The 114,445-nt window shown below is 65.0% G+C and carries 108 protein-coding genes and 6 pseudogenes (2 of these 114 cut by a window edge); 61 read left to right on the top strand and 53 right to left on the bottom strand.

The window, feature by feature from the left end; all coding sequences use genetic code 11:
- Positions 1-1,332 carry the 3' end of a PAS domain-containing hybrid sensor histidine kinase/response regulator gene (locus tag H9L41_RS25050; protein ID WP_265583817.1) on the top strand. 1,335 nt of this gene lie to the left of the window's left edge, so 1,332 of the gene's 2,667 nt are visible here — the last part of the coding sequence; its start codon lies off the left edge, out of view; it ends in the stop codon at positions 1,330-1,332.
- Complete coding sequence (locus H9L41_RS16190; RefSeq protein WP_028444691.1) at positions 1,329-1,799, top strand: YehS family protein; 471 nt, start codon at positions 1,329-1,331, stop codon at positions 1,797-1,799. Before H9L41_RS25050 ends, H9L41_RS16190 begins: the two co-directional genes overlap by 4 nt.
- 240 nt (positions 1,800-2,039) lie before the next feature.
- On the opposite strand, the gene H9L41_RS16195 is transcribed toward H9L41_RS16190, so the two are convergent.
- Complete coding sequence (locus H9L41_RS16195; RefSeq protein ID WP_028444692.1) at positions 2,040-3,878, bottom strand: alanine racemase; 1,839 nt, start codon at positions 3,876-3,878, stop codon at positions 2,040-2,042.
- Between the two features lie 4 nt (positions 3,879-3,882).
- Positions 3,883-4,662, bottom strand: coding sequence for an L-arginine-binding protein AotJ (aotJ, locus tag H9L41_RS16200; RefSeq protein ID WP_028444693.1), 780 nt, complete (start codon positions 4,660-4,662; stop codon positions 3,883-3,885).
- Between the two features lie 225 nt (positions 4,663-4,887).
- Between aotJ and H9L41_RS16205 the strand changes: the two genes are divergently transcribed.
- On the top strand, positions 4,888-5,808 hold the full coding sequence (locus H9L41_RS16205; RefSeq protein ID WP_051318678.1) for a LysR substrate-binding domain-containing protein: 921 nt from the start codon (positions 4,888-4,890) through the stop codon (positions 5,806-5,808).
- Between the two features lie 70 nt (positions 5,809-5,878).
- On the opposite strand, the gene H9L41_RS16210 is transcribed toward H9L41_RS16205, so the two are convergent.
- The 6 genes from H9L41_RS16210 to H9L41_RS16235 form a co-directional block, all read right to left on the bottom strand.
- Complete coding sequence (locus H9L41_RS16210; protein WP_028444694.1) at positions 5,879-6,526, bottom strand: hypothetical protein; 648 nt, start codon at positions 6,524-6,526, stop codon at positions 5,879-5,881.
- Positions 6,527-6,537: 11 nt separating this feature from the next.
- On the bottom strand, positions 6,538-7,497 hold the full coding sequence (gene surE, locus H9L41_RS16215) for a 5'/3'-nucleotidase SurE (RefSeq protein ID WP_028444695.1): 960 nt from the start codon (positions 7,495-7,497) through the stop codon (positions 6,538-6,540).
- 483 nt (positions 7,498-7,980) lie between these two features.
- Positions 7,981-9,204 carry an SMP-30/gluconolactonase/LRE family protein gene (locus H9L41_RS16220; RefSeq protein ID WP_028444696.1) on the bottom strand — a complete coding sequence of 408 codons (1,224 nt, stop codon included), beginning with the start codon at positions 9,202-9,204 and terminating at the stop codon, positions 7,981-7,983.
- Between the two features lie 202 nt (positions 9,205-9,406).
- On the bottom strand, positions 9,407-9,943 hold the full coding sequence (locus H9L41_RS16225; RefSeq protein ID WP_034605892.1) for a GNAT family N-acetyltransferase: 537 nt from the start codon (positions 9,941-9,943) through the stop codon (positions 9,407-9,409).
- Positions 9,944-10,123: 180 nt separating this feature from the next.
- On the bottom strand, positions 10,124-12,073 hold the full coding sequence (locus H9L41_RS16230) for a putative bifunctional diguanylate cyclase/phosphodiesterase (protein WP_187523478.1): 1,950 nt from the start codon (positions 12,071-12,073) through the stop codon (positions 10,124-10,126).
- On the bottom strand, positions 11,983-12,237 hold the full coding sequence (locus H9L41_RS16235) for a hypothetical protein (protein WP_187523479.1): 255 nt from the start codon (positions 12,235-12,237) through the stop codon (positions 11,983-11,985). Before H9L41_RS16235 ends, H9L41_RS16230 begins: the two co-directional genes overlap by 91 nt.
- A 377-nt stretch (positions 12,238-12,614) precedes the next feature.
- Between H9L41_RS16235 and H9L41_RS16240 the strand changes: the two genes are divergently transcribed.
- From H9L41_RS16240 to H9L41_RS16270, 8 genes and pseudogenes are all read left to right on the top strand, one after another.
- Complete coding sequence (locus tag H9L41_RS16240; protein WP_187523480.1) at positions 12,615-13,088, top strand: MASE1 domain-containing protein; 474 nt, start codon at positions 12,615-12,617, stop codon at positions 13,086-13,088.
- 395 nt (positions 13,089-13,483) lie between these two features.
- Positions 13,484-13,822: pseudogene (locus H9L41_RS25055) on the top strand (PAS domain S-box protein); the annotation flags it as partial.
- Positions 13,823-13,989: 167 nt separating this feature from the next.
- Positions 13,990-17,256 carry a PAS domain S-box protein gene (locus H9L41_RS16245; protein ID WP_187523481.1) on the top strand — a complete coding sequence of 1,089 codons (3,267 nt, stop codon included), beginning with the start codon at positions 13,990-13,992 and terminating at the stop codon, positions 17,254-17,256.
- A 91-nt stretch (positions 17,257-17,347) separates the two neighbouring features.
- Positions 17,348-18,124, top strand: a complete 777-nt coding sequence (locus tag H9L41_RS16250; protein ID WP_028444698.1) for a sulfite exporter TauE/SafE family protein — start codon at positions 17,348-17,350, stop codon at positions 18,122-18,124.
- Positions 18,125-18,461: 337 nt separating this feature from the next.
- Positions 18,462-19,247, top strand: coding sequence for an SDR family NAD(P)-dependent oxidoreductase (locus H9L41_RS16255; protein ID WP_034605894.1), 786 nt, complete (start codon positions 18,462-18,464; stop codon positions 19,245-19,247).
- Positions 19,248-19,284: 37 nt separating this feature from the next.
- Positions 19,285-19,935: a TetR/AcrR family transcriptional regulator gene (locus tag H9L41_RS16260; RefSeq protein ID WP_051318680.1), complete on the top strand. Its 651-nt coding sequence runs from the start codon at positions 19,285-19,287 to the stop codon at positions 19,933-19,935.
- A 263-nt stretch (positions 19,936-20,198) separates the two neighbouring features.
- On the top strand, positions 20,199-20,594 hold the full coding sequence (gene nudB, locus H9L41_RS16265; RefSeq protein WP_308419526.1) for a dihydroneopterin triphosphate diphosphatase: 396 nt from the start codon (positions 20,199-20,201) through the stop codon (positions 20,592-20,594).
- 287 nt (positions 20,595-20,881) lie between these two features.
- Positions 20,882-21,052, top strand: coding sequence for a DUF3149 domain-containing protein (locus H9L41_RS16270; RefSeq protein ID WP_157461802.1), 171 nt, complete (start codon positions 20,882-20,884; stop codon positions 21,050-21,052).
- A 177-nt stretch (positions 21,053-21,229) separates the two neighbouring features.
- Here the strand turns inward: H9L41_RS16270 and ccoS are convergent.
- Positions 21,230-21,444 (bottom strand): annotated as a pseudogene (gene ccoS, locus H9L41_RS16275) (cbb3-type cytochrome oxidase assembly protein CcoS).
- 5 nt (positions 21,445-21,449) lie between these two features.
- On the bottom strand, positions 21,450-23,930 hold the full coding sequence (locus H9L41_RS16280) for a heavy metal translocating P-type ATPase (protein ID WP_028444700.1): 2,481 nt from the start codon (positions 23,928-23,930) through the stop codon (positions 21,450-21,452).
- Positions 23,931-24,080: 150 nt separating this feature from the next.
- Here H9L41_RS16280 and H9L41_RS16285 point away from each other — a divergent pair, with 150 nt between their 5' ends.
- Complete coding sequence (locus tag H9L41_RS16285) at positions 24,081-25,274, top strand: HD-GYP domain-containing protein (RefSeq protein WP_187523483.1); 1,194 nt, start codon at positions 24,081-24,083, stop codon at positions 25,272-25,274.
- Between the two features lie 235 nt (positions 25,275-25,509).
- Here H9L41_RS16285 and H9L41_RS16290 read toward each other — a convergent pair whose 3' ends face one another.
- Positions 25,510-25,965: a YiiD C-terminal domain-containing protein gene (locus H9L41_RS16290; protein WP_028444701.1), complete on the bottom strand. Its 456-nt coding sequence runs from the start codon at positions 25,963-25,965 to the stop codon at positions 25,510-25,512.
- Positions 25,966-26,183: 218 nt separating this feature from the next.
- Positions 26,184-27,614 (bottom strand): DEAD/DEAH box helicase, encoded by a 1,431-nt coding sequence (locus H9L41_RS16295; protein WP_034605898.1) that lies wholly within the window; start codon positions 27,612-27,614, stop codon positions 26,184-26,186.
- Between the two features lie 254 nt (positions 27,615-27,868).
- Here H9L41_RS16295 and prmB point away from each other — a divergent pair, with 254 nt between their 5' ends.
- A complete protein-coding gene (prmB, locus tag H9L41_RS16300; RefSeq protein WP_028444702.1) occupies positions 27,869-28,774 on the top strand; it encodes a 50S ribosomal protein L3 N(5)-glutamine methyltransferase in 906 nt (301 codons plus the stop codon).
- A 195-nt stretch (positions 28,775-28,969) separates the two neighbouring features.
- Here the strand turns inward: prmB and H9L41_RS16305 are convergent, their stop codons facing one another.
- From H9L41_RS16305 to H9L41_RS16315, 3 genes are all read right to left on the bottom strand, one after another.
- On the bottom strand, positions 28,970-29,512 hold the full coding sequence (locus tag H9L41_RS16305; protein WP_051318682.1) for an adenine phosphoribosyltransferase: 543 nt from the start codon (positions 29,510-29,512) through the stop codon (positions 28,970-28,972).
- Between the two features lie 70 nt (positions 29,513-29,582).
- Positions 29,583-30,872 (bottom strand): NCS2 family permease, encoded by a 1,290-nt coding sequence (locus H9L41_RS16310; protein WP_028444704.1) that lies wholly within the window; start codon positions 30,870-30,872, stop codon positions 29,583-29,585.
- Positions 30,873-30,994: 122 nt separating this feature from the next.
- Positions 30,995-31,456, bottom strand: a complete 462-nt coding sequence (locus tag H9L41_RS16315; RefSeq protein ID WP_245589159.1) for a low molecular weight protein-tyrosine-phosphatase — start codon at positions 31,454-31,456, stop codon at positions 30,995-30,997.
- Positions 31,457-31,653: 197 nt separating this feature from the next.
- On the opposite strand from H9L41_RS16315, the gene H9L41_RS16320 reads away from it, so the two are divergent.
- Together H9L41_RS16320 and H9L41_RS16325 are read left to right on the top strand one after the other, a co-directional pair.
- A complete protein-coding gene (locus H9L41_RS16320) occupies positions 31,654-31,905 on the top strand; it encodes a type II toxin-antitoxin system prevent-host-death family antitoxin (protein WP_028444706.1) in 252 nt (83 codons plus the stop codon).
- Complete coding sequence (locus H9L41_RS16325) at positions 31,895-32,185, top strand: type II toxin-antitoxin system RelE family toxin (RefSeq protein WP_028444707.1); 291 nt, start codon at positions 31,895-31,897, stop codon at positions 32,183-32,185. Before H9L41_RS16320 ends, H9L41_RS16325 begins: the two co-directional genes overlap by 11 nt.
- Positions 32,186-32,212: 27 nt before the next feature.
- Here H9L41_RS16325 and H9L41_RS16330 read toward each other — a convergent pair whose 3' ends face one another.
- Together H9L41_RS16330 and H9L41_RS16335 are read right to left on the bottom strand one after the other, a co-directional pair.
- The gene (locus H9L41_RS16330) at positions 32,213-33,496 is read right to left on the bottom strand and encodes an HAD family hydrolase (RefSeq protein WP_028444708.1); all 1,284 of its coding nucleotides are present in this window, start codon (positions 33,494-33,496) and stop codon (positions 32,213-32,215) included.
- Between the two features lie 137 nt (positions 33,497-33,633).
- The gene (locus H9L41_RS16335) at positions 33,634-34,434 is read right to left on the bottom strand and encodes a transporter substrate-binding domain-containing protein (RefSeq protein ID WP_034605901.1); all 801 of its coding nucleotides are present in this window, start codon (positions 34,432-34,434) and stop codon (positions 33,634-33,636) included.
- A gap of 457 nt (positions 34,435-34,891) precedes the next feature.
- Here H9L41_RS16335 and H9L41_RS16340 point away from each other — a divergent pair, with 457 nt between their 5' ends.
- Together H9L41_RS16340 and H9L41_RS16345 are read left to right on the top strand one after the other, a co-directional pair.
- Positions 34,892-36,604 (top strand): gamma-glutamyltransferase family protein, encoded by a 1,713-nt coding sequence (locus H9L41_RS16340; RefSeq protein ID WP_028444710.1) that lies wholly within the window; start codon positions 34,892-34,894, stop codon positions 36,602-36,604.
- 89 nt (positions 36,605-36,693) lie between these two features.
- Positions 36,694-37,458, top strand: a complete 765-nt coding sequence (locus tag H9L41_RS16345; RefSeq protein WP_028444711.1) for an SDR family oxidoreductase — start codon at positions 36,694-36,696, stop codon at positions 37,456-37,458.
- Between the two features lie 132 nt (positions 37,459-37,590).
- On the opposite strand, the gene H9L41_RS16350 is transcribed toward H9L41_RS16345, so the two are convergent.
- From H9L41_RS16350 to typA, 8 genes and pseudogenes are all read right to left on the bottom strand, one after another.
- The gene (locus H9L41_RS16350) at positions 37,591-38,145 is read right to left on the bottom strand and encodes a chalcone isomerase family protein (protein WP_169730130.1); all 555 of its coding nucleotides are present in this window, start codon (positions 38,143-38,145) and stop codon (positions 37,591-37,593) included.
- Between the two features lie 359 nt (positions 38,146-38,504).
- On the bottom strand, positions 38,505-39,710 hold the full coding sequence (locus H9L41_RS16355; protein ID WP_028444713.1) for an acetyl-CoA C-acyltransferase: 1,206 nt from the start codon (positions 39,708-39,710) through the stop codon (positions 38,505-38,507).
- A 262-nt stretch (positions 39,711-39,972) separates the two neighbouring features.
- Positions 39,973-42,150, bottom strand: coding sequence for a 3-hydroxyacyl-CoA dehydrogenase/enoyl-CoA hydratase family protein (locus tag H9L41_RS16360; RefSeq protein WP_373282039.1), 2,178 nt, complete (start codon positions 42,148-42,150; stop codon positions 39,973-39,975).
- Entirely contained in the window at positions 42,066-42,428 is a 363-nt protein-coding gene (locus tag H9L41_RS26260; RefSeq protein WP_373282040.1) for a 3-hydroxyacyl-CoA dehydrogenase NAD-binding domain-containing protein, read from the bottom strand. Before H9L41_RS26260 ends, H9L41_RS16360 begins: the two co-directional genes overlap by 85 nt.
- 175 nt (positions 42,429-42,603) lie before the next feature.
- Positions 42,604-44,079: an OmpP1/FadL family transporter gene (locus tag H9L41_RS16365; protein WP_051318683.1), complete on the bottom strand. Its 1,476-nt coding sequence runs from the start codon at positions 44,077-44,079 to the stop codon at positions 42,604-42,606.
- 192 nt (positions 44,080-44,271) lie between these two features.
- Positions 44,272-46,724, bottom strand: a pseudogene (locus H9L41_RS16370) (acyl-CoA dehydrogenase).
- 13 nt (positions 46,725-46,737) lie between these two features.
- Complete coding sequence (locus H9L41_RS16375; RefSeq protein WP_028444717.1) at positions 46,738-47,418, bottom strand: TetR/AcrR family transcriptional regulator; 681 nt, start codon at positions 47,416-47,418, stop codon at positions 46,738-46,740.
- Between the two features lie 445 nt (positions 47,419-47,863).
- Positions 47,864-49,681 carry a translational GTPase TypA gene (gene typA / locus H9L41_RS16380; protein ID WP_028444718.1) on the bottom strand — a complete coding sequence of 606 codons (1,818 nt, stop codon included), beginning with the start codon at positions 49,679-49,681 and terminating at the stop codon, positions 47,864-47,866.
- Positions 49,682-50,137: 456 nt separating this feature from the next.
- Between typA and H9L41_RS16385 the strand changes: the two are divergent.
- Positions 50,138-51,556: pseudogene (locus H9L41_RS16385) on the top strand (DEAD/DEAH box helicase); the annotation flags it as partial.
- 485 nt (positions 51,557-52,041) lie between these two features.
- On the opposite strand, the gene H9L41_RS16390 reads toward H9L41_RS16385, so the two are convergent.
- Together H9L41_RS16390 and H9L41_RS16395 are read right to left on the bottom strand one after the other, a co-directional pair.
- Positions 52,042-52,455, bottom strand: a complete 414-nt coding sequence (locus H9L41_RS16390; RefSeq protein WP_157461806.1) for a hypothetical protein — start codon at positions 52,453-52,455, stop codon at positions 52,042-52,044.
- A gap of 631 nt (positions 52,456-53,086) precedes the next feature.
- Positions 53,087-53,800 (bottom strand): hypothetical protein, encoded by a 714-nt coding sequence (locus H9L41_RS16395; RefSeq protein WP_028444721.1) that lies wholly within the window; start codon positions 53,798-53,800, stop codon positions 53,087-53,089.
- A gap of 197 nt (positions 53,801-53,997) precedes the next feature.
- Between H9L41_RS16395 and H9L41_RS16400 the strand changes: the two genes are divergently transcribed.
- Together H9L41_RS16400 and H9L41_RS16405 are read left to right on the top strand one after the other, a co-directional pair.
- Positions 53,998-54,468, top strand: a complete 471-nt coding sequence (locus H9L41_RS16400) for a MarR family winged helix-turn-helix transcriptional regulator (protein WP_028444722.1) — start codon at positions 53,998-54,000, stop codon at positions 54,466-54,468.
- A gap of 24 nt (positions 54,469-54,492) precedes the next feature.
- Positions 54,493-54,897: a DUF1398 family protein gene (locus tag H9L41_RS16405; protein WP_028444723.1), complete on the top strand. Its 405-nt coding sequence runs from the start codon at positions 54,493-54,495 to the stop codon at positions 54,895-54,897.
- A 134-nt stretch (positions 54,898-55,031) separates the two neighbouring features.
- Here H9L41_RS16405 and H9L41_RS16410 read toward each other — a convergent pair whose 3' ends face one another.
- Positions 55,032-55,484: a hypothetical protein gene (locus H9L41_RS16410; protein ID WP_034605903.1), complete on the bottom strand. Its 453-nt coding sequence runs from the start codon at positions 55,482-55,484 to the stop codon at positions 55,032-55,034.
- 640 nt (positions 55,485-56,124) lie between these two features.
- Here H9L41_RS16410 and H9L41_RS16415 point away from each other — a divergent pair.
- Entirely contained in the window at positions 56,125-57,339 is a 1,215-nt protein-coding gene (locus tag H9L41_RS16415; RefSeq protein WP_084299763.1) for a tyrosine-type recombinase/integrase, read from the top strand.
- A 445-nt stretch (positions 57,340-57,784) separates the two neighbouring features.
- On the opposite strand, the gene H9L41_RS16420 is transcribed toward H9L41_RS16415, so the two are convergent.
- From H9L41_RS16420 to H9L41_RS16465, 10 genes are all read right to left on the bottom strand, one after another.
- Entirely contained in the window at positions 57,785-58,570 is a 786-nt protein-coding gene (locus tag H9L41_RS16420; RefSeq protein ID WP_157461808.1) for a tetratricopeptide repeat protein, read from the bottom strand.
- A gap of 311 nt (positions 58,571-58,881) precedes the next feature.
- Positions 58,882-59,346 carry a hypothetical protein gene (locus tag H9L41_RS16425; protein ID WP_157461810.1) on the bottom strand — a complete coding sequence of 155 codons (465 nt, stop codon included), beginning with the start codon at positions 59,344-59,346 and terminating at the stop codon, positions 58,882-58,884.
- Positions 59,347-59,357: 11 nt separating this feature from the next.
- Complete coding sequence (locus H9L41_RS16430) at positions 59,358-59,651, bottom strand: hypothetical protein (protein WP_028444727.1); 294 nt, start codon at positions 59,649-59,651, stop codon at positions 59,358-59,360.
- Positions 59,652-59,730: 79 nt separating this feature from the next.
- Positions 59,731-61,362: a DNA sulfur modification protein DndB gene (locus tag H9L41_RS16435; RefSeq protein WP_084299765.1), complete on the bottom strand. Its 1,632-nt coding sequence runs from the start codon at positions 61,360-61,362 to the stop codon at positions 59,731-59,733.
- 624 nt (positions 61,363-61,986) lie between these two features.
- Positions 61,987-62,379, bottom strand: coding sequence for a hypothetical protein (locus H9L41_RS16440; protein ID WP_157461812.1), 393 nt, complete (start codon positions 62,377-62,379; stop codon positions 61,987-61,989).
- Positions 62,376-62,606 carry a hypothetical protein gene (locus tag H9L41_RS16445; protein WP_157461814.1) on the bottom strand — a complete coding sequence of 77 codons (231 nt, stop codon included), beginning with the start codon at positions 62,604-62,606 and terminating at the stop codon, positions 62,376-62,378. Before H9L41_RS16445 ends, H9L41_RS16440 begins: the two co-directional genes overlap by 4 nt.
- Positions 62,606-63,271, bottom strand: a complete 666-nt coding sequence (locus tag H9L41_RS16450; protein ID WP_028444729.1) for a hypothetical protein — start codon at positions 63,269-63,271, stop codon at positions 62,606-62,608. Before H9L41_RS16450 ends, H9L41_RS16445 begins: the two co-directional genes overlap by 1 nt.
- Positions 63,268-63,597, bottom strand: a complete 330-nt coding sequence (locus tag H9L41_RS16455) for a hypothetical protein (protein WP_157461815.1) — start codon at positions 63,595-63,597, stop codon at positions 63,268-63,270. Before H9L41_RS16455 ends, H9L41_RS16450 begins: the two co-directional genes overlap by 4 nt.
- Positions 63,598-63,835: 238 nt before the next feature.
- Positions 63,836-64,051 (bottom strand): hypothetical protein, encoded by a 216-nt coding sequence (locus H9L41_RS16460; RefSeq protein WP_028444730.1) that lies wholly within the window; start codon positions 64,049-64,051, stop codon positions 63,836-63,838.
- 1 nt (position 64,052) lies between these two features.
- On the bottom strand, positions 64,053-64,256 hold the full coding sequence (locus tag H9L41_RS16465) for a hypothetical protein (RefSeq protein WP_028444731.1): 204 nt from the start codon (positions 64,254-64,256) through the stop codon (positions 64,053-64,055).
- Between the two features lie 66 nt (positions 64,257-64,322).
- Between H9L41_RS16465 and H9L41_RS16470 the strand changes: the two genes are divergently transcribed.
- The gene (locus H9L41_RS16470) at positions 64,323-64,517 is read left to right on the top strand and encodes a transcriptional regulator (RefSeq protein WP_157461817.1); all 195 of its coding nucleotides are present in this window, start codon (positions 64,323-64,325) and stop codon (positions 64,515-64,517) included.
- Positions 64,518-64,523: 6 nt separating this feature from the next.
- On the opposite strand, the gene H9L41_RS16475 is transcribed toward H9L41_RS16470, so the two are convergent.
- From H9L41_RS16475 to H9L41_RS16500, 7 genes are all read right to left on the bottom strand, one after another.
- Positions 64,524-65,441, bottom strand: a complete 918-nt coding sequence (locus H9L41_RS16475; RefSeq protein WP_187523484.1) for a recombination-associated protein RdgC — start codon at positions 65,439-65,441, stop codon at positions 64,524-64,526.
- Between the two features lie 175 nt (positions 65,442-65,616).
- Positions 65,617-66,381 (bottom strand): hypothetical protein, encoded by a 765-nt coding sequence (locus tag H9L41_RS16480; RefSeq protein ID WP_187523485.1) that lies wholly within the window; start codon positions 66,379-66,381, stop codon positions 65,617-65,619.
- A 3-nt stretch (positions 66,382-66,384) separates the two neighbouring features.
- Positions 66,385-67,146: a hypothetical protein gene (locus H9L41_RS16485; protein WP_028444733.1), complete on the bottom strand. Its 762-nt coding sequence runs from the start codon at positions 67,144-67,146 to the stop codon at positions 66,385-66,387.
- 367 nt (positions 67,147-67,513) lie between these two features.
- The gene (locus tag H9L41_RS25065) at positions 67,514-68,539 is read right to left on the bottom strand and encodes a hypothetical protein (RefSeq protein ID WP_265583820.1); all 1,026 of its coding nucleotides are present in this window, start codon (positions 68,537-68,539) and stop codon (positions 67,514-67,516) included.
- Positions 68,461-70,947, bottom strand: a complete 2,487-nt coding sequence (locus H9L41_RS16490; RefSeq protein ID WP_265583821.1) for a hypothetical protein — start codon at positions 70,945-70,947, stop codon at positions 68,461-68,463. Before H9L41_RS16490 ends, H9L41_RS25065 begins: the two co-directional genes overlap by 79 nt.
- An 8-nt stretch (positions 70,948-70,955) precedes the next feature.
- A complete protein-coding gene (locus H9L41_RS16495; protein ID WP_051318686.1) occupies positions 70,956-71,615 on the bottom strand; it encodes a hypothetical protein in 660 nt (219 codons plus the stop codon).
- 287 nt (positions 71,616-71,902) lie between these two features.
- Complete coding sequence (locus H9L41_RS16500; RefSeq protein ID WP_051318687.1) at positions 71,903-72,160, bottom strand: helix-turn-helix transcriptional regulator; 258 nt, start codon at positions 72,158-72,160, stop codon at positions 71,903-71,905.
- A 1,103-nt stretch (positions 72,161-73,263) separates the two neighbouring features.
- Between H9L41_RS16500 and H9L41_RS16505 the strand changes: the two genes are divergently transcribed.
- On the top strand, positions 73,264-74,037 hold the full coding sequence (locus H9L41_RS16505) for a helix-turn-helix domain-containing protein (protein ID WP_084299771.1): 774 nt from the start codon (positions 73,264-73,266) through the stop codon (positions 74,035-74,037).
- A 188-nt stretch (positions 74,038-74,225) separates the two neighbouring features.
- Entirely contained in the window at positions 74,226-74,936 is a 711-nt protein-coding gene (locus H9L41_RS16510) for an autoinducer binding domain-containing protein (RefSeq protein WP_084299772.1), read from the top strand.
- Positions 74,937-75,019: 83 nt separating this feature from the next.
- On the opposite strand, the gene H9L41_RS16515 is transcribed toward H9L41_RS16510, so the two are convergent.
- Positions 75,020-75,442, bottom strand: a complete 423-nt coding sequence (locus tag H9L41_RS16515) for a helix-turn-helix domain-containing protein (RefSeq protein WP_034605905.1) — start codon at positions 75,440-75,442, stop codon at positions 75,020-75,022.
- A 73-nt stretch (positions 75,443-75,515) separates the two neighbouring features.
- Here H9L41_RS16515 and H9L41_RS16520 point away from each other — a divergent pair, with 73 nt between their 5' ends.
- The 18 genes and pseudogenes from H9L41_RS16520 to H9L41_RS16595 all read left to right on the top strand — a co-directional run bounded on the left by H9L41_RS16520 (position 75,516) and on the right by H9L41_RS16595 (position 90,588).
- Positions 75,516-75,965, top strand: a complete 450-nt coding sequence (locus H9L41_RS16520; RefSeq protein ID WP_157461818.1) for a hypothetical protein — start codon at positions 75,516-75,518, stop codon at positions 75,963-75,965.
- The gene (locus tag H9L41_RS16525) at positions 75,940-76,842 is read left to right on the top strand and encodes a ParA family protein (protein ID WP_051318688.1); all 903 of its coding nucleotides are present in this window, start codon (positions 75,940-75,942) and stop codon (positions 76,840-76,842) included. Before H9L41_RS16520 ends, H9L41_RS16525 begins: the two co-directional genes overlap by 26 nt.
- Positions 76,843-76,844: 2 nt before the next feature.
- Positions 76,845-78,224 carry a hypothetical protein gene (locus H9L41_RS16530; RefSeq protein WP_028444738.1) on the top strand — a complete coding sequence of 460 codons (1,380 nt, stop codon included), beginning with the start codon at positions 76,845-76,847 and terminating at the stop codon, positions 78,222-78,224.
- 4 nt (positions 78,225-78,228) lie between these two features.
- The gene (locus H9L41_RS16535) at positions 78,229-78,849 is read left to right on the top strand and encodes an STY4526/YPO1902 family pathogenicity island replication protein (protein WP_028444739.1); all 621 of its coding nucleotides are present in this window, start codon (positions 78,229-78,231) and stop codon (positions 78,847-78,849) included.
- 12 nt (positions 78,850-78,861) lie between these two features.
- On the top strand, positions 78,862-80,166 hold the full coding sequence (locus H9L41_RS16540) for a hypothetical protein (RefSeq protein ID WP_187523486.1): 1,305 nt from the start codon (positions 78,862-78,864) through the stop codon (positions 80,164-80,166).
- Positions 80,167-80,366: 200 nt separating this feature from the next.
- Positions 80,367-80,960, top strand: a complete 594-nt coding sequence (locus H9L41_RS16545) for a hypothetical protein (RefSeq protein ID WP_187523487.1) — start codon at positions 80,367-80,369, stop codon at positions 80,958-80,960.
- 102 nt (positions 80,961-81,062) lie between these two features.
- Positions 81,063-82,423 (top strand): annotated as a pseudogene (dnaB, locus tag H9L41_RS16550) (replicative DNA helicase).
- A gap of 19 nt (positions 82,424-82,442) precedes the next feature.
- Positions 82,443-82,991, top strand: a complete 549-nt coding sequence (locus H9L41_RS25835; protein ID WP_157461820.1) for a hypothetical protein — start codon at positions 82,443-82,445, stop codon at positions 82,989-82,991.
- Positions 82,988-83,932 carry a hypothetical protein gene (locus H9L41_RS16555; protein ID WP_028444743.1) on the top strand — a complete coding sequence of 315 codons (945 nt, stop codon included), beginning with the start codon at positions 82,988-82,990 and terminating at the stop codon, positions 83,930-83,932. Before H9L41_RS25835 ends, H9L41_RS16555 begins: the two co-directional genes overlap by 4 nt.
- Complete coding sequence (locus H9L41_RS16560; protein ID WP_187523489.1) at positions 83,929-84,927, top strand: hypothetical protein; 999 nt, start codon at positions 83,929-83,931, stop codon at positions 84,925-84,927. The genes H9L41_RS16555 and H9L41_RS16560 overlap by 4 nt, the downstream gene beginning before the upstream one ends.
- 20 nt (positions 84,928-84,947) lie before the next feature.
- Positions 84,948-85,841 (top strand): hypothetical protein, encoded by an 894-nt coding sequence (locus H9L41_RS16565; RefSeq protein ID WP_187523490.1) that lies wholly within the window; start codon positions 84,948-84,950, stop codon positions 85,839-85,841.
- A gap of 72 nt (positions 85,842-85,913) precedes the next feature.
- Positions 85,914-86,552 carry a hypothetical protein gene (locus tag H9L41_RS16570; protein ID WP_028444745.1) on the top strand — a complete coding sequence of 213 codons (639 nt, stop codon included), beginning with the start codon at positions 85,914-85,916 and terminating at the stop codon, positions 86,550-86,552.
- Positions 86,553-86,615: 63 nt separating this feature from the next.
- Entirely contained in the window at positions 86,616-86,993 is a 378-nt protein-coding gene (locus H9L41_RS16575) for a phage antirepressor N-terminal domain-containing protein (protein WP_084299780.1), read from the top strand.
- 377 nt (positions 86,994-87,370) lie between these two features.
- Positions 87,371-87,634: pseudogene (locus tag H9L41_RS26265) on the top strand (phage antirepressor N-terminal domain-containing protein); the annotation flags it as partial.
- A gap of 628 nt (positions 87,635-88,262) precedes the next feature.
- Positions 88,263-88,472, top strand: coding sequence for a hypothetical protein (locus H9L41_RS25070; RefSeq protein WP_028444747.1), 210 nt, complete (start codon positions 88,263-88,265; stop codon positions 88,470-88,472).
- Between the two features lie 108 nt (positions 88,473-88,580).
- Positions 88,581-89,690 (top strand): PFL_4669 family integrating conjugative element protein, encoded by a 1,110-nt coding sequence (locus H9L41_RS16585; RefSeq protein WP_169730132.1) that lies wholly within the window; start codon positions 88,581-88,583, stop codon positions 89,688-89,690.
- A gap of 36 nt (positions 89,691-89,726) precedes the next feature.
- Positions 89,727-90,197 carry a hypothetical protein gene (locus tag H9L41_RS16590; protein ID WP_028444748.1) on the top strand — a complete coding sequence of 157 codons (471 nt, stop codon included), beginning with the start codon at positions 89,727-89,729 and terminating at the stop codon, positions 90,195-90,197.
- A gap of 136 nt (positions 90,198-90,333) precedes the next feature.
- Positions 90,334-90,588, top strand: a complete 255-nt coding sequence (locus H9L41_RS16595; RefSeq protein WP_265583822.1) for a hypothetical protein — start codon at positions 90,334-90,336, stop codon at positions 90,586-90,588.
- Positions 90,589-90,649: 61 nt separating this feature from the next.
- Here H9L41_RS16595 and H9L41_RS16600 read toward each other — a convergent pair whose 3' ends face one another.
- Entirely contained in the window at positions 90,650-90,814 is a 165-nt protein-coding gene (locus tag H9L41_RS16600) for a hypothetical protein (protein ID WP_157461823.1), read from the bottom strand.
- Between the two features lie 263 nt (positions 90,815-91,077).
- On the opposite strand from H9L41_RS16600, the gene H9L41_RS26270 reads away from it, so the two are divergent.
- The 12 genes from H9L41_RS26270 (at position 91,078) to H9L41_RS16660 (ending at position 100,208) form a co-directional block, all read left to right on the top strand.
- Positions 91,078-91,326: a DUF4160 domain-containing protein gene (locus tag H9L41_RS26270; RefSeq protein ID WP_084299786.1), complete on the top strand. Its 249-nt coding sequence runs from the start codon at positions 91,078-91,080 to the stop codon at positions 91,324-91,326.
- Positions 91,313-91,726, top strand: a complete 414-nt coding sequence (locus H9L41_RS16610) for a DUF2442 domain-containing protein (RefSeq protein ID WP_028444749.1) — start codon at positions 91,313-91,315, stop codon at positions 91,724-91,726. Before H9L41_RS26270 ends, H9L41_RS16610 begins: the two co-directional genes overlap by 14 nt.
- Before the next feature lie 40 nt (positions 91,727-91,766).
- Positions 91,767-92,192: a hypothetical protein gene (locus tag H9L41_RS16615; protein WP_157461824.1), complete on the top strand. Its 426-nt coding sequence runs from the start codon at positions 91,767-91,769 to the stop codon at positions 92,190-92,192.
- A gap of 16 nt (positions 92,193-92,208) precedes the next feature.
- A complete protein-coding gene (locus tag H9L41_RS16620) occupies positions 92,209-92,505 on the top strand; it encodes a hypothetical protein (RefSeq protein ID WP_157461826.1) in 297 nt (98 codons plus the stop codon).
- 308 nt (positions 92,506-92,813) lie between these two features.
- Entirely contained in the window at positions 92,814-93,218 is a 405-nt protein-coding gene (ssb, locus tag H9L41_RS16625; protein WP_028444750.1) for a single-stranded DNA-binding protein, read from the top strand.
- A gap of 53 nt (positions 93,219-93,271) precedes the next feature.
- The gene (gene topA, locus H9L41_RS16630; RefSeq protein WP_051318690.1) at positions 93,272-95,272 is read left to right on the top strand and encodes a type I DNA topoisomerase; all 2,001 of its coding nucleotides are present in this window, start codon (positions 93,272-93,274) and stop codon (positions 95,270-95,272) included.
- 11 nt (positions 95,273-95,283) lie between these two features.
- The gene (locus H9L41_RS16635; protein ID WP_051318691.1) at positions 95,284-96,018 is read left to right on the top strand and encodes an EAL domain-containing protein; all 735 of its coding nucleotides are present in this window, start codon (positions 95,284-95,286) and stop codon (positions 96,016-96,018) included.
- Positions 96,015-96,614 (top strand): hypothetical protein, encoded by a 600-nt coding sequence (locus tag H9L41_RS16640; protein ID WP_028444751.1) that lies wholly within the window; start codon positions 96,015-96,017, stop codon positions 96,612-96,614. Before H9L41_RS16635 ends, H9L41_RS16640 begins: the two co-directional genes overlap by 4 nt.
- 27 nt (positions 96,615-96,641) lie before the next feature.
- Complete coding sequence (locus H9L41_RS16645; RefSeq protein WP_028444752.1) at positions 96,642-97,112, top strand: hypothetical protein; 471 nt, start codon at positions 96,642-96,644, stop codon at positions 97,110-97,112.
- Positions 97,109-99,073 (top strand): DEAD/DEAH box helicase, encoded by a 1,965-nt coding sequence (locus H9L41_RS16650; protein ID WP_028444753.1) that lies wholly within the window; start codon positions 97,109-97,111, stop codon positions 99,071-99,073. The genes H9L41_RS16645 and H9L41_RS16650 overlap by 4 nt, the downstream gene beginning before the upstream one ends.
- A gap of 261 nt (positions 99,074-99,334) precedes the next feature.
- On the top strand, positions 99,335-99,592 hold the full coding sequence (locus H9L41_RS16655; RefSeq protein ID WP_157461827.1) for a hypothetical protein: 258 nt from the start codon (positions 99,335-99,337) through the stop codon (positions 99,590-99,592).
- Position 99,593: 1 nt separating this feature from the next.
- Positions 99,594-100,208: a hypothetical protein gene (locus tag H9L41_RS16660; RefSeq protein ID WP_028444754.1), complete on the top strand. Its 615-nt coding sequence runs from the start codon at positions 99,594-99,596 to the stop codon at positions 100,206-100,208.
- Between the two features lie 66 nt (positions 100,209-100,274).
- Here the strand turns inward: H9L41_RS16660 and H9L41_RS16665 are convergent, their stop codons facing one another.
- The 3 genes from H9L41_RS16665 to H9L41_RS16675 all read right to left on the bottom strand — a co-directional run bounded on the left by H9L41_RS16665 (position 100,275) and on the right by H9L41_RS16675 (position 104,399).
- A complete protein-coding gene (locus H9L41_RS16665) occupies positions 100,275-100,544 on the bottom strand; it encodes a hypothetical protein (protein ID WP_157461828.1) in 270 nt (89 codons plus the stop codon).
- Positions 100,545-100,900: 356 nt separating this feature from the next.
- On the bottom strand, positions 100,901-101,224 hold the full coding sequence (locus H9L41_RS16670; RefSeq protein WP_187523492.1) for a hypothetical protein: 324 nt from the start codon (positions 101,222-101,224) through the stop codon (positions 100,901-100,903).
- Between the two features lie 100 nt (positions 101,225-101,324).
- Positions 101,325-104,399 (bottom strand): error-prone DNA polymerase, encoded by a 3,075-nt coding sequence (locus tag H9L41_RS16675; RefSeq protein WP_034605910.1) that lies wholly within the window; start codon positions 104,397-104,399, stop codon positions 101,325-101,327.
- A gap of 382 nt (positions 104,400-104,781) precedes the next feature.
- Between H9L41_RS16675 and H9L41_RS16680 the strand changes: the two genes are divergently transcribed.
- From H9L41_RS16680 to H9L41_RS16695, 4 genes are all read left to right on the top strand, one after another.
- A complete protein-coding gene (locus H9L41_RS16680; RefSeq protein WP_157461830.1) occupies positions 104,782-105,036 on the top strand; it encodes a hypothetical protein in 255 nt (84 codons plus the stop codon).
- A 286-nt stretch (positions 105,037-105,322) separates the two neighbouring features.
- Positions 105,323-106,648: a UvrD-helicase domain-containing protein gene (locus H9L41_RS16685; protein WP_187523493.1), complete on the top strand. Its 1,326-nt coding sequence runs from the start codon at positions 105,323-105,325 to the stop codon at positions 106,646-106,648.
- Positions 106,645-106,923 (top strand): hypothetical protein, encoded by a 279-nt coding sequence (locus H9L41_RS16690; protein WP_187523494.1) that lies wholly within the window; start codon positions 106,645-106,647, stop codon positions 106,921-106,923. Before H9L41_RS16685 ends, H9L41_RS16690 begins: the two co-directional genes overlap by 4 nt.
- A gap of 78 nt (positions 106,924-107,001) precedes the next feature.
- Positions 107,002-107,313 carry a hypothetical protein gene (locus tag H9L41_RS16695; RefSeq protein ID WP_157461831.1) on the top strand — a complete coding sequence of 104 codons (312 nt, stop codon included), beginning with the start codon at positions 107,002-107,004 and terminating at the stop codon, positions 107,311-107,313.
- 51 nt (positions 107,314-107,364) lie between these two features.
- Here H9L41_RS16695 and H9L41_RS16700 read toward each other — a convergent pair whose 3' ends face one another.
- Entirely contained in the window at positions 107,365-107,814 is a 450-nt protein-coding gene (locus H9L41_RS16700; RefSeq protein ID WP_157461832.1) for a hypothetical protein, read from the bottom strand.
- A gap of 32 nt (positions 107,815-107,846) precedes the next feature.
- Positions 107,847-108,050, bottom strand: coding sequence for a hypothetical protein (locus H9L41_RS16705; protein ID WP_034605912.1), 204 nt, complete (start codon positions 108,048-108,050; stop codon positions 107,847-107,849).
- A gap of 1,120 nt (positions 108,051-109,170) precedes the next feature.
- Between H9L41_RS16705 and H9L41_RS16710 the strand changes: the two genes are divergently transcribed.
- The 3 genes from H9L41_RS16710 to H9L41_RS16720 are packed head-to-tail and all read left to right on the top strand — an operon-like array spanning position 109,171 to position 114,099.
- Complete coding sequence (locus tag H9L41_RS16710) at positions 109,171-111,198, top strand: DUF6531 domain-containing protein (RefSeq protein ID WP_169730134.1); 2,028 nt, start codon at positions 109,171-109,173, stop codon at positions 111,196-111,198.
- Positions 111,198-113,564, top strand: a complete 2,367-nt coding sequence (locus tag H9L41_RS16715) for an RHS repeat domain-containing protein (protein ID WP_051318693.1) — start codon at positions 111,198-111,200, stop codon at positions 113,562-113,564. Before H9L41_RS16710 ends, H9L41_RS16715 begins: the two co-directional genes overlap by 1 nt.
- A 43-nt stretch (positions 113,565-113,607) precedes the next feature.
- Positions 113,608-114,099, top strand: coding sequence for a hypothetical protein (locus H9L41_RS16720; RefSeq protein WP_028444759.1), 492 nt, complete (start codon positions 113,608-113,610; stop codon positions 114,097-114,099).
- 191 nt (positions 114,100-114,290) lie between these two features.
- Here H9L41_RS16720 and H9L41_RS26430 read toward each other — a convergent pair whose 3' ends face one another.
- On the bottom strand, positions 114,291-114,445 hold the 3' portion of the coding sequence (locus H9L41_RS26430) for a DUF6573 family protein (RefSeq protein WP_444542107.1). Its footprint extends 1,525 nt past the window's final position; 155 of the gene's 1,680 nt are visible here — the last part of the coding sequence; its start codon lies off the right edge, out of view; it ends in the stop codon at positions 114,291-114,293.

Consider the following 114,445-nt stretch of genomic DNA (forward strand, 5'->3'; position numbering starts at 1 on the left):
GCCGCGGTCGGCGCGGTGCCCTCGGTCATCATGGTCACCGCCTTCGGCCGCGACGAGGCCCAGGAGGAAGCGGCCCGCAAGCGGGTGCGGCTGTCCTCGGTGCTGACCAAGCCGGTCACGCCCTCCACCCTGCTCGAAGCCATCGGCGAGGCGCTGGGCAAGGGCCAGGTGGCCGAGACGCGTTCGGCGGAGCGCGACGACCGCAGCGCCGCCGACATGGCCCGGCTGGCCGGCGCGCGCCTGCTGCTGGTCGAGGACAACGAGATGAACCGGGAACTGGCCAGCGAGCTGCTGACCCTGGCCGCCATCGAATTCACCATCGCCGGCAACGGCCGGGAGGCGCTCGACATCCTGGCGCGCGACGCGGCCTACGACGGCGTGCTGATGGATTGCCAGATGCCGGTCATGGACGGCTACACCGCGACCCGCGAGATCCGGGCGCAGCCGCGCTTCGCCCGGTTGCCGGTCATCGCGATGACGGCTAACGCGATGGCGGGCGACCGCGAGCAGGCGCTCGCCAGCGGCATGAACGACCACATCCCCAAGCCGCTGCACGTCGCCTCGATGTTCGCGACGATGGCGAAATGGATCCGCCCCGCCGCCCCCCGCCCGCCCGCCGCGGCGCCCGCCGCGGCGCCGGCGGCGTCGCAGCCGGGCCGCGCCGCGCTGCCGCCGCTGCCCGGCATCGACCAGGCCGCCGGCCTGGCGACCAGCGCCGGCAAGCCCGATCTCTATCGCCGCATGCTGCTCAAGTTCCGCGAATCGCAGCAGGGCTTCCCGCAAGCGCTGGCCGCGGCCCTGGCGGCGGACGACCGGGCGACCGCCGTCCGCACCGCGCACACCCTGCGCGGCACGGCGGGCAATATCGGCGCCCTGGCGCTGGCCGCGGCGGCGGCCGAGCTGGAAGCCGCCTGCAAGCAAGGGCTGGATCGCCCCGCGCTGGAACCGCTGATCGCAGCCGGCTGCGCTGAACTGGCCAGGGTGCTGGAGGGCATCGCCCGGATCGGGCAGGTCGAGCAAGCTGCGCCGGTGGCCGCCGTCCCGCTGCGGCAGATCGAACGCTGCAGGGACCAACTCAAGGCGCTGCTGGCGGCCAGCGATACCGGCTCGCTGGACCAGCTCGAAGCGCTGGAAGCGCTGCTCGCCGGCCGCCCGGCGGCGGCCCAGCTGCGCAAGGTGGCGGACAAGATCGAGGCGTTCGACTTCGACGAGGCCCTGGCGCTGCTCGAAGCACTCCCGCTCGCCGACCGGGACGGCACGCCGGACCTGCACGCGGACGCCGGCCGTGGAACAATGGCGCCCCTCACGCATCCAGGAATCAGCGGACCATGATCAACAACGACGTGCTGCGCAGCGTGCGCTACATGCTCGACATCAGCGACGCCCGCATCGGCGACATCATCCGGCTGGCCGGCTACGAGGCGAGCAAGGCCGACATCGTCGCCTTCCTCAAGCGCGACGACGAGGAAGGCTACCGCGACTGCAGCGACGAGGTGCTGGCGCACTTCCTCGACGGCCTGATCTTCCACCGCCGCGGCCGCGACGACAGCCGGCCGCGGCTGCCGGTCGAGCTGCCGGTCTACAACAACACCGTGCTGAAGAAACTGCGCGTGGCCTTCGAACTCAAGGAAGAGGACATCCTCGAGATCATGTCGCAGGCCGGCTTCGAGGTCTCCAAGCCCGAGCTCAGCGCCTTCTTCCGCAAGCCCGACCACAAGAACTACCGCCGCTGCGGCGACCAGTTCCTGCGCAATTTCCTCAAGGGGCTGACCCTGCGTATGCGGCCTAGCACAAGGTAACGACCATTGTGATGAAGCCGCCATGGGCGCGGCACCCGGCAAAGCCGGGTGTTCAGGGCCTGCTTCCGGCCCAACCTGCGGCACGCCCCTGATTCATCCCGACTCCCCGCCCTCGCCGCCACCGGGGCCCCGCAAAGTCGAAGACTTTGTGGGGTGGTCCAGAGGGAGCCTCGCCGCGCTCGTCAGCGGTTTGATGAATCAGTGGTGCGGCATATCGCTACGCTTACGCGACTACCGAAGCTAGGGCTCGAGAAGCCGAGCGCAGGCTGCCCGGCTCTTCACCACCTTGCGCCCCAGCAGCGACAGCAGCAGGCCGTTCACCAGCGCCGCCGACTCCGCCCCAGGCCCCACACCGCCGAACGACACGCTGTCCGGCAGCCCGCACTCGTGCACGATCTCCATCGCCAGGTGGGCCTCGCGGCAGGTCAGCCCGGCGCCGGCCAGCACGTCGAGGTCGAAGTGCAGGTGCAGCCGCCGCAGGCCCGCACGCACGCGGGCGATGGCGGCCGGCAGGCAATCGGCCAGGCCGTGGCGGTCGATGTCTTCCATCGTCAGCACCAGTTCGCCGGTCGCCGCGCCGGCCGGCAGGAACAGGTCGCGCAGGCCGACTGCCAGCGTGTGCTCGGCCGGCCAGCCGTCTCCCGCCACCACGCCGTCGGCCTGGCCGGCGAACAGCAGCAGCGCCTCTTCTTCGCCGCCCGGCCGGCCATGGGCCCGGCGCCCGCTCTGCCGGCCCAGCCGCACCGGCAGCACGGCCGGGTTGCCGGCCGCGGCCAGGTCGGACTCCGGTCCGACGGCGATCTCGATCAGCGGCGCCGCCGGACCGGAGTCCGACCTGCCGGGCCCGGCGGGAGCGGGATCGGCCAGCGCCAGGCCGATCGCCGCCAGCGCCGGCGCCAGCCCCTGCTCGAGCAATTGAGCGGCCGGCGAATCCATCGCCGTGGCGCCGCCGTCGTCGGCATCGATCAGCGCCACCCCGGCCAGCGTCGGCCGCTCGGGCAAGTCGCGCAGGTAGCGCTTGTCGACGTAGGGCGAGGTCATCGCCGCCAGCAGCGCCGCGTAGTCGGGCGTGAACGCGACGTGGGCGCCGAGCCGGTAGTCCTCGCCGGCGGCGGTGGCGTCGACCACCAGGTGGTCGCTGCTGGCGCCGACCACCCGCAGCCGCGCATCGCACGGCGCGAGGCCGGCCGGGTCGACGTCCTCGCGGCCGATCGCCAGGATCAGCCGGCGCGCCGGCCGGTCCTCGACCGCGTCGAACGACGGCCGCCGGCCGAAAGCGTCCTCGCCGGCCAGGCCGTAGGGCCGCGCCGGCTTGATCTTGTCCTCGATCACCGGCGCGCCGAGCGTGAAGGCGTGCGGGTCGAGCGCGCCGTGCAGGCCGGCCGGCGTCGGCGGCGCGGCCAGCAGGATCGAGGCGCCGAGCCGCAGGTGGTTGATGCCGGCCGGCAGCTGGCCCGCCTCCAGGAGCGGCAGCGAGAAGGTGTTGCCGCCCGACACGATGGGCAACGCGATGCCGAGCCGGCGCCGCAGCTCGGCGGCGAGATCGGCCAGGCCGGCCAGGTTGTCGATGGTCGGCTGGATGCCGCTGATGCAGGCCAGGTTGGCGCCGAGCCCGAGCAGCTCGACGCCGTCCAGCGCCAGCACCGCCTCGGCGTGGCGCAGCGCCTCGGCCGGCAGGATGCCCTCGCGCAGGTCGCCCAGGTCCACCATCAGCACCACGCCGTGGCGGCGGCCCTGGGCCCGCGCGGCGGCGGCCAGCCGGGCGATGGTGGTCGGCTCGCTGTTGAGGCTGAGATCGGCCAGCCGCACGGTGCGCTCGGCCTCGTCGGGCGCCGGCGCGCGCAGCAGCATCAGCGGCGCGCGGATGCCGCCGCGGCGCAGCCGCTCGAGGTTGTCCAGCCGCGAATCGGCCAGCTGCGCCACGCCGCCGCGCAGCATGGCGCGCGCCACCGCCGGCGCGCCGCAACAGGCCTTGCCGACGCCGGCCACCGCCACGCCCGCGGCGGCGCAGGCGGCCACCAGCCGGCGGGTATTGGCCTCGATGCGGTCGAGGTCGATGTCGATGCGGGCGCCGTGCATGGGGCTACTTGCCGTAGATGTCGAAGTCGAAATACTTGCGCGCGATGGCCTGGTAGCTGCCGTTGGCGCGGATCGCCCGGATCGCCTCGTTGAGCCGGTCGCGCAGCTCCGGGTCGCTCTTGCGGACGGCGATGCCGGCGCCGGGGCCGAAATAGGCGATGTCGTCGACCTGCGGCCCGACGAAGCGGAAGGCGCGGCCCTCGGCCAGCTTGAGGAAGTCGTTCTGGCCGACCACGGTGTTGACCAGGGTGGCGTCGAGCCGGCCGGCCTTGAGGTCGAGGAAGGCGTCGTTCTGCGAGCCGTAGGCGCTGACGGTGGCGCCGGCCTTGGCGTAGACGCCGCGCGCATAGCGCTCCTCGGACGAGCCGCGCAGCACGCCGATGCGGCGGCCCTTCAGGCTGCCTGGGCTGCCGTCGAGGCCGGCGGCGTTGCCGGCGATCAGCCGCGACGGCACCTTGTAGTACTTGTCGGTGAAGTCGACCGCCCGGCGGCGCTGCTCGGTGATGTCCATCGACGACACGATGGCGTCGAACTTGTTGGCGTTCAGGCCGGTGATGATGCCGTCCCAGTCCTGCTCGACGAAGCTGCATTGCGCCGCCAGCTGGCCGCACAGCGCGCGGGCGATGTCGACGTCGAAGCCGGCCAGTTGGCCGTCCGGCGTCTTGTAGGTGAACGGCTTGTAGGCCGCTTCGAGGCCGATGCGGATGGTCTTCCATTCCTTGGCCTGCGCCGCGCCGGCCAGGGCGGCGGCGACGAGCAGGGCGATTGCGGACAAGGGCTTCATGGCTGTGCTCCGGGACGGGGGATCGTCGGCCGGTCGGGCGAGGACCGCCGGCCTGTCGGTCGCCATCGCCGCCGAGGCATGCGCATACGCATGGGCAGGTACTCGTGCAGCGGGTGGCTGACGCCGAATCTAGAGACGAAGCGCGACCGCCACAAACGACCATTGCTCAAGCGTGCCATGCAAAAATGCATGGCTTGCCTCGTCCATTTCCCGCCGGTGCCCGCGATGAAACGCCTGCCCTCCTTCGATGCCCTGCACACCTTCTCGGTGGTCGCCCGCGCCCGCAGCATGAGCCGCGCTGCCGACCAGCTGTGCCTGACCCAGAGCGCCATCAGCCGGCAGATCCGCCAGCTCGAGGCCCACCTCGGCACCGCGCTCCTGCTGCGGCAGGCGCGCGGCGTCGAGCTGACCGCCGCCGGGCGCGACTTCCTGCCGGCGGTCGAGGCCGCCTTCGACGGCCTCAAGCGCGCGGTGGACCGGCTGGCCGGCCAGCCGGCCGACCTCAAGCTCAAGCTGCCGCCGACGCTGGCGCTGCGCTGGTTCATGCCGCGGCTGCCGGGCTTCCAGCTGAGCCATCCTGGCATCGGCATCCGGCTCAGCACGGCCGAGTTCAGCCGCATCCATTTCGAGCGCGAGGATTTCGACGCCGCCATCGTCTATGCGCGCGAGGCGCCGGCCGAGGCGCTCGGCGCCGCGCTGTTCGAGGAACGGCTGGTGCCGGTATGCACCCCGGCGCTGGCCGAGCGGCTGCACACGCCGGCCGACCTGGCGAGCGAGGCGCTGATCCACCTGAGCCCCGACCATGCCGACTGGCGCGCCTGGCTGGCGCGCCACGGCGCCAGCCACCCGGCGCTCGAAGCCGGCGCCAGCTTCGAGGCGGTCGACATGGCGCTGCACGTGGCCGGCCGCGGCCTGGGCGTGGCGATGGCCGACCCCTTGCTGATCGCCGACGACATCGCCGGCGGCCGGCTGGCGGCACCCTTCCCCGCCGAGCCGATCGACAGCGGCCACGCCTACTGGTTGGCCTGCCCGCGCGCGCGCCAGGGCGAGGCGGCGATCGAGGCGCTGCACGGCTGGCTGCGCGAGGAGATCGCGGCGACGCGGGCGGCGCTGGCCGGCCTGGGCTTTGCCGGGCCGGCCGGCTGAAGCGGCTCGCCCACAAACGGACACGGCCCGCGCGAACCGCCGCGGGCCGTGTCCGTTCATGCGCTGCGCCTTATTCGGCGTAGGCCCACAGATCGACCAACAGATTGCCGTCGTCCGCCACCAGTCGGAAGCGCGCAGGCGCGTAGTCCGGGTCGGCCGCCAACACGCCGCTGGCGCTGGCCGGCAGGTTCGGGCAGTCGGCCGCGGTCAGCGCCAGTTGCAATGTGCCGGGCAGCTTGCCGGCGCTCAGCTTGCCGCCGAGCTTGCAAGCGCTGCCCGCCGCAGCCGCGATGGTTCCGTCGGCGGCGACGGTGAACACCGCCGGCTTGCCCGCGACGTCGGCCACGTAGCGGCCGGCCATGGCGGCGACCGTCGGCGCCGGCAGGGCGACCGCATCGGCGCGCAGCAGCGTGACGCTGACGTCGGCCTTGGCCGCCGGCACCGCCACCCAGCCATGGCCGGCGGCCTGGCGGTACAGCGCCTGGAGGCGGCCGTCGGCGTCGCCGACCAGCAACAGGCGGCTGCCGTCGGCGGCCGCGTAGTAGCGGCCCACGGTCGGCGCGGCGGCGTCGCCGAGGCTGACGGTGTAGCTGCCTGCGGCCAGCGACTCGACCGCGACCTTGGGCGCCACCGGCAGCGCGTCCGCATTATTGTCGTCGCCGTCGGAACAGGCGGCCAGCAGCGCGGCGGCCAGCATGGGAAACAGGATGCGTTTCATCGGCGGCGTCCTCACTGGACCAGCAGGTCGCGCAGCCGCAGGCGCAGCCATTGCTGGGCGGCCGGGCGGGCTTCGAAGCCGACCTGCATGGCGGTGACGGCGATCCTGCCGGCGGCGTTGACGGCCGCCTCGTCGCTGGCCTGCTCGGCGCTCGGCGCGGCGGCCGGCGGGTACAGCGAGAGGCCCGGGTAGGCATAGGCGCCGAGGCCGTAGGCCTTGGCCACCGGGTCCTGCGACAGGTCGGCGACGAACTTCAGGTTGTAGGCGTTGTAGCTGCCGTGGCGCGAGAAGCTCCAGGCCAGTGCGGCCGACTTGCCGGCCTCGAACTTGGGGAAGTTGACGTTGAGCGCCACCCCGGCCGGCAGCAGCGGGCCGCTGCCGGCGCGGGCCTGCAGCGCCGCAACCAGCTTGAGCGTGAGCTTGGCGGCCTCGGCCGCCAGGCCGTCCTGGTCGGTGGTGTTGGTGTCGGCGCTGACCGCGATGGCCGGCAGGCCGCGCGAGGCGGCGATCTGGGCGTTGCTGACGGTGCCCGAGCTGTTGACGATGCTGCCGGTGTTCTGGCCCTCGTTGGGGCCGGACAGCACCAGGTCGGGCGCCTTGTTCCAGCGCGCCGCGGCCAGCACGTCGATGCCGTACAGGGTGGCCATGACCGGCGTGCCGTCGACGTAGTGGAAGTCGGTCAGGCCGGCGATCGGGCCGACGCCGGGCGCGCCGACGGCGGCGGCGGCGTTGCGGCAGGCCTTGGCCAGCGGGGTGATCGGGGTGAGGAAATTGGCCGAGGCGCCCTTGCCGCTCTGGTTCTGGCACGGCACCGACACCACCACGTCGTGGCCGGCCGCCTTGAGCTCGGCGTAGAGCGCCTTGACGTTGGCCGACAGGCCGTCGTCGTTGCTGAGCACGATGTTGAGGGCGAAGGCCGGGCCGGCGAGGCCGGCCAGCGACAGTGCGGGCAGGATGAAGCGAAGGCGCATGGGGACTCCGGAGCGAGGAAGGGATGGACGGCGCGGAGGTGCCGCGCCGGTCGGCCAGCATCCATTCCGGCCGTTGCCGGCGTATTGCGTGGAGATGAAGTTATCGTTAACTCAATCGAAAATCGTCCCACTCGGAATCTATGCACTGTCCGTCGTCTCCCCTCTCCCTCCGGGAGAGGCACCCGTTCCTGCTTGGCAGAAACGGGGAGGGGTGAGGGAGCGACGATTCAGAGATCGCTGCCCGCTCCTGCGTGCCCAGGCAATGCGGTCCTCGTTAGAACCGGTAGCGACAACTGAACCGTCGCTCCCTCACCCTGCCCTCTCCCGAAGGGAGAGGCTTACGTCGCATCAACTCGTATGGCAGTTCATATCCATACTTTGCCAAGATCGCTCCACCCGCGGCGGCGATCCTTACATCGAGGACAAGCGGCGACGGTCTCCCTCTGAAGGACCGGGCCGGCTACCAGGCCTGGCAGGCCCCTTTCACCGCCGCAACGGCACCGCCACCACCACCGTCCGCCGCAGCGCGGCCGGGTCGTTCAGCGAGCCGTCGGGCTGGTAGTGGCCGACGAAGGAATTGGCGATCACGTACAGCGCCGAACCGGCGATGGCGCCGGTGGTCGGCTCGGCGAAATCGGGATGCAGGTGCGACTGCAGCACCGTCAGCCCGTCGATGCGCGTGCCGCCGTCGGCCAGCGCGATGCGCACCACCCGGCCCGGATTGGTCGAATTCTGGATGCCGAGCAGCGCGCCCTCGTGCCAGTAGAGGCCGTCGATGCCGCCGGTCACCACCGTATCGGGCTGCGGCAGCCGCTGCATCTCGGCGCTGGCCGGGTCGACCCGGGCGATGCCGGTCGACAGCGTGACGTAGACCGTGCCGTCCGGCGCCACCGCCACGCCATTGGCGCCGCGCAGGGCGCCGGCCTCGCCGAAGCGGTGCAGCGAGACCTGGCCCGGCCGCATGCGGAACAGCGTGCCGGCGGCCGAATCGGTGGCGTACAGCGTGCCGTCGGCAGCCACCGCCACGTCGTTGAGCTGGCTCGCCTCGGGCGCCTCGTGGCGCGCCGCCCGCTTGCCGCGCGCCAGGTCGTAGCGCAGCACCGCGTTGCGCCGCGGCGTGGCGCCGGCCAGCAGGGCATTGCTGCTGACCGCGTAGAGCGCCTTGCGCGGCGCGTCGACGGCGAGGCCCAGCACCGCGTCGAGCCCGTCGCCCGGCTGCGAGAAATCGCGCGCGCGGCCGTTGCGGTCGACCGCCAGGATCTTGCGCTGGGCGATGCTGCCGACGAAGAAGCGGCGGCCGGCCGGGTCGTAGGCGATGCCCTCCGGGATCAGCCGCGCGTCGCGCAGGCGGAAGCCGATCGGCGCTTCGGGCGTCTTCGGCTCCTCGTCCTCGAGCTTGAAGCGCAGCACCTGGAAGGCCGGGTCGTCCCACAGCGCGTCGAAGCCGAGCCCGGGCGCCGGCAAAAGGCCCAGCCGGCGCCCCTGCAGGCTGCCCAGCGCGGCGAGCGCCTTGTCGCGCTCGCCGAGCCCGGCGTAGGTCATCGCCTGGTAATAGACCAGCAGGCCGTCGCCGGGCCGCTCGGCGCGCAAGGCGTCGAGCCGGGCCAGCCGCGCCCGCAGCGCGGCCTGCGGATCGTCGGCGGCCGCGGCCGGCAGATGGCTTGCGGCCAGCAGGGCCAGGGCGGGGATCAGGGTGCGCAGGAACATGGCGGGGGCTCCGGGTTGGAGGTGGCCGCGTCGGAACGGACGGCGGCCGGATCGATTGCAGGCCGGGCGTGGCACGGACGTAGGTCGGGCTTCATGCCCGACGGCGCCGCCGGCCGAGATCGCTGTCGGGCATGAAGCCCGACCTACGCCCTCGGAACCGGCCGTGGCCGCCGCGATACGGGATGGCTTCCTGCCGCCCGGTTCAGCTGCCGGCGTCGGCCGCCGCCGGGTCCGGCCCGTAGCCGAACAGCATCAGCACCTCGTCGCTGCCCGGCAGCGTCACGGTGCGCTCGAAGGCCAGGCCCAGCTGGCCGAGCAGCCGGATCGAGGCGGCGTTCTCCGGCAGCGTGATGCCGACGATGCGGGTCAGGCCCAGCGGGCCGGTCGCGTGCGCCATCACCGCCTCGGCGGCCTCGCTGGCGTAGCCCTGGCCGCGGTGGCGGGCCAGGAAGGCGAAGCCGATGTCGACGTCGGCCAGGCCCGCGCGCCGGATCAGGCCGCACAGGCCGAGCGCCGCGCCGTCTTTGGCGCGCTCGACCAGGTAGAGACTGAAGCCGTGGCGCAGCTGCATCGCCGCCGGGCCGTCGACGATGTAGCGGCGGGCGTCGTCGAGCGTGCGCACGCCGCGGTCGCCGATATAGCGCAGCCAGCCCAGATCGTTGAGCAATTCGAGGATGAAGGCCGCGTCGTCTTCGGCCAGCGTGCGCAGGGTCAGGCGGCTGGTTCGGAGTATCTGCATGGGTGGATTCACCGGTTGCGCCGGCGGACAGTCCGCCGGGCGATTGATGCCGGGGGCAATCATACCTGCGCCGTGGACGGTACCGCAGGAGCGGCTTCAGCCGGGAATGGCGCCGGTGGGTGCTCGGCCCATTCGCGGCTGAAGCCGCGCCTACGCGCGCCTATGGCGACGATCGGATGCCTACGCCGCCTGCAATAGCCAGTCGCGGATGAAATCGGTGATGGTCCGCGCGTCGCCGGGGCGCGAGAAATAGTAGCCCTGCATCACCTCGCAGCCCTCCGCGCGCAGGTAGTGGAACTGCGCCTCGCGCTCGACGCCCTCGGCCACCAGGTCGAGCCGGAGGCTCTGCGCCATCTTGATGATGGCCGAGACGATGGCGGCATCGCTCGGGTCGGTCAGCACGTCGCGCACGAAGGACTGGTCGATCTTCAGCACGTCGATCGGGAAGCGCTTGAGGTAGCTCAGCGAGGAATAGCCGGTGCCGAAGTCGTCGATCGCGATCGAGATGCCGAGCCGCTTGAGGTCGTCCAGCACCGCGCGGGTGCGCTGGGCGTCGATCAGCAGCGTGCCCTCGGTGATCTCCAGCTCGAGCTGGCTGGCCGGCAGGCCGGTCTGCGCCAGCGTCGTCGTCACCATCTCGACGAAACCCTTGTCGACGAACTGGCTGGCGGCGATGTTGACCGCCATCCGCATCGGCGGCAGGCCGGCGTCGTTCCAGGCGCGCGCCTGGCGGCAGGCCTCGCGCAGTACGAACTTGCCCAGCGGCACGATCAGGCCGCATTCCTCGGCCAGCGGCACGAACTGCGCCGGCGGCACCAGCTGGCCGTCGGCGCGCACCCAGCGCACCAGCGCCTCGACGCCGACGATACGGCGCGAGCCGGCGTCGATCTGCGGCTGGTAGTGGACGGTGAACAGCTGCTGGTCCATCGCGTCGCGCAGATGGCGCTCCAGCGCGTGGCGCGCCAGGATCAGGTCGCCGATCTCGGCGACGTAGAACTGGTAGCGGTTGCGGCCGGCCGCCTTGGCGCGGTGCAGCGCGGCGTCGGCACGGCTCATCAGCGTCTCGTGGTCCTGGCCGTCGTCCGGGTAGAGGCAGATGCCCATGCTGAAGGTCAGGTCGAAGCGCTTGCCGTCGATTTCGTACGGCGCCGAGACCGCCGCCAGCAGCTTGTCGGCCACCTGCACCACCATCTCGTCCGAATCGGCGTGCTCGAGCAGGATCACGAACTCGTCGCCGCCGGGCCGGCCCACCATGTCGGCCGCGCGCAGGTTCAGCGACAGCCGCTCGGCCATCGCCTGCAGCAAGAGGTCGCCGGTGGCGTGGCCTTGCGAATCGTTGACGTACTGGAAGCGATCGACGTCGAGCACCAGCACGGCGAAGCGGTAGCCATCCTGCTGCGCGCGCAGGATGGCATTGCCCAGCCGCACGTTGATCAGCGTGCGGTTGGGCAGGTCGGTCAGCGCGTCGCGCTCGGCCAGCTGCACGATGCGGCTGGCCATCAGCCGGGCGTTGTCGTGCAGCGCCTGCTCGGCCTGGCGCCGCGCGGTGATGTCGGTCATCAGCGCGAAGAAGCCGTGCACCCGGCCCTCGCGCACGTCGGGCACCAGGCTGACCTGGCCGAAGCGGACCTCGCCCGACGGCGTCAGCACCTCGCGCTCGAACAGCTGCGATTCGCCGCGCAGCGCGCCCTGGATATGCGGCGAATCGGCGATGAAGCGTACGTCGCCGATCACCTCGCGCAGGTGCTTGCCGCGGATCTGCGACGGCGGCAGGCCGAACCACGGCGTGTAGGCCGAGTTGGCGAAGCGGTTGCGCAGTTCGGCGTCCCAGTAGCCGATCAGCGCCGGCACGTGGTCGATGATGGCCTGGATGTCGGCCTGCGAGCGGTGCAGCGCGTCGAGCTGGCGGCGCAGCCTGAGCTGGGTCTCGACCCGGGCGCGCGCCACCGGCATGTTGATCGGCTTGTGGATGAAGTCGACGCCGCCGACGTCGAGCGCGGCGAGTTCGTTGTCGTGGTCGGCGTGGGCGGTGACGAAGATCACCGCGCAGTGGGCGTTGCGCGCCTCGGCGCGGAGCCGGCGGCAGACCTCGAAGCCATGCACGTCGGGCAGTTCGAGGTCGAGCAGCACCAGGTCCGGCTGCAGGCTGCGCGCCAGCGCCAGGCCCGTTCGCCGTCGGTGGCGAAGGCCAGCTCGCCGCAGCCGTCGAGCCCGGCCTTGAGCAGTTTGATGTCGTCGATCCGGTCGTCGATGATCAGGATGCGGCTCGGCCGCTCCAAAGCGTCGCGCAGCATGGCTTCGTCCTCGGTGCTCGGGTGCGCTCGGCCGGCGTCGGCGGCCGGTCGGCGTGGATATGTAGGCGTCGTTGTCCCGGCGCCCGGCGCGATTCGATCGCCGATCCCGCGATCGGGTGCCTCGCCGGGCGCGTTTTTATCCTAGTTTGAATGGGTCCGCCATGCCGGGTTTCGCCTTGCCCCGCGCCGCAGCCGGCGCCGGCGCGGTGAACGCGAGGCGGCGGGCCGGGGTCGAACCGCTCGCCCCGCGGCGCCGGCGCGCAGGCCCCGGCCAGGCGCCCGCCCGGCGCATCCGCGGCGGCAAGGACGATCGCCGCCGGCCCGCCCGGCCGGCATCCCGCGCGCGTGTACGAGTTCCCTGAACGAGGAGAAGGCGCATGCCCGACGCGCCCACCCGGCCGCCCGCCGCCGCGCCGGTTTCGCCGTGGCTGCTGGCCGCGCTGACCTTCGCGCTGTCGCTGGCCTGCATCAAGCTGTCGCGCACGGCCGGCCCGATCGCCTTCATCTGGGTCGCCAACGCGGTCGGCTTCGCCGTGCTGATGCGCGCGCCGCGCGCGCGGCTGGGGCGGCTGGCGCTGGCCTTCGCCGCCGGCAACCTGCTGGCCAGCCTGGCCGCCGGCGACGCCCCGCCGCTGGCGCTGGGGCTGTGCGCCGGCAACCTGGCGGTGGTGCTGCTGGCCACCTGGCTGGTGCGGCGCCAGCTGCCGCAGGTGATCGCCGGACCGCTGCGGCTCGACGACAGCCTCTGGATCCTGCCGATCTACGGCGTGCTGGCCGCCACCGCCGGCGGCCTGGTGGGCAGCTTCGCGCTGTGGCTCTGCACCGGCGCCGACCCTACCCGGCCTTCATGAACTGGTGGGTCGGCGACGTGGTCGGCCTCGCCATGATCGGCCTGCCGGCGCTGAGCCACCGGCCCGCCGCCTCGACCTCCGGCATGCCGCGGACGAGCCTGCGCCGGCTGGCCGCCTACCTTGGCGGCACCGGCCTGTTCGCGCTGCTGGCGCTGCACTTCCTGCCCTACCCCTTCGTCTACATCGCGCTGCCGCTGATGCTGATCGGGCTGCGCGACGGCGTGATCGCGGCGGCCGTGGTGTGCAATCTGTGCGTGCTGCTGCTGGGCTTCGGCATGCTGGCCGGCTGGGTGCCGATCGAGCCGGTGATCGCCGCCCACGGCGCGCTCGAGACCTGGGCCGCGGTCGGCGTGACCAGCCTGTTCCCCACCCTCCTGGGCCTGGCGGCCGAGGAGATGCGGCGGCGCCAGGCCAGCCTGCGCGCCAGCGAGCAGCGCTTCCGCGGCGCGCTCGAATGCGCCGGCACCGGCTTCGCGCTGGCCGACATGCAGGGCACCATCCGCGAGGTCAACGACGCGATGTGCCGCATGGCCGGCTACCGCCGCGAGGAACTGCTGGGCCGGCGCGGCGAGGACTTCTCCCATCCCGACGACGCGCATACCTCGCGCGAGGTGCTGGCGCGGCTGCAGCGCGGCGAGATCGCCCACTGCACGCTGGAGAAGCGCTACCTGCACCGCGACGGCCATCCGATCTGGACCCGCGTCAACGTCTCGCTGCTGCTCGGCGCCGATCCGCGCGCCGAGCGCGAGCTGATCATCCAGGTCGAGGACATCTCCGAACGGCGCCAGCACGAATGGTCGATCCGCCAGCTGTCGGAGCGGCTCGAGCTGGCCACCCGCTCGGCGCGGCTGGCGGTATGGGACTGGAACCTGGTCGACGGCAGCCAGCTGTGGACGCCGAGATGGACCGGCTGTACCAGACCGACGCCGCCGACGAGCCCGACCGCTACCAGGCCTGGCGGCTGCGCGTGCATCCGGACGACCTGGCGCCGACCGAGGCGCTGCTGGCCGACGCGCTGGCCGGCCGGCGCGAATTCGCCACCGATTTCCGCATCGTGCTGCCCGGCGGCGCGGTGCGCGACATCCGGGCCGCCGCGCTGGTGCAGCGCGACGCCGCCGGCCGGCCGGTGCGGATGGTCGGGCTCAACTGGGACGTGACCGACCGCAAGTCGACCGAGGCGCGCTTCCGCAAGCTGATCGAGGATGCGCCCGAGGCCATCATCGGCATCGATTCGGCCGGCCGCATCAAGGTGGTCTCCAGCAGCGCGGTGCGGCTGTTCGGCCATCCGCAGGAGGCGATGATCGGCCAGTCGATCGACATGCTGCTGCCGCCGGCCGTGCGCGCCGGCCACCAGGCCCAGGTGGCGCGCTACATGCAGAGCCCGAGCCAGCGCTACGTCGACGCCCGGCTCGACCTCAAGGGTTGCCGCGCCGACGGCAGCGTGTTCCCGGTCGACATCGCGCTGGGGCCGGTCGAGGGCGCCGGCGAGGTGCGGGTGATCGCCATCGTGCGCGACATCTCGGCGCAGAAGCTGGCCGAGCAGCGGCTGGTGGAGACGCGCAACCAGCTGCAGGGCGTGATCGACGCCGCGCGCGAATTCGCCATCGTCGCCACCCGGCCCGACGGCGTGATCACGCTGTTCAGCAGCGGCGCCGAGCGCATGCTCGGCTACGCCGCCGACGAACTGGTGGGCCGCGCCACGCCGGCCGTGCTGCACCTGGCCGAGGAGCTGGCCGAGCGCAACGAGGCCGACCGCGGGCCGATGGAAGAAGCGGCGCCGGCAGGCTTCGAGGCGGTGGTGCGGCGGGCGCGGCGGCACGAATCCGACGCCGGCGAATGGACCTACGTGCGCAAGGACGGCAGCCGGCTGAGCGTGAGCCTGGTGGTCAGCGTGATCCGCGACGCCGACGGTGGGGTCGCCGGCTTCCTCGGCATCGCCCGCGACGTCGGCGCCGAGCGCGAGGCCCAGCGCGCGCTGGCGCGCGCCAAGGAGCAGGCCGAGGCGGCCAGCCGCGCCAAGAGCGAATTCCTGGCCAACATGAGCCACGAGATCCGCACCCCGCTCAACGCCGTGCTGGGCATGACCCAGTTGCTCGAACACACCGGGCTGGACCACGACCAGCGCGAATACGTGCACATGATCAACGTGTCGGGCCGCTCGCTCTTGGGCATCCTCAACGACATCCTCGACTTCTCCAAGATCGAGGCCGGCCGGCTCGAGCTGGTCAACGAGGCGTTCGACCTCGGCGAGGTGATCGACACCGTCGCCACCATCATGTCGGTCAACGCCGCGGCCAAGAACCTCGAGCTGATCATCCACGTCTCGCGCGAGATCCCGCGCACCCTGGTCGGCGACGCGCTGCGGCTGCAGCAGGTGCTGGTCAACCTGGTCGGCAACGCGATCAAGTTCACCGAGGCCGGCGAGATCAGCCTGTGGGTGCAGCTGGTCGAGGCGCTGCAGGACGTCGTGACGCTGCGCTTCGAGGTCTGCGACACCGGCATCGGCCTGTCGGCGGCGCAGCAGGCGCGGCTGTTCGCGCCGTTCACCCAGGCCGACAGCTCGACCACCCGCCGCTTCGGCGGCAGCGGGCTGGGCCTGGTGATCTGCAAGCGGCTGGTCGAGATGATGGGCGGCCGCATGGGCGTGAACAGCACGCTGGGGCGCGGCAGCGAATTCTGGTTCGACGCCCCGCTGCGGCGCGACCGCGGCAGCCAGCCGCGGCAGCTGCGGCGCGGCCTGGAGCGGCTGCGGGTGCTGCTGGTCGACGACAATCCGCGCTCGCGCAACGCCATCCGCGAGACCGCCGAGGCGCTCGGCTGGCAGGTCGAGGCCGCCGCCGACGGCGGCCAGGCGATCGCCGCGCTGGTCGGCGCCGCGGCGCGCGGCCAGCGCTACGACGTGGCGCTGCTGGACTGGCAGATGCCGGGCCGCGACGGTCTCGAGACGCTGCGCGCGCTGCGCGAGGCCGCGGCCGGCGAGGGCGCGCCGCCGGCGGTGCTGATGGTGACCGCCTTCAATCGCGAACGCATGCTCGAAGCCAGCGGCGGCGAACGGATCGACGCCGTGCTGAGCAAGCCGGTGACCGGTTCCTCGCTGTTCGACGCGGTGCTGCAGGCCTGCGCGCTGGCCGGCGAGGACATCCTGCCGGCGCCGCGCGACGCCCAGGACCAGCCGGGCGTGCGGCTCGACGGCCTGCGCCTCCTGGTGGCCGAGGACAACGCCTTCAACCAGATCGTGGCGCGCGGCGTGCTCGAATCGCTCGGCGCCGCGGTCGACATCGTCGGCAACGGCCAGCTGGCGGTCGATGCGCTGCGCGCGGCGCCGACGCGCTACGCCTGCGTGCTGATGGACGTGCAGATGCCGGTGATGGACGGCTTCACCGCCACCCGGCTGATCCGCGAAGAGCTGAAGCTGACGCTGCCGGTGATCGCCGTCACCGCCGGCGTGATGGAATCGGAACGCGCGCAGTGCTTCGCCTGCGGCATGGACGAGATCGTGCCCAAGCCGATCGAGCTGGCCCAGCTGCTGGCGGCGCTGGGCCGGCGGCTGACGCTGGTGCCGGCGCCGGCCTCGCTGGCCCGGCTCGACGAATGGCTGGCCCAGGCCAATGCCGACAACCGCACCGCCCACCTGCTGGTCGACAGCTTCCTCGGCGAACTGCGCACGATCGAGGCCAGGCTGGCCGGCCATTTCGCCCGGGACGAGACGCCGGACGCGCAGCGCGCGCTGCATACGCTCAAGGGCACCGCCGGCGCCTTCGGCGCGCTGGCGATCGCCTCCTGCGCCAAGACCATGGAGGCGCTGCTGCGCGAGGGCGAGGCGGGCCAGGCCGCGGCCAAGCTGCCCGAACTGGCGCGCGAGATCGCCGGCTTCGAGCCGCAGCTGGCGCGCTGGCTGGCCGACCACCCGCTGGCGGCCGAAGCGCCGCCGCCGACCCCGCCCGAACCGCCCGCCGCGGCCGAGATCGAGGCGCTGCTGGACCGGCTGCATGCGCGCAACCTGGCGGCGCTCGACGCTTTCGAGGCGCTCGCGCCGCGCCTGGCTGCCGTGCTGCCGGCCGGCGCGCTGGCCAGCCTGCGCCAGGCCTTCGACCGGCTCGATTTCGAGCGGGCGGCGCAGGAGATCGAGCGGCTTCTGCCCGGCGGCGCGGCGGCACGGCAAGACTAGCAGGCGCTCCGTCGATCGGCGGCCGCACTGTATCTACCGCCGCCGCCGCGCAGGCCCTACCATCGGGCCCTCCTCCCCGCCGTGCCCCGCCATGCCCGAACTCGCCCTGCTCGAATTGCTTCCCCTGGTCCTGCTCTCCTTCGCCGCCGGCCTGATCGACGCCGCGGTCGGCGGCGGCGGGCTGGTGCAGATTCCCGGCCTGTTCGCGGTGATGCCGCAGCAGCCGCCCGCCACGCTGTTCGGCACCAACAAGTTCGCCTCGGTGTTCGGCACCCTCACCGCCACCTGGCGCTACGCGCGCCACGTCGACATCGCCTGGAAGCTGGTGATCCCAGCCGCGGTCACCGCCTTCGCGCTGTCCTTCGCCGGCGCCGCCGCGGTCAGCTACCTGCCCAAGGAGCTGATGCGGCCGCTGGTGCTGGTGCTGCTGCTCGGCATGCTCGGCTACACGCTGTGGAAGAAGGATTTCGGCGCGCTGCACCGGCCCAGCCGCATCGGCCGGCGCGAGCTGGCCATCGCGCTGGCGATCGGCGGCGCGATCGGCTTCTACGACGGCTTCTTCGGCCCTGGCACCGGCAGCTTCCTGATCTTCCTGTTCATCCGCTTCTTCGGCTTCGACTTCCTGCGCGCCTCGAGCGCGGCCAAGGTGGTCAACGTCAGCACCAACCTGGCCGCGCTGTGCTTCTTCATCCCGCACGGCAACGTGCTCTACCACTACGCGATCCCGATGGCGGTCGCCAACATGTCCGGCGCGCTGGTCGGCACCCGGCTGGCGGTGGCCGGCGGCACGGCGCTGATCCGCAAGCTGTTCATCGCGCTGGTGACGGTGCTGATCGCCAAGCTGGCCTGGGATGTTGTAGGGCTGTGAAAAGTGAAAGGTGAAATGTGAAACGTGGACCCCATCCCCGCCCCAGCCCTCCCCTTGAAGGGGAGGGAGTCGCATTGCGACACGTTTAACGATCACGGCCCCTTGAAACGGGTGCGCCCTGCTCCTCCCCCTTCAAGGGGGCGGTTGGGGCGGCCGGCGTAGGCCGGGGATGGGGTCCGCATTTCACGTTTCACCTTTCACATTTCACTGCTTCTCAACACCGTTCGTCGCACCGAATTCCTTTTCGAATCAATCCGGATTGACCAATGACCAGTGGTCATTTATGGTTCGCACCCATCAAATGACCATTGGTCATCAACACAGGGGACAATCGGACATGCAAGACCTCAAGGGAAAATGGGCGCTGGTCACCGGCGCATCGAGCGGCTTCGGCAAGGACTTCGCCGCGCTGCTGGCCGAACGCGGCGCCAACCTGGTGCTGGCGGCGCGCCGTACCGAGCCGATGCAGGCGCTGGCCGACGAATTGCGCACCCGCCACGGCGTCGAGACGGTGGTCGAGGGCATCGACCTGGCGCGGCCGGGCGTCGGCGCCGAGCTCAAGCAGCGGCTCGACGCCCGCGGCATCGCCGTCGACGTGCTGATCAACAACGCCGGCTTCGGCGTCTACGGCCCCTTCCTCGACCAGCCGCTCGAGAAGACGCTCGAGATGCTGCAGCTCAACATGCTGAGCCTGACCGAGCTGACCCACGCGTTCGCCGGCGACATGGCGCGCCGCGGCGGCGGCCACGTGCTGCTGGTGGCCAGCATCGGCGGCTACCAGGCCACCCCGACCTACGCCGCCTACTCGGCCAGCAAGGCCTACGTGCTGCTGTTCGGCGAGGCGCTCCACACCGAGCTGGCGCCGCGCGGCGTCACCGTCAGCGTGCTGTCGCCCGGCATCACCGCCACCGGCTTCCTCGACGCCTCGGGCCAGCGGCCGACGCCCTACCAGCGGCTGATGATGATGCAGTCGCGGCCGGTGGCGCAGATCGGCCTCGCCGCGCTGTTCAAGGGCGTCCCCAGCGTGGTGCCGGGCCTGGGCAACAAGCTCACCATCCTGTCCAACCGGCTGGCGCCGCGCTCGCTGCAGAGCAAGGTGGCCTACCAGCTGATGAAGAACTAGCCGGGCCGCGCCTCCCGGCGAAGCTACAATCGCGCCCATGACCCAGCGCGCCCTTGCCCAAGACGACAAGCTGGCCCGCCGCGCCGCCATCCTGGCCGCCGCGCGCGGGCTGTTCCTGGCCGACAGCCACCAGCTGCCCTCCGCCGCCCGCATCGCCGAGGCGGCCGGGCTGGCCAAGGGCACGGTCTACCTGTACTTCCGCACCAAGGAAGAGATCTTCGTCGCCCTGCTGAGCGAGGAGCTCGGCAGTCTGCTGGCCGAGACCGCCGCGGTGTTCGAGGCGGCCACCGGCCGGGGCGAAGTCGTGCTGGCGCGCTTCATCGACCACTTCGTCGCCTACCTCGACGCCCACCCCGAGCTGATGCGGCTCGACGCGATGGCCTACAGCGTGCTCGAGCAGAACCTCAGCGACGAGCAGCTGCGCGTCTTCAAGCTCGACCTCACCCACGCGCTGGCGCGCGCCGGCGCCGCGGTCGACCGCGCGCTCGGCCTGCCGGACGGCCGCGGCGGCAGCCTGCTGCTGCGCAGCTACGCGCTGACCCGCGGGCTGTGGCAGTCGCTCGACTACCCGTGCAAGCTGCGCACGCTGCTGGCCGACCCGGTGTTCGCGCTGCTGCGGCCCGATTTCCGCAGCGAGCTGCCGCAAGCGCTGGCCGAGTACTGGCGCGGCGCGCTGGCGGCACCCTAGGGACATCGATTCCAAGGTTGCACCGCGGAGGACGCCGAGGACGCGGAGGGAAAAGCTGTCCCCCGTCCGTTTTCCTCCGTGTCCTCGGCGTCCTCCATGGTGAAAGCCTTCCCGGCCAGTGCAAGCGCGGCGAGGGTCGCTACAATGGCGCGGTCCGCTTCCCGCCCTGCCCTTCCCATGAACAAACCCTACAAACGCCCGGAATCGGTGCTGGTGGTGATCTACACCCGGCGCTGGAAGCCCTGATCATCGAACGCGCCGACGTGCGCCACGCCTGGCAGTCGGTCACCGGCAGCCTCGAGGCCGACGAACTGCCGCGCGACACCGCGCTGCGCGAGGTGAAGGAGGAAGTCGGCCTCGACGCCGCGCCGGCGCAGCTGCAGGACTGGGGCATCGTCAACGAGTGGGAGATCTACGAGGTCTGGCGCCACCGCTATGCGCCGGGCGTGTTGCGCAACACCGAGCACGTGTTCGGCCTCTTGGTGCCGGCGCGCTTCGAGCCGGTGCTGTCCGAGCGCGAGCACGTGCAATACCAGTGGCGCGACTGGCACGCCGCGGCCGAGGCGGTGTTCTCGCCCTCGAACGCCGAGGCGCTGCGGCTCTTGCCCGAGATGGCGGAGAAGTTCGCGATCGGCCTGGCGACGCAGGGCAACGCCTGAACGGGCCAGCGATCGGTGTCCGGTGATCGGCCATCGATCGATCATCGGCGACGCTGGAAATTTCATCCCCTAGGTCGGGCTTTACGCCCGACAGCGCCGCCTACCGAGGCCGCCGTCGGGCGTAAAGCCCGACCTACGACGAGCGTCGGCCATGCCGGAACGGGCTTGCGACGACACGGCGGCAAACAGGTCGCCGCCACGGCCGAGCGCAAGGCTTGATCCACCTCAAGGACCCCTCCGGCGGAACGCGGTTCAATGGTCACGTACCTTTCCGACCGGAGATGACCATGAACGTCCCGCTGCAAGACCTGCTCACCACCGATATCGGCATCCTCAGCCTGCTGACCATCGGCTTCATCGTCGGCATGGCCAGCTATATCGGCTGGTACGTGCGCAAGCATGTGCTGGCGGAGGAAGCCCGCATGGCCCATGACCCGCAGGCGCAGCAACGCCGCTGACGCCAGCCCGAACGCCGAACGCCGAACGCCGAACGCCGAACGCACATCATTGTAGGAGCGGCTTCAGCCGCGAATCGTGGAGACCGCCACCATCGGCGGCATTGCGACGATTCGCGGCTGAAGCCGCTCCTACGCATTCACGCCCACGCCTCGGCCGATCCGGCCGGGCCCGTACGTTCAAGCCGACGGCCCGCCTTTCGGCCCGCGGCCGTCGGCGTCCGGATCGACCTTATCGCCGCCGTCCGGACTGGCGCTGTCGTCATCCTGCAGGATGCGGTGCGCCGGCCCTCGAGGTCGTCGAACTGGCCGGCGCGCGTGGCCCACCAGAACAGGAGGCCGCCGCCGAGCGCGATCAGCACCGACAGCGGGATCAACAGGTAGAGGCTTTCCATGGCCGCTATTGTCCGCGCCCGGCGGCCGGCCGCGCCAGCCCCGTCGGCGCCGCCAGCCGGATCGCGTTGAGCACCACCAGCAGCGAGCTGGCCGCCATGCCGAGACTGGCCAGCCACGGCGTCACCCAGCCGGCCAGCGCCACCGGCAGCGCCACCAGGTTGTAGCCGAGCGCCCAGCCGAGGTTCTGCCGGATCACCGTGCGCGTGCGCCGCGCCGTGGCGACGCCGTCGGCCAAGGCGCCGAGCGGGCCGACCAGCACCAGGTCGCCGGCCGCCTGGGCCGACTCGGCGCCGCCGCCGACCGCCACCGAGACGTCGGCCGCCGCCAGCACCGGCGCGTCGTTCACCCCGTCGCCGACCATGATCACCCGCCGCCCCTGCGCCTGCAGCGCCTGCACGTAGGCCAGCTTGTCGGCCGGCAGCGCGCCGGCGCGCAACTGCCCGATGCCGAGCGCGGCCGCGACTGCGCGGGCCGGGCCTTCCGCGTCGCCGCTCAACAGATGCAGGCGCAGTGATTCGCCACCCGGTAAGGCAACCAGCTCGCGCAGCGCAGCGGCCGCCTCGGGCCGGATCGCGTCGCCGAGCGCGAAGCCGGCCAGCCAGGCCTCGGCGCTGGCCAGCCAGACCACGGTGTCGTCCCTGCGCCAGCCATCCGCCGCCGCCGGCCAGGGCGCGGCGCAGAAGCCGGCCACGTAGTCGCGCCGGCCGAGCCGGTAGCGCATGCCGTCGACGCTGGCCTCGACGCCGCCGCCGGCCTCGTTCAGGTAATCGGCGGCCTGCAGGCCGTCGGTGGAAACGTCGGCGCGCAGCGCCAGCGCCAGCGGGTGCTCGGACGCCGCCTCCAGCACCGCCGCCAGCCGCCGCGCCGGCCCGGCGCCGAGCGCCAGCGGCAGCGTATCGAGCAGCGCCGGCCGGCCCAGCGTCAGCGTGCCGGTCTTGTCGAACACCACGTCGGTCGCCGCCGCCAGCGTCTCCAGCGCATGGCCGCGGGTGACCAGGAGGCCGGCGCGCGCCAGCCGGCCGGTGGCGGCGGTCAGCGCCGCCGGCGTGGCCAGCGACAGCGCGCAGGGGCAGGAGATCACCAGCACCGCCACCGTGACCGGCAGCGCGTGCGCCGGATCGTGCGCCTGCCACCAGGCCCAGCCGGCCGCGGCCACCAGCAGCAGCGCCGCCACGAAGCCGCCGGCGACGCGGTCGGCCAGCTGCGCCAGCCGCGGCTTCTCGGCCAGCGCGCGGTCGAGCAGGCGCACGATGCCGGCCAGCTGGGTCTCCTGGCCGATGCGCAGCACCCGCAGCACCAGCGGCGCCGTGCCGTTGACCGCGCCGCCGATCACCGCGTCGCCGGGCCGCTTGGCCACCGGCCGGGCCTCGCCGGTCAGCAGCGCCTCGTCGGCCTCGCCCTCGCCTTCGAGCACCGTGCCGTCGGCCGGGTAGCGCTCGCCGGGCCGCACCAGCACCACGTCGCCGACCGCCAGCCGCGCCACCGGCGTCTCCTCGGCCTCGCGCGCCGCCGGCCAGCCGGCCAGCCGGTGGGCGAAGGCCGGGATCAGCTTGATCAGCGATTCGGCCGCCTCGCCGGCGCGGCGCCGCGCCATGCCCTCGAGGTAGCGGCCGCCGAGCAGCAGAAAGACGAACATCGACACCGAATCGAAATACACCTCGCCATGGCCGGTGAAGGTGGCGAGGCAACTGGCGAGGAAAGCGGCCCAGACGCCGATCAGCACCGGCACGTCCATGCCGACGCGGCCGCGCTTCAGATCGCGCCAGGCGCCGAGGTGGAAGGCCTGGCAGGAATACAGCACCACCGGCAGCGTCAGCACCAGGCTGGCCAGCTGCATCAGCTGCAGCATGCGCGGCGGGATCTCGTCGGCGCCGGCCAGGTAGACCGGCACCGCGTACATCATCACCTGCATCATCGACAGCCCGGCCAGCCACAGCCGGTTCAGCGCCGCCTTGCGCTCCTTCTGCCGCAGCGCGTCGTGCCGGCCCGGATCGTAGGGATGGGCGCGGTAGCCGATCGCGGCGACCGCGGCGAGGATGTCGGACAGCCGGATGCGCGCCTCGTCCCAGCGCACCCGGGCGCGCTGGGTACTGTAGTTGACGCTGGCTTCGAGCACGCCGGGCAGGCTCGCGAGATGGCGCTCGTTGAGCCAGATGCAGGCGGCGCAGGTGATGCCTTCGAGGATCAGCGCGGCCTCGCGCACATTGCCCGGCTCGGCCTTGACGAAGCTGGCCTGCACCTCGGGCGCGTCGTACAGCCGCAGCTGGGCCTGCAAGGCGTCGGGCAGGGGCGCGGCGCGGTCGGCCGGCTTGTCGCGCTGCTGGTAGTAGCCGTCGAGGCCGGCCGCGACGATGGTCTGGGCCACCGCCTGGCAGCCGCCGCAGCAGCACGGCCGCACGGCGTCGCGATAGGCGACGGGATAGCGCGGCGGGGCGAGGTCGGCCGTGGCGACCGGCTCGCCGCAGTGGAAGCAGGGTTCGGACATGGGGGCGATTTTACCGGGCGGCGCGGCATTCGCCCTGCGTTGCGTCAAGACGACGCGGGTGCGCCGGCCGGCCGCGCCGCCTATCATTCAGCCACAAGCACCGCGGCGACGGCCCGCAGGTGCGGCGGATTTCACGAAGAGACAAGCAGCATGCAACTGGAACGCGTCAAGGCGGACGACCTGGTGGCGGGTGACCGGGTACTGTGGGACCTGCACGACGAGAACGGCAAGCTGCTGATTCCCAAGGGCAAGATCGTCGGCAACGCGGCGCTGCTCGAGCGGCTGCTGGCGATGGGCCTGTACGCCGACGAGCTGGAGCTGTTCCGCACCCGCGGCGACAGCCGCGATGCGCGCCAGCGCGCGCTGCAGAAGGCGGCGCAGGTGCCGCTGTCGACGGTCGGGGTGCTGATGGCGGCGCGGCGCAAGCTCGATGCACTGATGCAGCAGCTCGACCGCACGCTGGCCGCCCGGCTGATCGGCGAGCGCGTCGGCGAGATGGCCGACCAGGTGATGTCGGCCTGCGAGGCCGACGCCGACGTCGCCATCGCCATGGTGCTGCTGCGGCAGGAAGGCAAGTACGCGGTGCGCCACATGGTCAACGCCGCGGTGGTGGCGGCGCTGGTGTGCCGCTCGCTGGGCAAGCCGGCGGCCGAGATGCGCTCGATCGTCTCGGCGGCGCTGACCATGAACGTCGGCATGATCGAATTCCAGGAGCAGCTCAAGGAACAGACCGGCCCGCTGAGCGCGGCCCAGCGGGCGCGGCTGGAGCGCCACCCGATGATGGGCGCCGACATGCTGCGCGAGGGCGGCATCAACGATCCGATCTGGCTGACTGCGGTCGAGCAGCATCACGAATGCATCGACGGCAGCGGCTATCCCGACGAGCTGTACGGCGCCGAGGTCGGCGAGGCGGCGCGCATCGTGTCGCTGGCCGACCTGTTCTGCGCCCGCGTCACGCCGCGCGCCTACCGCACCGCGGTGGCCTCCAACGTGGCGCTCAAGGGCATCCTGCTCGAACGCGGCAAGTCGATCGACGAGACCATCGCCGCGCATTTCATCCGCACCGTCGGCATCTTCCCGCCCGGCATGCTGGTGCGGCTGGCCAACGGCGAGGTCGGCGTGGTGACGCGCACTGGCGACAAGGTGAACACCCCGCAGGTGAAGAGCATCCTGACCGCCGACGGCCAGCGGCTGATGCTGGCGGTGGCGCGCGACACCGCCCAGGGCGAGTTCGCCATCCGCGAGACGGTCGATCCCAAGCAGCTGGCGACCTTCGTCAATATGGAAGCGATCTGGGGGCGTCGGCGGCTTACAGAGGCTGAGGCCGTCGGCCTCAGCCGGTGAAACGTGATGCCGCTGCGCGGCAGCGTGAAACGTGAAATGTGGAACCCCATCCCCGCCCCAACCCTCCCTTGAAGGGGAGGGAGTTCGATTGCGACACGTATGACGGTCACTGCCGCCCGGAGTCTCTGCGCCCTGCTCCTCCCCTTTCAAGGGGAGGTAGGGAGGGGGATGGGGTCACGTTTCACGTTTCACGCTGCCGCGCAGCGGCATCACGTTTCACCTGTCTTAACAGGCATCAGGTTTCACGTGCCCTGACCGCCACATAATCGCCGCGGAATCGCGCCACCACTTCATCGGCGCAATGCAATTCCACCGCCACCACCAGCCGAGCCACTCCGCGCCGTTCGAACTGGCGCACGAAGCGCTCGACCGCCTCGGCCTCGATCGGCAAGGGCACGGCCGAGAAATCGCCCGCCGCCGGCAGCAGGTAGTCGGTCTCGCCATGCTGGATCACGATCTCGACTGCCGCCACGACGCCCGCTTCGTCGAGCCGGCGCTGGGTCTCGACCCAGCCGGCCAGCGTCGCCAGCGTGGCCAGGCTGCCGCCGAAGGCAGTGCCCTTGTCGTTGACGTTGGGCGCCAGGGGCACCTGTAGCCGCTGGCGGCCGTCGGCCTCGGCGGCGGCGCTCACCTGCATGGCGCGCGCCAGCGGGATGGTGGAATGCAGCAGGGTCTGCCAATCGCGCGGCATGGCGGCTCCCGGGAAACGAAAAGGCGGCCATTGTAGGCCGGCCGCAGCGGTGGCGAAGCGTTAGCGCCGCACAAAACGAAAGGGCGCACCCACGGGTGCGCCCTCTTTCCGTCGGCTCGGCGGCCATCAAGCCCGCAGAACCGCGGCTGCAAGACATGAACACGTCGGGCGCTCACTGCCCCGCGTTTCACATTTCACTTTTCACCTTTCACGGCATCTCACCGCTCGCGCTTCGCGATCTCATAGCGCGGCGGCAGCAGCAGCGCCGGCAATTCGCGCGCCACTTCGCGGGCGCGGTGGAAGTGCTGGATCGCGCCGGCCACCCGGCCGCCGAGCGCGGCCTGGTCGGCGCCGTTGCGGCGTTCGACCAGCGGCGTCTCGACCTGCAGGATGTCGCTGCGGCGGCCGCCTTCGCGCGGCGGACGCGGCTCGCGCTCGGCGCGCGGTTCGCGGCTCTCGCGGTATTCGCGCTGCGGCGCCTCGCGCCGTTCGCGCTCGCCGCGGCCGTCGCGCAGCTCGCCCGGCACCGGGGTCAGCTCGAGCGGCTTGCCGGTCAGCCGTCGGATCAGCGACAGCGACTTGTCCTCGTCCGGCCCGACCAGCGAGATCGCCACGCCGGTGGCGCCGGCCCGGCCGGTGCGGCCGATGCGGTGGACGTAGTCCTCCGGATTGGTCGGCAGCTCGAAGTTGACCACGAAGGGCAGCTCGTTGATGTCCAGCCCGCGTGCCGCCACGTCGGTGGCGACCAGCACGCGCAGCTTCTGTTCCTTGAACGCCGCCATGGTGTCGAGCCGCGCCTGCTGGGTGCGGTCGCCGTGGATCGCCTCGCAGTCGAAGCCGTCGCGCTTGAGCTCGCGCGCCAGCCGCTCGGCCATCAGCTTGGTGCGGGTGAACACGATCACCTGCTGCATCTCGTGATGGCGGATCAGGTGGGCCAGCACGCGGCGCTTCTTGTCGGGCTCGGCGGCATGCAGGCACTGGGTCACCGATTCGTTGGTGGCATTGCGGCGCGCCACCTCGATGGTTTCCGGGTTCTGCATGAAGTCTTCGGCCAGCTTCTTGATCTCGGGCGCGAAGGTAGCCGAGAACAGCAAGGTCTGCCGACGGGCCGGCAGCAGACCGAGGATGCGGCGGATGTCGAGGATGAAGCCCATGTCCAGCATGCGGTCGGCTTCGTCGAGCACCAGCATCTCGACCTGCGAGAGGTTGATGGTCTTGTTCTGCACGTGGTCGAGCAGGCGGCCCGGCGTGGCCACCACGATCTCGGACCCTTTGCGCAGCGATTCGATCTGCGGATTCATGTCCACCCCGCCGAACACGGCGGTGGCGCGCAGCGGCAGGTACTTGCCGTAGGTGTTGACGCTCTCGAACACCTGGTCGCACAGCTCGCGCGTCGGCGTCAGGATCAGCGCGCGCACCGGGTGGCGCGCCGGCGAGGCGCTGGTGTTGGCATAGGGCTGCAGCTTGTTCAGCATGGGCAGCGTGAACGCCGCGGTCTTGCCGGTGCCGGTCTGGGCGCCGGCCAGCACGTCGCGCCCGCTCAGCACCACGGGGATCGCGCGGGCCTGTACCGGCGTCGGGTTCTCGTAGCCGGAATCGAGCACGGCGCGGAGGATCTCGGCATGCAAGCCGAGGCTGTCGAAGGACATTGGGATCGTTTCTCCAAACACAAAATGGGCAAGGGTGCCGCCGACACTCGTCCCGGAAAGCGGCTGGAGCCGGCACATCGAAACGAAATACGGCGGGCCCGGTGCCCGCGAGGCCTGCACTATACGCGTTCGCCTACCCGATGAAAACCGCTAAGCCGTGAATTCCAAAGGAGAATCCGGCCCGCCGCCGAGGCCGGCGGCCTGATCCGGCCCGCGCTCGCGTAAAATGCCGTTTTCACCCGCTTCCCGCCCCCATGTACAACGCCGCCCGCGCCCACCTCCAGACCGTCCGCGACCTGCTCCGCTTCGCCGTCTCGCGCTTTTCCGAAGCCAAGCTGTTCTTCGGCCACGGCAGCGACAACGCCTGGGACGAGGCGGTCTACCTGACCCAGCACGCGCTGCACCTGCCGCTGGACCGGCTCGATCCCTTCCTCGACGCGCGCCTGACGCCGGCCGAGATCGACGCGGTGCTCAAGCTGGTCGAAGCGCGCGTCACCACCCGCAAGCCGGCCGCCTACCTGACCGGCGAAGCCTGGCTCGGCCCGTGGCGCTTCCATGTCGACGAGCGCGTGATCGTGCCGCGCTCCTTCATCGCCGAGCTGATGCCCGAGTCGCTCGAACCGTGGATCGAATACCCGGAGCTGGTGCACCGTGCGCTCGACCTGTGCACCGGCTCGGGCTGCCTGGCCATCCTCTTGGCCCAGCACTATCCCGATGCCGAGGTCGACGCGGTCGACCTGTCGCCGGACGCGCTCAAGGTGGCCGCCATCAACGTGGCCGAGTACGGCCTGCAGTCGCGGCTGCGGCTGCTGGAATCGGACCTGTTCGACGCGGTCGAGGGCGAGACCTACGACCTGATCGTGGCCAACCCGCCCTATGTCGACGCGCCCTCGGTCGCCGCGCTGCCGGCCGAATACCTGCACGAGCCGGAACTGGCGCTCGGCAGCGGCGAGGACGGCCTCGACGCCACCCGCGCGATCCTCGAGAACGCCAGCCGCTTCCTCGAGCCGCAGGGCGTGCTGGTGGTCGAGATCGGCCACAACCGCGCAGTGCTGGAGCCCCAGTTCCCCGAGCTGCCGTTCACCTGGTTGCAGACGCAGAGCGGCGACGGCTTCGTCTTCCTGCTCACGCGCGAGGAGCTGGTCGAGGCCGGCTACTAGGCGGATCGACGTCCGCCAGCGCAGACCGGCCGGCTGGGCTGGCGGTTTGCCGTAGGAGCGGCTTCAGCCGCAAATCGTCTGCGTGGCCGCGATAGCCCCGCTCCTGCGGGGCGCCAGCGCGCATTTCGCAGGCCGGCAGGCAAATCAACAGAAAAGGGGCCGCCGGCCCCTTTCTCCTTGTGCGAGCCGCCCGCCTCAATGGCCGGCGAAATCGCACACCGTGAACAGCGGAATCCCCTGCTCCTGCACCCGCTTCGAGCCGCCGAGCTCGGGCAGGTCGACGATCGCGGCCGCCTCGATCACCTCGCCGCCGAGCTTGCGGATCAGCCGCGAAGCCGCGATCAGCGTGCCGCCGGTGGCGACCAGGTCGTCGATCAGCAGCACGCGCTGGCCGGGGCGGATCGCGTCCGAATGCAGCTCGACCGTGGCCGAGCCGTATTCGAGCTCGTATTCCTCGGCCACCGTGTGGTAGGGCAGCTTGCCCTTCTTGCGCACCGGCACGAAGCCGCGGTTGAGCTCGTAGGCGATCACCGCGCCGAGGATGAAGCCGCGCGCGTCGACGCCGGCCACCACGTCGATGTCGTAGTCCATGTAGCGGTGCACGAAGCAGTCGACCAGCACGCGGAAGGTCTTCGGATCCTGCAGCAGCGGCGTGATGTCGCGGAACTGCACGCCGGGCTGCGGCCAGTCGGGCACGGTGCGGATGCGGTCGCGGATGTAGTCGGGGTCGATGAGCATGGGCAGGGCCGAAAGCGATTGCGGGCGGCCGGTGCGCCGAATGCGCCCGTACCGCCCGCAGGGGTGGAAATCAGAACAGGGCGAACTTCACGATCCACAGCACGGCGATGATCACCACCGCCGGCGACAGGTCGCGCCCGCGGCCGGCCAGCAGCTTGAGGCCGGCGTAGCTGATGAAGCCGAAGGCGATGCCGTCGGCGATCGAGAAGGTGAACGGCATGGCCAGCGCGGTGATCACCGCCGGCGCCGATTCGGTCAGGTCGTTCCAGTCGATCTCGGCCAGACCGCGGGCCATCAGCACCGCCACGTAGAGCAGCGCCGGCGCGGTGGCGAAGGCCGGCACGGCGCCGGCCAGCGGCGACAGGAACAGCGCGGCCAGGAACAGGATGGCGACCACCACCGCGGTCAGGCCGGTGCGGCCGCCGACCGCGGTGCCGGCCGCCGATTCGATGTAGGCGGTGCAGCTCGAGGTGCCGAGCGCGGCGCCGGCCACGATGGCGCTCGAATCGGCCAGCAGCGCGCGCTTGAGGCGCGGCAGCCGGCCTTGCGAATCGAGCAGGCCGGCGCGGTGCGATACGCCGATCAGCGTGCCGGTGGTGTCGAACAGATCGACGAAGAAGAACACGAACACCACGCCCAGGAGGCCGGCGGTGAGCGCGCCCTCGATGTCCATCTTGAGGAAGGTCGGCGCGATGCTCGGCGGCATCGACACCACGCCGTCGAACTTCTGGTAGCCGAGCGCGATCGCCAGCACGGTGACGGCCAGGATGCCGAGGATCACGCCGCCGGTGATCTTGCGGTATTCGAGCGCCACGATCAGCAGGAAGCCGAAGGCCGCCAGCAGCACCTTCGGGTCGTGCACGTTGCCCAGCGTGACCAGGGTGGCCGGGTGGCCGACCACCAGGCCGGCGTTCTTGAGCGCGATGATGGCGAGGAACAGCCCGACGCCGGCCGAGATCGACAGCTTGAGCGCGTGCGGGATGGCGTTGACGATGGCCTCGCGCACCCGGAACAGGCTGACGAAGATGAAGATCAGGCCCGACAGGAACACCGCGCCGAGCGCCACTTCCCAGCTCACCCCCATGCCCTTGACCACGCTGAAGGTGAAGTAGGCGTTGAGCCCCATGCCCGGCGCCAGCGCGATCGGGTAGTTGGCGACCAGGCCCATCACCGCCGAGCCGAGCGCCGCGGCGATGCAGGTGGCGACGAACACCGCTTTGAAGTCCATGCCGGTCTCGGACAGGATGGCCGGGTTGACGAAGATGATGTAGGCCATCGTGAGAAAGGTGGTGAAGCCGGCCAGCACCTCGGTTTTCACGTCGGTACCGTGCTCACGCAGCTTGAACAGCGTTTCGAGCATCGAAAGTCCCCCTGGGCGGTTGTCGTGCGGTGATTTGGAGTTCGGGCGGGGCCGGACATCGTAGGGGCCCGGCCCGGCATTCATAGAGTTATGGCCGCCGCACGGCGGCCATGCAAGCGTGCTCAGGCCTGGCGCAGCGCCGCCAGGAGACCGTCGCTGGCGTCCTCGATCAGGTCGAGCACGCGTTCGAAGCCGGCGTCGCCATCGTAATAGGGATCGGGCACTTCGCCCTGCGGATCGAGCCGGCCGTAGCCGAGGAACAGCTTGAGCTTGTGGCGCAGGCCGGCCGGGCAGCGCGCCGACAGCAGCGCGAGATTCTGCCGGTCCATCGCCAATACCAGGTCGAAGCGCTCGAAATCGCCGTCGTTGACCTGGCGCGCACGCTGGCCCGACAGATCGTAGCCGCGCCGCAGCGCATGCCGCTGCGAGCGGCGGTCGGGCGGCTCGCCGACATGGTAGGCATGGGTGCCGGCCGAATCGATCAGCACGGCGAGGCCGGCCTTCTCGGCCCGGGCGCGAAACACGCCCTCGGCGGTCGGCGAACGGCAGATATTGCCCATGCAGCAGAACAGAACAGAATGCATCTTATTGTTTTCGTTCATTTTTCTTCCACCCCGCGAGCGAACGGAGCGGGGATTCTACGGCAAATCAGGCCCCAAGCGCGGACGGAGGGGATACATCGCCATCGCAGCGTCCATCCAGGCGGCACGCCATGCGCAATCCGTACGATTAACAGCCCTATAATTGGTACACCTAAGGTACACATCAGGAAGCGCGTCCCATGGAAACCATACTCGCCAACCGCTCGGTCGGCCTCAGCGAACTCAAGGCCAACCCGGCCGCCGTCATGCGTGCCGCCGAGACCGAACCGGTCGCCATCCTCAACCGCAACAAGCCGGCCGGTTACGTGATCGGTACCGCGGCGTGGGAAGCCATCGCCGAGCGGCTGGACAATCTGGCGCTGGCCGAGCTGGCCGCCGCCCGGCTGGCCGATGGACAGGCGCCGGTCAAGGTGACGCTGGATGAGCTATGAGCTGGCCTTCCATCCAGCCGCGCTAGCCGAATGGCGCAGCCTGGACGGCTCGGTGCGCAAGCAGCTCAAGACCAAGCTGGCCGAGCGGCTGGAGCAGCCCCACGTGCCGGCCGCGCGGGTCAGCGGTGGAGCCGATCTGTACAAGATCAAGCTGCGCGCGCTCGGCTACCGGCTGGTCTACCAGGTACAGGACAGCCGCATCACGGTACTGGTATTGGCCGTCGGCCGGCGCGACCGCAATGCCGCCTATGTGGCCGCGCTCGGCCGGATCGAGCCCTGAGACCCGGCCGAGCGCAGGCCCGGACGATCAGGCCAGCAGCTTCTTGTCCGCCGCACCGATCTTCAGCGTCTCTTCCTGCGGCTGCCAGTTGCCGGTGTTCTCGTCGCGGCCCTGCAGCAGGTAGCGCGCCTTGTCCTGGCCGCGGCTGCCGGCCGCCAGCTGGCTCAGCTCGCCGATCGGGCCCTTCTTCAGCCGGTTCACCACCAGGCTGATGCGGGTGTCGGCGAAGTCCTTCAGCATCCAGGCGTCGCCGTCGCTGTCGCCGGCCACCAGGATCGGACCGTAGCCCTTCTTCGTCGCCAGCTCGTTGCGGATGCCGACGGTCTTGCCCGGACCCCAGTTGAAGTGCCAGCCGTCGCGGTACTGGCTGGTGTAGCGGCCGTCGCGCATGTTCAGGCGCAGGCCGATCACGTTCTCCGGCGGCACGCCGTAGCCGTACTTGGGCAGGCCGGCGAACACCCGCACCACGTCGTCGATCGAGGCGGTGCTGACGTAGACGTCGATGCCGTTGTCGCGCAGCGTGTTCATCAGGTTGGCGATCTCGCTGCTGATGCGGATGCCGTGGAAATGGCTGGTCGCCACCACGCCGGCACGGCCAGGCAGCGTGCGCGAGCTTTCGTAGCGCACCTTGCGCAGCGCGTCGCCGAGATTGAAGTCGTTCGAGGCCTCGGCCAGCTTCTGCAGCTCGGCCGGCGTCATGTTGGCGTAGAAGTAGATGATCCACTTGTAGCCGATCTCGATCGGATGGCTGTCGCAGATCGCCACGTACATGAAGTAGAGCTTGGCGCGGAAGTCCTTGAACTGCTCGGTCTGGCGCACCGCGTCGAGCGTCTGGCTGCCGGCCAGGCCGGCGTAGGCCGCGTGCAGGAAGCGGTAGTCGGCCTCGACGTCGGCGGCGATGTCTTCCAGCAGCACCGGCTTGCCGTCGAGGTTCAGGTAATCCTTGTTGAACGGCCCGGCCGGCACGCCCTGGCGCAGCACGGCGGCGAATTCGTCGGGCGTAAGCTTGTAGGCCAGATGCTCGATCTGGTACAGCATCAGCGCTTCTTCGCAGTCGTTCATGATGCAGGTGTTGTCCCAGTCGAACACCGCGTAGGGCTTGCGCTTGCCGTCGTAGCCGCGGCTGCCGCGGCCGTACTGGGCGATCACCGCCTGGATGCGGTCGTGCGTCGCCTGCGCCCAGCGGCCGGCGTCGAGCCGCGTGACGACGGCGTCGCGCTTGCCGGCGGCGGCCGCGGCCAGCGCCTGGCCCGACAGTCCGCTGGCGGCGGCGCCGGCGGCGATGGCTTTCAGAATGTTCCTGCGTTGCATGGTCTTCCCCCTTGCACGTGGTTGGATGAATCGGCCGGCCCGCGGCGATGTCGCCCACTTATTGGCCGGAATGAGGACGAGCGCATCCCACGCGTCCCGCCCATGGCGGGACGACGCGGGCCTGCCCGGCCGGAAAATCAGCTCTGGATCTTGAAGATGCGCGGCAGCGGCGCGGTGCTGTTGGGACCGAACCAGCGGTTGAACACGCGTTCGGCGTCGCCCGAGCGTTCCATGTCCGACAGCGTGTCGTTGATCACCCCGACCAGCCGCTTCTCGCCCTTGAACACGGCGAGGCCATAGGCCTTGGTCGAGACCGAGACCGGGCTGATCTCGAACTGCTGGCGGCCCGGCATGGTGAGCAGCTTGGCGGCCAGGATCGGCTCGTCGTAGGTGACGGCGTCGATCTTGCCCTGCTGCAGGAAGCGGAACGCCTCGTCGATGTCGACGAAGCTGATGATCGAGGTGCCCGGCAGCTCCTGCTTGGCCTGCTTCTCGGAGGTGGTGGCGCGCACCGCGCCGATCGCCAGCGGCTTGGCATCGTCGAGCGTCTTGATCTTGCCGACGCGGGCGACGAACTTCTGGCCGGTGACGAAATAGCCGTAGCTGAAGCTGACCTGCTTCTCGCGCTCGGCGGTCTTGGTATAGGCGGTCAGGATGTCGATCTTGCGGTTGTTCAGCGCGGCGACGCGGTCCTCGGCCTCGAGCTCGAGCACCACCGGCTTGACGCCGAGCCGCTTGGCGATGGCGATGGCGAAGTCGACGTCGTAGCCGGACAGCGTGCCGTCCTTGTTCTTGATGCCGAACGGCGGGTCGATCACCACGCCCACGGTGAGCACGCCCTTGCTCTTGATGGTGTCCAGCGCGTCCGCGCGCGCCGCCGAGCCCGCGGCCAGGCCCAGCAGGGCCAGGCCGAGCGCGGCCGTTTTCAGGATTCTCATTGGGTCTTTCTCCGGTCGTTCGTGGTGCGGGCGGCTACGCCGGCCTCGTGGGCCGTGTCGCGCCGTCCGCGAAGCGGGATCGGTCGATCCGCCGGCTTTCGTAGCCAGCTTGAATGGCCGCGAGTCTAGCGGACTTTCTCCCGTCATATCGTCATTTGCTTATCTGGAAAAGTGTCCTGGACAAGCCGAGCGGGCTCGAGCGTGGCGGCAAAGCCACACCCCAGCCTGGCACGGTGGCGCAGACCGCCGCCGACCGGCCGCTGATATTACGTCGTCATCATGACGGATGAACAGTTGGCGGCCCTGCCGGTCCAAGCGCTGTGGCGCCGATGCGCCATGCCCGACGAGGCGAACAGCGGGAGCGCTCACCGCGCGGCGGCATCCAGGCCGCCAGCGGCGGGCGCTCCCGCTTTGCATGCGCCGGCCGGCGCCTACCATGACCGATACGGAGGAAACCATGCGCACAACCATCCACGCCCTGCTCGCGCTGTGCCTGCTGTTGCCGGCGCGGGCGCTCGAAGCGCCGCCCGAGGCCGCCAGCGGCAGCGCGCCCAAGCCGCAGGCCTTCGCGCCGCATGCCATGGTGGTGACCGCCAATCCGCACGCCACCCGCGCCGCGGTGCAGACGCTGCAGCGCGGCGGCAGCGCGATCGACGCGATCGTGGCGGCGCAGATGGTGCTCGGCCTGGTCGAGCCGCAGTCGTCGGGCGTCGGCGGTGGCGGTTTCCTGCTGCACTGGAACGGCCGCACGCTGACCAGCTGGGACGGCCGCGAGACCGCGCCGGCCGCCGCCCGGCCCGACCGCTTCCTCGGCGCCGACGGCAAGCCGCTCGATACCCGCGCCGCCATCGTCGGCGGCCGCTCGGTCGGCGTGCCCGGCATCGTCGCCATGCTGGCCGCCGTCCAGAAACAGGAGGGCGCGTTGCCGTGGTCCGGCCTGTTCGCGCCGGCCATCGCGCTGGCCGAGGGCGGTTTCGCGGTGTCGCCGCGGCTCAACGCGCTGCTGGCGACCGAACGCGACCTGCCGCGCCAGCCCGCCGCCCGCGACTACTTCTACCAGCCCGACGGCCAGCCGCGCGCGGTCGGCAGCACGCTGCGCAATCCCGCCTATGCCGCCACGCTGCGCCGGCTGGCGCGCGATCCGCAGGCGCTCTACCACGGGCCGCTGGCGCGCGACATCGTCGCCGCGGTACGCGGCCATGCCGCCAATCCGGGCGACCTCGCCGAGGCCGACCTGGCCGCCTACCGGCCACGCCAGCGGCCGGCGCTGTGCGGCCCCTACCGGGTCTACCGCGTCTGCGGCATGGGGCCGCCGAGTTCGGGCGGGGTGACGGTGCTGCAGATGCTCGGCCTGCTCGAGCACGTCGACCTCGGCCGCGAGCCGCTGGCGCCGCAGGCGGTCCACCTGTTCAGCGAGGCCGGCCGGCTGGCTTTCGCCGACCGCAACCGCTACCTGGGCGACGCCGACTTCGTCGCCGTGCCGCTGGCCGGCCTGCTCGACCCGGCCTACCTGGCGCGCCGGGCCGGCTACCTCGACCCGGCCCGCAGCCTCGGCAAGGCCCAGCCGGGCGAGCCGCCGCCGGCGGTGGCGCGGGCCGACGACGCCTCGCCCGAGCTGCCGTCGACCAGCCAGCTGGTGGTGGTCGATGCGCAAGGCCGCGTCGCCAGCCTGACCAGCTCGATCGAGGACCAGTTCGGCAGCCGGCTGATGGTCGGCGGCTTCCTGCTCAACAACCAGCTGACCGACTTCTCCTTCGCCCCCGACGAGGCCGGCGTGCCGGTCGCCAACCGGGTCGAGCCCGGCAAGCGGCCGCGCAGCAGCATGAGCCCGACCATCGTGTTCGACGCGGCCGGGCGGCCGGTCTACGCGCTCGGCTCGCCCGGCGGCAGCCAGATCATCAACTACGTGGCGCAGACGCTGGTCGGCCTGCTCGACTGGCGACTGGAACCGGCCGAGGCGGTCGCCCTGCCCCACTACGGCAGCCGCAACGGCCCGACCGAGCTCGAGGCCGGCACGCCGGTGGCCGAACTCGGGCCGATCCTGATGTCGCGCGGCCACGAGATCAGCATCGCGCCGGCCACCAGCGGGCTGGCGGTGGTGCGCATCGGGCCGCGCGGGCTCAGCGGCGCGGCCGATCCGCGGCGCGAGGGGGTGGCGGCGGGGTACTGAGGGCGGACGGCACCGCAAGAACCGGGTCGCGGCGCGCCCGGCCGGCGACCTAGCATGCGGCGGCCTGAACAACCGCAAGGAGAATCCGCATGCAGTCCCTGTCCAACCGAGTCGCCCTGGTCACCGGCGCGAGCAGCGGCATCGGCCGCGCCGCGGCCCGCCTTTTCGCCCGCGCAGGCGCCCGCGTCGTGGTCGCGGCCCGGCGCCAATCCGGGCTCGATGCGCTGGCCGACGAGATCCGCGCCGAAGGCGGCGAAGCGGCCACCCTGGCCGGCGACGTGCGCGAGGAAGGCTATGCCGCGGCGCTGGTCGCGCTGGCGCAGCAGCGCTTCGGCCGGCTCGACGTCGCCTTCAACAATGCCGGCACGATGGGCGCGCTGGGGCCGGTCACCGGGATGACGCTGGCCGACTGGGAGGAAGTGCAGGCGACCAACCTGCGCAGCGCCTTCCTCGGCGCCAAGCACCAGATCCCTGCCCTGCTGGCCGCCAGCGGCGGTTCGCTGATCTTCACCGGCTCCTTCGTCGGCCATAGCGCCGGCTTCCCCGGCATGGCGGCCTACGCCGCCAGCAAGGCCGGGCTGGTGGGCCTCGCCCAGGCGCTGGCGACCGAATACGGCCCGCAGGGCCTGCGGGTGAATGCGCTGCTGCCCGGAGCGACCGATACGCCGATGGGCCGCAGCTTCATGTCGACGCCCGAGATCCACGACTTCGTGCGCGGCCTGTACGCGCTCAAGCGGCTGGCGCAGCCGGAAGAGATCGCCGCGGCAGCGCTGTTCCTCGCCTCCGCCGCGTCCAGCTTCGTCACCGGCACGGCGCTGCTGGTCGACGGCGGCGTATCCGTCAATCGCACCTGAACCGACCTCGCCGGCCGCCGCGCCAGTGGCGGCGCATCCATTCGATTCCGGCCGCCGGAAACGACAAAGCCGCTCCAACGGGGAGCGGCTTTGTCGTTCGCGGCCCGGGCGAGGCCCCGGGGCGTGCCCGGCTTACCTGGCGCCGAGCAGGTTCTTCTTCAGGTCGCCGCTGACCGGGCTGTTGCCCAGCCAGATGCGCAGCAGCGCACGGGCGAAATCGTCGCCGGCGATCACGTCCTTGACCTGGCCGCGCACGGTGATCTGGGTGCCCTTGCCGGGCAGAAAGTCGAGCGCGATCACGTCGCCCTTCTTCACTTCCTTCACCGCCATGAAGATCGCGTTCATCTCCTTGATGCGCGACTGCAGCGCCGCGAATTCGCCCTCGCTGGTGTTGTCCTGCAGGCCGTCGATCAAGGATTCGTGCAGGCTGTCGGCCGCCACGTCGCGCAGCATGGTCAGCTGCATGCGGCGCGGCGTCGAGGCGTTGACCACCGCGTTGCCGTCGCCCTGCTTCTGGGCGGTGTAGAGCGCGCCGACGTAGACCTTGGCGATGCCGAACTTGGTGCGGATGCCGCCGCCGTTGAGAACCAGATCGCTGCCGCCGACACGGGCTGCGTCGTCGACCTTCACGCCGCCGATCTCGGCCGCGCCGACCGTCATGCCGGCCGCCAGCAGCAGCATTGCCATCGCTCTTTTCATTATCTCGATCTCCTTCTCGGGATTGCCTGGTTCAGGCCGGTAAAAACATGTCCGCATCATAGACGATGCCAGGGACGAAAAGGCCGGCGTGCTTGCGCATCGCCGGCCTCGATCGTGCACAGGCGCGGCTGTACCGCGCCTGAACATCGAACCTACCAACAACATATGCTCGCACTACGAAGAGCGAACGAGTGCCAACGAGGCTCCCTCGCGGCGGCGAGGGCGGGGGAGCGGGCTGAAACCGGTAGCGCCGCTACCCATCCCGCACCGAGTTCTAGCGCCCGGCTCTGCCGGGCGCCTGCTCTCGTGCCTGTGCATTCGCCGACATTCGCCAGTGCACTAGGCGCTCACATCGCCTGCAGGATGCCGGCGGCGCCCATGCCGGTGCCGATGCACATGGTCACCATGCCGTACTTGCCCTGCTGGCCGTGACGGCGCATGCCGTGCACCACGGTGGCGGTACGGATCGCGCCGGTGGCGCCGAGCGGGTGGCCCAGCGCGATCGCGCCGCCGAGCGGGTTGACGCGGCTCTGGTCGAGGCCGAGGTCGCGGATCACCGCCAGCGCCTGGGCGGCGAACGCTTCGTTCAGCTCCATCCAGGCGATGTCGTCGAGCGTGAGGCCGGCGCCCTTGAGCACGGCCGGGATCGCTTCCTTGGGGCCGATGCCCATGATCTCGGGCGGCACGCCCTTGACCGCGAAGCCGACGTAGCGCGCCAGCGGCACCAGGTTGAACTGCTTGAGGATCTTCTCGGACACGATCACCACGGCGCCGGCGCCGTCGGACATCTGCGAGGAGTTGCCGGCGGTGACCGAACCCTTGGCGGCGAACACCGGCTTGAGCTTGGCCAGCGACTCGACCGAGGTGCCGGCGCGCGGGCCTTCGTCGGTGTCGAGCAGCTTCTTGAAGATCTCGACTTCGCCGGTCGACAGGTTCGGGTTGCGGTAGATCGCCTCGATCGGGCTGATCTCCTGGCGGAACTCGCCGCCTTCGATCGCGGCCAGCGCGCGGCGGTGCGATTCGGCGGCGAAGGCATCCTGGTCTTCGCGGCTCACGCCCCACTGCTCGGCCACCTTCTCGGCGGTCAGGCCCATGCCGTAGGCGATGCCGTAGTTCTCGTCCTTCTCGAAGATGGCCGGGTTCAGCGACACCTTGTTGCCCATCATCGGCACCAGCGACATCGATTCGGCACCGCCGGCGATCACCACGTCGGCTTCGCCGGTGCGGATGCGGTCGGCGGCGATCTGAACGGCGTTGATGCCCGACGAGCAGTAGCGGTTGATGGTCAGGCCGCCGGTGGTGTACGGCAGGCCGGCCAGCAGCGCCGAGATGCGGGCCATGTTGAGGCCCTGCTCGGCCTCGGGGAAGGCGCAGCCGGCCACCACGTCCTCGACCAGCTTGGGGTCGAGCGTCGGAACCTGGGCCATCGCCTCGCGGATCACGTGGGCCAGCATGTCGTCGGGACGCACGAAGCGCATCATGCCGCGCGGGGCCTTGCCCACCGGCGTGCGCGTGGCGGCGACGATGTAGGCTTCTTGAACTTGTTTCGTCATTTCATTTCTCCATTGTCGGGCGGAAGGGGCTGAGCCCAGATCCACCGGAGATGCGAAGCGAGGCTTCGCGTCGATTCATTCACTGACCGGCTTCGAATCACGAACGAGCGCCAGCGAGGCTCCCTCGCGGCGGCGAGGGCGGGGGGCGTGGATCCAATCAAGGGAACTAAGCCCTGGTTCCCGCCCCTTCGCCCGTCAAGCCCCGGCTCCGCCGGGGCCAGCACCAACCGCTCAGGCCGCGCTGTCGCGATTCGATGAGCGCTTAGTTCCGCAGCGGCTTGTTGTTCTGCAGCATGTAGGCGATCCGCTCCTGGGTCTTCTCGTTCTTCAGCAGCGACATGAAACCTTCGCGCTCGAGCTTGAGGATCCATTCCTCGTCGACCAGGGTGCCGGCCTCGACGTCGCCGCCGCAGATGATGTCGGCGATCAGCGCGCCGATATGGAAGTCGTGCTTCGAGATGAAGCCGCCTTCCAGCATGTTCACCAGCTGGCCCTTGATCGAGGCGGCGCCGTTGCGGCCGGCGACCGGGAAGCCCTTGACCTTGAGCGGCGCGCGGTAGCCCGATTCGGCCAGCGCCAGCGCCTGCTGCTTGGCGACGTAGAGCAGCTCGTACTGGTTGAACACGATCACGTCGGCGTTGCGGAAGAAGCCGATGTCCTTCGCTTCCTCGGCGCTCTTGGCCACGTTGGCGGTGGCGATCGCCATGTAGCGGTCCTTCAGCGCGGCCAGCACGTCGCCCTTCGCTTCCTGGGCCGCGCGCAGCGCGAACTCCTTGGTGCCGCCGCCGCCGGGCAGCAGGCCCACGCCGACTTCGACCAGGCCGACGTAGCTTTCCAGGTGCGCCACCACGCGGTCGCAGTGCATGGCGAACTCGCAGCCGCCGCCGAACACGTAGCCGCGCGTGGCCGCCACCGTCGGCACCTGGCTGTAGCGCAGGCGCATCGACAGCTTCTGGAAGTTGGCGATCATCGCCTCGATCTGGCCCCAGTCGCCGGCCATGAAGGCGGGCAGCATCGACGAGAGATCGGCGCCGACCGAGAACACGTCGTCCGGGCTCCAGATCACCACGCCCTTGTACTGGGCTTCGGCGATGTCGAGCGACTGGTTGATGCCTTCGATCACGGCCGGGCCGATCGCGTGGGCCTTGGACAGGATCGACAGCACCAGCACGCCGTCGCCGCTGGTCCAGGCGCGCAGGCCTTCGTTCTCGAACACCGTCTCGCCGTAGACCGGCTCGGCTTCGCCGACCAGGCGGGCCGGGAACAGCTGGCGCTGGTAGACGTCGAGCGTGGAGCGCGGCACCAGCGCGTTCTTGCCGGCGCTGTAGGAGCCTTCGGGCTGATGCACGCCGTCGCGCTCGAACACCCAGGCGGGCAGCTCGGCCTGGCCGATCGTCTGGCCGGCTTCGATGTCGGCCTTGACCCACTCGGCGACCTGCTTCCAGCCGGCGGCCTGCCAGGTCTCGAACGGGCCTTCGTTCCAGCCGAAGCCCCAGCGGATCGCCAGGTCGACGTCGCGGGCGTTGTCGGCCACGCTGTCCAGGTGGTAGGCGATGTAGTGGAACACGTCGCGGAAGCAGGCCCACAGGAACTGCGCCTCGGCGTTCTTCGACTCGCGCAGCTTGAGCAGGCGCTTGCCCGGGTCCTTGATCTTCAGCAGTTCCTTGACCGCGTCGTCGCCCTTCTGGTTGGCCTCGACGTACTCGCCCTTGGCCGGATCGAGCACCAGCTTGGTCTTGCCTTCCTTCTTGTAGATGCCGCCCTTCGTCTTGGCGCCCAAGGCACCCGCGGCGATCAGCTTCTGCAGCCATTCGGGCGATTGGAACAGGTCGTGCCAGGGATCGTTCGGCAGCGTGTCCTGCATGGTCTTCACCACGTGGGCGAAGGTGTCGAGGCCGACCACGTCGGCGGTGCGGAAGGTAGCCGACTTCGGACGGCCCAGGCGCGGGCCGGTCAGGTCGTCGACCACGTCGAAACGGATGCCGAACTTCTCGGCATTGCGGATGCAGGCCAGCATCGAGTAGACGCCGATGCGGTTGGCGACGAAGTTCGGCGTGTCCTTGGCGCGCACCACGCCCTTGCCCAGCGTGGTGGCCAGGAAGGCTTCGAGCTGGTCGAGCATCTCGGCGTCGCTGGTCGCGCACGGGATGATTTCCACCAGGTGCATGTAGCGCGGCGGGTTGAAGAAGTGGATGCCGCAGAAGCGCGGACGCATCGAGGCCGGGCAGCCCTCGGCCAGCTTGTTGATGCTCAGGCCCGAGGTATTGGTGGCGAAGATGGTCTGCGGGCCGAGATGCGGCGCGACCTTTTCGTACAGGCCCAGCTTCCAGTCCATGCGCTCGGCGATCGCCTCGATCACCAGATCGCAATCCTTGAGCAGCTCGAGGTGCTCGTCGTAGTTGGCCGGCGTGATGAACTCGGCACGAGCCTTGGACGCCAACGGCGCCGGATTCTGCTTCTTGAGGCCTTCGATGGCCTTGAGGGCGATGCCGCTCTTGGGCCGCCCGAAGCCGGCAGGTCGAACAGGATGGCTTCCACATTGGCATTGGCGAGATGGGCGGCGATCTGCGCGCCCATCACGCCGGCGCCGAGCACGGCCACCTTGCGGACGATGAATTTGGATTGAGACATGGTATTCCTCGATGGGGGAGTCGATCGGGGGCTCGCAAAATCCAACCGCGATCCGATGAGTGTAGACGGCCAGCTATGACCACTCATGCGAACGTTCGTTTCAGCCTAGCGCTTGCTCGATTTTCGAGCGAGACGAGGCGATTGGATTTTCCCAGCCTGCCTGTGCTGCAACTGCTTGCCCGGATACTGCACGACAGCCCGGCGCGGGCCGGGCAGCCCGCGCCGGCCGTGCGGGCCATCGGGCCCGCACGGGAGGCGATGCTTAGAACCGCTGGTTGTACTGCACGCCGACGATGTGCGAATACACGTCGTATTCGCCGACGATGGTGGCGCAGCTCGAGGTGTTGCGGGTCGAATCGCAGGCACCGCGCGGCTGGCCGGCCACCGGCGCCAGGCCGCCGTTGTCGTAATTGTTGATCGCGGGCTTGCCGACCTTGACGAAGCTGTAGGCCACGTCGACCGAGCTGTCCTTCGACATCGCCCAGTTGGCGCCGAGCGACAGCCACTTGCGGTTGGAGTCGGGGATCGACGGCGTGCGGTTGGCATCCTCGACCGGCGATTCGTCGAAGGCCAGGCCGGCGCGCAGCTTGAGCGCGTCGCTGAACTGGTAGCTGCCGCCCACCGACACCTTGGTGGTGTCTTCCCACTTTTCCGGCGTGTTCGACGGCGGCAGGCCGGTGGTGAAGTTCACCGTCAGCGCTTCGAAACGCGAGTGGCGGGTGCGCGTCACGTCGGCCATCAGCGCGAACTTGTCGCTGAGCTGGTGGAAGCTCGACAGCGACAGCGACTCGGGCGTGTCGACGCCGAGGTTGGCCGGGCCGTCGACGTAGCCGCGTGCCTGCAGGCCGGGGTTGACCAGCGCGGCCTGGCCCAGCGCGATCAGCGAGGTGTTGCTGGCGAAGCCGTTCGACAGCGTCCAGTCGGCCTCGCCGCTCAGCTCGTGGCGGATCTTGGAACGGTAGGCCAGGCCGATGCGGTTGTTCTCGTTCAGGTTGAACATCACGCCGAGGTTCCAGCCGAAGCCCCAGTCGTCGCCCTTGATGTCGACCTTGCCCGAGTAGGTCGGGTTGCCGATCATGGCCAGCAGCTGCGGACGCAGCGCGGCCTGGGTGCCGGCCGGCAGCGCGGCGAAGCTGGCGCTGTTCAGCACGCCCTGGGCGATCGCGGTGCCGAAGTCGGCGCCCTTGACCAGCCGGCCTTCGATGAACTGGGCGGTCAGGCCGCCGCCGAGGCTGACGGTGTCGTTGAGCTTGAACGAGAACGACGGGTTCAGCGCGATGGTCTTCAGTTCGGTCTTGATGATGTTGTAGCGGCCGGCCCAGTTCTCGTCGTACTGGGTCTTGGAGCCGAACGGCACGAAGGTGCCGAAGCCCAGCGTCAGCTGGTCGTTCAGCTGGTGCGAGAAGTAGGCGTGCGGCACGGCGGTGGTCTTGACGAACTCGCCGCCGTTGTTGCCGCCGGTCTTGAAGGCGGGACCGGCCGCGGTATAGCTGCCCTTGTCGGTGTAGTCACCGCTCGGGATCACGATGTTCAGCACGCCCGAAACGGTGGTGCCCTTGAGATTGGACAGGCCGGCCGGGTTGTAGAAGACAGTGGAGGCATCCTCGGCCGCGGCACCGGAGGCATTGGCGGTGCCCTGGGCGCTGACCGACTGGGTACCGAAGTGGTAGCCCGAAGCGAATGCCTGTTGGGCGAAAGCGGCGCCGACCAACAGCGCGGTAACGCGAAGCGCGTGCATCCTCATCTTTTATGTCTCCTGGTGATGATGTGGGTGGATGTGAAACGTATTCTTTTCCAGCCATTCAAGCGCTCGGCCGGAATGCCCGGAGCATAGCACAGCACCTCTGGCCGACTGGCCGGAAAACCGCGCAAACCAAGGCTTGCGCGGCTTCCTGGCGACAGTCCGTGGGCGCTTTGGCCGGTCCGGTTTCTAGACCGGTTCGCGCTGGCTGAGCTCGGTATCGTGGCGATCGAGCATGGTGTCGAAATCGTCGACCATGATCACCTCGCGCTTGAGCCGGCGGGCCCGCACCACGACGTCGAATTCGATCTGGCTGATCAGGCCGGCGGCCAGCGCCTCCTCGAGGCGGCCGCGGGCGTTCAGCGCCTTGAGCTTGCCGTCGCGCTGGGCGCGGCGCAGCTTGCCCTCGGTCGATTCGGCCTCGATATGGGCGTTCAGCGCATGGTTGAGCACGCCGACCGGATCGGTCTCGGACTGCGGCACGAACACGTCGCGGGTCAGCCGGTCGCGGGCCTCGCCCGGCTGCATCAAGAGGCGTGCGATCTTGGTGCCGAGGCGGTCGCGCGGGTGGTGAAGTGGCGGCCCAGCGGGAAGATGATCCACTTGAGCACGAAGGCCAGCGGACGGTTCGGCAGGTTGGCCAGGAAGCCGGTCATCGCCTCCTGCGCGTCGTGCAGCGCCTGCAGCACGGCCCACTTGAGCAGCGGCAGGTCTTCCTTCGGGCTGCCGTCGTCGGCGAAGCGCTTGAGCGCGGCGGTGGCGATGTAGAGGTTGGACAGCACGTCGCCCAGCCGCGCCGAGATCTTCTCGCGGAACTTGAGCGAGCCGCCCATGCTGAACATCGCCATGTCCGAGGCCAGCGCGAAGGCGGCCGACAGGCGCTCGATGTCCTTGTAGTACTGCGCCAGGTCGCCGCCGACCGGGGCCGAGGCGATCTTGGAGCCGGTGATGCCGAGCACGAAGCTGCGGATCGCGTTGTCGAACACGAAGCCGATGTGGCCGCTGAAGGCCTGGTCGAATTCCTTGCCGTCGTTGGCCATGGCGGCCTTCATCTCGCGCAACACGAAGGGATGGCAGCGGATCGCGCCCTGGCCGTAGATGATCATCGAACGGGTCAGGATGTTGGCGCCTTCCACCGTGATGCCGACCGGGACGGTCTGGTAGGCATGGCCCAGGTAGTTGCGCGGGCCCAGCACCACGGCCTTGCCGCCGTGCACGTCCATCGCGTCGTTGAGCACCTTACGCATGCGCTCGGTGTTGTGGTACTTGAGGATGGCCGAGATCACCGACGGTTTCTCGCCGCTGTCCAGGCCCGCCAGGGCGAGGCGCTGGGCCGAATCCATCTGGTAGGTGTAGCCGCCGATGCGCGCCAGCGCCTCGTCGACGCCCTCGAACTTGCCGATCGACAGGCCGAACTGCTCGCGGATGCGGGCATAGGCGCCGGTGACGAAGCTGGCGAACTTGCCCGAGGCGACCGACATCGCCGGCAGCGAGATCGCGCGGCCGACCGACAGGCACTCGACCAGCATGCGCCAGCCCTGACCGGCGTAGTCCTTGCCGCCGATGATCCACTCGAGCGGAATGAACACGTCCTTGCCCATGGTCGGACCGTTCATGAACACCGAACCGGGCGGGCAATGGCGGCGGCCGATCTGCACGCCTTCATGGCTGGTCGGGATCAGCGCGCAGGTGATGCCGATGTCTTCCTTGTCGCCCAGGATGTGCTCGGGGTCGTACAGCTTGAACGCCAGGCCCAGGATGGTGGCGACCGGCGCCAGCGTGATCCAGCGCTTTTCCCAGCTCAGCCGGATGCCGACCACGTCGTCGTGGCGCTGGCCGGTGCGCGGATCGGTATAGCTGCCGCGGGTGACCACGCCGAAGTCCGGGATGGCGCCGGCGTCGGAGCCGGCATAGGGGCTGGTCAGCGCGAAGCACGGGATTTCGAGGCCCTTGGCCAGGCGCGGCAGGTAATAGTCCTTCTGCGCCTCGGTGCCGTAGTGCTGCAGCAGTTCGCCCGGGCCGAGCGAGTTCGGCACCATCACCGACACGGCGGCGGTGCCGCCGCGGGTGGCGATCTTGGTCACCACGCGCGCATGCGCGTAGTTGGAGAACTCCACGCCGCCGTACTTCTTCTTGATGATCATGCCGAGGAAGCCGTTGTCCTTGATGAACTGCCAGACGTCGGGCGGCAGGTCCTTCAGCTCGTGGACGATCTTCCAGTCGTCGATCATGCGGCACAGCTCTTCGGTCGGACCGTCGAGGAAGGCCTGCTCCTCGGCCGACAGCTTGGGCGCCATGAAGCCGTGCAGCTTCTTGAAATCGGGCTTGCCCGAGAACAGCTCGGCGTCCCACCACACGGTGCCGGCGTTGATCGCTTCCTGTTCGGTCTGCGACATGGCCGGGGTGATCTTCTTGAACACGCCGAAGATCGGACCGGTGAGCAGCGCGCGGCGCAGCGGCACGATATTGAGGATGGCGGCCACGACGGCGGCGCCGATCAGCCAGCCGAGGTGGAGGCCGCAGCCGCCGTACACGCCATAGGCGAGGCCGGCGAGCGCGGCGACGGTCCAGGCGATCAGCGGCGCGCGCAGATAGCCCAGGACCAGGATCGCGAGCACGACGATCAGGATGGTGAGTGCCATGAGAGTCAGTCCTTCAGAGCGGGTTGTCCGTGCCCTTTGCGGTGGCCGGCGCGGTGAGGCCGGCCACGACGAAGGGCACGAGGTAGGTGGCGATCAGGCGCGGGTCGCGCGCGTTGACCACCGGATCGGTTACGAACAGGCGCAGGATGTTGTTGCCGGCGAAAGCGTTGAAGATCGCCGAGAAGGCGAAGTTCAGCCGCCACTGCAATTCGGTGCCGTCGAGCCCCGGCAGCGCCTGCGCGGTGGCGCGGGCGTAGCGGGCGACCAGTTCCTCGTAATGCTTGGGCAGCGCCTCGCGCAGTACCGGATGGGCCTCGATGAAGGTGCGGCTCAAGAGCCGCACGAAGATCACGCCGCCGCGCTTGGGGTCGTGCGCGATATCGAGCGCGGCATCCATGAAGGCCTGCACGATCGCGGTCACCGACAGCGCCCGGCCCGCGGCAGCCGCCTCGAGCTGATCGAGGTTGTGGACCGCCAGCTGGGTCAGCGGCGTCAGCCGCCGCGTGAACACGCCCTGGAACAGCGCGTCCTTGCTGCCGAAGTGGTAGTTCACCGCGGCGAGGTTGACCTCGGCGCGCTGGGTGATCATCCGCATCGAGGTGGCTTCGAAGCCGTGCTCGACGAACAGCGCCTCGGCCGCGTCGAGGATTCGCGTGGCCGTGTCGAGCTGCCGTGCTTCGCCTATTCCAGTCATCGGGGTATACGTTCCTGCGCCGCGATCGAGCGGCCTGCCTGGCAAAGGTGCAAGCATAGCCGAATCAATCAAACGGTTGTTTGAAACATACGTCCCAATGAATCTCCAGTCAAGCAAGCGCTCGATTGTGCAATGCAGCATGTGGCCTTGTAGCTGCAGGGTTGTGGATGCGGTGTCGGGCCGGTTTCCGAGGCAACTACCGAACCGCCGGCGAGACTGGCCGCAGGGATGGACTTCGTAGGAGCGGCTTCAGCCGCGAATGGTGGACGCAGCGCCGAACCGTGGCCGCTCACCCATTCCCGATTGCTCGGCCATTCGCGGCTGAAGCCGCTCCTACAGGCGCCCTCCCCGATGGCGTCACCCGGATACACGCGGCCCGGCCGCGCCCCAAAACAAAAACGGCAGCCCGAAGGCTGCCGTTTCCCTGTGACACCGAAGCGATCGATCAGGCCTCGGCCGTGCGCATGGCGCGCTTGCGGTCGTGCTCGTTCAGGTGGCGCTTGCGGATGCGGATGCTCTGCGGGGTGATCTCGACCAGCTCGTCGTCGTCGATGAACTCGACCGCCGATTCCAGCGTCAGCTTGATCGGCGGGGTCAGGCGCACCGCTTCGTCGGTGCCCGAGGCGCGCACGTTGGTCAGCTTCTTGCCCTTGATCGGGTTGACGATCAGGTCGTTGTCGCGGCTATGGATGCCGATGATCATGCCCTCGTACAGCTTGTCGCCGGGGCTGACGAACATGCGGCCGCGGTCTTCCAGGTTCCACAGCGCGTAGGCCACCGCCTCGCCGTTCTCCTGCGAGATCAGCACGCCGTTGTGGCGGCCCGGCAGGTCGGCCTTGACCGGACCGTAGTCGTCGAACACGTGGCTCATCAGGCCGGTGCCGCGCGTCATGGTCATGAAGTCGGACTGGAAGCCGATCAGGCCGCGGGCCGGGATGCGGTACTCGAGGCGGGTGCGGCCCTGGCCGTCCGACTCCATATTGGTCAGCTCGCCGCGACGGCGGCCGATCTCTTCCATGATGCCGCCCTGGTGCTCGTCCTCGAGGTCGATGGTCAGGTTCTCGTAGGGTTCGCACTTCTCGCCATTGATTTCCTTGTACACCACGCGCGGCTTGGCCACGGCCATCTCGAAGCCTTCGCGGCGCATGTTCTCGAGCAGGATGGTGAGGTGCAGTTCGCCGCGGCCGGAGACGCGGAACACGTCGGCGTCGCCGGTGTCCTCCACGCGCAGCGCGACGTTGGTCAGCAGCTCCTTGGTCAGGCGGTCGCGGATCTGGCGCGAGGTGACGAACTTGCCCTCGGTACCGGCCAGCGGCGAGGAGTTCACCATGAAGTCCATGGTCAGCGTCGGCTCGTCGACCATCAGCATCGGCAGGCCGACCGGGTTTTCCTTGTCGCAGATGGTGACGCCGATCCCGATGTCCTCGAGACCCGACACGATGATGATGTCGCCGGCTTCGGCTTCTTCCACCGGCACGCGGTCCAGACCCTGGAAGCCCAGCACCTGGTTGATGCGGCCGCTGGCGACCTGGTCGCCATGGTTCATCACCACCACCTGCTGACCCGGCTTGATGCGGCCGTTGAGCACGCGGCCGACGCCGAGGCGGCCGGTGTAGGTCGAGTAGTCGAGCGCGGCGAGCTGCAGCTGCAGCGGCGCATCGGGGCTGCCCGGCGGGGTCGGCACGTGCTTGAGCACGGTCTCGAACAGCGCGCGCATGTCGGTCGTCTCTTCCGACAGGTCGAGCTTGGCGAAGCCGTTCAGGCCCGAGGCATAGATGATCGGGAAGTCGAGCTGCTCGTCGGTGGCGCCGAGCTTGTCGAACAGGTCGAAGGTCTGGTCCACCACCCAGTCGGGCCGCGCACCGGGGCGGTCGACCTTGTTGATGACCACGATCGGGCGCAGGCCGAGCGCCAGCGCCTTCTTGGTGACGAAGCGGGTCTGCGGCATCGGACCTTCGACCGCATCGACCAGCAGCAGCACGCCGTCGACCATGCCGAGCACGCGCTCGACCTCGCCGCCGAAGTCGGCGTGGCCGGGGGTGTCGACGATATTGATATGGGTGCCTTCGTAGTCGATCGCGGTATTCTTGGCCAGGATCGTGATGCCGCGTTCCTTTTCCAGGTCGTTCGAGTCCATCACGCGTTCATCGACCTGCTGGTTGTCGCGGAATGTGCCGGATTGGCGCAGCAGTTGGTCGACCAGGGTCGTCTTGCCGTGGTCAACGTGGGCGATGATGGCGATGTTGCGTAGCGCGCGGCTCATGGTGGAAACCTAGGTATCGATTCGGGAAACGCGAGATTTTAGCATGCCGAGGCTAGGCCACCGTACAAAGTCTTCGTAAAGTCTTTGTGTTTTTCGTTTGTTTTCAGGATAATGCGCGCCGTCGCATCGCAATCGTGATTCGACGTCATCGATACCTGACCTCCGCGCCGCTGCAGTCTCACCGTCTTGGCGCTTCTTCCGGTTAGCGTCGATGCTGGCGCTGCCGATCCAGCAATACCGCCGCCCCACTGGCCGGCCCTGCTGATCCCAGCTTTCGTGCCCCGAACGGGCTGTTTTATCAGTACGACGACGAATATCCGCGCTCGCCGCGCTACGGCTTGTCAGGCCGTGGGCCCAGCAATGGGGCTTAAGTTTCTGTCTTGGCGGCATGCTCGGGTTTCGTTTCCGCATCCAATTCCGCTCGTCGGACGGATGCATCCAACCTAGGAAACCGCTTTGACTCAAGTCACCTTCGCCGACCTCGGCCTTGCCCAACCCATTCTCAACGCCCTGACCGCCGCCGGCTATACCGAGCCGACCCCCGTCCAGGCCGCTGCGATCCCGGTTCTGCAAGCCCGTCGTGACGTGATGGCCTCGGCCGCCACGGGCACCGGCAAGACCGCCGCCTTCATGTTGCCGGCGCTCAACTTCCTGACCGAGAAATCCGAAAAGCCGGGCCGCGGCCCGCGCATCCTGGTGCTGTCGCCGACCCGCGAGCTGGCCGCCCAGATCAAGACCGCCACCGAGAACTACGGCAAGCAGATCAAGTACGCCAAGGTCGTCAGCATCGTCGGCGGCATGCCCTACCCGCTGCAGATCAAGCTCCTGGCCAACCCGTTCGAGATCCTGGTCGCCACCCCGGGCCGCCTGATCGACCTGATGGAGCGCGGCCGCATTGACCTGTCGCGCCTCGAGATGCTGGTGCTCGACGAAGCCGACCGCATGCTGGACCTCGGCTTCCGCGACGACATCGCCACCATCGCCGCCAAGCTGCCGAAGGAACGCGTGACCGCGCTGTTCTCGGCCACGCTGGACGGCGACATCGCCACCATCGCCCAGTCGCTGCTGAACGACCCCGAACGCATCGAGATCGCTCCGCCGGCCCGCCGCCAGGAACAGATCGTCGAGAAGCTGCACTACGCCGACGACATCACCCACAAGGCCAAGCTGCTGGATCGCATCCTCGAGGACGACACGGTCGGCCAGGCCATCATCTTCATCGCCACCAAGGTCGACGCCGGCGACCTCGCCGACCGCCTGCTGGGCCAGGGCAAGAAGGCCGCCGCGCTGCACGGCGACATGCAGCAGCGCGAGCGCACCCGCACGCTGGCCCGCCTCAAGAGCGGCGAGATCGACGTGCTGGTCGCCACCGACGTGGCCGCCCGCGGCATCGACGTGGCCGGCATCACCCACGTGGTGAACTTCGACCTGCCCAAGTTCGCCGAGGACTACGTGCACCGCATCGGCCGCACCGGCCGCGCCGGCCGCGAAGGCATCGCCATCTCCTTCGCCGCCAAGCACGAAGTGCCGGCGCTGCGCCGCATCGAGAAGTTCATCGGCCGCAAGCTGAACCCGTACAAGCTCGACGGCCTGGAAGCGCGCTTCGAGCCGCGTCCGAGCAACGGCAGCCGCTTCGGCGACAAGCGCGACGGCGGCCGCAAGTTCGGCGATCGTCCGCAGCGCGACACCAAGCGCTTCGACGAGCGCAAGCCCTACGGCGAGAAGTCGTATGGCGAGAAGAGCTACGGCGACCGTCCGCAGGGCGATCGCCCGCAAGGCGACCGTCCGATGGGCGAGCGCAAGACCTGGGGCGAGAAGCCGGCCGGCGAGCGCAAGGCCTGGGGCGACCGCAAGCCTGCTGGCGAACGCGATTTCAACCGCAAGCCGGCCGCGGCCGGCGGCAAGCCGCGCGGCGAGAAGCCGAACTGGGACGAAGTCCAGCCGGACTTCAACACCGCCAACGCCGGCGGCAACAACCAGCCCCCGCGCAAGCGCCAGTTCAAGGGCCTCGAAGCCGACGCCACCGTCTACTTCGAACAGCCGCAGCTGACGCTGCACGGCGGCAACGCCGGCGAAGGCCGCCGCCGCCAGGCCCGTCCCGACGGCAACGGCAACAGCTACGGGAATGGCAACGGCAAGCGCCAAGGCCGCCCGGGCAATCGCCAACCCTGGTGATCGCACTGCGCCGCCCATGAAAAAGCCGCCCGATGGGCGGCTTTTTCATGCTTGCCCGCATCGACACGACGACGGCGCAGCATCTGCAACCCGCCGCCGCCGCGAGCCACTCAAGGCCCGCCGGCGCCCCCGCCGAAGCGGGCGGGCGTCAGCGGTGGCGACAGGCTCGGGACGGGATCAGGCGCCTACAGGCATTTCAGGTCCTCGACCACCACCTTGCCGATCAGCTCGCTCCGATCACGCGCGATCTGCTTGAACGAGGCCTGCAGCTTCGAGCGATCGCCGCCCTTGTAGGCCATCACCGTAGCCGGCGCGCTGCCGAGCGCCGTGCCGTTGGCGCTGTAGAACCGGGCATTCATCGTCAAAAGGGTCTTGCACGATTTGGGATAGGTCACGAAACCGGTCAGGGCGAACCGGTCGTCGAGAACCGCCTGCAGTTTCAGGTCTTCCAGCTTCGCCACATTCGACACGGCGGGGCTGACCTCGATCTGCATGCCCTGGAAACCGTTCCGCACCGAGGTGCGAAGATCATTGAGCCCATCGCGGGCAGCACAACCGAACATGAAACAAATCGGCAACAGCAATAAAGCCTTTTTCATCAGATTTTCCTCATATTTTAAAATACTCGATGAGCCATCGATTTCAGCCGCCAGCCGATGCGGCGGCATTGCACGAGTCGGAACAGCCAGATCGAAGATTCAATTTGCCGACCGCGCGGTCCAATCGATCCGTCATTGTCAGCGGCATGGGATTTAACAGCCGGCAAGCCAGGCGTCAAGCCGACAGAAATACAAGGAAAGGCCTGACCGAACCGGATTGGTCGAACGACAGACCGGTGCGGGAAATGTCGGCAGATTTGCCTTTTGTCCTGGTCGCACAAGGCCGGGAACAGGATTGAGCGCGTGAGAATGGCGATCGCCGGCCCATGGCCACCATGGAAAAATAGACAGCCCTCGGCAAGTCCATTCATTATCTCGGGGAATATTACCCAGGAAAGCACGGTATTTCAGCGGATATCGGGGCAACCATATTCCTATTGCGATACCGCCCGGTTTTCGATCGAATCCGGGGATTCGCGCGAATCCTGAATATATCAATCGGGCGATGGATCGATATATTCATCCTCACTGCCGGCAATACGGGACAGGCTCCCGGCATCCGGAGTCCGTTGCCGTCGATTACGATTTTCTACGGCATGGCACGGGAAAGGGCTCGGCCCTGCTGCACCGCTTACAGCAGCAGGACCTCCGCACCGCTCGGCACCTGCACCCGCAGCGCCTCGTCGAAGCCGTCCTTGCCGTCGAAATGCTTGCAGTACACCGTTTCGTCCGCGTCATTGCGGGATTTGGCGTCGGCCGTCACCGTCGCTTCCGGCACATCGCCGCGCAGCAGCACGATCGCCATGCCGGCCGCCCTGCCGCAGACCGACACGCTATGGATATCGGGCGCGAACAGCCGCAGGAACCAGGGCACCTGCGCCCTGACCTGCTGGCCGCTGGCCACCACCTGCCGCATCCGGCCTACCGTCCAGGCATCGTCGGCCACCGTGGGCAACAGCACCACCGAGGCCTGGCTGGTGCCCTTCTTGCGGTTCAGCAGGAAGTCGCCGTTCTCGGCGGCGATGCGCTCGTCGACCGGGACCACGACGATCCAGCCGGCCCGCACCGGGAGCGGCAAGGTCTCGCGCTCGCTGGCCAGGGAGATGCGCACGTCGCTCAAGGGCGGCGTGCCGTCCTTGGCCCGCAGCCGCAGCGCGAAGGCGATCTGCCCGCCGCTGGCGTCGCGCACCCGCTTGGCCGCCTCGTAGACCTTGCGATAGGGCAGCAGGGCCACCGGGTGCGCCGTCACGTCGATCTGCGCCGCCTCGACCGGCTCTTCGGCCGCTGCCGGGCCGATCGCGAGCAGGGCCAGACCCAGCCCGACCGACCATCTGATTGGGTTCATGTCTTCATCCTCGAAAGGGAGGCAAAGCGTACGGCAACCCCTGACCCGTGCCAATCCGCCTCCGGCCGACGGTCCGGTCACCCGAAGTCCTGCCGCCCCCGGCCGTTGACAATAGTTTCCTAGGAAACTAAATTACCGGCATCGCCGCCGGCCGCCCAGGCAACGGTGCTTTCCACCCTGCCCCGCAAGGATTCCGCATGTCCGCCACGCCTCCGCCGACACCGGTCAGCGAGCTCGAAGACCATCTCGGCTACTGGCTGCGCTTCGTCTCCAACCATGTCTCGCACGCCTTCCGCCGCAAGGTCGAGGCGGCCGGCGTCACGGTGTCGGAATGGGTGGCGCTGCGCGCGCTGTACCGGGCAGAAATCGACACGCCGGGCGCGCTGGCGCAGGCGATCGGCATGAGCAAGGGCGCGGTGTCCAAGCTGCTCGACCGGCTCGAGGCCAAGGGCTTGGCGGCGCGCACGGTCAACCCGGCCGACCGGCGCCAGCACGCCGTCGCGCTGACGCCGGCCGGCCACGCGCTGGTGCCGCGGCTGGCCGAACTGGCCGACCGCAACGACGCCGAATTCTTCGGCCACCTGCCCGGGCCGGTGCGCGCCGAGCTGGCGGCGACCATGCAGGACATCGTCCGGCACCGGCAGCTGAAGACCATCCCGCTCGACTGAGCGCCCCACCCCAGGAGCAGACCCATGCAGCAAGACACGACGGCGCAGGCCGCCATTGAGGACTACGCCCGGCGATCGCACGCCGGCACGATCGATTTCGGCTCGGTGGTACGGGGGCTGGCGGCGGCCGGCGTAGCGTCCTACCACGCCGACTACCGCCGCCGCGAGACGGCCTACTACCTCGCCGACGACACGGTGCACGCGCTGCACCTGCCGGCGCCGGACATCGCGATCGCCGACGGTTTCAACGCCGAAGCGGTCGCCGCCGCCGTACGCGGCGCCCAGCGCGGCGAGGTGGCCTACCCCGACTTCATGCGGCTCACCATGGCGGCCGGCTGCGTCGGCTACCTGGTCTGGATCGACGGCCGTCAGGTGCAATATTTCGGGCGGCGCGGCGAGATCCATGTCGAGCATTTCCCGCAACGCTAGCGAGACACTCGGTATGGCAAGCCCGGGCGCGCCGGATCGACGACGCGCGCCGACGGAAAAGCCCACCGTCGCAGGTGGGCTTTTCCGGGTCTAGCGGCGGCAGGATTCGAACATCGGCGACCTGCGCCGGGCGCTCATTGCGCCGGAACGACGGTGCGCGCCGGGTCCGGCGACGCGGCGGGTTGCGCCTGGACCGCCGCCGCGGGCGGCAGGGTCAGATGAAACGTCTGCTGGACCGCATCGCGCACGTCTTCGGCAGGGGCACGACCTGCGCTCGCCCTCGCCGTCATGTCCCTCGCCACGGCCCGGCCGGTACTCGTACCGAAAGGCTGCCCGTCTCGTGCAAGCGTGGCGGCGTAGAGGAGATCGCCGTCCAGCTGTTTCTCCAGCAGATATGTCGCATCACCGGCCCGGCCGGCGCGGAGCTGATGCAGGACGGCGATCTTCATCACGATGTCGGCCTCCGCCCGCAGGCGCACGCCGGGTTCCCTGAATTGCGTGCCGAAGTCGAGCCAGAACCACGACGCACTCGCCGCCCCGAGGACGAGAGAAGCCAAGACGCTCAATGCAACCCAGCGCCGCTTCATGGCATCACCCGGCATCGGAAACAAGCGTGGCGAAAACCGGGCGCCCGAACGGCCGGAAAACCGGGCATGTATCTGTTATTCATCATGAATTTCTGCTGGTGAGGACTGAAGGAAAGTCGTAATCATGCAGCGGCCAACAAAGAGCAGAACGCGGTTTTTCGGGTCTTCCTGACAGCTCAGCCATTGATCGATATGAAATCGTACTTTCAATATTTGAGCCGTCCTGCCCGAAATTTAATATGTGCAGCCAGCCGCTCGGTCATGCCACCCAATATCCACGCCAGTTTATCACGATGTCATATCAATAAAACGCATGGCTCAAGACAAAGAAAAAGCCCGCCATGAATGACGGGCTTTTCCATCGCTAACGGTACGGGACATCAGGCTGGATCGAGCCTGACGCCCTTCCCGCACTTAGCTGAACTCAGGCCACGCTGACCGTATCCGCAAGATCCTGATAATCCTTGATCTCGTTGAAGTTCATTCAGCGGTATACGTTTCCACGACAGTCCACCGCCATCCATGAAACCAAGTAGTATCAACGCCTTCACTGCTTAACGTTTCCACGCCCATCCACTACAATCCACGCCCATCCACACATTTTGGGGGTATCCGCGGGGTACTCACGGGGCATCTGGGCATGGCACTGACGGACACGAAGCTGCGGCAGCTCAAGCCGACTGACAAGGACACAAAGCTCGCCGACGCCGGAGGCCTCTATCTGCTGCATACCAAAGCAGGTGCAAAGCTCTGGCGCCTGAAGTATCGCCTGAACGGCCGCGAGGGCGTGTTTGCGATTGGCGCCTACCCCGAAATATCGCTGGCTGATGCGCGAATCGAGCGAGATAGAGCGAAGGCTCTGATCAAGCAGGGCAAGAATCCGACAACCGAGCGTAAACTCGATCGGCTTGTGCGCGCAGAAATGGCCAGCCATACGTTCGAAGCAGTGGCACGGGAACTGATCCAGAAATTGGAGGCTCAAGGAAAGACCAAGTCCGCGAAAGACGGCCTTTATCACCTTGAGCGCCACGTGTTTCCAGATTTGGGAAATGTCCCATTTGCAGATATTAAAACATCGGCCATCAAGGTGATACTGGATCGCCTTGAAAAGAGAGGAACACTTGTCACAGCTTCTCGGGTAAGAAGCTTCGCCGGCCAGGTCTTTCGCTATGGCATTATTCAAGAGCTGCGCCCTGATGATCCGACATTTCCACTTCGCCGCTATATACAGACACCGCAGCCTGCACATAAGCGGGTCGTCGCATCCCCGCCAGAGCTATATAAGGCAATACTCCAATACAGAGGCCATCCATCGATCGTCATTGCCGCGCAAGTATTGATGCTGGTGGCGTCCCGCACCAAAGAGGTTCGGTTCATGGAGAAGACTGAACTACGACTAGACGAAGGCATTTGGGTTATACCAGCAGCCAAGATGAAGATGCGCCGTATTCATGTAGTACCACTCGCACCTCCTGTAGTTGAACTACTAAGAAAAGCGATCGAACTTTCATTGCAGACTTCACCCAACAGTCGCTACGTATTCCCGATCCTTAGAAGCAGTGGCACTGGAGAAGTAATCAGCGAGTCAACGATAAATAAAATGCTATATGCACTCGGAGGTGAAACATCAGGACATGGTTTTCGGACGACATTCTCTACACATATGCATGAACTGCAATGGCCTACAGATTGGATCGATGCGCAACTGGCCCATAAAAAGAAAGATAAAAGCCACACAGCATATAATCACGCCCTCCATTTAAATGAGCGTAGAAATATGATGAAGTGCTGGGCAGCTTGGATCACGGGGGCGACCACTACGCTACCCATCCCACCTTTTGCTTACCAAGAGTAACTGCAAAAACTCCGGATATTGACTGCCCGACAATCAACCTTCGGCAGGGTTCGCCGGCCCAGCCTGCAGTTTTTCTACATAGCGGGCAACCTCCGCGAAGGCCACCTCAGCATCAACTATTGCTTTTTTCGCATTAACTTCCGAGAAGTTGGTACTAAGGCGATAGTCTGCTAACACACGCGCAGCCTTGAGCCGACCCAGCGCTTCAGCAATAAGGCGAGCTTCGGTTCGCCCACTGCCAAGCCCCTAGATGCTCTATGGTACTCACCAATAAGTTTCTCGTGCGCACTAGCGCAGCGCTGGTCATGCTGCGTTATCGGAAGCGCATTGGTCGCACAGTGAAATAGTGCATAATAGGCCCTACTGGCCACGTTACGACAACTAACTTCACCCCCATTTAAATCTAGCGACTTCGCAAGTTCTAGAATATCCTGTGCGCAGCAACTCATACGTGCCCCGGCGTAAATCCAACACCTATTGCGTCATAATGGCGGTCGTCCGGCCAAACCTCGAAGACCGCCTCATCCAACAGCCTTTGCAGGCCAATTGCCTGAGCGACATTCAATTCAGGAGTATCTATATTCAACCGTATACTTTCAAGTCCCTCATACTCCACCACATCACAACTCCAAGCAGTGTCCCAAACATCCTGTTCGCGCAATATTTTGGCTGCAGAAATACACAGCGCGCGAATCTCTCCGTCTTTGACATCTTGTTTGTTTAGCAAATACTCGGCCCTACGGATACGAAGGGCCTCCCCAGCCGAAGCTTGGTTGTCGTTATTTTTCATCATCGCAAGCAATTCGTCGGCCCGAGCAACGGAGCGCGGTAAATCTCCCGCCTGCAATGCAACAAACATGGCGTAGCGCACAAATGTAGGATCGCCGGGTGCTCCAGTCACTGCCTTGTCAATCTGTTCGAGCGCGCCATCAACGTCATGAAGGAGGCCACATAACATCGCGTAATTAAAATAATAAGCACTAAGGTCTTCGCGACTTTGTACGTGCTGACGAGCGACGCGGTAGTGATCGTGCGCAGACTCTTCCCTACCATCCAAAGCCTCCAATAAACCGAGGCATGTATGCGCGCCATATGGATCAGCCTTCATTGCCGCCTTGGCATCCGTACGAATACGATTCTTAAAAAATAGATCAGGACGCTCACTACCCACAACCGCTTTATTTAAGCGCTCCATAGTTGCGTGAAGTGCATTGGCAGCTGGAACAGACACGGAAATCCCTTTAAATAACGCGTTTAAAGAACGTCCATCTCGTAAAGATGGAGCCGTCCTATTCTAAGGATACAGCTGTAACGATAGTACAGAAACCGTCAAGGATACATCACCCAAGCGGAGGAACCATCCGCCAGCCGACAGAACGCCGGCTGTCCTAACGACTCGACATGGCATCGGTGGCCGCACCGGTAGGCATGAACGCTCTTTCACACTACCAGTTCCATGAACGCCCGTCAGCCGACGCCGACGCCGGCGAGACGCTATCGCTACACTTGAGTTCTCGCAACCAGCTTAAATCACTAGCCCTGTTATTTCGCCGGGTCAAAAACAGTGAAATAGGTCTTACTGTCCCACCACATGACACCACAGCGAACCAGATAGCCGTCTTCCTTACGTGTCACCTCGACGGGGAAGCGACCACGGCACTCGGTCGCACGCAGCTGGTTGATGCCGTCGATGCCGAGCTGCTGTAACTCGCCAGTGATCAGCCAACGGGGATAGGTCGCGCCGTTGATGTAGTAAAGACGCTCGGCGCCCCCCACCACTATCATAGCCACTGATACCCACCATACCGCCTGAACGATCCCTGACACGACCCGTAGCGTCTTGTTGATCGACGTCCGTCCGCGCGCGGCAAGGCCCGGCGCCATCATGAGGAAGCCAGCGGCGAGAGGTACGGCCGCGGCCGACCAAGTGCGCGACAGCACGGCAAGCACCACGGCAGCCGATATCCAAAAGGCGACCGCAACCTGTTGAAAGGTAGGGCGTTTCAAGTATCTCCCCTTCATGATCTTTGAGCCGGCAGGGCGGCCGTCGTATCGCCGGCGCCCCCCGCCGACGTGGCTATCGACACCAGTTCAGCATAGTGATCAAACGCCGGTCTGATCTTGCCGTTGATGTGGCGGACGTGGACATTGAGCTGCTGCTTCGAATAGCCATACCGTGCGGCCGCTGTCGCCTGCGGATCTCCAAGCACCAGGTGATCATGCAGCGCGCGCTGCATGTTCTCGCTGGTGATGCGCGTCACGCTCAGCATGGCAGTCAACATCTCGGCGGTCAGCCGGTCGGTAGGTTGCATCTGCTACACTTTTCCTTCCTATCGATGTCCTCGATAGCGTGGGGCGCCGGCGTCGGAACCGGCGCTCCACACCTCCACGCTACGCGGCGAGCCGCACCTCAAGCTCACGCATCTCAATGGTCAGCGGCACGTTGGCCAGGGTCAGCAGCTTCGCCGCGGTGCTCTTCACCCCGTCGGCCGTCTTCTGCATTTTTCCGAGCACGACGCAGCGGTTGGCCCACATCAGCGATTCCTTGCGCGGGTCGACCTTGGCCAAGGCCTCGAGTCGTTCCCAAAGCGCGATCTCGGGTCGAATGATGCCCTCTTCCGGGGTGCCGTGGCTCATGATGTAACCGGTGAACATCGCGCGCCTGGCGAACACGGCCAGCGCCTCCAGCCACACCGCGTGACCGATGACGAACCCTTCCCGCACATCGTAAGCGGCGACGCTGCCGTCGACCATGCTGGACCACTGGGGGATGTGGGTCCGGCATGCAGCGAAGAACTGAACCAGGAACTCGTCGATCTGCCGGAGTTGGCTCAACTCGACCTGGTCGACGTTCTGCTCGGTGACGCCGGTAAGGATGGACAGGAATTTCTTGATCGCGATCAGACTCCACAGCTTGTGCGATTTGACACCGACGCTCGAATTCTCCGCATCGACACGCGCGCCGACGTCGGGCAGCAAGGCCAGCACCGAGAACACCCAGGCATTGAACGGGTTCCGGCGGTCGTACAGGGCGTTGATCGCCGACGACGGCTTGACCTGCTTACCATTGATGTCGGCGAACATCTGCTGGGACCGCTCGAGGCCTTGGTCGAAGAAGATGGTCACCGTGATCGTCTCGTCGCGCAGCGACGGCCGCCGCGCCAGCGCCGCCTCGATGCCCTTCCGGCGGTGCTGCCCGTCGTTGATCAGGATCGTCGCTTCCATGGGGATATGCAGCAGCCCAATGCGCCCTGCCCCGCCTGGTACCGCCACCGCCTCGAAGCTCATCTCCGCCGATACGCTGGCGGTGATCGCCGGCAGCACGTAGTCCGATGGATTTTCGACCAGGTAGTCGCCGATCGCCTCGGCGCGGCGCTCGTTGAGGATCCGCTGGGCGCGCAGCTGCGCCGGCACGACGTCGTCGTCGTTGAAAGTAAACAGCTTCACCAGCGCACTGTACGGTACTTGCGCGGCGTAGTACGCCCGGCCAGCCTGCAGGCCGGCTACGGCGGGGAAGCTATAGGTGAACTGGCTGCGCTCGGCCGCCAGGTCGGCCTTGACGGCCCGCACGCGTGCCCTGCTCTCCGCCAGCTCAATCTGGTTCACCATCGCGGCCTCGAGTTCGTCCTGTGCCCGGGTCCCATACCGCTCGCGCAGCTGCTCCATCTGCAGGCCCAACGCCTCGAGTGCCCAGCCGATTTCTTCGTCGCTTTCCGGCTTACCGCCGCGCCAGCCTGGATGGAGCACGCTCTTCATCGTCTGGGTCGCGAAGTCGTCAAATCGATCCGTCATGAAGCTCTCGGCCAACTGGGCATGGACGCTGCCCTTGGCCAGCGTCTGCTCGCTTTCGATCGCCCCAAAGTGCACCTTGAGGCCGCGAGCGTGGTTGTACTTGTTGTATTCGTCGGCCTTGTTGTGCGCGTGATAGGCCTGAGCATGTGTGGAGACGATTTCGCCCTGCTGCACCTGGTGGCCACCGGGTGTGTAAGAAAGGCAGGTTGCGATGACGTAATGCTTTGCCATGTTGATGTCCTCGTTGAAAGTACGCCCTGGTGTCGGAATGGGCGCGATGGCGAATCGCCATAGGTCAATCCTGCGCCATCCATGACAACGAAGTCAATAGTTATCTATTTACCTCAAAAATGCGGCTGGCGACCTGCCAAGTCGAAACTCTCGACAAACGACCGGTCTGCGATGTGGTAACGCGCGCGTTGTATGACGGGAAAGGCCGTGTTGGCCCCGGGATCGGAAATCGGAAACCTGCGGAAAATCGCCCCGCCTCGGTGTCGTAGGCTTGGGTCTCGTTCAACCGCCAAGGAGACCGCCATGGTCGCGAAGAAAGCTCGGCTCAACGTTCCCGGTTATCCAGCTATCGATGTGGAATACGTATTGGGTAACAACCACCCACCGCTACGCCTCCCCATGCCGATGGGCCTCGAGCGTGCCCAACCAAGTCGGGACTATGACTGTGAGCTTCGTGCAGACAGGCCCCTTCCCGGCCTCGGGAAGCTTTCAGTTGAGACAGAGCAAGGGGCTACTTCTCAATCTACGTGACAGGTGCCGGCCAGGACGGTCCTACCTATTGGTGCTCTGGAGTCGCGACGATGTAGTAGGCCGCCACCCGACTTGGCCGGACATCATCCGATGTCAGCGAGGTCGGGTGGCGGGATTTGTTGGATAGGTCATAGGCCCAATTCCATCATGCGGGTCCGAGTGGAATGCGCAGACGAGCGACATCATGTAGGCGATACCGGCCATCTTGTGCTCGTGCTTCGGTGCCCAAGACTTTAGGTGGGCGCGAACGCACGTGTTCAGGTCGGACGGTGCCGCATCATCATCGAAGCCCAGCAAGAACTTCAGGCGACCTGGTGGCATTGAATGGCCGAAAAACAGCGCCTCCAGTATGTCCTTGTAGACGTTGCGGCCACTGCGGAAATCTTCGGGGATGTTTTCCCAGGCTGGCAGCAGCCGATCGGTGCCGAATGCCTCTTCCAGCTGCGACACCGATGCAAGATCAGCCCGGCTCAATGTATATGTCATGGCATCACCTCCATTTCTTCACTTTCGAATAGGTCGCTTTGCTCCATGCGCTGATCGATCCAGTGCATGCATGCCTTCAAGTTGGCCTCGACATGGCATTCCTGACCCAGTCCGACATGCCAACGCCCCAGGTAGCCTGGTCGATAGGCTGGATTGATATAGACGGCGAAGCCACGATATTCGTATTCGCCACGCCCGCGACGCGTACATACATGCTGAATGACCATTAGGCATCTCTATCTTGGATGACGGCCACCGCCGACTCGGCAGATACGAATCTCCACGCGTCCATCACGGCGGCCAATCGCTCTATCGCGAGATCCTTGTTTCGATCACACATCAGCTCGTACATCGCCAGGGTCTTGCTCAGCCAGAGTGCTTGATCGGCGGCGCCATTCCCACACGGCTGCCGGACCACCTCAAATAACTGAATCGCACGCGTCCTTGCCATCGTGTGCTGGTGCCACGCGAATGCCAACAGCTGGCCCAGATTCATCATCCCACCGTCCAGTTTGAAGCCAGCCTCCTCTACGTCACGCAGGTCGTAGTGATTCAAGGACCAAATGCCTGGTACACCTGCTGGTCGCGCAGCAAGGTCTCGTCGTAGCGCATGAGCGAACCTATCCAATACATGCCAGTCATGAGTGTGCTGATAGTTGCGATTGATGTCGTCTCGGATCTCTTCAAGGCTAGTGGCAACAGCCTCCGCTAACGCGTTGTAATCCGCGTGCATCAGGTCGAAATTTCGCTGATAACGGACAGCTTCCTTCCGTTCGATTTCCAGACACTTGTCCATAGAATTACATTCTCGACAAAACCAATACACCGCCAGGAACAAAACGGCGCCGAGTACGACGTTTCCTGCAATGGAAATCCACAACAGAACGCTCACCGGCTTGCCTCCTTGCCGTGTGCAGATGACGGATCTAACGTCCTGCGTACTAAATCCGTGTCACGAGCCTGCTTTGATCGTTCGTTGGCCGCGCGCTGTGCCGCTATTGCACGGAGCTGCAGGACCTGAAGCTCACCATTGGTTGGCGTGCGATTAAGCAGTAAAGCGTCGCGAAGCGTCGTAGCAGCGAGCGGCCCCGCATCTTGCGAGCGGCGAATAGCGTCTGCAATGTCCGACGTTGATGCCGTTTTGTCGCCGTATATAGTTAAACCGACAATGGCAATCATACCCACGAAAATTACAAGAATTTTAGCGATATAACTCACATCTACCCCTTCTTGATTTTTGTTCGGCCTGGATGGTGAGCAATACAGTAACTAATCAACCACCCGGTCGAACCCAGCTCCGCGGCGTCGTCGAGTAATCGCTGTTGCTGAACCGACGCCAAATGATGTTCGACAAAAGCGCGATAACGATGAACGCAATGGCCACGTAGCTGAATCGATCAGCAATGTCATCCAAAGAAAGACCGTATGTCGAATGGCATTTGGCCCAGTTGAACCCTTAGCCATCAAGTGCCCCCTGCGTATCCACCGACGCTTCCAGTTGTTCGACCCGAGCAATTTCATCCTCGAGCGATGCAGCGGTAACCCGCGCACCTGGAACAGCCGGCTCGCCGCGCAGCGAGGCGAACAGCGGCGCGGAGAATCCTGCGAAGAGTGCCGGATCGTCGACCTCGAAGACGACGGTCAAGTACCGCGGCTTGATCGGCTGCACCATTTCAGCTGCTCCCCTTGAGCACTGCGCGGTCCAGGAGATCGAGCACTGCCTGGTTGGGTACCATTGCGACGGGCAACCTGCCGTCCCCGCTCTCTTGGGCGGCGATGGCAAGGACCTGGTGCCATGCGGCCGACGAGAGCTGCAACAGGACGATATTGCCGTCCAGCTCGAGGAGCGCCGCGGCGCGTGTGAAAGTGGAAGACATCAGTGAATTCCCTTGGTCAGAGCGAACATCTAGGCCAACATGGCAGAGTATCTGGAGCGACGTTCTATGGAAGAGACCAGCGATCGAAGCGTGAAGCGGATGGCCTTTCTGCAGGACGGCCTCAACGCGTGGAATGACTACTGCGTCACGGGGCGGCACATAACCGAAGCCGACGCCAACGCCTGGCTGCTGCAACTCGAGCAAGGCATTGACGCCGAGCCGCCGACGCCACGCCGACCTGGTCCAGCAGAAGGGCCTTGATCAGTTTCATTGCGCAACCTCCAGCCCGATTTCACCGCCAAGCGCCTCGATCACAGCAGCCAAGAGGCCACGACCCTCGCGCACCAGGAGCGTCAGGCTGGCATCGAACAGCGCGGCGGCGTCCTCGGCGTCCGAATCCTTCAGCTGGTCCTGCAGCAGGTCGAGGAATTGCAGCCGCTTGATCTGTAGCTTCTCGGTCAGCACGAAGGCGATGCGGTCGTCCCAGGACAGCGCCAGCTGCATCACCATCTTGCCGCTCTTGAGGTGCAGCTTCACCTCGTCGGAATTCAGGTCGTGGCGGCGGCAGGTGACCTGGGCGCCGCCCTCACCGGGCGCCTTCAGCATGCAGTCGGCGTCGATGGTGAAATTGCTTGGCGCGCTCTGATCGAGCCACGTGCTCATGGCGGTGACCGGGTCGAGCTGGGTCTGCGCCAGCTTGGTCGGCAGCGAACCCAGCGTCTCGCGCAGGAACTGCACCAGCAGCTCGGCCTTGGCCGGCGTGGCGCTGTCGACCCAGATCCAGCCGGCCTTGAGATCGATCAGCGCGCGCAGCACGCGCGAACGCGAGAAAGCGCGCGGCAGCAGTTCTTCGACGATGCGCTCACGGATCTCCTTGGCCTCCTTCTTGCTGACCCTGCGGAATTCCTTGGACTCGATGTCGGCGATGCGCTCCTCGGCGGATTCCTTGACCACGCTCGAGGGCAGCAGCTTTTCCTCAGTCTTGAGGGCGATCAGCACGGCGCCCGAATTGGCGAAGGCGAAGATGTCGGGCGCGTGCGCCGCCGGCGCGATCCAGCCGGCCGTCAGCCGGTCGAGCGAGCCGGCCGGCACGAAGCTGCGCTTCTTCAGCTCGGCGTCGAGCGTGGCGAGGTCGATCTTGGCGAGGTCGGTGATGCGATAGGGCTGAAGGTCCTTGAACCACATGGTGGGCTTCCTGGAGGTTGGGTGCGCGGCACGGTGAGTGGGTTTGGCCGCTGGGTCATATCCAACGGCGGTCGATGGCTGAGGCAATGCGGCGGCCGCAGGCCTGGCGTTCACGGTGGAGCGACCACTCGTACAAGACGACGCTCCTCGGATACCCCTTGCTGGACATCGCAGCTCAACAGCGAGACGCCGACCTTTCGGGGGTCCAGGTCAATACCACGCCGCCGCCTTGCCGCTCCACGGCCGCCTCCGGCAGGCGGCATTCGATCGGCAAGGCGGCGCTTGCGCCGGTATGATGTGCTACCGCCCTGATCGACCCGGACCGACGTACCACCAGTGGCCTATCGAGGCCCTGGATGTCGTAGATGACTTTGGGCAACGCTGACGGCGAGGTGTCCGCCTCGGCCCCATTCGCGCCGCGCGCAGCAGACACGGAGCTCAGGCGGCTCTCGATCCACCGGCGATCATCGGCAGACAGGTCGTGGCGACTGAGCAGCGCGACCAGGAATGCAGTCCCGACCCAACCCGGACCGCTGCTGCTTTCCTTTTCGCGGATCAGCTGCGTGAGCATCGGCGAAGGCTGGGCTCCACGCGGCGGTAACAGCGACTGACGAGGAGTCAGCGGCGGGCGTTCACGGCGTGAAGTGGAAGAAAAGCCGTCAGCGCCAGACGCCTCGGTCGACCCGGCTGCTGATGACTTGGCGCGAGTACGGCCCGTACCGGTCGACGGCTGTGGCCGCGTCGAGTAGCGCCGCGTGGTCGCGCGATAGGTGACCGTCGGCTTGGGCCGCTCTACTCGCGCCGACGGGCTCTTGCTCAACGAGATGCGAGACCCTCCGGAACTGGAGGATTTTGTCGGCGCCGCTGCAGCGACGCCGGCGGCGATCGCAATGAGCAGCGCCAGCGTGGCCATGCTGCTCGGCATTTGCTTGAGGGCCATAGGTCAAGCTCCGCTGGAACTGACTTCGATCACCGAAACGACAGGCGCAAGCTTCTGCACTTGCTGGATCTCATCCAGGGAAAGATCCTTCTCGAGCTGGTCGAGCGCTGTCCAGGAATCGCGCTGGCAATTTCCGGTGCACCGCAGCGCCCACAGGTAGGCATTTGGGGTGTCACGAATCTTTACGAAGGCGGCGGCCGCGGCTTGAGCAGCCCCGTCGGTACCCAGGGCCCAAGCCCGAGCGTAGAAGCCAATGGCACGGCGAACGTCGCGCATGGTCGCAGTGCCGGCGAGCGCGAGCTCGCCTGCTTTCATCAGCAGAGGCCCATCCAGTTCGGCGTTTGGCGCGCTATCGAGGTAGTCGAACAACGTCTTGACGTGCTTGGTACGGAGCGTCGAGTGATCGCCGTCGCCCTCGTCGTGGCCCACGACGAACAGGAACAGCAAAGCATCACGACTGTGTTGCGCGGCGGCCTTGTCGAGGTACTGGAGGCGGCGGACCCGAATTTCGTCCTGCACCTTGACCGCCTTGCAGACCTTGCCGTCCATCGTGTCGTAGCAAGGGTCGTAGAGCGAAAGAACCCTGGCCTCCGACGCGGAGAGCGACTGAAAGGCCGCGTACGAATCCGCGAGCCGATCGGCCGTCTTGATGTGCGAGCGAAGCGCTTCCTCGGCATGGCCTGCATTTGCTGTGGCCCTGGCGTCTTCTGCGTCATAGTTCGGCCAGATGTACCAGGCTGCGCTCAGCACTAAGGCGGTGGACACTGCGACAGGTATCCAGCGGTATCGTTGATTCAGCATCGGTTTCCCCCTTTTATCGGCGGCATTGGATCGTTCCCATCCAACCCCGGCGGCATTGCACGTATTCATCCCGTCACCGTGTTGGGCGCCGGTGCTTTCGCGGCGCCCACATCCACGGAAGTACCGTGCCGGTCACAGGCGCCTCTGGAGGCAGGACCAGGCAGTGCAACGTTTTGCCGGCGACGTGGGCGACTTGGTAACGCCGGCCGGACCGGAAACGCAGCTCGTCACCGACTTCGGGAACATCGCCCCAGGCGACCCGAAGCTTGACGATCGACCAGGCGGGAGCAGCCACTACGTCACGCCCAGCGTTTCAGGGTGTTGGCGGGCATCAGCAGCTCTCCACGAGGAACCACCGTTCAAAACCATCTGGAGGTTTGGGCGCATCAGGGAGCTCGGTGGCGGGAATGGCGCGATGTGGCGCGCTCGCCCACTCCCTCGCCGCTGCACGGGCCGCATCTCGGGTCAGAAAAACACGTTGGGAGGTGCTGTAGCCGCTGTGTCCTCCCGGCTTTACCGAATCCACAAGCAACCTGATCTCGCCGTCGCGAGAAGAAGACCAGGACGAACCATGTTCGCCGGGAGGCTCCGCGCCGGGGCAGAGATCAAGCCAGTGGCAATACTTCGGCAAGGTCTCGCCGCCTGACAGCTGGATCTCACGCAACCGTACCGGCTCGTAACCTTCGAGCAGCCGAATACCCAGCAAAGCATCCAGGGCGAGACGTCCGCCCCCATCGAGCGCACCGTCCGCGATCCAGACGCGGGCACGATCCTTACTGACCTCTCGCCAGCCATCGAACCAGTCAGCCAGTAGTGGGCTATGTTTCCGCCCACCCATGGACTCAACGCCGATGCCGATACCGCTATGGACGTATACGCCATGGCGGTTGTCCGCCGGGGCGACGGCGGCTTCCAGCAAGCACCAGCTGAATTCCTCCGTCAGCGCGCTATCGAACTTCTGGCGGCCAGTACTCTTGTTCGCATACGGCTTGATGAAGGCAGCGCGCACTCGCTCGCGGGCATCAACATCGGGTGCCAGCCGCCCGAGCATGGCGTGCGCCGCGTAAACGCCCACGCACAGGTAGCGCAGCTCCTTGGCCTTGGGGTAGTACACCACGCCGAAGGGGACGGCCATCGCCGGGTTCTGCACGAACTTGGAGTCTTCGAGGATTGCGTGGCGGACGCTGCGCCAATCCTCGAGCTGCGCCTTATGCTCAGCCTCGCTCATCGTGGCCGTGAACGGCTTGAGCTGGTCAAGAAACCGGCTCGCCGCGGCCATCACTTCCGCCTTGCGCTCGTAAGACGAAAACGCCGAGGTGCGTTTGGCCCAGTCGTCTGCGCCATCCCACTGATGCAACGTCGTCTCCGACGCAGCCTGTTGCGGTAGCAAGGCCCAGCGGCGGCTCTTCTCGCTGTACTTGGTCTTGCCGCGCTCGACAGTGATGCGATGCACCCACGCGTGCTCCTCAAGACGGTCGTCGCGCTCGTCTGGGCGGGGGTGGCATAAACCACCAGCTTCGCGCTACCGGACAGCACAAGCCGTAGGGGCACCAAACCGGTCTCGTGAAGAAAGCCTTCGATCTCCGCGGCACGCCGCTTGCCCTCGCCGGCCAGCATGTACATCTGGTCGAGCAGGGACTTCCATGCGGGGCCTGCAGCATCACCCACAAAACGGGGCAGCGGCCTGCCACGATTGGCTGCACGCCATGCGACCACGGCCTGCCCGACAATCGAGTCGCGTTCAAACGGGTCGGCGATATTGCCGTCTGCCAGCGCCTGCGCCAGGTGCGTCCGAGTGTCCTGTTCATCGGCTCGCTCGCGCTCAATGTGCTTCAGCGCCTGCTTGAAGAACCGGATGTAGCCCAGGTGGTTGCGCCGGCTGCCACGGTGATGGATGTACCACTGCAGTTCGCCCGGCTCCACCGCATCAAGGCATAGGAAGGGCAGGTCGGTGTGGTCCCAGCAGCTGTCGTCGAACTTCGACAGGTTAACCTTGCAGTTGAAGGTCCGATCCGCGTGCGTAGCGTAGGAATGGCCGGATACCGCCACATCCACGCAGAAGGAATCGCCGTCCTTGTAGGCGATGGCAACGCCCATCCGTTCCTTCGGCGCGTACCGGCGGTCGAAGCCACGTCCATGAGAACTGCTGTTTCGCTTGCACACACCGGGGGCCGTATCCGGGTTCATGACCTCGACCCAGTTGCACAGCACCCGCGAGCCGGAACGCAGGTAGGCGTTCTTCCCGTTGGCCCATGCATCCACCGTCAGGCGTTCATCGCCGCACGGCAGCAACCAACTTCCATCGTCGTCGTGCAGGAAGCGGCAGTACCGCTCCTGAAAGTCCATCGAGACGAAGTGCAGCGACGGCGGCCCATCGTAGAAGTTGCCGAGAAGCTTGAGGCGGTGATCGAGGCCGCACACCAGAAGCAGGAAGCGCTTGTAGTGCAACGCCATGCGCTCGTGCGCGTTCAGCTTGTCGGTGTAGGCCACGTCCTCGAACTTGATCTGGCTTCCATCGAAACCGCGGAAGATACGCTCCTGTTCGCCCTTGGTCGGGAACAGGCGATCGCTGCCAAGATGGCTCTCCACCGGCGAGAACACCCGATGGATGTTCATGCCGTTGCGCACCAGCAGGAACACCTTGCGGTTCTCATCGTTGCGGGTGTGGCTGGTCCACCTGTCGCCGTAGTCGATATAGCGCCGGGTAACAGCCATCACGAGCACGCAACGCTCGGTCGGGAAGATTTGCGCCACAAGTTCGTCGTGCTTGCACAGGGCCTCGAAGAACAGGTGCTCTTTCTCGAAGTCGAACCAGTCGTCGAGGTCAGCCCACACGGCAAGCTCTTCGTCCATCAAGAGCTTCTTCTGTACGAAGGTAAGCGGCACGTCCTCCGGTGCGGCTTCGCCCTCTCGGATCGTTTGCACCTCGACATCCTTGCCGACGTAGAGGTCAAGCGACTCGATGCCCTGCATCAGCTTGGCGACGTAGGAGCGCACGTCCTCCGTCTGAGCCAGCGCCGCTGCGGCCTGCTCCTCATAGAAAGGCGTCATCTCCTTGATCGTCTCGCCGATCTCGGTTGTCTTGCCCTGGATCCACCTAGCCTTGATCGAGGCAATCTGGTGCTCGCGGCAGGCCGCGGCCTTCATCGCCGCAACGCCTTCACGGGTAATTCCCGCGCCGATGGCGTTGGCCACCGTCCCCGTCGCAAGCGAGACGATGCTGCCGCCTGGTGCGGGCACCGGCGGTGCAGCGCCTCTGGCGCCGGACTCGTCGCCGGCCGAACGCGCGCGCTCAGCAGCGGCTTCGTCGGCCTGCTCCCGCAGGCCCGCTTCCACCACGTTCGCCAGCAAGGCCGGGTTGCTCTGGACTTCGACCAGTTCGGATTGCAAGGCGTTGATCCGCTCTTGCACCTGGCGAATCTCGTTGCTACGGACGTCCTGATAATCCGGCTCGAATTCGAACAGGCTCAGAAAGTCATTGAGCAGGAAGCGGTGCTCGTCGTAGCAGAAGTGGGTGCGCCGCGTCGTGCCGTTCTCCTGCGGAATCTCCAGGTACACCCGCTTCCCGATCTTCGACGGGTGCGGACGCAGAATGACGGTGTGCGGAGCATTGTCGACCCAGCGGATCGACTGGATCAGCAAGACCGTGTCTGCCTGGATGCCTTCTTGGACGACGGCGTGTCGCGCGCGCCAATACTGGCCGGCTTGCAAGGATTGAAAGCGGGCGATCTGTTCAACGGACGCTCCCGAGGCAACGATCTGCATGACAACGCTCACCAGCCCGGATACAGGGCAACCAAGCGTGCCCAGTCAGCGAGAAAGCCGGCGGCGCGCAGCGCCTGGACTCCCTCCGCGGCATGCCAAGTCTTCGGCACCCGCACCATCCAGTGCTTGTCCGGTCCCTGGCGATAAAGCTGCAACACCGTCGCAACCATCAACTGGTACGGCGTGTCGAGCTTCCGGTAGGCCTCACGCCACCTCACCAGCACTTCTGGGATCGCGTCGCCGGTCCTGGCGTCGATGCCCCGAGGCCTCATGTAGTAGTGGTCGCCGTCGCTGCCATAGGGTTGGTCCACTCGCTCGAAGAATGGATCGAGCCGATACCGCTCGATCACCAGCCACAGGTGCTTACCGAACGGGCCGCCATTGCCCCAGAACGGAGGCGTGACGTCGGCGCCGCAGACTGCGGCCAGCGCCACGGCTTCCTGAACATCCATCGAGGGACGCTTTTGAATCAGGTCGATGAACGAGAACTTAGGAAACTGGCGCTGGGCGAAGGTCGGCGAAGCCAGTGCGTAACCGGCCACTGCAACAGGTACTTGTGAGTGATGGACGTAGCAATCGCAAGCGCGTTCGTAATTCGCGATTTCAACTGCGCCCTCGTTCATTGCGAGGCCAAATTGACTCAGAAAATCTGCAGTGCGGATCACCATTGCTTCCTCCTGATTATTCTATTGACGACGAATCGTCCGGCCTGACCTGAGCAGTCAGCACAAGCCCAAAAGCGGCGACCACCAATACCAGCGTGGACAAATGACCAGCTACGCGCAGCGCGATGTAAATTGGATGACGGTCTGCACCCAAGAAATCGAACAATCCATCGAAAGACAATGACAGTGCGTAGCCGCCGGCCGCGACGACAATGCAAATTGCAAATTTCACGGCACGGAGGCGATTCGTCCTACGACTGCGAACAGCAGCGTGCATAGGGTTATTTCCCCTAGACAGTGCGGGCTTCAGCCATAGCGGCTTTGCTCGCGGTGACCTGCTTGTCAATCCACTCGTCCACCTCGGCTTCGACCCACCGAGAGAGCTTCCCCAACTTAATCGGCCGCGGAAATGCGCTCTCGCCGATCATGCTGTAGATCTTCGACTTCTTAAGGCCCGAGCGGCTTTCGACCTCGGACAACGGTATCAATCGCCTGTGCTCAGCGTTCGCTTGGCCGACGTTCCCGGCTAGGGTGACGATCTGCTCCATCACTTATTTCCCCCATTACTTGAAGCAACGACCGCTTCTCAAACCACGCTCCTATCCCGCAAACCGGCTTGGTCCTCCAAAGCAATGAAGCCGCTTTTTGCAGCCGACTCCGCAGGAACCAGCTGTAAAAGGCGGCCGCCGGAACGGCCGAGAGAGGGAGGAAACAACGCCTTTTTCCATGAAGCTCGGTCAGCGAACTTCATCGAAAAAGCGGCCACCACATAGCAGAGATGGCCAAGTTGGAGGAGCAAAGAAGCATCTGAGGGTCATTGAATCATCTGAACACGTACGTGTCAACACGAACGTGTCACAGAAGCGCGCATGCGACGTATCGCGTACTGCAATACCAGTGTCGAACATGGGTAGGTATGCCGAGCGACACTAGCTGACGGCTGGCACAGCCCGTCCAGTAGCCGTCGCTCAAGCAGGGAGAAGGTGTAGGTGCTACGCCTCGCGCCGGAACGCCGAGACACCCTCACGTAAGAATTGTTTTACAGCTTCAGCTGCTTCTGGCGAGAGATCAGCAATTTCCACAGCCAACTCAACGATGAGTTGGGCTAAATACGCGTCACTCGACAACGGCGAAGGCCGTGCGGCATCGTCGCTCACAAATATCCCCAGCTATTTTATTTTTCATGCAGACGCCCATACCAAATTTCTGCCCATCGATAACGTTGAGCAAACTCAGGCTATGAGCACCACGATTGACCGGCTGTAGGCAACCTACGCAGTCGAATGCTGACTTCCGAGACCAATATCGGCGCAGCGATGCTGGTCAGACTCGTCGAGATCGACCTGCAGATCATCACCAATTGGAGGGAATAACTGCACATGACCTGCCATCGAATTTAATCGTGACCCGGTGTTGCTGGGGTGCCTTGGCAGCAATACGGCTTGCCTGCACATACGCATAACACCGCGAAGCCCTGGAACATCTATCAGATCGTTCATGAGAATTCCCCCGCCTAACAGCGATAGTTGTTGTTTGCATTACACCTTGACGCTAGCTGCTAGCAGGCGGGAGCTACAAGTAACGTGCGCTGCCAAGTGTCACAAAATATGTGACACTCAGGCTGAACACCGCGCCCCGCCTACTAGTTGCCATGGACCTTCCAGCACTCATTGCACGCAACACGCGTCGCCTACTGGGCGCGTTCGAACCCAATCCGCGGCACCGTGGGCGGAAGCTGGCCGAGCTGATGGGCATTCCACGAACCATGGCCTATCGGTATCTGAAGCAAGTTTCAACGGTGAAGGTTCTAGAGCAGCTGGCCGGTATTCTTGGTGTAGAGGCATCGGTGCTTCTAGACGCCTCTCCCTCAGAAATAGAGGTCGTACAGGCCCGGGTGGAGGTGGACGGCGCGCGCTACGACTGTGTCGCCTGGCTTGGTGACAAGCAAATTGAGCCCTTTGCAGCCGACACGTTACTGGCGTGGCAAGATGGACACCGCTGGCAAATAGAACGATTCCGCAAGCGACGCGAAGCTGGGCGGGAGGTCCTGCGCCTTGAGGTCATCGTCGAGCTGGTCGCTGATGTTGAAACCGTGGTGGCAGTGCTCAGCGACGACAAACGGTTCCTATCGGCCTTGGTAGCTGACCTTGATGAGAATGGCTATGCAGCGGTTGTCCATGCCAGCGCTGCTGATCTACTAGCAGACATTGGGCGACACGCTCCCGACGTACTGATTCTCGACACACAAGATGCCGATGGGCTGGCGGCACAAGCGTCGGCCGCAGCTGGCGACATCGTGCAAACCATTGTTGTTACTGAACTCGAACGATCAGCAAACCCTGTGATGGGTCGCTTTTTCGTGAAGAAAAATGCGGCCCGTATACTGATTTTGCTCCACGAGCTGGCCCCAGGCCGGCGCGCGTGAGCATTCATCTTTAACATCACAGGAGTTGCAAAATGCAAAAGTTTGTTGCCATCATCACTGCGTCCTTCGTTACCGTCGCTGCTCATGCAGCCCCAGCATCCGAGCCTGGCAATGCTTTCATGGCGATGGTCCGGGCGGTCGTCGACTCGATTGTGCGCACCGTGTAACCATCTAAAGATATAAATTAAATGTCCAAATTTGGCCCGCTCGCTGAACTTTTAGTCGACCTTCGAAGCGTGAAGGACATAGAAAAAGAAGTTCAGGACTTCACTCGTTCCATCGGAATTGACGCGTTTTCGCTAGGATACGTTGACCCTACGAAGGGCGGGCCTATTTTCCTATCCAACCATCCGGAAATACAGTTCGACGAACCCGGAATTTACGATGAAGATCCAGTTAGCGTTCTCATTCGTGCCGCCGATCCGAAGCCCTTCTATTGGGGCGAACACACCTACAAGAACCACAAGAGACTGTTTGAAATTGGCTGCGCGCATGGCATCCGGTCAGGGTTAATCGTTCCTGTCCGTCCAGATGGTCGAAAAAAGAACGGCCGGCGCATGATGATTTCTTTAGATTGTGACCGTCCGCTTGACGGCACACCTCAACAGATCACAGACAGGCTCGCAGCATTAAATACATTTACCCTTGGATTGACGGGCGTTGTAGTAGCGCTATTCGACAACAGAGCCGAGCTGGATATACGGTTAGACAACATTGAAAAAGACATACTTAAATTAATTATTGCTCGAACGCCTATTCACAACATACCTTATGTACTACGGCCGCATCGCGGCCATGATGTCGTTAAGGCTAAGCTAGCATCGGCTGCTCAGAAGTTGGGTGTCACCAATGCATATACTGCTGCCTACTTAGCGCGGCAGGTCGGGCTGATAACGTAGCGACGTTGAGCCTTTCAACCGAATGCCGCGGAGGCATCTCATCACCAGACCTTAAAAGACCAAGGCGGCAGCGATCCCGACTGCTATTTCGCTGATTTAAGACCGCGCGCCATCGCTTTCGTGGCATTAGCCAACTCTTCGATCTTGTCCGCCGGTAAGCCGTGTAGCAGCGTCACAAGTTCTTCCAATGTATCGACGACCATCGCCGCCTTGTCCTCCGGCAAGGACTGCACCAACAAGTCAATTTGCACCAGCAGTGCTGGCGGCTGCGCCTCTCGCTCTCCTTGTGTCGAGTCTCCGCCGACAGTACGGCTCCCGAACTCGACCTCGTACGGGTCCTTACCCAGCGCCAACGCCAAGCTGTTGAGGCTTCTGGGCCGCGACCGAATCCCATTCTCCACGTTGCTCACCGTCGACACGGTTACGCCAGCTTTCCGCGCCAACGCCTTTCTCGTGAGCTTCTGCTCTTCTCTGAAGCGCTTGACGCGCTGGCCGATTGTTTCCATGACACGAATGTAGCTGCCTCACCTAACACATTGGTGCTTGCTCAATTTGACACGTTCGTGTTAGCTTGAATGCATGGACACGAACATCTGGAAAAACGTCATTGTCAAGCTCGAAGCGAGCGGTCTGACCCGACGAGCTATTGCCGAGCGAGTGAACTGCTCTCGATCGCTGATTGGTGCACTCGCCGCAAGCAAACGAGGCACGAATCTCAGCTGGCATGTCGCTGACGGACTGCGCCACTTGGACATCCTCTGCGATCTGGGAGTCGCACTTGACTTGGACGCTTTCTACAAGCTCCAGACACTGAGCAAGACCAGCGCCATTTACGACTGGACCAAGATCCGAGCGTTGCTGGGCCTTCCGCACAACCAGCCAGCCGTAGAGCTGCTGTCCTCAGCGCCTGATGACACGACGGGCCATGCAACTACCGCGGCCACCACCATTCCCGCGCCCCTCCAGAGAGACCAACTACAAGTATCACAGGAGTTTGCCCCTCATGTTCAGCCCCGCAAAACCACATAGCCTTGTGAAAACCCGCGCGAAGGCCTTCAGCATCGCGGTCATCAGCACCAAGGGCGGCGTCGGAAAGACCACCGTTGTCGCCAACATCGGCCCGCTGCTAGCCGAGCTCGGCTTCCGCGTGCTCATGATCGATGCGGACATCCAGCCGTCGCTCTCCAAGTACTTCCACCTGGAAGAGACGTCCACGCCGTACGGCCTGACCCAGGTACTTCATACCAAAGCGATTACCGAAAACGAGATCCGCCGCACCAGGTTCCCGAATCTGGACATCGTGGTGTCGGATGATACCGACTGCACACTGCAGCAATGGCTGTCCACGCGGCTCGATCGGGGAACCCGGCTGAAGATGGCGCTGGCCAGTCCTGCGGCCCAGGCATACGACTTCATTCTGATCGACACACAAGGCGCTGCTGGGCCGCTGCAGGAGGCGGCAGCCCTCGCGGCGGATCTCATGGTGTCGCCGGTGTCAGCGGACATCCTTAGCGCCAGAGAGTTTCTGTCAGGAACGCTCGACCTGCTCGAGCGTCTGGACGCGGGAGCCGCCGTCGGCGCCGCCCCCGGCCCGATGAGGGCGGTGATCTACCGTCAAGAGCGCCTCCGAGACAGCCACCAAATCGCTGCAGGCATTCGAGGGCAATTCCTCGAGCTCCGCGGCAAAGTCACCATGCTCGACACGGTAGTCCCATCATCGAAGGTGTTCCGAGAAGCAGCAACGGCGTGCCTTCCGGTACACCACGTAGAGCGTGATTGGGTCGATACCGTCGTCGACGAGCAAGGCCGGATTCGATCGATCGGTTCCGGCAGCAGCATCCTGCACCACCTCATCTGGGAATTGATCCCGTCCTTGGACGGCAAGCGCGTGGGGGTGGAGGACTGACCATGGCCAAGCTGAGCCATCTTCCCCTATCGCATACGCTGGCCGCTGCAGCCACGCAGGCGACCAAGCCGAAGGCTGAGCCGAGCCGCGGCCGCGTCGATGTCGGAGCGTCGCTCAACCGGCAAGCGCCTAAGACTCAGCACAGCGCGCCGGCCGACCGGCCCGACATGCGCGTGGATCCCGACGGCTCGTCGATCTGGCTCAGCGTTTTCGACGTGGATTTTTATGACCGCAATCCACGCACGCAGCGCAATCCGCAATACGAGGAGATCAAGGCGTCGATGATCGACCGGGTCGCCGAGGCGGACCGGACCGGCCAGGACATCCAGCCGATCAGCCAACCGGTGAAAGTCACCCTGCGACCGAACGGCCGCTATGTTCTCGCAGGTGGTGGCAACACCCGACTCGAGATCCAACGCGAGCTCTACACCGAGACCAAGAACCCGCGCTATCGGATGGCGCACTTCATCTTCACGCCCTATCGCGGCGAGGCCCAGATACTGGCGGAGCATTGGCTCGAGAATGAAATTCGGTCGGGCACTTGCTTCTGGGACAAGGCCAAAGCGATGGCCATGTTCCGGGCCGACTTTGCCGCCGAATTTGGCACATCAATCAGCTTGCGCGCGCTCGAAGAGAGACTGCAGGAGAAAGGCATTCGCGTCTCCAAGACCGTGCTCCAGCAATATCTCTTCGCCGCCGACAACCTGCAGTCCCTTGGCCAGGCGGCGTATGGCTTGTCGCAGTACACAATCCGCCGCCTACTGCCGCTCTATAACCTCGTCGCGGAACTGGCCAAGTTGTCCGGCGACAGCCAGGAAGCAATTGGCCGGCTCCTCCACGACACGCTCGTGAACATCGAGCACCGCTATGCCGAACACGGCGAGCTCACGATGGAGATCATCGAAGCCGGCTTCGATCAGACCGCGCGCGCGCGGTGGCAACGCACCTTGAGCGAGCTCGAAACGATCGACGAAGCGCGGAAGCGGGGCAGCCCCGCGGAAGCACTGAGGGCGCTTGCCGCCGGCGATGCCCCTGAGTCGCCCGAAGGCGCCGGCACTACGCTCCCGTGCGACCAAGAAGCAAGCCCGGCACCGCGTCGGCGCAGGACCACCACTACGGCCGCCGCGCCAAGCGAGCGCTTCCGCGGCGCGGCGGCTGCGCTGCTACAGACCGTCGACCTTCCAATCACGGCGGTACGCCAGGATGGCGACGCGCTGCAGCTGGACCATGAGCAGGTCGCAGGCCAGATCGACTCTGCACCGCGTAGCGCGGTGTGGTGGCTTGTGGAACGGCTGGCAGATCCGGACAGCCCCATGGCAAGGCAAATCATCGACCTATTCGTTGCCGCGACGTCGCTCGAACGGTCGGCGCCGGGCAAGTAGCGCCATGAGCAACGATCTTTCGATCAAGACCTTGTCGCTGCTCCAGGTTGTGCAGTTGCTGCACACCGGAGAGCACGGACTATTGGTCGAAGCGGGTATCGGTCTCGACGTCCTGGAGCAACTGCGTGCGCTACCAATGCAAGACCTGTGCACGCTTGTCGAACAGGCCGACTTGCAGGTGACGGTCCACATCGACCCCAGCAGCCTCAAGCGCTGCCTGGAGCGCCTGGCCGATCTCCGGGAGTCCCGGCTCCAGCTGGAGCAGTTTGTCCGCCGTGGTGCTTCGCCGGAGCTGCTGGCCAGGCTGTATTCGATGCCGCAACGCCACGTGCTGACGCTTCGCCGGGTGCTTGGCGTCGATGTACCGGTAGGGCGCCCCGCCCTGCCGCCATTGGATATCGCACTCTCGATCGAAGAAGACTGGGCTCGCATCCGTACGGAAACCGATGACCCACGGCAGCAATACCTGGCCCTGCTCGAGCGGTATCCGGCGTATTCGCTGACGGCGCTCACTGCCGTCATCGACTCGTCGACAAAGAAGGGCAACAACAAACGATTTCCCCAAGCACCAGGGGTGGCAGCCCCTGTTCCCGTGCGCCCGCGCACACGACAACTGGAACCATAAGAAAGGTAAAAGATGAGCACCGCCCCCCTCTCCAATGTTTCGCCGATGGCCTCGCCATCCGCGAAGCAGCTGCGGCATCGCTTCGCCGCGACAGTCGCAGCAATCTGGCGCGCCGCGTCCGGCGCCAACAGCATCGCGGTTCCCCGCGCGCTGATTCGCCTGCTTGGCGGTGACATCAAGGCCGCCGTGATGCTGTCGCAAGCGGTCGTTTGGCAGCGTGAGGCGCTCGATACCCAGCCGCGCGACCACGGCTGGTTCTATCGCAGCGCCGCCGACTGGCATGCGGCGACGCGGTTGACGCCACGGGAGCAGGAGCGGATCCGGCGCAAATTGGTGTCGCTCGGCTTTCTTCAGGTGGAGCGCAACGGATACCCGGCGACGCTGCAGTTCTATCCCGACGTGCCCGCAATGGCTGCCGCAATCGGGTGCCGGGAACAGGAACTGTTCCCCCGGCCGCGACACGGCGAACCCCTGGCGCCGACCACGGATGTCCGGCAGGTCGACCGCTCGGTCTCGCTGCTCGGCCGCATCATCTACCTGCCCGAATTGATGGATGTCTGCGAACAGAACGCCGGCGCCACGCTGCTGCTGTGCCACCTGCTGGGCCTGCACTTCTGGCACAACGTCACGTATGGCCAAGCGGTGTACTGGTTCACCAGCTCCGCGGCGGAACTCGAATTCGCCACCGGGCTGCCGGAGAAGGCACAACTGCTTGCGCGGCGCGTGCTGCAACGCCAGCAGATGATCCTCGAACGGCGCCTGCGCCCCGAGGCACCGCTCGAGTATCAGCTGTACCTGCGGGGCGTCCTGGCGGCGTTCATTCGCGCCGGCGGATCCATTGGCTCACCTGCCGCGCTCCCAGTCGCCGAGCTGGATCCTCCGCGTGTCGTCGACCAGGTCGGGCAACCGACGCGTCGGCCCGGATCCAGCATTCGCGTCGGCCGGTACGTGGCCAACGGCGCCGGCAAGTCGGCGGCACGCATCGTCGGCGCATTCGACCAGCTCGAGCGCGCCGAGCTCGACCCCATTCTCACGGCCGCACCGCTGACCGCTGGCACGCGCCCTTCGTCCCCGACACCCTGCAGCAGCCCCGCTGGATCGGCCCATCCATCTCCGTCCGGCTCGACGGTACGTCGATCAGCGGACGATTCGACCTGCTGTCTCACCTGCGCCTGCAGGCGGCCGGCCAGCAAACAGTTACGACAAATCGGCGGAACGTGGACGACGTCAACGCAGACCATGGAACTGCCAGCAAAGCCAATATGGACACGGCTCTCAGCGGTTTTGCACATGCATGTGCGGACAGCGATGCGCTGAGGACAGATTCGCAAAATGCGCCTGTCCTCACCCCTTCCAGCGAGGTGTCCGCAGGCAGTCACGCTGAGGACAGGCCTGCGGACAATCCCCCAGTTTCGACAATTCCGCGGGACCTATACAGAGAACAGCTTTTTGTCTCCGTAGAACCATCAAAGACAACAACCACCGACAGTGACACTGAACAGGCGCGCGAGCGCGCCGTGGCGGTGCTGGCAAACAACGAAACCCCGATTCAACTCGCGTCGACGCGCCCGCAACCCATCGACCTGAACAGCTTGGTCTGGCCGCCGTGCCTGGCGCACCGGCAGGAGCACCGATCTGCACGCAACGCAGTGCACGATCTCGCGCGCGGACTGCCGCACGCCGCCTTCCAGGCCGTGCTGGATGAAATGACGTTCATCAACCGCACCAAGTCCATCAAAAGCCCTGTCGGCCTGGCTAGAACGCTGCTCAGCTGTGTGCGCAACGGCACGTTCTCGCCCAATGGTGCGGACCTGGTGCTCGAGCAGCGTCAGCAGGCGCAGCGCAATGCGGCCGACCGAGCCAAGCAGCACGAACACTGGAAGCGAGCAGCGCTGCAGAAGGCAACAGCCCCTCGCAAAGCCCTGACCAATCCCGTTCACAAGCCGGTGCATGGCTGGACGCCCTTCCCCTGCACTGCAGCAAGCAGTGCGGGAGCGAAGGCAGCGGAGCTCCAGTACTGGCCCGACATCGCTGCAATCCGATCACACGGCACCACTGCACGGCGCGCCGCGCTGACACGGCAGAACGACCAGGAGCGCCATCATGGATGAGGATTTCGGCGGCACCTTTGACGAGCTGGAGGCCGATCTGGAGGGGACCGCTTTGTCACTGAGGCCGCTGACGCCGCGCATCGCAGTAGCCAAAGCGCACCCATGATTCGAACACCGCCGCAGTCGGTCGAGGCCGAGCAATCCGTGCTCGGTGGACTCCTGATCGACAACACGGCGTGGGATCGGATCGCGGATGTGGTCAAGGAGGTCGATTTCTATCGCGGCGACCATCGTGTCATCTTCCAGCACATCGCCCGGCTGGTAGAAACCGGCCGGCCGGCCGACGCCGTGACGGTGGCCGAGTCGCTCGACAACGCGAATCAGCTGTCCTACGTCGGTGGCATGACGTACCTGGCCCACCTGGCGCAGAACGTACCGAGCTCGGCCAACATCAAGCGCTACGGCGAGATCGTGCGAGAACGCTCGATCATGCGCCAGTTGGCCGTCATCGGCGCCGAGATCTCCGAGGCGGCCTACAACCCGGCCGGCCGGGATGCCGGCCAGCTGCTCGACGAGGCCGAACGCAAGGTCTTCGAGATCGCGGAGCAGTCGGCGCGGGGAAAACAGGGCTTCCTGGGCATGCAGGAACTCCTCAAGGAGGTGGTCACCCGCATCGACACGCTCTACAGCCGCGACAACCCGGATGAGGTCACCGGCATCCCGACTGGCTTCACAGACCTGGACAGCAAGACCTCGGGCCTGCAGCCGGGCGACCTGATCATCGTAGCGGGACGCCCGTCGATGGGGAAAACGGCCTTCAGCGTCAATATCGCCGAGAACGTGGCGATCGAAGCCGGCAAGCCGGTGGCGATCTTCTCCATGGAAATGGGCGGCGCCCAGCTGGCGATGCGGATGATCGGTTCGGTCGGCCGGCTCGACCAGCACAAGGTCAAGACCGGCCGGCTCGAGGACGACGACTGGCAGAAGCTGACCTACGCCGCCGGCAAGCTCAGCGAGGCCAATATCTTCATCGACGAGACGCCAGGCCTGACCGCGCTGGAACTACGCGCGCGCGCACGGCGGCTGGCACGCCAGTTCGACGGCCAGCTCGGTCTGATCGTGATCGACTACATCCAGCTGATGTCGGGCTCGGGCAAGGACCAGAACCGGGCCACCGAAGTGGGCGAAATCTCGCGTTCGCTCAAGGGCCTGGCCAAGGAATTGCGGGTGCCCGTGATCGCGTTGTCCCAGCTCTCCCGGGCCGTCGAACAGCGCGCAGACAAGCGTCCCATGATGTCCGACTTGCGCGAGTCCGGTGCCATCGAACAGGACGCCGACCTGATCATGTTCCTGTACCGCGACGAGTACTACAACCGCGATTCTCCCGACAAGGGACTGGCCGAAGTGATCGTCGGCAAGCACCGGAACGGTCCTACAGGAGTGGTCAAGTTGGTGTTCCAGGGCACTGGTCCCGCTTTGAGAGCGCGGCGCACGGCGCCTGGGGCGACCTGCCGGACCACTAGACGAATCTTGGAGGAAATCATGGATGCGCAAGTACTAGAGAAATGCCGCCTGTGCCGATGCCGCCTCGATGCCAGCGAGGATGACGACTTGGTGCTCGAGCTGTGCTGCTCATGCAAAGCACGCCCGGAAGCCCGCCGGCTTGGCGTGCAGTCGCCCAGCGGAATCGCGTCAAGAGCAAGCACGTCGAGCACATCGCAACCGAAAGCTGCCCGTGATTTCACCCCCGCGGAGAAGGCGCTCGTCAGCAAGGTCCACGGCTACATGCCGGCGCAGCAGTTGCTGAGCATTCTCAACGAGCGCCTTGCCTGCGACCTTGGGCCAGATGCATCGCCGTACAGCATGGACCAACTACATGCGGCAATCGGCAACGCAGGATTGTCCGTTCCAGCGGGCGGACATGACTGGGCCAGCCTGCGGAAGCTCCTCGCCCAAGCATCGCGAAGCGGCGTGCTCGATGTCATCGACGAGCAGGTCATCAACGACTTTGCCGTGGTGTTTTCTCTCAACCCCAAACAGGTCCTGGGCCTGAAAGACATCATCCTTCAAACAAAGGGAGATCGGGAATGAAGCGCGCCGTGATCCAACGCAATGAAATGCTCGGCGCTACCCTCAACTACGGCGGGCAGCCGATCGATTTGTCGGAATACGCCACAACGGGATTGCTCGCCGTCGCGGTCGGCCCCAGGGGAAATGGGAAGACCAACGCCGGACTCGTAACCGCCGAGCAGCTCGCCAAGCAAGGTTGGGTCTGCGTACTGATCGATCCGGAAAGCGAAATGGAATCGATGTACGGCGATGCCGTCGCCCACGCCGCCGACCTTCGCGATCGCCTGGTCCAGCGCGATCAGTCGATCATCGTGGTCTGTGCTCAAGATGCCACCGAGTTCATTCCGTACGGGCGCGCCATCCTCGAGGTCGCCGACGAATATCGCAAGCCGATCCTTGTGGTAATTGATGAAGGACAGTTGTTCAGTGCAACCAGGCAACGCGCGAACGACATTGGCGAAGCCGCCGACATCATCAACGAATTTGCCGGCCGGGGCCGAAAGCGTGCACTGGACTTGTTCATTACCGCGCTGCGCTACACCGGAACCCTGCACCGCTCGATCTTCAGCAACAAGAATTTGACCCTGATCGGCTGCCAGGAAGATCCGACAGCGTGGGCGGCGCTGGCTCCACAGTTCCGTGCGTCAAAGATCGAATTCAACGACTTGAATGCGCTCGCACCTGGGGAGTTCTTCTGCTTCAGCCGCCGCGGCGTCGAGAAGGTTCGAATGCCGATGTCGGAAGCGCTGCGGCGGGTTGCACCAAAGGCAAAGGCAGTAAAGCGAGCATTGCCCACAACGTTCCGCCAATGGAATCAGGCGATGGCCGACATTCCTGCGGAACGGCTGGCCGCCCTGACCGATCCCGTGATCAATCTGCTTGGCGCGGTAGCCGGGCTGTCGGTCCAGCAGATGAGGTCCGGCATGACTGCGCTGCAGGACGAGCTGGAGCTACGTCAGTGACGAATGAACTGCATACCGACGACATGGCCAGCTGGGAGCAGTTTGTAATTACCCACGGATGGAAGGCATGGGCATACGACCTCGCGGCGGTCCTAGGACAATCAGTTCAAGAAATTGAACGCGTCCGCAGCACCGGGGCTTGCACCCAGCTCCGGACCACGAAGAGGTTCGCTGAGCTCTTCACGCTTTGGCACGGACGCCAGCCCACTGATGATGAATGGCCAATGCCATTCAGATACCAGCGGCGCGGCACATATGAATGGCAACCGCCAGAGCTCGCCCTGTTGGCGGGCCTGGTGGGGCAATTGGGTGTCGCGGACATCGCCAAAGTACTGACGAGCCGACTGCGTACACGAACCAACGACCCCGAAGCGGAGCGTACGCCCACCGCGGTCCAGAATCAGATCGGGCGGATTGGGCTCCAAAGCAAGGACGTACTCGGCGGATTGACCACCGCCGATGCCGGCCGCGACGTTGGAGCGCTTTCGGTCGTTCAGCAGGCGATCAGAAGTGGTCAGCTATCCACAATCAACATCGGACCGCGGCGGGTAGTGCCTTTCGACATCTGGGAACGCTGGAAGGCCAAGCGGACGCTACCGCCCCAGGGGTACGTGCGATTGAGTACCCTTCGCACGCCGCTGGCGATCAGGAGCGACAAGCTATCCGAATACGCACGCATGGGATATGTCCCGACCGCCATACGCTGCAACACCTATGGCGCCAAAGGACCGTCCACGCAGTTTGGCACCTGGTACATCGACGAAAAGCTCGCTGTCGAGCTCGTGGCTGCTCGGCGCGCCGGCCGACCAATGCCTTGGCACGGCAAGCCGTTGATCGACAACCTCAGGAAGACCTTTCAACTCTGGGAAGAACGCAAGCATCCGCCTACATGTAAGACCTGCATCGAAATCTGGGGCGAAGTAGGAGTACCACGATCCTTCGATGATTATCTCAAGCACTACCCGCCCTGGCCCACGGCGCGAAACGCCATCTGACCCGACCGTGGGACCCTGGTTTGACGCTTGCCGAAGTGGCGCTGCAGGCAGCCTGCGACATCGAACGCGTTCACCGCGCAGTGGACTGCGGCATGCTCTCCGTGAGCGTGGAGTCGGGCGAGCAATATGTGAGCCGAACCGACGCCACCAAGTGGATATCCAGAAAATGTCCGAATGGGGAGAGCGATGAATCCTGGATTTCCGTCGAGACTGCATGCAAGCAGTACTTGTTCGCAGATGCAGAGCTACGCGGCTTCATCGCGCAAGGTGTACTGCCGTCAAAAGTCGGGACAGCGGGTGCAGCCCGCGGCGTCGTATACGTGGCGCGCCATCAATGTGGCCAGCTTCGGGAGCGGATCGGGTTTACCGAAGAGCAAGCGGCACAACGAATCGGCGTCACCATCGAGCGATTTCGCGTTCTCGTCGACGGCGTGAATTGGCGCAAAGCTGAGGGGATCCCGCTGGTGACCATCCAGGCGGTCATCAAGCGACTCGAGTCCCGAGCAGGCTACACACTCGAGGAGGCCGCAGCGGAACTCGGCACAACAGTGGAATGGATCAAAGCGCGCCGCGATGACGGCACCATCAAGATCGCCAAGGCGAAGTGGGATCGACGTCGCCTCTATGTCACCGCGCCGATGTTGGAACGACTACGACAAGCGCTGGCGGCCCCAACATACCGAGACCAGCTGTCTGAGGACTGGCTCAGCTTGAGCGACGCAGCCTATGAGGCCGGCGTCTCGACAACGACGCTTTGCAAGTGGGGCGATTGCAAGGAGCTCGATCGCCGTATTTCCACCACCGGATGGCGCTACCACCGAGAAGCAGTGCGCGCGAAGGCACGCAGCTACTGGAAATCCGTTCGCTTCCACCGCGCCACGCCACCTGCGTGGTTGCAGGCCGAACTGAATTGACGGTCACGATTGTGGATGCAAACCGATTCGGTAGTGCGTTGTCCACATATGCGGACAAGCTGGAGATAACAAATGACCAATGAAAAGATCGACATTCCATGGTATGCGCCAAAGCCACCAGTTTTGCCCGAGCCGGTAGGCGTACAGGCTGCCGACGCGCTTGTCAGCCGCCTAGGCCCGACCTATTTATTCCCGATACTGCTAGTCGTGGCCTTTCTACTGATCCAGATTCTGGTGGCGTCTATTCTGCTGCTTGCCGTCGTCGGCGAACTCGCTTGTAGCTCCGATTCAATCAGCGGCTGCGGATATATTTCCGAACTGATCTTTGTCGCAGGTTCGCTTGGTGCGTTTTCTTCGACCGTCACCAAGGTTTTCTTCGCACTACTGGTGTTGTGCTTGATTTGCCTGATATGCCTGTCGGAGACGGGCGTAATCCGTAAGCAGGAACGGTGGCTGTCGCTCCAGGACGAAGATGAACTCGCACGGTTGTGCAACAGTTGTCCATCCCTCGATGAATATCGAGGCAAGGTCATTTTAATGCGCCGTCGATTTCTACGGTCCGAATTGGAGATGGCAAGAATGTTCGTCATGGACATGGATCAGTACGAAAGAGCAATCGCAATCCACCGGCGCCTGTATTCGCTACCGGCCTCCTCGCTGGATAGGCACCAGGCTGAAGGCGTGCCGTTCACTTACTTGAATAGCCGATAGGCGGCCGCACGCGATGCTTCGGCTTGTCCGCATGTGCGGACATGACAAAGAGGGAGGGGACATATGAACGACGCTCTGACCGCGGAGACGGTCATGTTTCAAGGGGCGGCGCTGCTGACCGTTCAAATCGACGAGACCGTATATGTCGCGATGAAACCGATCGTTAAGGCGTTGGGTATTAAGTGGGCACGTCAGGTGCAACGAATTCGAGACGAACAAAGGTATGCACATATGTACATACCTCTCCAAACGCCCGGCGGGATGTCCGCATATGTGGACAGTAAGGAAACCACAATGGTGCTCAAGGCCAGCGACGTTTCAACGCATCGTCCAGATGCGCAAGTGAGGCCGTCGCCGACGTACGACGCCGTGGCATTTGAAGCGGAGACAACATGTCGGAACCGGTTCGGACCTCATTCGCCAGGCGGACTCAATTGCTGATGTTCTATGGCCTGATTGCCGGCATTACACCTACGTCAATCGCGAAAAGGTCACCTCAGCGAATCCTGGATTTTGCTTTCTCAAGGCCAGCTGGCGTCGATGCGGAATTACCAAAGGAGGCCTCCTAGTACTTGAGCGCGTCTACATATAAGAGGCTGTCCTCATATGCGGACAAAAAGGAAGCAGCCATGGCTACTGAAACGATCGAGATCTCTGCGCATGTGTCTGTCCGCATATGTGGACACAAGATTTAGCGAGAAATAATTAAGCACTGTCCAGTTCTATGGACATTTAATTTAGTGGCACATTCGCTAGGCCATGCGGGCACAACCTAGCCAGGAGGAAAGATGAGCGACGTCCTTACAGCAGAGAAGGTAATGTTTCAAGGCGCGGCGTTATTGACCGTTCGAGTCGACGGGGTTGCATATGTCGCGATGAAACCAATCGTTGAAGCCATTGGGATCGACTGGCGTTCCCAAAGAGCAAAGTTTCGAGACGGATTAGGGTGGGGTGATATCACCCTCCCTTTGCAGACACCAGGCGGTTTGCAGCAAGTGCTCTGTATTCCCCTCCGCAAACTCAATGGGTGGCTGTTCTCGCTCAACCCAACAAAGGTGCGAGACGATCTCCGGGAGCGCCTCACGCTATACCAGGAAGAGTGTTTCGCCGTCCTGCATGCGTATTGGACCACCGGCCTTGCTGCGCGTACGCCTGGCGCGACGCTCGGCGCAGGCGCGGTGAATATGGAGTTCGATCTCGATGCCGGGGTTGAAAACCTCTCGCCAGCGGGCTGGTATCACCTGGTCGTGGCGCTGAGCGAACGATCCCGGGCCATCATGGTGCTCAAGCTGCTACAGCGCGGCGCGCTCCACACACCAGTCGCCCTACCGCTCCGCGAGTGGACGACGATTCTGGCCGGTGTCGCGAATGGCCCCGAGTCCGTGCGGGGAATCATCCAGGCGCTGAAGACGCTGGGAGTCGTCGTGAGCCAGCCCAATGAGAACCCGCGAAGCCCGGAAGGATTGCTGATCGACGCGAGGGGGCTCCAGAGACTGCTCGACGAGACCACGCTCCTCGCCCGCTGCCTCCTGGCCCGGACGAGATGGAAGCACACCGTCCGGCACTCACTCCCTTCCCGGTGCTTTACCCGATCCTGCGGACCGACAAGCCGCAGCTGTGGCGTCAGCAGGCGGCGCTGCGAGGTGCCTCGCCCACGTCAGCTGGCGAGCAATGAATGTCCGCATGTGCGGACAGAACGGAGGATGCGAGATGCCGAGCTTCGCCGAAGTGCAACGCGCCCTGCGGCAATGCATGGCCGTCGAAATGCCCATCGACGGTGTGCTCAGTACGGACGCGTCGACGCTGGGCACGCTATTCGCGGAAATGATGTACCTGCAACAAGACCACCGGCCGGCCGACGCGCTGAGCGACCAGCAGCAGGCTTGCTTCGCGCGCTGGTCCACATCGTCGGCCGCATGACACTGCCTCAATACAAGCGACAGGCCATGACCTGCCGCAGCTTTGCTTGCTTGCCCAAGGCCGCCCCTCGTCGGGGCCTGATGTCCGCATATGTGGACGCTCATGGTTATGGAATACGACATGACGACTTTGCCTTGGAACACTGACTGGATGCGCGCCGAAAAAATCGGCGCGATGCGCACTTCGAACTCGCCATTCCCGGATGGCTACGACATCCACGGAGAGGAACGCGCACTCACGGAGGCCAACCTCCTGGGTATCGATGACGACGTCTCACCGGTGCACCCCCTGTACACACGCCTAAACGAATACGACCTGCGGCGCAGCGCGCTCGACTCGGCGGTTGCACACCACGGCGCGCGTCAAGGCGCCGACCCGCTGGTGTCCGATCAAGAGGCCAGCAAACTGCGCCAGATCGGCCGGCTGGAGGCCGATGGCGACGATGCGCTCCTGCTCCACACGCGGGACGCCTACCGCCTCTTCATGGGGCGCGGTCGCTCGCCTGATGGCCGCGGCGGCTTCCCGATCGTGGGCGGCCGGAAGGCTGCGGCAGCCTTGCTCGCGTTGTGGAACCTCTCCAGCCGGAACAACCCGTACGCAGACTGGCTGCTGATCCAGTTCATGGAGCAAGCGGAGGCCCTGCGCAAGAAGCTGCGCGACGGCTCCAACGCGCTGGCCGACAGGCTCCAGGAGCAAGCGAACCGGGGCTTCGTGATCAAGGTCGCGGTGTCCACCCAACCGCAAAGCCTGCATCTCGGCTTTCGCTCGCCGTACGGCTACGAGATCGCGTTCATCATCGCGGACTTCGACTGGGCCACCCGCCACATTCGCACCCTCGCCATGAAGGCGTTGCTGTCGACCAATGCCGAGGCCCAGCTGATCCGGGACTTGCGGCAGGAAGCGCGAAGGATCTTTGCGGCCGTCGTACGCGGCCAACGCATCCTGCTCAACGAACGCCTCGTGACACTGTCACGAAACGACTGGTTGTCCAGCGATGCGTCCGCCAAGGCGCGAGTGGCCGGTGCCCAGGAACTGCTCGGCGAGCTGCCGCCCGACGTGTTTCAGCAGAAGCGCGTGCCGAAGCACCATCGGCAGCATGCGCTGAGCGCCGAGGAGCGACGGGTGCTGGAAAGCGTGGACCTGGAACAACTGGGACGTGTGGAAGATGGTCCAGCCGATCCTGTCGCGCTGGAATCTGCCGCAGAGCAGTTGCTTTGATCGGCGGGTACCTGGCGCAGCCTTGCGGGGTTCGGCATGAGTTTGAAAAGCCATCAATTAGTTATTGATCAAAGGGCCTTTAAGGGTAAGGGGGCCGAGGCGACCGGGCGGGTTGCCCGGTCCATGTGCCACGCAGTGCTGGAGACTGCACGCGCCCTGGTGGCCGACGCGGCCAAGACCGCGCGCCACCTGCCCTACCAGATCAAGCTCGATGCCCGCACCAAGGACGGCGCACGCTATTTCGTGGTGCGCTGGCTGCACGGCGGCCGGTCGGTGGTCTGGCACGACATCCAGCACGACCGGACGCTGGCGCCGCACGTCCTGGGGCTGCTGAGCGCCTACAACACCGAACTGGAGGAGCTGGTCGCGCTGCAGTCGACGCTCAGGGCTGTTGTCGCAGCCACGGACCGGTTGGGCAAGGTACATCGTGGGGAGACGTACAACTCGCTCAGTAAGGGGCCTGGTGCAGGCGGGAAGCGAGCAGCGCGCACGGCAAATGAGAGCTAGCGCAAGACGAGAAGGCCGGCGTCACTGTCCGCATATGAGGACGACCGGCATGGCGCATCGGAAAGAAGGAAAGCGCGATGGCTCGTGCTTTCCGCAACGACGGGAGCCATACATGACACTTCTAACACTAGACCAAGTGAAGCAGATTTATCGTCAAGCCATCGAGCCTGCTCAGGACGGCAATGGCGAGGCTTGGTGGCAAGAGGTGTCCATTGAAGTACATGCGGTGGTATCAGCTGCGACGCTTGATGCAGCCGCGAAGGTAATTGAATGGTGGCACAGCGAGGAACGGTGGCGTGAAATCTGCGACAGCCCACGCAAGGCGGCACGTCGCATTCAACGTGCCGCTGCAAAGCTGCCGCCATCGGTGGGCGGCCAGTCTGCAGAGTAGAACCATCACCGAATTTGGGGCGCCGCCATCCGAGAACCGAATGGATAGCGGCGCTGTCGCGTCAGGTTCGCGACTTGGTGCCAGAGGAACGCCCATGCCGGTTCTTACGGACTTCGTTCTTCTTTGCACCGATCCAGACTACAACTACGGTGCCGATCGCTCTCGCGATGGCTTCAACGGCGGGAGCAACTGCCTTTACAAGGTCAATGAGTTCTTGGGTGGTCATGGCGCACTCCGTGCGAGTCTGGCAAATGCCGCCCCAGAACTCCATATACCCCTCGGCAAACCTCCCAAGCTGCGGTGTCGTCTCATAACGTCGACCAGGCGCAACGCTGCGATCCACGCAGGCTGGTGAGGCGCAGTCCCAGCATTGACGGTTGTCCGCACATGCGGACATCGCTCACCTCGTACGGTGATGCCCCAAGGTAACGTTGGGGCGCCAATATCAACCCTCAATCTCAGAAACCCAAGCCGTTAGGTTTTGCTACAATGCCAACTGTACTGAAGATTTTCGGCTTGCGCGTCGTCATCTACCCAAACGACCATCGTCCTGCCCACGTCCATGTGATCGGGAACGGTTGCGAGGCAGTGTTCAACCTGCACTGTCCGGAAGGGCCGCCGGAGCTACGGGAAAACCATGGCTTCTCGCGTGGTGATGTGGTGAAAATCCTGGATGGGCTGGCGGTGGACTTGGTCCATGCTTGCGGTGAATGGAGACGGATACATGGAACTTACTGACGAGGAATTCGAGGCGGCGAATCGACGTGCTGCGCAGAAAAAGGCAGCCTTTCCCCCGGCGGTATCCGTTCGTTACGATCGCCGTGTATCCCGTGTGGTGATTGGCTTGGCATCGGGTTTGGAGCTCTCGTTCTCCCCCAAGCAGGCACAAGGACTCGAGCATGCTCGTCCCGACGACTTGCTGGATGCGGAGATCACGCCGTCGGGCTTGGGCGTACACTTCCCGCGTATCGATGCCGACCTCTACATTCCGGCCTTGCTGGAAGGATTCTTCGGGTCGAAGCGCTGGATAGCCGCTGAAATGGGCAAGGCTGGCGGCAAAGCCTCCAGTGACGCAAAGTCCGCCGCGGCCCGGCAGAATGGAAAGCTAGGCGGGCGCCCGAAGAAGATTGCCGCTTGATTTGGTGTGAGATGTTTCGGCCAAGTGGTGTTGTCCTCACATGAGGACACTCGAATATCGGCAGGAGGGAATCGTGGGCTACAGGCGGGGTCGACGTGATTCGTTTGGTTCTGTGGTTGCCGACGCCGCATACATCGCGAATCGGCGCGGTCCAGAGGGCGCGTTATGGTTTGGGCTCGTGTGCTTCTGGATCTTCTACGTGTTGCTTCCTTGGTGGTTCAACGGACTGGCCAACGAAGCTGCCGCCAATACCGGTAGCCTATTTGGTGCGGTTACTCGCCAATTGGTCGACGCTGTATTCTTTCACCGCTTGGTGCATCCGTCCGAACTTACCGGCATTGCAATCCTTCTGGTTTGCTCCATGATCGCGGCGTGGAAGTTTTTCATGGGTACGCAGTTGGCGTCGCCTCATGAACGCGGCCTGAGCAGCTTGTCGAGATGGCTGGCGCGCTGGCTCGACAATTAATCGAATCGAGGTAAATGTGTCCCAACATGTCATTGCCTTCCCGGTGTCGGGAATGAAATGCCCACCCGGCGATATGGCCTTTCACCAGGTGCATGGCTTTGTTACCGTCACCGAAGTGCGTGGTGCACATCGATTGGTGAAATGGGATGAGCCGATCGACGAGGCGCCGGATGACGAGGAAAGCTGGCTGAAATCGAGTGCGGGCACGACCCATGTCAGCCGTGAGGTCGAAGTACCCCTGAATCAACTCGAAATGATCGAGGGGCGTGCTGGTGCAGCTGACGGATGCAATGTGGTCGCGCTGAAACGGTAATCGATCGCCGCCGTTCGTCAGGTGCGATTGCGCGAGCAACGATGTCTACTGGTAGAATTTGTCCCGTGTCCACACATGTGGACAACTTGGATTCCAGCCAAGTCGACGCTCGAAGCTGCCACGGAGAGCGACGCAGCCGGCGGTGCTCATCCCGTCGGTGAAAATCAAGACCCGGACTCGTCCGGGTTTTGTTTTTTTCAGCGCCCACGATTAGAATCAAGTCATCTCAAGCGCCAGCAATTCATAATCGGCGCGCCCTCTGCCCCACTTGCTTGTTTGCCCGATCCCAACCCATTCTGGAGATCGGCATGTCCAATATCTTTTTCGGCACCGGCAATATCGGCAAGGCCCCCGAGCTGCGTTATGTCCCGGTAAACGGCGAAAGCCGTGCCGTCCTCAATTTCTCCGTCTACTGCGACGACTACAAGCGGACCGCCGGTGGCGAACTCGAGCAGACCGACAAGGGCTTCTGGGTTCGTGTCGGGTTCTGGGGACCACGCGCCGAGCGCGCGGCCAAGCTCCTGGAGAAAGGGAGCCGTGTCCGCGTCGAAGGCAACCTGGTGCAAGACAGGTGGCAGGATGAGAACGGCGCCGAACAACGTGGCCTGACGCTGGAAGCCGACGACGTCTTCATTTCGATGTCCCGCATCGAGTCCATCACCTGGAAGCCCAGGGCCGATCGGCCCGACAACACCGATACGTCCAACGGCTGAACTGCTGTCCCCGGGCAGGCTGCACGCTGCCCATCCACACCAGGAGGACAGCGGTGAAGCTGCTGATCGTCGAGTCGCCTCACAAGGCGAAGAGTATCGGAGCCATGCTGGGCGGCGAATGGAAAGTCGTCGCCAGCATAGGCCATTTCTGCGACCTGCCGGATCGCGAGCTCGGCTTCGCACCGCCCGAGTACCGCCCCACCTATGTGCTCGATCCCGAAAAGAAGGGGCGCATGGCCGAGATCGCGAAACTGGCAAAGCAGGCGACGGTGGTGTACTTGGCCACCGACCCGGATCGTGAAGGCGAAGCAATCGCATGGCATCTGCAGCGCCAGCTCGGCCTCAAGCAGGCGCCGCGGGTCAAATATCAGGAGGTGAGCAAAGCGGCCGTCCAGGCTGCCATCGCGGCACCTGGCCGGGTCAACGTCCGCCTGGTAGCCGCCCAGGAGGCCCGACGCATGCTCGATCGCCTGGCGGGCTACCTGGTGTCCGGTCGCATCTCCGAGCTCGCCGGCCGCAAGGGGCTGTCGGCCGGCCGGGTGCAATCACCCACCCTTCGCTTGATTGTCGAGCGTGAGCGGGAGATCCGCGCCTTCCAGACGCGCGCCTACTGGTCCATCAGCCTCGATTCGCACAAGGGTGACCAGAAGTACACCGCGAAGCTGGTCCAATTCCAGGGACGCATACTGGAGCAGTTCGACATTCCGGACGAAGCGCGGCAGAACGAGATCCTGGCGGAACTCGCGAATGCTTCAGCCACGGTCGCAAAGGTGGAATGCAAGCCGACGCTGCGGTATCCGGCAGCCCCTTTCACGACCTCATCCTTGCAACAGGACGGGGTCCGCAAGGCCGGGCTGACCACCGACCAGGTCATGAAGATTGCCCAGCACCTGTATGAAGGCGTGGACATCGACGGCCAACAGGTTGGCTTGATCACCTATATGCGCACCGATGCCTGCGCGCTATCCGTCGAAGCGCTGACGGAGATTCGGGCCTACATCGGCGACCACTACGCTCCAGCCTATCTGCCAGCGCAACCGCAGGTCTACAAGAGCAAGACTGCCAACGCGCAGGAAGCACACGAGGCCTGCAGGCCGACTTCGATTCTCCGCACTCCGGAGGCGGTGGCGCCGTACCTGTCGTCGGACGAACTCGCGCTCTACACCTTGATCTGGAAGCGCACGCTGGCATGCCAGATGGCGCCGGCGCGCTTCGATACGACGACCATCGACATTTCTGCCGGCGCCGGCGTGTTCCGAACGACGGGCTCCGTACCTACTTTCCCGGGCTTCCTGACCGTGTACGACGATCAGGACGACGAGGAGACGACGAAGGTATCGAAGCTCCCGTTGCTGGCATCAGGTGAAGCCGTACCGGTCGACAAGCTGTATGGCACTCGCCACCAGACCAAACCGCCCCCGCAGTACGACGAGAGCAGCCTGGTGAAGGCGCTCGAGGAACACGGCATCGGGCGGCCGGGCACCTACGCCAGCATCATCAAAGTCATCCTGGCGCGCGAGTACGTTTCACTCGGCAAGAAGAAGAAATTCGCGCCGACCAAGCTCGGCGAACAAGTTTTCGATCTGCTCGACGGCCGGTTTGCCTTCTCCCAACTGGCGTTCACCCAGCAGATGGAACTGGACTTGGACCGGATCGCCGAAGGGCAGATTCCCCTGCAGGACGTGGTGCGACGCTTCCATGAAGCGCTGGAGCAGGAGCTCACCCAGTTGCCGAGCGGTTCTGCACGCGTCATCGCGTCGGATCATCCGTGTCCGACCTGCGGTAAAGCGCTGAACAAGATACGCGGCAAGGGCGACGAATGGTTCTGGGGATGCTCGGCCTATCCGGCCTGCAAGGCAACGTTGCCGGACGCCGGCGGCGTACCAGGCGAACGACAGCCCCGCAGCGACAGGACTGGCCCCGCACGGCACGCCGGGGACGCATGCCCGACATGCCGTACCGGCAAGCTGGTGAAACGCGACGGCCGCCAGGACGGCAAGGCCTTCCTCGGCTGCGACGGGTTCCCAGCCTGTCGCTTCATGCACTGGCTATGAGGTGAGGCGCCATGGTCCCCCTGCTCTATCCCGTCTACCAGCCGATTGTCGATCTCCGCACCGGCGAGCCGCTGCACTACGAGGCACTGGCCCGGGTCGCACTGGACACCTCCGGCGTGGCGCACGGCCCGCTGATCGAGCTGGCCGAACGCTTCCGCTTCATCCCCGCGCTCGATCTCTCGATTGCGTCCCAGGTCCTGGAAACGGCGCGCATACACGCCGCCCATGTCGCGATCAATCTGTCGCCCGTCACGATCGAGACAGCGACCCAGCAGCTGCTCGAGCAGCTCGACGTCGAAGCGACCCTCGCCTGCAGGTTGACGATCGAAATCACTGAGCAGCAACCGATACAAGATTTGGGGCTGCTGCTCGATTTCCTCGAGATCGTGCGTGGTCGCCACATCTCGGTGGCGCTCGACGACTTCGGGCGCGGCTGCTTCACCGAGCCGCTCGTGCGCCGGATCCAGCCCGACTTCCTGAAAATCGATGGCTCGCTGCTCGAGCGGTCAGTACGTGGCCACGGCAGCGAAGAGCTTCGGCGCGCGGTCGACTTGGTCGCCGGATTCGGTGGGCGCTTGATCGCCGAGTTCGTCGATTCCCCACGGAAAGCAATCCACCTCGGCACCATGGGCATCCACTATGCCCAGGGCAGCTTGTTCGGCATGCCGTCCGCGGCACTACCCGATGACCAGCCGCCACCCGTCATGCGGGTATGTGTCACCGCCCTGCAAGAGGACGCCTCGTGAGCCTCATCTCGACGGGTGGCCGCATTCCCCAGGACATCTTCGGCATCGCAGTACTGTGCGCGCGGATCCAGCTCTACCAACGCCTCGGCTACGAGATGGACGCTGCCGGCCTGCTCGAGCTCGCAGAGCAGGCAGTCTGGTTACTTGCTCTGCGCGACAAGGCAGGCAAGCGGTGCGATCCACCGACATTGCTGGAGCTGTATGGCCCGAGCTTGCCGCTGCTCTATCGCCATGTTCGGGAACGTACGAATGCTGACCAAAGCCAAGTGGAGCTGCATCCAACCACAGAGGCCGAACTGAAGGCTCAGCTCGCGGCCTTCGGGCAAGAGGCCTACGACGCCAGTGGCCAGTACTACGAGCTCTATTCCCAGCGATACAGTGAATTGGCCACGAACTGGCTTCCGACGCTGGACAGCACGTGTCGCACTTTCGTGGAGCAGCTACTGAAAGGCGACGCCGACTACTGCGCCGATGCCGGCGTTCGGTGGAGATACGACGCGGACGACGGAAGCGTCGCAATCGGCGATCACGGCGCGGACTTCGACGACGAATTCGAGGAAGGCGGGTTTCAAACACGACCGGGCGCACAGCAGTAGTGCCAGGCAATCATTTTGGAGGCATAGATGGACAATCAATTCTTGCGCGTGCGGCTCGACAATGTCGACGTGGGGCAGATTGCGGAGTCGCGGTACTTAACCATCCGGACCGAGGTATACCGCAACGCGGCCACTTACTACGTTCAGTTCCTCAACATACTCAAAGCAATGAACTGGGTGCTCATCCAATTCATAGTGACCGCACCGTTGTTGTGGTTCTGGGCCTGCTTCGGGCTCTCGCAGGTCGTTCCCCCTACCGAGTGGCGCGGCGTAGTGTTGGACCTGCTGGCGCCCGGCTGGCTGCAGGCAATGGTGCTCGGCGCATTGACGATCGTACTGGTCGAATGCGCCTTCCGCGGACGTGTTCCGTGCTACGTGAATCAATTTGACGTCGAGATCATCCGGCGAGTCCTGGCTCACCTCGACTGCCCACATGACGTACAGAAGGTCGAACGGTGGTCCGTCGCACCTGAAATCGAACGCCCGTCCAGGCCATGACCCAGGTGCCGCCACTCCTGCGTCACGCTGTGTACGACGGGTGGGATTTCGGCTTCCGCCTCTCCTATCTCGAAGGTTCAAGCTACGCGCCCGTGATGCGCCGGCCCGATATACGCGGTTGGTATATCTCTGCGCAGGGGCATCCCTGTCGAGGTTACTGGCGAGTTCCCCACCAGGTCGTTGACGAGCGCCTCGACGTACTATTTAGCGCGCTGGAGGCGATCGCCGGCGAACGCTGTCAGCTTGACCTCGCCACGGCACGGCAAATGATCGGCGCCGCCCGCAGCCAGCCAGACCCGAGACTGTTCAGCAAGGACCTACAGATCCGGCTCTACCCGATGGGCGTCGAAGCGGTCGCCATAGCAGGGTCCTACCATCCTGGCGTGGTGGCCTTGGCCAAGAGCATGGGCGGTCGCTTCCTGCCACTCATTCCGGCTTGGCATCTTCCTCGCGCCACCCCTGCCGCGGTACGTCACAACCTCTGCCAAGCGCTACGCCTCGAGGAGCACCAGGTCGAGATCTTCGCCGGCGAGTACAGCGTGGTCGACGGCGCATTCGTCGGCATCCGCGGCAACGACATCAGACTGCAGGTCGCCGGCCCGCCTCCAGAAGGCGGCACTGGCGCGCCGCGGGCCGGCGATGACGGCGAGAACCAGATCTACCTAGCGATCACCTCGGCACAGACTGCGACGACCGTAGACGTCGATACGCTCAAGCAGCGGCTCGGGCGGTATGACCTGCTCGAGTATCAGCGCGAAGGCGTGTTGCACCTGGTGCGGCAGAACAGCTCCCTGCTGGCCGACGACATGGGTCTCGGCAAGAGCCGCCAGGCCGCCGTCGCGGCCGACATGGTCGCCGCCGAGGGGGAACAGATCCTGGTCGCCTGCCCGGCCAGCCTGATCCTCAACTGGGAGCGGGAAATACACACGATCGCGCCGGCCGCGACTATCGCGCGCCAGTGCTACCACCGCAATGCACGCTGGATCGTTACCAACTACGAACGACTGGACCAGCTGGTCAAGCATGCAGGCAACTGCACGGTGATGATCACGGATGAGGCCCACGAGTTGAAGGAGCCGCACACCCAGCGGACACGCGTAGCGTTCGACGTGGCCGCGCAGATCCCGCACCGCTACCTGCTGTCCGGGACGCCGATCCTCAATCGCGAATGCGAGATCCATACGCTGCTGCGCCTGTCGGGGCACACCATCGGAAATATGCCGCTCGGGGAATTCGAAAAGCAGTTCGCCGGCGACGCCGCGTTCCGGGTCGCGCTGAACCAGCGTCTAAGCGAATGGATGCTCCGGCGCAGCAAGGACATGGTGTTGAAGCACCTCAAAGGCAAGCGCCGCCAGGTGCAGGTGATGCAGGGCGACGACGCGTTCCGCGACGGCTACAACGCCGCGCTGCGGGATCCTGCCACCTCTGGCCTCGAGAAGATCAGCCGGCTACGCAGCGTGCTGGAGGAGGCGAAGATCGACACCATCGTCGAGCTGGTCGGCGCGCTGCAGGGCGACGACAAGGTGATCATCTTCACCGAATTCCGAAAGACGATCGCCTTGCTCAAGTCGCGCCTGGACGCTCTCGGATGGAAATCGGTGACGCTGACGGGTAGCGACCTCACCACCAAGCGCCAAAAGGCGGTCGATACCTTCCAACAAGATCCCGAAACCCGGGTATTCATTGGGACAACCCGCGCAGCCGGCGTAGGCATCACGCTAACCGCCGCCAACTACGTCATGTTCGCCTCCCTGCCCTGGACGCCGGCATTACTGGAACAAGCGGAAGACCGTGCCTATCGCCTGGGACAGCAGCGCCTGGTCATCGTGAAAATCCCGCTTGTGGAGGACAGCATCGACGGCATGCTGTGGGAATTGCTCAAGCATAAAAAGCAGGTGGCCACGGAAATCATTTCTCCGGCCGATGTCGCCAAAGAATTGGCTGCAATGGACCTCTTCTAATTCCGATGGGAACGATGACAACGGTGCAAACTCACGCTTGCATTTCCATCCTGAGCAAGAGTACGCTCAAGATTGCCTCCCCCGCTGCGTCTTCTTATGGAGCGGAGGCGTTCTCCTCGCGCAGTCTGGACGCGTCCGGCAATTGCTCAAGCGCATGGTGGTTTCGACCATGCAGCGTCTCCACTCCAGGCCATCAGGGGAGCGGATTTCATCGCGATAGCGGTCGCGTCCGCCCTTCATGAACTCGCATTGGAGAATGCAATGAAGCCCCTCACGCTTGATCGTTTAAAAAGCCTGGTCAGAACAGGCTCGGTCCAATCGGCCAGAGCGGTTCCTGTGCCGATGGATGAGGGCTGGTTGCTACAGGTTGAGCATACCGACCATCTGTATGGCCAGATATTATGCAAAGGTGACGGTGAGGAAAGAGCATTCTTGTCGGCTGACAGCTTGCTCAAAACCGCCCAATCGGCCGGATTCACGATGCCCGTCGCGTTTCATTTGCAACCGCATAAGAAATGAGATGGCCATGATCGTCATATTTTATTCAATCGATATTTGGACCATCATGCTATGGTCCATAATCATTGGCGTGATTATTGGTCTTTTGATGCGAACCAACGCCCAAAATAGGATGGCAGAATCCTACGTACGGGCGAACGAATTTCTCGATGCACCTGTATATGTAGACTACAACTACTTTCTCCAGGAGAGCGCCACAGCCCAGAAGGAGGCGGATTCGGCCATTCTCACTAGCGTAGTGATGACAGTGCTATTTGCGCTGATTCTGCACTGGTTCGCCGGCGTCGTGGTTCGGCACCCCGCGAATAGCCGCCCGCTTATAGATTCGATGCAGCCGTCAGTCAGCTATGCTGCCAACTATTGGTTGGCGACACATAAGACCTGCCCTGCAACATTCTATCGCCGCGATGGGCAGGCGCAGTTGGCGACAACGGTTGCCAGTGGAATGGCCATCGCAAGCCAAAAGTCTGGCATGGCTCGAATTTATAGTGAATACGATCGCGTACTCGGACTTCAGAAACCATATTACGACATCGACGTGTCGTTCGCCATCGCACAAGAGCAGCTGAATACTGCATTGAAGAAGTGCGGATTAAATCAATCACAAGCCGGTTAAATTCGCGCACTAGGACGCAGCATGTGCACTGATCCAAGCAGCCTCGAACCAGAAGACTGCCGCACATCAGCGCTGAACCAATTGGCCAAGTCGCATGCCGCGCTTTCTTTGCAGCCAATTAAACGCATATGCATCGCCTTGGACGACCTCAATGCAATCGAATACCTCTATAGTCTTATGCCGATCCACTTCCATCTCCACAGAACAATGCTGCGGTCGGCCCTCGTCATCAAGTATTTCATAAGCCGCCTCCATATTACCGGGCGGCATGCCCGCTATCACGCGAACGGTGTAAACCAACCTTTTTCCATCCGCAGTTTCGATATGAAGCTTCATGACACCTCCAGAATTGACGTTAAGCATACAGTCTTGAGAATTGCTCGGACATACTCAACCCAACATCCCCCATGAAGTCCTTTCATTGACCTGGTGAACCGGCCAGCGAAGAACTGGGCGCATAGACACTTGGGACGAGGCTATATAGTTTCCAGACCCACCCCATTTCCGCGCCAACGGCAGCTCATTTGCAGCAATCAATGTACAAGTGGCGAAAATATCCCCTGCATAATCCATGGATTTATATACAGCCTCCGCCAACGTTATAAAGTGCCCAAATGCCTCTCCGTGGAAATCATAAAGTGCACCTCCCTCACCCCCCCTTGCATCTTTTGGGAAATCCCAAAGGCTGGTTATTAGATGTCCGTCACAATGCAGTTCAGATACCCAGCCGGCTTCGTCATTGGGCTTTGATGAGGCAAACCCATCAAATACCTCCACAACCTCATATCTGGTCGCAAACCCACGCCAATAGGTTTCGCGGGGATTTCCGCCCCCCTGTCAAACGCAGTCTTCGCAATAGTGAGCGAAGCATTAGGGAAAGTCTTCTCAATTGGTGCGCCCTGCCAAATTAAGACAGGTCTACCCAGTAATTTGTAGTCTTCAAGTAAGCTTGCTCTCTTCCTTGCAAACTCGCGCTCAACTGCTTCTATGAATTGATACTGTTCGGCGATCTGCATCACTCCTCCTACCATCTGGATAGTCTGTCTGGGCGTCAAGTCTATCAAGGTCGAAGTTGTCCTCCACCCCTCCACGATCAGCGGCGGCACTGCTGCTATGTCATCGAAAATCCCTACTCTCGGTGATCAGACTTCCGAGACGGTCCGTCTTGTCGACAAGGCGCTTGGCCAGCAAGTGCACGACGTCTCCGTCACGCTGAATGACCCCGTAGACGGCCAGCAGCCGCGCCCCCAGCAGTTCCTTCCGCTGCCGCTCCGCGAGATCCTGCCACACCACCACATTGACGTTTCCGGTTTCGTCCTCGAGGGTCACGAAGGTCACGCCGCTCGCCGTACCCGGGCGTTGCCGCGTCACGACGATACCGCACGCTCGAGCAGGCTGGTTCGGCTGGCCGTTCCGGATCTCTTCGGCGGTCAGCAGTCGCTCCTTTCGCAGGGAGTCCCTGAGCAGGGCGACGGGGTGCGCTCTCAAGCTCAGGCCGGTGCTCCCATAGTCCGCGGCAATGTCGTGACCCAGGCTCGGCGCTTGCAGCGCCGCCGGCACGGCCAGGTCGTCATGCCCCTGCACCAAGTCCGCTCGCCCATCGATGCCTTCGGTCGCCCATAGCGCCTGGCGGCGATGCCCGCTCATGCCCGCCAGCGCATCGGCGCGCGCCAGCTGCTGCATCGCACGCAGATCCAGGCTCGCCCGTCGCTGCAACTGGCTGAGGTCGACGTATCCCTGGGGTGGGCGTTGCGACACCACTCGATCGGCGCAGGCCTGCGCAAATCCGCTGACCATGCAGAAACCCAGCCGAATGGCCGGCGGCCCCTGCGTCGTGGGTTCCAAGGTACATGCCCAATGGCTGCGCTGAACGTCGACGGCGCGCACCTCGACGCCGTGCCGCTGGGCGTCCTGGACCAGCTGCGAGGCGGAATAGAAGCCCATCGGCTGGCTGTTCAACAGCGCACAGGTAAAGGCGGCTGGATGGTGGTGCTTGAGCCAAGCGGAGGCATAGACCAGGATCGCGAAGGAGGAAGAATGCGATTCTGGAAAGCCGTATTCGGAGAAGCCCTCGATCTGCTGCAGGATCCGCTTCGCGAACGCCTCGGGATAGCCGTTGGCCAGCAAGCCACTCTCGAGTCGTTCCCGATAGCGCTCGAGCTTGCCACTCCGTCGCCAGCTCGCCATGGAGCGGCGTAGCTCGTCGGCCTCACCTGGTGTAAAGCCAGCGCCGACCACCGCCAGCGCCATGACCTGCTCCTGGAAGATCGGTACGCCCAAGGTCCGCTCGAGCACCGCTTTCGCCTCGGCGCTGGGGTAATCGACGGGCTCTTCGCCGCGCCGCCGGCGCAGATAGGGATGGACCATGTCGCCCACGATCGGCCCCGGCCTCACCAACGCGATCTCGATCACCAAGTCGTAGAAGCTGCGCGGCCGCAGGCGGGGCAGCATCGACATCTGGGCACGCGATTCAATCTGGAACACCCCGATCGTATCGGCCCTGCAGATCATGTCGTACACGGCCGGATCCTCGGGCGGAATATCCGCAAAGGCCAGGGGCTGGCCTCGGCAGGCCGACACGAGATCCAAGGCACGCCGGATGGCTGTCAGCATGCCCAGCGCCAGGACGTCGACCTTGAGCAGGCCCATCGCGTCCAGATCGTCCTTGTCCCATTGGATGACCGTGCGCTCCGCCATGGAGGCGTTTTCGATCGGCACGAGGCGGCCGAGCGGGCCGCGGGAGATGACGAACCCCCCGACATGCTGGGATAGGTGACGAGGGAAGCGCCGTAGCTGCTTCACCAGCTGGACCAGTTGCCGGACCTGCAGACTGTCACTGAACCCTGCCTCCTGCAGACGCTTGGGCAACTCGTCCTGGCTGTCCCACCAGGCCAGCGTGTCGACGAGCCGGTCGAGCTGCTGCTCATCGAAGCCCAGCGCACGACCTACGTCGCGCAGCGCGCTCTTCGTCCGGTAGGAAATGACGGTCGCGGCCAGCGCGGCCCGATCGCGGCCGTACTTGCGGTAGAGGTACTGAATCACCTCCTCCCGACGCTCGTGCTCGAAGTCGACGTCAATGTCCGGCGGTTCGTTCCGTTCCTCCGAGATGAAGCGCTCGAAGAGCAAGTGGCCCCGCTCCGGATCGACTTCGGTGATGCCGAGCGCGTAGCACACGGCTGAGTTGGCGGCCGAGCCGCGGCCCTGGCACAGGATGCCTTGGCTGCGCGCGAAGGCCACGATGTCATGCACGGTCAGGAAGAAGGGCTCGTACTGCAGCTTGCCGATCAATGCCAGCTCTCGGGCGACACGTTCGCGAACGGCGTAGGGCACGCCTCTCGGATAGCGCCGCACCAAGCCGGCATCGGTCAGGGCCGCCAGGTGGGTCGCTGGCGTTTGCCCAGGCGGCACGAGCTCGTCGGCGTACTCGTAGCGCAAGCTGTCGAGCGAAAAGCCGGCGCATCGTTCGGCGATGCGCACGGTCTCGGCCAACAGGGCGGACGGATAGAGCGATGCCAAGGCGGCCCGGGCGCGAAGGTGCCGCTCACCGTTCGGAAACAGCGCCATGCCGCATTCGGCCACTGGCCGGCCGCATCGGACCGCCGTCAGAACGTCCTGCAGGGCTCGCCTCGAGCGGACGTGCATATGAACGTCGCCGGCGGCAACGCATGGCACAGCAAGCTGCCGGCCGAGGGCCAGCAGCGTCTGGAGCATGGATCTGTCGTCGAACTCCCGAAACAGCTCGATCGCCAACCAGGTGCGATCCTGGAACAGGTCGGCCAGCCAGGCAACTTGCTCCGCGTCGATCGCCTGACCAGGCACCCAGAGCGCAAGGAGCCTCGACGAGCGTGCGGCAACGTCAGCGCGCTCCAGCCGATAGGCGCCCTTCTCGGCGCGGCGGCGCCCCAATGTGATCAGCTCGGACAGATCGCCGTAGGCTTCGCGATCGGGGGCCAGCAAGACCAACCGCAGGCCGTCGACGAGCCGGAATTCGCTGCCGACGATCAACGTCAGCCCGTGCTCTTTGGCGGCCACGTGGGCACGTACGATGCCTGCCAGCGAGCACTCGTCGGTGATGGCCAACGCGCTGTAGCCGAGCGTCTTGGCGCGCGCCACGAGTTCCTCGGCATGCGAGGCACCTCGCTGGAAACTGAAATTGGAGAGGCAGTGAAGCTCGGCGTACTCGGGAAGCATGGCGAAACAAAGGTGAACGATCGTTCACCATGATGCGCGCCATCATCTCGATTCACAAGACCGCGGTCGGCCATGTGTCTTCATCGCCGCGCCAATGACCGCTGCCGTAGCGTGATACGCTCATGTACGTTTAAAGGCCCGAGAGAAGAAAATGAGCGAAAGTCATGTGAAATATGAATTTCTTGGAGAGGATTTAATCTTTTCAATAGAAGGCGATCCGACAAAGAGAACGATTAGCTTCAAAGATGTAGCTCAGCGGCAGCTTCTAACACCTGATGTTCTAGAAGTTATATGGGCGGTCGAGCGCTCGTGGCGTGGAAAACCCACTCGAGGCCGGACTTAATCGATACTGAGCACAAATCCGTTGAAATTGGAGAAAATCATGACTACGCGCAATGAGCCAGTAGAAGGACAGATGATCCTGAAGAACTATTATTATGAATCTGGCAGCTCGCATCTTGAAAAGTCGCACAGGATTTCACTTGTACCTTATGGTGCCGAGGAGGTGCGATTGACCGAGCAAACTGACTCGTCCAATGCTTATAGGCCACACGAGGATAAGGAATCCGTCGAGAGCTGGATAATTAGCGTGGAGGCACTAACGGACCTGATCAAATCCCATGGCAAAAAGTTATAGCAGTGCATATCTGACAAGGACAATCCAGCGCGGACGGTGGCCACCGCCGAACGAATGCTTGCCATACCGATGACTGCTGGCTAAATTTGCGTTGTTGTCTGGCGAAAGCCCGCCCGCTCCCCGTCAAGGAGCGCCTGCCGCGTAAGCGGTGCAAAAACGTCCGTCATCACCTGAAACGGACAGCTCTTCGAGCTGGTGAACGGTTCACCATCCTATCCATCCTTGTGGGGATTCACTCCCCTCAAGGGTTGTGGTCCCCGTTTTTTTCGTATGAACGGAGACCACCATGACACATACCCTCACCCAAGAGCAGCGCGAAGTGATCGCAGCCGAGGTCAATATCCTCGCTGTCGACGCCTTTGCAGGGACTGGCAAGACTTCCACCCTGGAGGCCTTTGCCACAGCCCGGCCGCGTGCCCGCATCCTGTATCTCGCCTTCAATCGCTCGATCGCTTCCGCAGCGAAAGAGCGCTTTCCCAAGAACGTGGACTGCCGGACCACCCATAGCCTGGCGTATGGCAATGTGGGCAAGCAGTTCAGCGAGAAGTTGGGCAATGCAACCGCCCATGAGATCGGCGCCCGGATGAACTGCACGGTCAAGCGCGCGAAGTCCGCACTCGAAGCCGTATCCGCCTGGCTTTGCTCGGTCGACGACGAGATCAACGCGTCGCACGTCGTCAGCGATGACGACGATCCCGCGTACGCCGCCGTCATCGTCGACCTGGCCAAGCAAGTCTGGCAGGACATGTCCAACCCGCGATCGCCTGTGAAGATGCCGCACGACGGTTACCTGAAGCTGTGGGTCATGTCTCGGCCGAAGCTCAGCTACGACTACATCCTGCTGGATGAAGCCCAGGACACCAATCCGGTCACGTTGGAATTGGTGCTCGCACAACGTAAGCACGCCAAGCTGGTCCTGGTCGGTGATCGACACCAAGGCATCTACAGCTTCCGTAAGGCTGTCAACGCCATGGAGACCGCGCCGGCGGACAAGCGCGTCGCCATCACCCGGTCCTTCCGCTTCGGCGAAGGCATCGCGGCGGTGGCAACACGCCTGCTGCAGCACTACAAGGATGAACAGCACGCCGTCACCGGCCGTTCCGACATCCAGGTCAAGTGGACGGTCGACCGTCGTCAGCCCTACACCTTGCTGTCCCGGACCAACGCCAGCCTGTTCGGCGAACTGGCCCGGCTGGTGCAGGGTAGTCGCACGGTCGGCGGGATCCACTATGTGGGCGGCTTCGAGGGCTACTTCTTCGGGAAGGTGCTCGACGCCTATCACCTGTGGGCGGACGCGCGCGACGCTATCCGCGACCAGGCTGTGGCGAAGTTCCCCGATTTCGGGACCTTCCGGCAGTACGGCGAGGAAGCGAACGACGTCGAGGTGAAAGCCTTGGTCAAGGTGGTCGAGCAGTACACGACACGGATTCCGGTCATCTACAACGCCCTCCGGGCCGCGGAGGTGCCGGACGCCCGAGCAGCAGTCGTGGTGGCCACTGCGCACAAGTCGAAGGGGCTCGAGTGGGACCAGGTCGTCCTCACCGACGACTTCGTCATGGTGCCCCCGATGAAAAGTCGCGCGACAACCCTGAGAAATTCAGGGAAGAGGTGAACCTGCTGTACGTCGCCATCACGCGGGCGATCCGTGCGGTCGAGTTGCCGGCGAGCAGTCGCGACTGGTTGCTACCCGAAGGGATCGAGCAGGACAACGAACCCGAGGTGATGCCGGAACCCGCTGCTGAGCAGGAACCGCTCAACTACTACCAGGCGATGGAGCGGCTGCAGGCTCTCGTTGATGCCAACGAAGCAGGGATGCTTCCGCAGCCCCTCGTCGTGACGGAGGCCCGCCGGGCAATCAGCTTCTTCCACGAGGTCACCGGGCGTTAAACCTTTCTTTCATTTCAACCCAAGCGAAAGCCCATCAACCCCGCGGTTGATGGGCTTTTCCATTTCGGAGTAACCACCATGGAATACAAGGTTGAAGAAGTCATCAGCGAGAACACCTGGATCCCCTCGATCCATACCTCCCTAGTTGAAGCATGTGAGTACGCCGCTACACAAGGCAATCCGTGCCGAATCTATCGTCGCGCCAGCAATGGCGTATGGCATGCAGTTGAACCTGACGAAATGCCGGGGACGACCAGCGCTGATGCGTATCGGATTCGCTTGATGCATCGTGCGATGGCCCGGTCGGACGAAGAACTGTTCGGCCGCCGTCATCTATACGAAGCTTGCGCGCTGAAACTCGCCCAGCGAATTATTGCGGCAGGGCTCTGACCTGATGCAGCAACGAAAAAGGGAGACGTCAGCCTCCCTTTTTCTTTGACGCTACTTCAAGTTTTCCGCGAATTCCTGTTCGAGCTGAGCCAGCAGGGTCTTTTGCTCAGTGAGCTCAATCAAGCGACGTATCGCCACTTGATAGTCTGTGCGCTTCAGGTTCAGCAATTTCCTCGCGACTCGGTCGATCCATGCCTGTGTTGAAGCAATTTCGTCAAAATCGACCGAATCGCCAGCATAGATTTGCCCCACCAAAGCAAACACGCCCTCTGTAGCAAAGGGGGAATCAGACGACCACCCGAGCACATGGACCAATTCAGCTAGAGTGTGCAATGCGACAACCACCCCTTCATCGATGCGTCCCATCTCCACCAATTGAGACAAACCGTGCCGAGGGGAAAAGACCCACTGATTCACTTCATGCAGTGCCAGTTTGGCATCACTGCGGCGGTGGGGTGATCGCTTCTTCATAGCATCATTATCCAGCATCCTGCGCGCCATGCAAAAGCCCCACCGAGGTGGGGCTTTTGGTACTACCTATTCAGTTTCAGATGAGCCGAAATCTCGGCATTCGCTTCGGTCGCGCACGCAATCCACGCATGCCCGTTGAGATACCCGGTATCGAATGCGGTAGCGCCCGCCTCAATGCATTGCTCCGCATATTGTTGGACCGCTGTGAGAATGAACGCCTGCATGAGTGCGCCACTGTTCGAAAAGTCCATCAGATCGACAACCATGTCGGTATTGGTTCGCCGAGAACCCCGCAAACCGCGAATGAGATCGTCCTCGACCTCGTACCCCAAAACCTCTAACGCACATCCGGACAACCGCGCGGCCGCCCCAGTTCCAGCAGGGATGAGTCTACTCCGCTCGGCAAGCCCTTCCCCATAAGCGACACCAAAACCGGCGCTCGATCCCTTCGCTCGGCTCGACGCGAGTACCTCGAGCCGCCGCGCGTCCTGCAGCGCGAATAGAGCACCATATGAATGAAGCAGCAGGCACAGAAGCGAAGTCTGGCCCTACTCCGTCCACCTGGAAAAAACCCAAGAGGAAATACCCATACCGGTCGCGAACGATGCGCGGACCGAGGGCCTACGCACACCGATCGGTGTGACGGCCCACTCGTACGGGTAGCTAATTAAACACCTATCACCTAGAAGGAATGTGCCCCATGGAATTCATGACTCTTTTCGACCAAATCGCGCAATACCGCGAACAGTTGGCAGCGCTGTCGTGCATGTTGCATATCGCCTCCCAATTGAAGCGTCTAATGCAACCCACGCCCCAGCCGCGGCGCAAGCAGCGGCACATCCGGTTCGCTCAACGCCTTCATCGGCCATGATTCCAACCGAAGATTTCCACAGGAACTGTGGATAATCGTCGTCATGCGCTGCGATTATGCTTTCCGATCAAGGGTCGGACCGGCCAGGTGGATTCACTTCATGCCGTGCTAGCTTGGCGTCATGGCGACGGCGGGATGATAGCTTTCTCATGGCAATCGCTATTATCCAACAACCTGCGACCTCCGGCCCCTGAAAAAAATAGGCTCAAATTTCAGGAGCGCCCGATATGCCTACCTTGCATACAGTTCGCCGAAGCCGGAAAAACGCACCGAGCTCTCACAAGCGACCCGGCGCTTCGCACTTGCAAGCACCGAACTGCATTTCACGGCTCCGCAGGGTCGCGATGACATCCCTCATTTAGAGGAAGCCTCATCGCCACCCGACCTGTATGATGCCATCCGCATTTTTCGGCCGCGCTGAACAATGTCGAGTCCAAACCCGCAGCCCAGCATCACGTCCTCAGCTTCCCCCATGAGCGCATGCCCGGCTCAACATCATCCTGTAAGAGATCAAGTTGCACAGAAATCCCCTCCCCCAGCTTGGGCGCTTTGCGTTCGCCATTCTGAAGACCGCCTTGTTCCTGGCAGGTACCCCATCGCTCGCAACCGGCAACTTCGAATTTGTCGGCTGGACGAACCCGGCGGGCATGCTGGAATTCATACAGACAGGTTGGTGGCGCGTCTATCCCAGCATGGCGGCCGCCAACCAGGCTTACCTCGAAGCATCGGCGGCGAAGCTCGCCGCCTCCGGCTCCGGTTGCACTATCGACCATGCCGAACTGGACAAGATACCCGGCGGCTGGGCCGGCAAGTACGTAGTCAAGGAAAGCCCGACCTGCTATCCGGCCGTACCGGTGCCGGTCGTCATTTCCCGGCTGATGATCGAATGCGTGACCTGCAACGCGCCGGTTGCACCACTGGGTGGGCTGAAGCTAGCGGAACAGCGCGATTACGACTCCCCGTTGCTGTCCTTCTCGCGTTCGTACAATAGCGACGACAAGCAAGGCTCGCCGGGCCTCGGGCCGGGCTGGACCAGTAATCTCCACGGCAAGCTACTGCAAGGCGAGCAAGGCCAATCGGTGACGCTCGTCACGGGGGACAAGCAACTCTTGTTCAACTTGGCCGGCGACAATCTGTACCTCGGGCCGGATGGCGACCCGCTGCGCAAGCTGGCGGACCGCTGGGTCCACGAGCCCGCGGGCGGACGCAAGGAGACTTACGATCTGCAAGGCCGGCTGATCGAGACCGTGGAGGTGGGCGGCTATACCCAGGCCTACGCCTACGACGGCGACCGGCTGGCCTCGGTCCAGGATTCGTTCCGCAACGTCTGGAAGCTCGCCTATGCCAACGGCCGCCTGAGCAGTTTCACGCCGCCGGAAGGCTACGCCACGACCTATGGCTACAGCGCCGGCCAGCAGCTCACCACCGTCACCTCGCCCGACGGCAACGTGCGCCGCTACCTCTACAAGGCGCCGGATTCGCACCTGATCGTCGGCCAGGCCGACAAGCAGAACGTCCAGACCGTAGCCTACAGCTACGACGGCGAAAACCGTCTCTTCAAGACCGCCTTCCCGAACCGGCCGGAGGCCGAGGCGGAGACCTACCAGAGCGGCGCGACCAAGACCGTTCGGCCGGTCTCGGCCGACGGCGCCAGCCTGGTGCCCGGGCCGGAGAAGGTGATCCAGAAGGCGGCAGTCACCACGCGACTGGGCTTCGTCCAGACCTACGTCAAATCGGTCGACGCGCTGGTCTGGGTGAACAACCGGGTGTCGGTCGAATGCGCGGACGGCTGCCCTGGCCAAGTCCTGTTCAAGCACTTCGACAAGGACGGCAATCTCGACCAGTTGCAGACCTACGACCGGAAGGGCAAGACCGAGTACCGCGACTTCAACGCACGCGGCCTGCCCGCGGTCATCGTCGAGGCCGGCGGCACCGCCCAGGAAGTGAAGACCGAGCAGGCCTGGCATTCGGTCCTGCCGGTCCCGGTCAAGGTGACCCGGCCCGGCCAGGTCGAGGACTCGACCTACAACGACCAGGGTCAGCTGCTCGAACGCATCGAGACCGACCCGGCGACCGGCGCGCAGCGGCGCCACGCCTTCCAGTACGGCGCTTGGGGACGCCTCGCCAGCGAAACCCTGCCCGGCGGCCAGACCCTCCAGTACGAGTACGACAGCCGCGGCAACCGGCTCTCGGCGCTGGACAAATCGACCGGCCTGGCGACCCGCTATGCCGGCCACGACTTGGTCGGCCGGGTCGGCACCGTCACCCGGCCGGACGGCAGCGTCACGGCCTACACCTACGACCGCATGGGCCGGGTGGCGAGCGTGAAGGACGCCGACCAGCTCACCCAGTTCGCCTACGACCTGGACGGGCAGCTCGCCAAGGTGGTCGAGCCAAGCGGCCGGACGCTGCTCTACGCCTACGACGCCGCCCGCCGGCTCCAGCGCGTCACCGAGCAGGGCAGCGGCTACGTCGAGTACACCCGCGACGGCCTCGGCCGCGTGATCCAGGCCTCCACCTTCGACACGGCAGGAGCGCGCTGATGAGCTTCCCGATCCGATTCCATCTCACGCATCGCGCCGTGGTCTGCCGCGCCGCGCTCGCCCCCCTGCTGCTCGCGGCGGCCATACCGGCCGGCGCGGCGGAGACCGAGCGCGTCCAGTACGAATACGACGCTTTCGGCCAAGTCACCGCCCGTATCGACGGCACCGGCCAGCGCACCGCCTATACCTACGACGCCAACGGCAAGCTGAGCGGCGAGACCGACCCGCTGCAGCGCACCACGTCCTACGCCTACGACGCGCTCGGCCGGCTCAACAAGGTGACCGACGCGGCCAAAGGCAGCACGCGCTACGCCTACGATGGCCGCGACAACCTCACCAAGGTGACCGACCCGCGCAGCCTGGCAACCGAATACCAGTACGACGGCCTCGACCGCCAGATCAAGCTGACCAGCCCCGATACCGGCGTGACGAGCTGGGTGCCGCGACCCGACGGCCAGTCGCAGAGCAGGACCGACAACCTCAAGCAGACCACGCAGTACCAGTACGACGCGGCCGGCCGGTTGATCAAGGTCACCTATGCGGACGGCCAGACCGAGATCTACGCCTACGGCGCCTCGGCCTCGGGCACGTCCGCCGGCAAGCCGACGCTGGTGATCGACGGCACCGGCCAGGTCGCTTACGGCTACGACGCTGCCGGCCGCCGCAGCATCGACAACCGCACGCTGCGGGGCCGCAACTACGTCGTCCGCTACGCCTGGGACGCCAAGGGCAACCACAAGCTGACCTACCCGAGCGGCCGGGCGGTGAACTACCTGCTCGACGCCAACGGCCACCTGTCCCGGATCGAGACCCAGATCGGTACGGCCGCGGCGGTGCCGCTGGCGACCGCCTTCGTCCAGCGCCCCTTCGGCCCGGTGGCCGGCTGGACCTTCGGCAACGGTGAAGTGCGCAGCAGCAGCTACGACTTGGCCGGACGCATGAGCAAGCTGACGCTGGGCGACAGCACGGTGACGCTGAGCTACGACCAGGCCGGCCGGCTCACCGGCCAGCAGATTGCCGGCGGCTGGTGGGACCGCCTGCTGCAGCGGCTGGGCCTGCCGGCCGGCCAGCGCAGCAGCTACGGCTACGACGCGCTCGACCGGCTGACCAGTTGGCAGGGCGAAGGCCAGAACCGGGCCTACGGCTACGACGCCGGCGGCAACCGCACCAGCCTGACCGCGGACGGCCAGGCCTACACGCTGACGGTGGACAAGGCCAGCAACCGGCTCACAGGCAGCGTCGGCCCGCAGGCGACGGCCTACCAGTACGACGCCAACGGCAGCCGGGTAACCGACAGCAGGCAGAGCTACCGTTACGACGCGCGCGGCCGGCTGGTCAGCGCCGGCGGCGCCGAGTACGCCGTCGATGCGCGGGGCCGGCGGCTCGCCAAGACCTGGCAGGGCGTGACCACGCTCTACCACTACGACCAGTGGGGCCGCCTGCTGGCGGAGACCGATACGCAGGGCACGACGCGGCGCGAGTACGTCTACCTGGGCCGCCAGCCGATCGCGGTGATCGATTTCGGGACCGAGATCCGCTACGTCCACACCGACCACCTCGGCACACCGCGGCTGGTGACCGATGCGGCCAAGCAACCGATCTGGGCCTGGCAGGGTGAACCCTTTGGCGCGATGGTGCCAAACGAAGACCCGTCGGGAACGAACGCGCCGTATGCATTCAACCTGCGCTTCCCGGGGCAGTACTACGACCGGGAAACAGGGCTGCACTACAATTACTTCCGCGATTACGACCCTCAGACTGGGCGGTATATCCAGAGCGATCCGATCGGGCTTGCGGGCGGGATAAATACCTATGCATATGTGAATGGGAATCCGCTTAGCCATGCCGACTCGCAAGGTCTGTTCGTAGATACTACAGGTGCATATACCGGGATTTCGGTGTCGGCGGGGGCGGCTACAGGCACATCTGCCGCTGTCGCTGGAGCAGGGATCGGCGCAGCTGCATTAGGCGGCGTCGGTATTGGCCTTGGATTTAATTGGGCGTGGGAAAAGATTGCTGGCCAGCCACTGGGAGGAAGCATTTATGATCTTTTCCATCCCGAGCCAAGCAGCCAATTGCCCGGTGGCAATGCCACTACTCAAGCTCCATATACACATCTACAAGAGGAAGAAGCAAGAAACGTCAAACCGGATGTTTTTGCTTGTGCCGCAGGTGGAAACGGCAAGAAAAACCATTGCGGCGAAATTGCCAATGCCATTGCAGTTCTTAAATCCCAGATTTCCTGGCGGAAAACGGACTTGAATCCAGAATCACCATCTTACATGAGCCATAAAGCATGGATCGACAAGACGTTAAACCCTAAGCTCGCGGAGCTAGAACGGTTCTACCGTGATGCTTGCCAGTAATTATCAGGCAACGCCTAAGCTTAACCTATCAAGAAATCAATATATGGACCAACTACTGGAAATCGAAGTAGCCCGACTGGACGGATATATCCATGGTATTACTGAGCTAAGCGGCAAGATCAGGGAGCATCTTGGCGCCGCATACTTGATATCACGCGACGATAAAAACAAAAACGTGACCGACTTGCTCATCGAACATTATGCCCAACAAACGCAGTTGGAATTTTCAAGCGTCAACGAGCTTCCTGGCGGGCTTGGTGAACTTGAAGCAGAGCTATGTGATTACTTGGCGGTCGATGTACTCGGCATCGCGGCCGGCCTCTCGGATGAAGCAATACTGGATCGCAAGAAATATCTGTCATTCAGAGTAATGGACATGCTCAGAATAATTCGTGACCATTTAGGATCTTGCGCCGGAATTCTTAAGCTCGAACGGTATAACATCACCTACAAGACGCAATGCGTCTATTTTGGCTTACTGTTCGATAGTGCCTTGCTTGTCTTGCAATTCAACAAAATGTCTTATGACGACTGAGCTGGCTTGACCGGAGCCGGTATGAACAGGATGCAGGCCTACTCACCGAGAATCGATCAGATTTCCACAGAGGCTGTGGATAACCATTACTAGGCTTGGAAATTGTGCTTGCCGATCAAGCCTCGAACTGACCTGCTCACAATTTGAGCACCCCAGGAGAAAAGCAGCCCCGCGCAAGGCAGGGCTGAAAGTTAATCCTGGTTGGGCTGCAGGATGGTGATGACGGGCTCGCCGGCGTCGCCCGGGCCGATGTGCAGCTTGAGCTGCACTTCTTCGGCTTGCTGTGAAACGCCGTCGCGCGGCACCCGCAGCACGCTGAAGAGCCGCTCCGGTCCGTCCCCCGCCT

It is taken from the genome of Chitinimonas koreensis (assembly GCF_014353015.1).
Classification (GTDB): Bacteria; Pseudomonadota; Gammaproteobacteria; order Burkholderiales; family Chitinimonadaceae; genus Chitinimonas; species Chitinimonas koreensis.

Coding starts and splice junctions, on each gene's coding strand:
- H9L41_RS16190 (WP_028444691.1), top strand. CDS start 1,329: ATGATCAACAACGACGTGCTGCGCAGCGTGCGCTACATGCTCGACATC.
- H9L41_RS16195 (WP_028444692.1), bottom strand. CDS start 3,878: ATGCACGGCGCCCGCATCGACATCGACCTCGACCGCATCGAGGCCAAT.
- aotJ (WP_028444693.1), bottom strand. CDS start 4,662: ATGAAGCCCTTGTCCGCAATCGCCCTGCTCGTCGCCGCCGCCCTGGCC.
- H9L41_RS16205 (WP_051318678.1), top strand. CDS start 4,888: ATGAAACGCCTGCCCTCCTTCGATGCCCTGCACACCTTCTCGGTGGTC.
- H9L41_RS16210 (WP_028444694.1), bottom strand. CDS start 6,526: ATGAAACGCATCCTGTTTCCCATGCTGGCCGCCGCGCTGCTGGCCGCC.
- surE (WP_028444695.1), bottom strand. CDS start 7,497: ATGCGCCTTCGCTTCATCCTGCCCGCACTGTCGCTGGCCGGCCTCGCC.
- H9L41_RS16220 (WP_028444696.1), bottom strand. CDS start 9,204: ATGTTCCTGCGCACCCTGATCCCCGCCCTGGCCCTGCTGGCCGCAAGC.
- H9L41_RS16225 (WP_034605892.1), bottom strand. CDS start 9,943: ATGCAGATACTCCGAACCAGCCGCCTGACCCTGCGCACGCTGGCCGAA.
- H9L41_RS16235 (WP_187523479.1), bottom strand. CDS start 12,237: ATGCTGCGCGACGCTTTGGAGCGGCCGAGCCGCATCCTGATCATCGAC.
- H9L41_RS16240 (WP_187523480.1), top strand. CDS start 12,615: ATGCCCGACGCGCCCACCCGGCCGCCCGCCGCCGCGCCGGTTTCGCCG.
- H9L41_RS16245 (WP_187523481.1), top strand. CDS start 13,990: ATGGACCGGCTGTACCAGACCGACGCCGCCGACGAGCCCGACCGCTAC.
- H9L41_RS16250 (WP_028444698.1), top strand. CDS start 17,348: ATGCCCGAACTCGCCCTGCTCGAATTGCTTCCCCTGGTCCTGCTCTCC.
- H9L41_RS16255 (WP_034605894.1), top strand. CDS start 18,462: ATGCAAGACCTCAAGGGAAAATGGGCGCTGGTCACCGGCGCATCGAGC.
- H9L41_RS16260 (WP_051318680.1), top strand. CDS start 19,285: ATGACCCAGCGCGCCCTTGCCCAAGACGACAAGCTGGCCCGCCGCGCC.
- H9L41_RS16270 (WP_157461802.1), top strand. CDS start 20,882: ATGAACGTCCCGCTGCAAGACCTGCTCACCACCGATATCGGCATCCTC.
- H9L41_RS16280 (WP_028444700.1), bottom strand. CDS start 23,930: ATGTCCGAACCCTGCTTCCACTGCGGCGAGCCGGTCGCCACGGCCGAC.
- H9L41_RS16285 (WP_187523483.1), top strand. CDS start 24,081: ATGCAACTGGAACGCGTCAAGGCGGACGACCTGGTGGCGGGTGACCGG.
- H9L41_RS16290 (WP_028444701.1), bottom strand. CDS start 25,965: ATGCCGCGCGATTGGCAGACCCTGCTGCATTCCACCATCCCGCTGGCG.
- H9L41_RS16295 (WP_034605898.1), bottom strand. CDS start 27,614: ATGTCCTTCGACAGCCTCGGCTTGCATGCCGAGATCCTCCGCGCCGTG.
- prmB (WP_028444702.1), top strand. CDS start 27,869: ATGTACAACGCCGCCCGCGCCCACCTCCAGACCGTCCGCGACCTGCTC.
- H9L41_RS16305 (WP_051318682.1), bottom strand. CDS start 29,512: ATGCTCATCGACCCCGACTACATCCGCGACCGCATCCGCACCGTGCCC.
- H9L41_RS16310 (WP_028444704.1), bottom strand. CDS start 30,872: ATGCTCGAAACGCTGTTCAAGCTGCGTGAGCACGGTACCGACGTGAAA.
- H9L41_RS16315 (WP_245589159.1), bottom strand. CDS start 31,456: ATGCATTCTGTTCTGTTCTGCTGCATGGGCAATATCTGCCGTTCGCCG.
- H9L41_RS16320 (WP_028444706.1), top strand. CDS start 31,654: ATGGAAACCATACTCGCCAACCGCTCGGTCGGCCTCAGCGAACTCAAG.
- H9L41_RS16325 (WP_028444707.1), top strand. CDS start 31,895: ATGAGCTATGAGCTGGCCTTCCATCCAGCCGCGCTAGCCGAATGGCGC.
- H9L41_RS16330 (WP_028444708.1), bottom strand. CDS start 33,496: ATGCAACGCAGGAACATTCTGAAAGCCATCGCCGCCGGCGCCGCCGCC.
- H9L41_RS16335 (WP_034605901.1), bottom strand. CDS start 34,434: ATGAGAATCCTGAAAACGGCCGCGCTCGGCCTGGCCCTGCTGGGCCTG.
- H9L41_RS16340 (WP_028444710.1), top strand. CDS start 34,892: ATGCGCACAACCATCCACGCCCTGCTCGCGCTGTGCCTGCTGTTGCCG.
- H9L41_RS16345 (WP_028444711.1), top strand. CDS start 36,694: ATGCAGTCCCTGTCCAACCGAGTCGCCCTGGTCACCGGCGCGAGCAGC.
- H9L41_RS16350 (WP_169730130.1), bottom strand. CDS start 38,145: ATGGCAATGCTGCTGCTGGCGGCCGGCATGACGGTCGGCGCGGCCGAG.
- H9L41_RS16355 (WP_028444713.1), bottom strand. CDS start 39,710: ATGACGAAACAAGTTCAAGAAGCCTACATCGTCGCCGCCACGCGCACG.
- H9L41_RS26260 (WP_373282040.1), bottom strand. CDS start 42,428: ATGAGTGGTCATAGCTGGCCGTCTACACTCATCGGATCGCGGTTGGAT.
- H9L41_RS16365 (WP_051318683.1), bottom strand. CDS start 44,079: ATGCACGCGCTTCGCGTTACCGCGCTGTTGGTCGGCGCCGCTTTCGCC.
- H9L41_RS16375 (WP_028444717.1), bottom strand. CDS start 47,418: ATGACTGGAATAGGCGAAGCACGGCAGCTCGACACGGCCACGCGAATC.
- typA (WP_028444718.1), bottom strand. CDS start 49,681: ATGAGCCGCGCGCTACGCAACATCGCCATCATCGCCCACGTTGACCAC.
- H9L41_RS16390 (WP_157461806.1), bottom strand. CDS start 52,455: ATGAAAAAGGCTTTATTGCTGTTGCCGATTTGTTTCATGTTCGGTTGT.
- H9L41_RS16395 (WP_028444721.1), bottom strand. CDS start 53,800: ATGAACCCAATCAGATGGTCGGTCGGGCTGGGTCTGGCCCTGCTCGCG.
- H9L41_RS16400 (WP_028444722.1), top strand. CDS start 53,998: ATGTCCGCCACGCCTCCGCCGACACCGGTCAGCGAGCTCGAAGACCAT.
- H9L41_RS16405 (WP_028444723.1), top strand. CDS start 54,493: ATGCAGCAAGACACGACGGCGCAGGCCGCCATTGAGGACTACGCCCGG.
- H9L41_RS16410 (WP_034605903.1), bottom strand. CDS start 55,484: ATGAAGCGGCGCTGGGTTGCATTGAGCGTCTTGGCTTCTCTCGTCCTC.
- H9L41_RS16415 (WP_084299763.1), top strand. CDS start 56,125: ATGGCACTGACGGACACGAAGCTGCGGCAGCTCAAGCCGACTGACAAG.
- H9L41_RS16430 (WP_028444727.1), bottom strand. CDS start 59,651: ATGCAACCTACCGACCGGCTGACCGCCGAGATGTTGACTGCCATGCTG.
- H9L41_RS16435 (WP_084299765.1), bottom strand. CDS start 61,362: ATGGCAAAGCATTACGTCATCGCAACCTGCCTTTCTTACACACCCGGT.
- H9L41_RS16440 (WP_157461812.1), bottom strand. CDS start 62,379: ATGACATATACATTGAGCCGGGCTGATCTTGCATCGGTGTCGCAGCTG.
- H9L41_RS16445 (WP_157461814.1), bottom strand. CDS start 62,606: ATGGTCATTCAGCATGTATGTACGCGTCGCGGGCGTGGCGAATACGAA.
- H9L41_RS16460 (WP_028444730.1), bottom strand. CDS start 64,051: ATGGTGCAGCCGATCAAGCCGCGGTACTTGACCGTCGTCTTCGAGGTC.
- H9L41_RS16465 (WP_028444731.1), bottom strand. CDS start 64,256: ATGTCTTCCACTTTCACACGCGCCGCGGCGCTCCTCGAGCTGGACGGC.
- H9L41_RS16470 (WP_157461817.1), top strand. CDS start 64,323: ATGGAAGAGACCAGCGATCGAAGCGTGAAGCGGATGGCCTTTCTGCAG.
- H9L41_RS16475 (WP_187523484.1), bottom strand. CDS start 65,441: ATGTGGTTCAAGGACCTTCAGCCCTATCGCATCACCGACCTCGCCAAG.
- H9L41_RS16480 (WP_187523485.1), bottom strand. CDS start 66,381: ATGGCCCTCAAGCAAATGCCGAGCAGCATGGCCACGCTGGCGCTGCTC.
- H9L41_RS16490 (WP_265583821.1), bottom strand. CDS start 70,947: ATGCAGATCGTTGCCTCGGGAGCGTCCGTTGAACAGATCGCCCGCTTT.
- H9L41_RS16495 (WP_051318686.1), bottom strand. CDS start 71,615: ATGGTGATCCGCACTGCAGATTTTCTGAGTCAATTTGGCCTCGCAATG.
- H9L41_RS16500 (WP_051318687.1), bottom strand. CDS start 72,160: ATGGAGCAGATCGTCACCCTAGCCGGGAACGTCGGCCAAGCGAACGCT.
- H9L41_RS16505 (WP_084299771.1), top strand. CDS start 73,264: ATGGACCTTCCAGCACTCATTGCACGCAACACGCGTCGCCTACTGGGC.
- H9L41_RS16510 (WP_084299772.1), top strand. CDS start 74,226: ATGTCCAAATTTGGCCCGCTCGCTGAACTTTTAGTCGACCTTCGAAGC.
- H9L41_RS16515 (WP_034605905.1), bottom strand. CDS start 75,442: ATGGAAACAATCGGCCAGCGCGTCAAGCGCTTCAGAGAAGAGCAGAAG.
- H9L41_RS16520 (WP_157461818.1), top strand. CDS start 75,516: ATGGACACGAACATCTGGAAAAACGTCATTGTCAAGCTCGAAGCGAGC.
- H9L41_RS16525 (WP_051318688.1), top strand. CDS start 75,940: ATGTTCAGCCCCGCAAAACCACATAGCCTTGTGAAAACCCGCGCGAAG.
- H9L41_RS16530 (WP_028444738.1), top strand. CDS start 76,845: ATGGCCAAGCTGAGCCATCTTCCCCTATCGCATACGCTGGCCGCTGCA.
- H9L41_RS16535 (WP_028444739.1), top strand. CDS start 78,229: ATGAGCAACGATCTTTCGATCAAGACCTTGTCGCTGCTCCAGGTTGTG.
- H9L41_RS16540 (WP_187523486.1), top strand. CDS start 78,862: ATGAGCACCGCCCCCCTCTCCAATGTTTCGCCGATGGCCTCGCCATCC.
- H9L41_RS25835 (WP_157461820.1), top strand. CDS start 82,443: ATGGATGCGCAAGTACTAGAGAAATGCCGCCTGTGCCGATGCCGCCTC.
- H9L41_RS16555 (WP_028444743.1), top strand. CDS start 82,988: ATGAAGCGCGCCGTGATCCAACGCAATGAAATGCTCGGCGCTACCCTC.
- H9L41_RS16570 (WP_028444745.1), top strand. CDS start 85,914: ATGACCAATGAAAAGATCGACATTCCATGGTATGCGCCAAAGCCACCA.
- H9L41_RS16575 (WP_084299780.1), top strand. CDS start 86,616: ATGAACGACGCTCTGACCGCGGAGACGGTCATGTTTCAAGGGGCGGCG.
- H9L41_RS25070 (WP_028444747.1), top strand. CDS start 88,263: ATGCCGAGCTTCGCCGAAGTGCAACGCGCCCTGCGGCAATGCATGGCC.
- H9L41_RS16585 (WP_169730132.1), top strand. CDS start 88,581: ATGGAATACGACATGACGACTTTGCCTTGGAACACTGACTGGATGCGC.
- H9L41_RS16590 (WP_028444748.1), top strand. CDS start 89,727: ATGAGTTTGAAAAGCCATCAATTAGTTATTGATCAAAGGGCCTTTAAG.
- H9L41_RS16600 (WP_157461823.1), bottom strand. CDS start 90,814: ATGACCACCCAAGAACTCATTGACCTTGTAAAGGCAGTTGCTCCCGCC.
- H9L41_RS26270 (WP_084299786.1), top strand. CDS start 91,078: ATGCCAACTGTACTGAAGATTTTCGGCTTGCGCGTCGTCATCTACCCA.
- H9L41_RS16610 (WP_028444749.1), top strand. CDS start 91,313: ATGGAACTTACTGACGAGGAATTCGAGGCGGCGAATCGACGTGCTGCG.
- H9L41_RS16615 (WP_157461824.1), top strand. CDS start 91,767: ATGAGGACACTCGAATATCGGCAGGAGGGAATCGTGGGCTACAGGCGG.
- ssb (WP_028444750.1), top strand. CDS start 92,814: ATGTCCAATATCTTTTTCGGCACCGGCAATATCGGCAAGGCCCCCGAG.
- H9L41_RS16635 (WP_051318691.1), top strand. CDS start 95,284: ATGGTCCCCCTGCTCTATCCCGTCTACCAGCCGATTGTCGATCTCCGC.
- H9L41_RS16645 (WP_028444752.1), top strand. CDS start 96,642: ATGGACAATCAATTCTTGCGCGTGCGGCTCGACAATGTCGACGTGGGG.
- H9L41_RS16650 (WP_028444753.1), top strand. CDS start 97,109: ATGACCCAGGTGCCGCCACTCCTGCGTCACGCTGTGTACGACGGGTGG.
- H9L41_RS16655 (WP_157461827.1), top strand. CDS start 99,335: ATGAAGCCCCTCACGCTTGATCGTTTAAAAAGCCTGGTCAGAACAGGC.
- H9L41_RS16660 (WP_028444754.1), top strand. CDS start 99,594: ATGGCCATGATCGTCATATTTTATTCAATCGATATTTGGACCATCATG.
- H9L41_RS16665 (WP_157461828.1), bottom strand. CDS start 100,544: ATGAAGCTTCATATCGAAACTGCGGATGGAAAAAGGTTGGTTTACACC.
- H9L41_RS16670 (WP_187523492.1), bottom strand. CDS start 101,224: ATGCAGATCGCCGAACAGTATCAATTCATAGAAGCAGTTGAGCGCGAG.
- H9L41_RS16675 (WP_034605910.1), bottom strand. CDS start 104,399: ATGCTTCCCGAGTACGCCGAGCTTCACTGCCTCTCCAATTTCAGTTTC.
- H9L41_RS16680 (WP_157461830.1), top strand. CDS start 104,782: ATGACTACGCGCAATGAGCCAGTAGAAGGACAGATGATCCTGAAGAAC.
- H9L41_RS16685 (WP_187523493.1), top strand. CDS start 105,323: ATGACACATACCCTCACCCAAGAGCAGCGCGAAGTGATCGCAGCCGAG.
- H9L41_RS16695 (WP_157461831.1), top strand. CDS start 107,002: ATGGAATACAAGGTTGAAGAAGTCATCAGCGAGAACACCTGGATCCCC.
- H9L41_RS16700 (WP_157461832.1), bottom strand. CDS start 107,814: ATGGCGCGCAGGATGCTGGATAATGATGCTATGAAGAAGCGATCACCC.
- H9L41_RS16705 (WP_034605912.1), bottom strand. CDS start 108,050: ATGGTTGTCGATCTGATGGACTTTTCGAACAGTGGCGCACTCATGCAG.
- H9L41_RS16715 (WP_051318693.1), top strand. CDS start 111,198: ATGAGCTTCCCGATCCGATTCCATCTCACGCATCGCGCCGTGGTCTGC.
- H9L41_RS16720 (WP_028444759.1), top strand. CDS start 113,608: ATGGACCAACTACTGGAAATCGAAGTAGCCCGACTGGACGGATATATC.